The organism is Methyloversatilis sp. XJ19-13 (assembly GCF_024580155.1).
In the GTDB taxonomy this organism is placed as follows: domain Bacteria; phylum Pseudomonadota; class Gammaproteobacteria; order Burkholderiales; family Rhodocyclaceae; genus Methyloversatilis.
In genome coordinates, this window is sequence record NZ_JANINH010000009.1 from 1 (window position 1) to 108,346 (window position 108,346).

Annotated in this window: 120 protein-coding genes, 1 tRNA gene, 1 pseudogene and 2 riboswitches (1 of these 124 cut by a window edge); of the genes and pseudogenes, 41 read left to right on the plus strand and 81 right to left on the minus strand. The window is 64.8% G+C overall.

The features are described 5' to 3' along the window. A pseudogene (locus NMQ14_RS12555) lies at nt 1–643 on the minus strand (phosphomethylpyrimidine synthase ThiC); the annotation flags it as partial. Nucleotides 644–681: 38 nt separating this feature from the next. Further along, nucleotides 682–783, minus strand: a riboswitch (TPP riboswitch). A gap of 116 nt (nt 784–899) precedes the next feature. On the opposite strand from NMQ14_RS12555, the gene NMQ14_RS12560 reads away from it, so the two are divergent. Beyond that, nucleotides 900–2,447 (plus strand): carbonic anhydrase, encoded by a 1,548-nt coding sequence (locus tag NMQ14_RS12560; RefSeq protein WP_257096654.1) that lies wholly within the window; start codon nt 900–902, stop codon nt 2,445–2,447. A 184-nt stretch (nt 2,448–2,631) separates the two neighbouring features. Here the strand turns inward: NMQ14_RS12560 and ahcY are convergent, their stop codons facing one another. After that, complete coding sequence (gene ahcY / locus NMQ14_RS12565; protein ID WP_257096656.1) at nt 2,632–4,041, minus strand: adenosylhomocysteinase; 1,410 nt, start codon at nt 4,039–4,041, stop codon at nt 2,632–2,634. A 70-nt stretch (nt 4,042–4,111) separates the two neighbouring features. After that, nucleotides 4,112–4,208, minus strand: a riboswitch (S-adenosyl-L-homocysteine riboswitch). A gap of 141 nt (nt 4,209–4,349) precedes the next feature. Here ahcY and NMQ14_RS12570 point away from each other — a divergent pair. Further along, on the plus strand, nt 4,350–5,891 hold the full coding sequence (locus NMQ14_RS12570) for a C13 family peptidase (RefSeq protein WP_257096658.1): 1,542 nt from the start codon (nt 4,350–4,352) through the stop codon (nt 5,889–5,891). 59 nt (nt 5,892–5,950) lie between these two features. Here NMQ14_RS12570 and NMQ14_RS12575 read toward each other — a convergent pair whose 3' ends face one another. The 6 genes from NMQ14_RS12575 to NMQ14_RS12600 form a co-directional block, all read right to left on the minus strand. After that, on the minus strand, nt 5,951–6,325 hold the full coding sequence (locus tag NMQ14_RS12575; RefSeq protein WP_257080832.1) for a hypothetical protein: 375 nt from the start codon (nt 6,323–6,325) through the stop codon (nt 5,951–5,953). 136 nt (nt 6,326–6,461) lie between these two features. Continuing rightward, nucleotides 6,462–6,923, minus strand: a complete 462-nt coding sequence (locus tag NMQ14_RS12580) for a VOC family protein (RefSeq protein WP_257096660.1) — start codon at nt 6,921–6,923, stop codon at nt 6,462–6,464. Between the two features lie 11 nt (nt 6,924–6,934). Continuing rightward, nucleotides 6,935–7,738, minus strand: a complete 804-nt coding sequence (gene lgt, locus NMQ14_RS12585; protein WP_257096662.1) for a prolipoprotein diacylglyceryl transferase — start codon at nt 7,736–7,738, stop codon at nt 6,935–6,937. Between the two features lie 215 nt (nt 7,739–7,953). Beyond that, nucleotides 7,954–9,138: an EAL domain-containing protein gene (locus NMQ14_RS12590; protein ID WP_257096664.1), complete on the minus strand. Its 1,185-nt coding sequence runs from the start codon at nt 9,136–9,138 to the stop codon at nt 7,954–7,956. Nucleotides 9,139–9,166: 28 nt separating this feature from the next. Further along, entirely contained in the window at nt 9,167–13,333 is a 4,167-nt protein-coding gene (locus NMQ14_RS12595; RefSeq protein ID WP_257096666.1) for a PAS domain S-box protein, read from the minus strand. A gap of 141 nt (nt 13,334–13,474) precedes the next feature. Beyond that, a complete protein-coding gene (locus NMQ14_RS12600; RefSeq protein ID WP_257096668.1) occupies nt 13,475–14,164 on the minus strand; it encodes a YggS family pyridoxal phosphate-dependent enzyme in 690 nt (229 codons plus the stop codon). Nucleotides 14,165–14,250: 86 nt separating this feature from the next. Here NMQ14_RS12600 and NMQ14_RS12605 point away from each other — a divergent pair, with 86 nt between their 5' ends. Both NMQ14_RS12605 and NMQ14_RS12610 read left to right on the plus strand, forming a co-directional pair. After that, on the plus strand, nt 14,251–15,294 hold the full coding sequence (locus NMQ14_RS12605; RefSeq protein ID WP_069039183.1) for a type IV pilus twitching motility protein PilT: 1,044 nt from the start codon (nt 14,251–14,253) through the stop codon (nt 15,292–15,294). A gap of 80 nt (nt 15,295–15,374) precedes the next feature. Then, nucleotides 15,375–16,508 (plus strand): PilT/PilU family type 4a pilus ATPase, encoded by a 1,134-nt coding sequence (locus NMQ14_RS12610; RefSeq protein ID WP_257080839.1) that lies wholly within the window; start codon nt 15,375–15,377, stop codon nt 16,506–16,508. 46 nt (nt 16,509–16,554) lie between these two features. Here NMQ14_RS12610 and NMQ14_RS12615 read toward each other — a convergent pair whose 3' ends face one another. The 9 genes from NMQ14_RS12615 to NMQ14_RS12655 form a co-directional block, all read right to left on the minus strand. After that, nucleotides 16,555–16,932 carry a diacylglycerol kinase gene (locus NMQ14_RS12615; protein WP_257096671.1) on the minus strand — a complete coding sequence of 126 codons (378 nt, stop codon included), beginning with the start codon at nt 16,930–16,932 and terminating at the stop codon, nt 16,555–16,557. A 29-nt stretch (nt 16,933–16,961) separates the two neighbouring features. Further along, nucleotides 16,962–17,465, minus strand: a complete 504-nt coding sequence (gene tpx, locus NMQ14_RS12620) for a thiol peroxidase (RefSeq protein WP_257096673.1) — start codon at nt 17,463–17,465, stop codon at nt 16,962–16,964. Nucleotides 17,466–17,513: 48 nt separating this feature from the next. Continuing rightward, nucleotides 17,514–18,944: a DUF3426 domain-containing protein gene (locus NMQ14_RS12625; RefSeq protein ID WP_257096674.1), complete on the minus strand. Its 1,431-nt coding sequence runs from the start codon at nt 18,942–18,944 to the stop codon at nt 17,514–17,516. Further along, nucleotides 18,944–19,873: a 50S ribosomal protein L11 methyltransferase gene (prmA, locus tag NMQ14_RS12630; RefSeq protein ID WP_257096675.1), complete on the minus strand. Its 930-nt coding sequence runs from the start codon at nt 19,871–19,873 to the stop codon at nt 18,944–18,946. Before prmA ends, NMQ14_RS12625 begins: the two co-directional genes overlap by 1 nt. After that, on the minus strand, nt 19,870–21,231 hold the full coding sequence (gene accC, locus NMQ14_RS12635; RefSeq protein ID WP_257080844.1) for an acetyl-CoA carboxylase biotin carboxylase subunit: 1,362 nt from the start codon (nt 21,229–21,231) through the stop codon (nt 19,870–19,872). The genes prmA and accC overlap by 4 nt, the downstream gene beginning before the upstream one ends. 137 nt (nt 21,232–21,368) lie before the next feature. Further along, complete coding sequence (gene accB, locus NMQ14_RS12640) at nt 21,369–21,821, minus strand: acetyl-CoA carboxylase biotin carboxyl carrier protein (protein ID WP_257096676.1); 453 nt, start codon at nt 21,819–21,821, stop codon at nt 21,369–21,371. Nucleotides 21,822–21,876: 55 nt separating this feature from the next. Then, nucleotides 21,877–22,395 (minus strand): type II 3-dehydroquinate dehydratase, encoded by a 519-nt coding sequence (gene aroQ, locus NMQ14_RS12645; RefSeq protein WP_257096677.1) that lies wholly within the window; start codon nt 22,393–22,395, stop codon nt 21,877–21,879. A 53-nt stretch (nt 22,396–22,448) separates the two neighbouring features. After that, nucleotides 22,449–22,988, minus strand: a complete 540-nt coding sequence (locus tag NMQ14_RS12650) for a TlpA disulfide reductase family protein (RefSeq protein WP_257096678.1) — start codon at nt 22,986–22,988, stop codon at nt 22,449–22,451. Further along, complete coding sequence (locus NMQ14_RS12655; RefSeq protein ID WP_257096679.1) at nt 22,985–23,542, minus strand: nucleotidyltransferase; 558 nt, start codon at nt 23,540–23,542, stop codon at nt 22,985–22,987. The genes NMQ14_RS12650 and NMQ14_RS12655 overlap by 4 nt, the downstream gene beginning before the upstream one ends. 88 nt (nt 23,543–23,630) lie before the next feature. Here NMQ14_RS12655 and mpl point away from each other — a divergent pair, with 88 nt between their 5' ends. From mpl to NMQ14_RS12695, 8 genes are all read left to right on the plus strand, one after another. Beyond that, entirely contained in the window at nt 23,631–24,983 is a 1,353-nt protein-coding gene (gene mpl, locus NMQ14_RS12660) for a UDP-N-acetylmuramate:L-alanyl-gamma-D-glutamyl-meso-diaminopimelate ligase (RefSeq protein WP_257096680.1), read from the plus strand. A gap of 124 nt (nt 24,984–25,107) precedes the next feature. Next, on the plus strand, nt 25,108–25,578 hold the full coding sequence (locus tag NMQ14_RS12665) for a DUF2244 domain-containing protein (protein ID WP_257096682.1): 471 nt from the start codon (nt 25,108–25,110) through the stop codon (nt 25,576–25,578). 172 nt (nt 25,579–25,750) lie between these two features. Then, nucleotides 25,751–26,803, plus strand: a complete 1,053-nt coding sequence (coxB, locus tag NMQ14_RS12670; protein ID WP_257096684.1) for a cytochrome c oxidase subunit II — start codon at nt 25,751–25,753, stop codon at nt 26,801–26,803. A gap of 51 nt (nt 26,804–26,854) precedes the next feature. Beyond that, nucleotides 26,855–28,441, plus strand: a complete 1,587-nt coding sequence (gene ctaD / locus NMQ14_RS12675) for a cytochrome c oxidase subunit I (RefSeq protein WP_257080851.1) — start codon at nt 26,855–26,857, stop codon at nt 28,439–28,441. An 8-nt stretch (nt 28,442–28,449) separates the two neighbouring features. Further along, nucleotides 28,450–28,569 (plus strand): cytochrome oxidase small assembly protein, encoded by a 120-nt coding sequence (locus NMQ14_RS12680; RefSeq protein WP_257081072.1) that lies wholly within the window; start codon nt 28,450–28,452, stop codon nt 28,567–28,569. Further along, complete coding sequence (locus NMQ14_RS12685; protein WP_373457193.1) at nt 28,566–29,159, plus strand: cytochrome c oxidase assembly protein; 594 nt, start codon at nt 28,566–28,568, stop codon at nt 29,157–29,159. Before NMQ14_RS12680 ends, NMQ14_RS12685 begins: the two co-directional genes overlap by 4 nt. Before the next feature lie 2 nt (nt 29,160–29,161). Next, nucleotides 29,162–29,350: a DUF2970 domain-containing protein gene (locus NMQ14_RS12690; RefSeq protein WP_257096689.1), complete on the plus strand. Its 189-nt coding sequence runs from the start codon at nt 29,162–29,164 to the stop codon at nt 29,348–29,350. A gap of 27 nt (nt 29,351–29,377) precedes the next feature. Next, complete coding sequence (locus NMQ14_RS12695) at nt 29,378–30,244, plus strand: cytochrome c oxidase subunit 3 (RefSeq protein ID WP_257096691.1); 867 nt, start codon at nt 29,378–29,380, stop codon at nt 30,242–30,244. Nucleotides 30,245–30,415: 171 nt separating this feature from the next. On the opposite strand, the gene NMQ14_RS12700 is transcribed toward NMQ14_RS12695, so the two are convergent. Continuing rightward, nucleotides 30,416–30,610 carry a twin transmembrane helix small protein gene (locus NMQ14_RS12700; RefSeq protein ID WP_257080855.1) on the minus strand — a complete coding sequence of 65 codons (195 nt, stop codon included), beginning with the start codon at nt 30,608–30,610 and terminating at the stop codon, nt 30,416–30,418. Between the two features lie 51 nt (nt 30,611–30,661). Between NMQ14_RS12700 and NMQ14_RS12705 the strand changes: the two genes are divergently transcribed. Genes NMQ14_RS12705 through NMQ14_RS12725 form a run of 5 tightly spaced genes read left to right on the plus strand, consistent with a single transcriptional unit; the run spans nt 30,662 to nt 34,415 of the window. Further along, the gene (locus NMQ14_RS12705; protein ID WP_257096693.1) at nt 30,662–31,384 is read left to right on the plus strand and encodes an SURF1 family protein; all 723 of its coding nucleotides are present in this window, start codon (nt 30,662–30,664) and stop codon (nt 31,382–31,384) included. Continuing rightward, nucleotides 31,381–31,938, plus strand: a complete 558-nt coding sequence (locus tag NMQ14_RS12710; RefSeq protein ID WP_257096695.1) for a hypothetical protein — start codon at nt 31,381–31,383, stop codon at nt 31,936–31,938. Before NMQ14_RS12705 ends, NMQ14_RS12710 begins: the two co-directional genes overlap by 4 nt. After that, nucleotides 31,938–32,954 carry a heme A synthase gene (locus NMQ14_RS12715; RefSeq protein WP_257096697.1) on the plus strand — a complete coding sequence of 339 codons (1,017 nt, stop codon included), beginning with the start codon at nt 31,938–31,940 and terminating at the stop codon, nt 32,952–32,954. Before NMQ14_RS12710 ends, NMQ14_RS12715 begins: the two co-directional genes overlap by 1 nt. Continuing rightward, the gene (gene cyoE, locus NMQ14_RS12720) at nt 32,935–33,834 is read left to right on the plus strand and encodes a heme o synthase (protein ID WP_257096699.1); all 900 of its coding nucleotides are present in this window, start codon (nt 32,935–32,937) and stop codon (nt 33,832–33,834) included. The genes NMQ14_RS12715 and cyoE overlap by 20 nt, the downstream gene beginning before the upstream one ends. Then, nucleotides 33,831–34,415: an SCO family protein gene (locus tag NMQ14_RS12725; RefSeq protein ID WP_257096700.1), complete on the plus strand. Its 585-nt coding sequence runs from the start codon at nt 33,831–33,833 to the stop codon at nt 34,413–34,415. The genes cyoE and NMQ14_RS12725 overlap by 4 nt, the downstream gene beginning before the upstream one ends. A 67-nt stretch (nt 34,416–34,482) precedes the next feature. On the opposite strand, the gene rpoH is transcribed toward NMQ14_RS12725, so the two are convergent. Further along, nucleotides 34,483–35,370: an RNA polymerase sigma factor RpoH gene (gene rpoH / locus NMQ14_RS12730; protein ID WP_257096702.1), complete on the minus strand. Its 888-nt coding sequence runs from the start codon at nt 35,368–35,370 to the stop codon at nt 34,483–34,485. 183 nt (nt 35,371–35,553) lie between these two features. Here rpoH and NMQ14_RS12735 point away from each other — a divergent pair, with 183 nt between their 5' ends. The 12 genes from NMQ14_RS12735 (at nt 35,554) to gloA (ending at nt 46,710) form a co-directional block, all read left to right on the plus strand. Continuing rightward, nucleotides 35,554–35,865 carry a hypothetical protein gene (locus NMQ14_RS12735; protein WP_257096704.1) on the plus strand — a complete coding sequence of 104 codons (312 nt, stop codon included), beginning with the start codon at nt 35,554–35,556 and terminating at the stop codon, nt 35,863–35,865. Between the two features lie 32 nt (nt 35,866–35,897). After that, nucleotides 35,898–37,247, plus strand: coding sequence for a tRNA (N6-isopentenyl adenosine(37)-C2)-methylthiotransferase MiaB (gene miaB, locus NMQ14_RS12740; protein ID WP_257096705.1), 1,350 nt, complete (start codon nt 35,898–35,900; stop codon nt 37,245–37,247). After that, nucleotides 37,244–38,227 carry a PhoH family protein gene (locus NMQ14_RS12745; protein ID WP_257096708.1) on the plus strand — a complete coding sequence of 328 codons (984 nt, stop codon included), beginning with the start codon at nt 37,244–37,246 and terminating at the stop codon, nt 38,225–38,227. The genes miaB and NMQ14_RS12745 overlap by 4 nt, the downstream gene beginning before the upstream one ends. Further along, on the plus strand, nt 38,227–38,679 hold the full coding sequence (ybeY, locus tag NMQ14_RS12750; protein WP_257096710.1) for an rRNA maturation RNase YbeY: 453 nt from the start codon (nt 38,227–38,229) through the stop codon (nt 38,677–38,679). Before NMQ14_RS12745 ends, ybeY begins: the two co-directional genes overlap by 1 nt. Before the next feature lie 105 nt (nt 38,680–38,784). After that, entirely contained in the window at nt 38,785–39,648 is an 864-nt protein-coding gene (locus tag NMQ14_RS12755; protein ID WP_257096711.1) for an HlyC/CorC family transporter, read from the plus strand. Next, nucleotides 39,645–41,111, plus strand: coding sequence for an apolipoprotein N-acyltransferase (gene lnt / locus NMQ14_RS12760; protein ID WP_257096712.1), 1,467 nt, complete (start codon nt 39,645–39,647; stop codon nt 41,109–41,111). Before NMQ14_RS12755 ends, lnt begins: the two co-directional genes overlap by 4 nt. Nucleotides 41,112–41,141: 30 nt before the next feature. Beyond that, nucleotides 41,142–42,092, plus strand: coding sequence for a glycine--tRNA ligase subunit alpha (gene glyQ, locus NMQ14_RS12765; RefSeq protein WP_257080867.1), 951 nt, complete (start codon nt 41,142–41,144; stop codon nt 42,090–42,092). A gap of 51 nt (nt 42,093–42,143) precedes the next feature. Further along, nucleotides 42,144–44,249: a glycine--tRNA ligase subunit beta gene (glyS, locus tag NMQ14_RS12770; RefSeq protein WP_257096713.1), complete on the plus strand. Its 2,106-nt coding sequence runs from the start codon at nt 42,144–42,146 to the stop codon at nt 44,247–44,249. A 3-nt stretch (nt 44,250–44,252) separates the two neighbouring features. Next, the gene (gmhB, locus tag NMQ14_RS12775; RefSeq protein ID WP_257096714.1) at nt 44,253–44,795 is read left to right on the plus strand and encodes a D-glycero-beta-D-manno-heptose 1,7-bisphosphate 7-phosphatase; all 543 of its coding nucleotides are present in this window, start codon (nt 44,253–44,255) and stop codon (nt 44,793–44,795) included. After that, a complete protein-coding gene (locus tag NMQ14_RS12780; protein WP_257096715.1) occupies nt 44,795–45,538 on the plus strand; it encodes a 1-acyl-sn-glycerol-3-phosphate acyltransferase in 744 nt (247 codons plus the stop codon). The genes gmhB and NMQ14_RS12780 overlap by 1 nt, the downstream gene beginning before the upstream one ends. Continuing rightward, a complete protein-coding gene (locus NMQ14_RS12785; protein WP_257096716.1) occupies nt 45,477–46,286 on the plus strand; it encodes a SprT family zinc-dependent metalloprotease in 810 nt (269 codons plus the stop codon). Before NMQ14_RS12780 ends, NMQ14_RS12785 begins: the two co-directional genes overlap by 62 nt. 25 nt (nt 46,287–46,311) lie before the next feature. Next, a complete protein-coding gene (gene gloA / locus NMQ14_RS12790) occupies nt 46,312–46,710 on the plus strand; it encodes a lactoylglutathione lyase (RefSeq protein WP_257096717.1) in 399 nt (132 codons plus the stop codon). A 13-nt stretch (nt 46,711–46,723) separates the two neighbouring features. Here gloA and NMQ14_RS12795 read toward each other — a convergent pair whose 3' ends face one another. Together NMQ14_RS12795 and NMQ14_RS12800 are read right to left on the minus strand one after the other, a co-directional pair. Further along, entirely contained in the window at nt 46,724–49,834 is a 3,111-nt protein-coding gene (locus NMQ14_RS12795) for a response regulator (RefSeq protein ID WP_257096718.1), read from the minus strand. A gap of 3 nt (nt 49,835–49,837) precedes the next feature. Then, entirely contained in the window at nt 49,838–50,875 is a 1,038-nt protein-coding gene (locus NMQ14_RS12800; protein ID WP_257096720.1) for an HD domain-containing phosphohydrolase, read from the minus strand. A gap of 144 nt (nt 50,876–51,019) precedes the next feature. Between NMQ14_RS12800 and NMQ14_RS12805 the strand changes: the two genes are divergently transcribed. The 4 genes from NMQ14_RS12805 to NMQ14_RS12820 all read left to right on the plus strand — a co-directional run bounded on the left by NMQ14_RS12805 (nt 51,020) and on the right by NMQ14_RS12820 (nt 58,309). Then, a complete protein-coding gene (locus NMQ14_RS12805) occupies nt 51,020–52,429 on the plus strand; it encodes a TAXI family TRAP transporter solute-binding subunit (RefSeq protein ID WP_257096722.1) in 1,410 nt (469 codons plus the stop codon). A 92-nt stretch (nt 52,430–52,521) separates the two neighbouring features. Continuing rightward, nucleotides 52,522–53,748, plus strand: coding sequence for an efflux RND transporter periplasmic adaptor subunit (locus NMQ14_RS12810; RefSeq protein WP_257096724.1), 1,227 nt, complete (start codon nt 52,522–52,524; stop codon nt 53,746–53,748). A gap of 14 nt (nt 53,749–53,762) precedes the next feature. Then, nucleotides 53,763–56,873: an efflux RND transporter permease subunit gene (locus tag NMQ14_RS12815; protein WP_257096726.1), complete on the plus strand. Its 3,111-nt coding sequence runs from the start codon at nt 53,763–53,765 to the stop codon at nt 56,871–56,873. Further along, a complete protein-coding gene (locus tag NMQ14_RS12820; protein ID WP_257096728.1) occupies nt 56,870–58,309 on the plus strand; it encodes an efflux transporter outer membrane subunit in 1,440 nt (479 codons plus the stop codon). Before NMQ14_RS12815 ends, NMQ14_RS12820 begins: the two co-directional genes overlap by 4 nt. A gap of 25 nt (nt 58,310–58,334) precedes the next feature. On the opposite strand, the gene NMQ14_RS12825 is transcribed toward NMQ14_RS12820, so the two are convergent. Further along, nucleotides 58,335–58,940, minus strand: a complete 606-nt coding sequence (locus NMQ14_RS12825; RefSeq protein WP_257096730.1) for a polymer-forming cytoskeletal protein — start codon at nt 58,938–58,940, stop codon at nt 58,335–58,337. Nucleotides 58,941–59,231: 291 nt separating this feature from the next. Between NMQ14_RS12825 and NMQ14_RS12830 the strand changes: the two genes are divergently transcribed. The 4 genes from NMQ14_RS12830 to NMQ14_RS12845 all read left to right on the plus strand — a co-directional run bounded on the left by NMQ14_RS12830 (nt 59,232) and on the right by NMQ14_RS12845 (nt 62,984). After that, entirely contained in the window at nt 59,232–60,638 is a 1,407-nt protein-coding gene (locus NMQ14_RS12830) for a HAMP domain-containing sensor histidine kinase (RefSeq protein WP_257096732.1), read from the plus strand. 40 nt (nt 60,639–60,678) lie between these two features. Further along, nucleotides 60,679–61,095 (plus strand): hypothetical protein, encoded by a 417-nt coding sequence (locus NMQ14_RS12835; protein WP_257096734.1) that lies wholly within the window; start codon nt 60,679–60,681, stop codon nt 61,093–61,095. Further along, complete coding sequence (locus NMQ14_RS12840; protein ID WP_257096737.1) at nt 61,092–62,471, plus strand: sigma 54-interacting transcriptional regulator; 1,380 nt, start codon at nt 61,092–61,094, stop codon at nt 62,469–62,471. The genes NMQ14_RS12835 and NMQ14_RS12840 overlap by 4 nt, the downstream gene beginning before the upstream one ends. 150 nt (nt 62,472–62,621) lie before the next feature. After that, a complete protein-coding gene (locus NMQ14_RS12845; protein WP_257096739.1) occupies nt 62,622–62,984 on the plus strand; it encodes a BON domain-containing protein in 363 nt (120 codons plus the stop codon). Between the two features lie 92 nt (nt 62,985–63,076). Here the strand turns inward: NMQ14_RS12845 and NMQ14_RS12850 are convergent, their stop codons facing one another. From NMQ14_RS12850 to NMQ14_RS12925, 16 genes are all read right to left on the minus strand, one after another. Next, entirely contained in the window at nt 63,077–63,871 is a 795-nt protein-coding gene (locus NMQ14_RS12850; protein WP_257096741.1) for a DNA adenine methylase, read from the minus strand. Nucleotides 63,872–64,003: 132 nt separating this feature from the next. Further along, a complete protein-coding gene (locus NMQ14_RS12855; RefSeq protein ID WP_257096743.1) occupies nt 64,004–64,501 on the minus strand; it encodes a hypothetical protein in 498 nt (165 codons plus the stop codon). A 12-nt stretch (nt 64,502–64,513) separates the two neighbouring features. Further along, nucleotides 64,514–65,233: a phage tail protein gene (locus NMQ14_RS12860; RefSeq protein ID WP_257096746.1), complete on the minus strand. Its 720-nt coding sequence runs from the start codon at nt 65,231–65,233 to the stop codon at nt 64,514–64,516. A gap of 11 nt (nt 65,234–65,244) precedes the next feature. Next, nucleotides 65,245–65,802 (minus strand): YmfQ family protein, encoded by a 558-nt coding sequence (locus NMQ14_RS12865; RefSeq protein ID WP_257096748.1) that lies wholly within the window; start codon nt 65,800–65,802, stop codon nt 65,245–65,247. Beyond that, on the minus strand, nt 65,799–66,857 hold the full coding sequence (locus NMQ14_RS12870; RefSeq protein ID WP_257096751.1) for a baseplate J/gp47 family protein: 1,059 nt from the start codon (nt 66,855–66,857) through the stop codon (nt 65,799–65,801). The genes NMQ14_RS12865 and NMQ14_RS12870 overlap by 4 nt, the downstream gene beginning before the upstream one ends. Then, nucleotides 66,857–67,204 (minus strand): phage GP46 family protein, encoded by a 348-nt coding sequence (locus tag NMQ14_RS12875; protein ID WP_257096753.1) that lies wholly within the window; start codon nt 67,202–67,204, stop codon nt 66,857–66,859. The genes NMQ14_RS12870 and NMQ14_RS12875 overlap by 1 nt, the downstream gene beginning before the upstream one ends. 48 nt (nt 67,205–67,252) lie before the next feature. After that, nucleotides 67,253–67,795: a phage baseplate assembly protein gene (locus tag NMQ14_RS12880; protein ID WP_257096755.1), complete on the minus strand. Its 543-nt coding sequence runs from the start codon at nt 67,793–67,795 to the stop codon at nt 67,253–67,255. A gap of 14 nt (nt 67,796–67,809) precedes the next feature. Further along, the gene (locus tag NMQ14_RS12885; RefSeq protein WP_257096757.1) at nt 67,810–68,943 is read right to left on the minus strand and encodes a phage baseplate assembly protein; all 1,134 of its coding nucleotides are present in this window, start codon (nt 68,941–68,943) and stop codon (nt 67,810–67,812) included. Further along, nucleotides 68,936–69,160 (minus strand): hypothetical protein, encoded by a 225-nt coding sequence (locus tag NMQ14_RS12890; RefSeq protein WP_257096759.1) that lies wholly within the window; start codon nt 69,158–69,160, stop codon nt 68,936–68,938. The genes NMQ14_RS12885 and NMQ14_RS12890 overlap by 8 nt, the downstream gene beginning before the upstream one ends. Then, nucleotides 69,157–69,510 carry a hypothetical protein gene (locus NMQ14_RS12895; RefSeq protein ID WP_257096761.1) on the minus strand — a complete coding sequence of 118 codons (354 nt, stop codon included), beginning with the start codon at nt 69,508–69,510 and terminating at the stop codon, nt 69,157–69,159. The genes NMQ14_RS12890 and NMQ14_RS12895 overlap by 4 nt, the downstream gene beginning before the upstream one ends. Nucleotides 69,511–69,536: 26 nt before the next feature. Further along, nucleotides 69,537–70,802: a DNA circularization protein gene (locus NMQ14_RS12900; RefSeq protein WP_257096763.1), complete on the minus strand. Its 1,266-nt coding sequence runs from the start codon at nt 70,800–70,802 to the stop codon at nt 69,537–69,539. Next, on the minus strand, nt 70,799–72,649 hold the full coding sequence (locus NMQ14_RS12905) for a phage tail tape measure protein (protein ID WP_257096765.1): 1,851 nt from the start codon (nt 72,647–72,649) through the stop codon (nt 70,799–70,801). Before NMQ14_RS12905 ends, NMQ14_RS12900 begins: the two co-directional genes overlap by 4 nt. Before the next feature lie 181 nt (nt 72,650–72,830). Beyond that, a complete protein-coding gene (locus NMQ14_RS12910) occupies nt 72,831–73,190 on the minus strand; it encodes a hypothetical protein (RefSeq protein ID WP_257096767.1) in 360 nt (119 codons plus the stop codon). A 6-nt stretch (nt 73,191–73,196) separates the two neighbouring features. After that, a complete protein-coding gene (locus NMQ14_RS12915) occupies nt 73,197–73,571 on the minus strand; it encodes a phage tail protein (RefSeq protein ID WP_257096769.1) in 375 nt (124 codons plus the stop codon). Nucleotides 73,572–73,581: 10 nt separating this feature from the next. Next, nucleotides 73,582–75,006 carry a phage tail sheath C-terminal domain-containing protein gene (locus tag NMQ14_RS12920; RefSeq protein WP_257096771.1) on the minus strand — a complete coding sequence of 475 codons (1,425 nt, stop codon included), beginning with the start codon at nt 75,004–75,006 and terminating at the stop codon, nt 73,582–73,584. A 3-nt stretch (nt 75,007–75,009) separates the two neighbouring features. Then, on the minus strand, nt 75,010–75,216 hold the full coding sequence (locus NMQ14_RS12925; RefSeq protein ID WP_257096772.1) for a hypothetical protein: 207 nt from the start codon (nt 75,214–75,216) through the stop codon (nt 75,010–75,012). A 124-nt stretch (nt 75,217–75,340) separates the two neighbouring features. On the opposite strand from NMQ14_RS12925, the gene NMQ14_RS12930 reads away from it, so the two are divergent. Further along, nucleotides 75,341–75,583, plus strand: coding sequence for a hypothetical protein (locus NMQ14_RS12930; RefSeq protein ID WP_257096774.1), 243 nt, complete (start codon nt 75,341–75,343; stop codon nt 75,581–75,583). Between the two features lie 30 nt (nt 75,584–75,613). Here NMQ14_RS12930 and NMQ14_RS12935 read toward each other — a convergent pair whose 3' ends face one another. The 10 genes from NMQ14_RS12935 to NMQ14_RS12980 form a co-directional block, all read right to left on the minus strand. Continuing rightward, nucleotides 75,614–76,201 carry a DUF1834 family protein gene (locus tag NMQ14_RS12935; protein WP_257096777.1) on the minus strand — a complete coding sequence of 196 codons (588 nt, stop codon included), beginning with the start codon at nt 76,199–76,201 and terminating at the stop codon, nt 75,614–75,616. Nucleotides 76,202–76,210: 9 nt separating this feature from the next. Next, a complete protein-coding gene (locus tag NMQ14_RS12940) occupies nt 76,211–76,636 on the minus strand; it encodes a DUF1320 domain-containing protein (RefSeq protein WP_257096779.1) in 426 nt (141 codons plus the stop codon). A gap of 2 nt (nt 76,637–76,638) precedes the next feature. Further along, a complete protein-coding gene (locus NMQ14_RS12945; RefSeq protein ID WP_257096781.1) occupies nt 76,639–78,480 on the minus strand; it encodes a hypothetical protein in 1,842 nt (613 codons plus the stop codon). Nucleotides 78,481–78,515: 35 nt separating this feature from the next. Next, entirely contained in the window at nt 78,516–78,896 is a 381-nt protein-coding gene (locus NMQ14_RS12950) for a hypothetical protein (protein ID WP_257096783.1), read from the minus strand. Nucleotides 78,897–78,923: 27 nt separating this feature from the next. Further along, nucleotides 78,924–79,439, minus strand: coding sequence for a hypothetical protein (locus tag NMQ14_RS12955; RefSeq protein WP_257096785.1), 516 nt, complete (start codon nt 79,437–79,439; stop codon nt 78,924–78,926). Between the two features lie 88 nt (nt 79,440–79,527). After that, a complete protein-coding gene (locus NMQ14_RS12960; RefSeq protein WP_257096787.1) occupies nt 79,528–80,565 on the minus strand; it encodes a Mu-like prophage major head subunit gpT family protein in 1,038 nt (345 codons plus the stop codon). A gap of 49 nt (nt 80,566–80,614) precedes the next feature. Continuing rightward, entirely contained in the window at nt 80,615–81,022 is a 408-nt protein-coding gene (locus NMQ14_RS12965; protein WP_257096789.1) for a hypothetical protein, read from the minus strand. Between the two features lie 42 nt (nt 81,023–81,064). Beyond that, nucleotides 81,065–82,138, minus strand: a complete 1,074-nt coding sequence (locus tag NMQ14_RS12970; RefSeq protein WP_257096791.1) for a phage protease — start codon at nt 82,136–82,138, stop codon at nt 81,065–81,067. Between the two features lie 288 nt (nt 82,139–82,426). Beyond that, a complete protein-coding gene (locus NMQ14_RS12975; protein ID WP_257096793.1) occupies nt 82,427–83,017 on the minus strand; it encodes a phage virion morphogenesis protein in 591 nt (196 codons plus the stop codon). 123 nt (nt 83,018–83,140) lie between these two features. Further along, on the minus strand, nt 83,141–84,430 hold the full coding sequence (locus NMQ14_RS12980) for a phage minor head protein (RefSeq protein WP_257096795.1): 1,290 nt from the start codon (nt 84,428–84,430) through the stop codon (nt 83,141–83,143). A gap of 60 nt (nt 84,431–84,490) precedes the next feature. On the opposite strand from NMQ14_RS12980, the gene NMQ14_RS12985 reads away from it, so the two are divergent. Then, a complete protein-coding gene (locus NMQ14_RS12985) occupies nt 84,491–84,916 on the plus strand; it encodes a hypothetical protein (RefSeq protein ID WP_257096797.1) in 426 nt (141 codons plus the stop codon). Between the two features lie 13 nt (nt 84,917–84,929). On the opposite strand, the gene NMQ14_RS12990 is transcribed toward NMQ14_RS12985, so the two are convergent. The 29 genes from NMQ14_RS12990 to NMQ14_RS13130 form a co-directional block, all read right to left on the minus strand. Continuing rightward, on the minus strand, nt 84,930–85,142 hold the full coding sequence (locus NMQ14_RS12990) for a hypothetical protein (RefSeq protein WP_257096799.1): 213 nt from the start codon (nt 85,140–85,142) through the stop codon (nt 84,930–84,932). Nucleotides 85,143–85,153: 11 nt separating this feature from the next. After that, on the minus strand, nt 85,154–86,050 hold the full coding sequence (locus NMQ14_RS12995; RefSeq protein ID WP_257096801.1) for a recombination-associated protein RdgC: 897 nt from the start codon (nt 86,048–86,050) through the stop codon (nt 85,154–85,156). Beyond that, nucleotides 86,050–86,247 carry a hypothetical protein gene (locus NMQ14_RS13000; RefSeq protein WP_257096803.1) on the minus strand — a complete coding sequence of 66 codons (198 nt, stop codon included), beginning with the start codon at nt 86,245–86,247 and terminating at the stop codon, nt 86,050–86,052. The genes NMQ14_RS12995 and NMQ14_RS13000 overlap by 1 nt, the downstream gene beginning before the upstream one ends. Before the next feature lie 42 nt (nt 86,248–86,289). Continuing rightward, entirely contained in the window at nt 86,290–87,885 is a 1,596-nt protein-coding gene (locus tag NMQ14_RS13005; protein ID WP_257096806.1) for a DUF935 domain-containing protein, read from the minus strand. Then, the gene (gene terL / locus NMQ14_RS13010) at nt 87,885–89,534 is read right to left on the minus strand and encodes a phage terminase large subunit (protein WP_257096808.1); all 1,650 of its coding nucleotides are present in this window, start codon (nt 89,532–89,534) and stop codon (nt 87,885–87,887) included. The genes NMQ14_RS13005 and terL overlap by 1 nt, the downstream gene beginning before the upstream one ends. Further along, on the minus strand, nt 89,534–90,037 hold the full coding sequence (locus NMQ14_RS13015; protein ID WP_257096809.1) for a DUF1804 family protein: 504 nt from the start codon (nt 90,035–90,037) through the stop codon (nt 89,534–89,536). The genes terL and NMQ14_RS13015 overlap by 1 nt, the downstream gene beginning before the upstream one ends. Beyond that, nucleotides 90,021–90,167 (minus strand): hypothetical protein, encoded by a 147-nt coding sequence (locus NMQ14_RS13020; RefSeq protein ID WP_257096810.1) that lies wholly within the window; start codon nt 90,165–90,167, stop codon nt 90,021–90,023. Before NMQ14_RS13020 ends, NMQ14_RS13015 begins: the two co-directional genes overlap by 17 nt. Further along, the gene (locus tag NMQ14_RS13025) at nt 90,167–90,457 is read right to left on the minus strand and encodes a hypothetical protein (protein ID WP_257096811.1); all 291 of its coding nucleotides are present in this window, start codon (nt 90,455–90,457) and stop codon (nt 90,167–90,169) included. Before NMQ14_RS13025 ends, NMQ14_RS13020 begins: the two co-directional genes overlap by 1 nt. Further along, nucleotides 90,454–90,798 carry a hypothetical protein gene (locus NMQ14_RS13030; RefSeq protein WP_257096812.1) on the minus strand — a complete coding sequence of 115 codons (345 nt, stop codon included), beginning with the start codon at nt 90,796–90,798 and terminating at the stop codon, nt 90,454–90,456. The genes NMQ14_RS13025 and NMQ14_RS13030 overlap by 4 nt, the downstream gene beginning before the upstream one ends. Further along, nucleotides 90,791–91,084 (minus strand): hypothetical protein, encoded by a 294-nt coding sequence (locus tag NMQ14_RS13035; RefSeq protein WP_257096813.1) that lies wholly within the window; start codon nt 91,082–91,084, stop codon nt 90,791–90,793. Before NMQ14_RS13035 ends, NMQ14_RS13030 begins: the two co-directional genes overlap by 8 nt. A gap of 150 nt (nt 91,085–91,234) precedes the next feature. Next, the gene (locus NMQ14_RS13040) at nt 91,235–91,765 is read right to left on the minus strand and encodes a hypothetical protein (protein WP_257096814.1); all 531 of its coding nucleotides are present in this window, start codon (nt 91,763–91,765) and stop codon (nt 91,235–91,237) included. Further along, on the minus strand, nt 91,765–92,361 hold the full coding sequence (locus NMQ14_RS13045) for an N-acetylmuramoyl-L-alanine amidase (RefSeq protein ID WP_257096815.1): 597 nt from the start codon (nt 92,359–92,361) through the stop codon (nt 91,765–91,767). Before NMQ14_RS13045 ends, NMQ14_RS13040 begins: the two co-directional genes overlap by 1 nt. A gap of 105 nt (nt 92,362–92,466) precedes the next feature. Next, a complete protein-coding gene (locus NMQ14_RS13050) occupies nt 92,467–93,021 on the minus strand; it encodes a hypothetical protein (RefSeq protein WP_257096816.1) in 555 nt (184 codons plus the stop codon). A 35-nt stretch (nt 93,022–93,056) separates the two neighbouring features. Continuing rightward, nucleotides 93,057–93,473: a Mor transcription activator family protein gene (locus NMQ14_RS13055; protein WP_257096818.1), complete on the minus strand. Its 417-nt coding sequence runs from the start codon at nt 93,471–93,473 to the stop codon at nt 93,057–93,059. Nucleotide 93,474: 1 nt separating this feature from the next. Further along, the gene (locus tag NMQ14_RS13060; RefSeq protein WP_257096820.1) at nt 93,475–94,122 is read right to left on the minus strand and encodes a regulatory protein GemA; all 648 of its coding nucleotides are present in this window, start codon (nt 94,120–94,122) and stop codon (nt 93,475–93,477) included. Nucleotides 94,123–94,212: 90 nt separating this feature from the next. After that, on the minus strand, nt 94,213–94,485 hold the full coding sequence (locus NMQ14_RS13065) for an HU family DNA-binding protein (RefSeq protein ID WP_257096822.1): 273 nt from the start codon (nt 94,483–94,485) through the stop codon (nt 94,213–94,215). Between the two features lie 2 nt (nt 94,486–94,487). Continuing rightward, complete coding sequence (locus NMQ14_RS13070; protein ID WP_257096824.1) at nt 94,488–94,727, minus strand: hypothetical protein; 240 nt, start codon at nt 94,725–94,727, stop codon at nt 94,488–94,490. A 17-nt stretch (nt 94,728–94,744) separates the two neighbouring features. Continuing rightward, the gene (locus NMQ14_RS13075) at nt 94,745–95,341 is read right to left on the minus strand and encodes a host-nuclease inhibitor Gam family protein (RefSeq protein WP_257096826.1); all 597 of its coding nucleotides are present in this window, start codon (nt 95,339–95,341) and stop codon (nt 94,745–94,747) included. Next, a complete protein-coding gene (locus tag NMQ14_RS13080; RefSeq protein WP_257096829.1) occupies nt 95,338–96,075 on the minus strand; it encodes a hypothetical protein in 738 nt (245 codons plus the stop codon). The genes NMQ14_RS13075 and NMQ14_RS13080 overlap by 4 nt, the downstream gene beginning before the upstream one ends. Further along, nucleotides 96,072–96,344 (minus strand): hypothetical protein, encoded by a 273-nt coding sequence (locus tag NMQ14_RS13085; protein ID WP_257096831.1) that lies wholly within the window; start codon nt 96,342–96,344, stop codon nt 96,072–96,074. The genes NMQ14_RS13080 and NMQ14_RS13085 overlap by 4 nt, the downstream gene beginning before the upstream one ends. Next, entirely contained in the window at nt 96,341–96,661 is a 321-nt protein-coding gene (locus tag NMQ14_RS13090; RefSeq protein WP_257096833.1) for a hypothetical protein, read from the minus strand. The genes NMQ14_RS13085 and NMQ14_RS13090 overlap by 4 nt, the downstream gene beginning before the upstream one ends. Then, the gene (locus NMQ14_RS13095; protein ID WP_257096835.1) at nt 96,658–97,281 is read right to left on the minus strand and encodes a hypothetical protein; all 624 of its coding nucleotides are present in this window, start codon (nt 97,279–97,281) and stop codon (nt 96,658–96,660) included. The genes NMQ14_RS13090 and NMQ14_RS13095 overlap by 4 nt, the downstream gene beginning before the upstream one ends. After that, on the minus strand, nt 97,278–97,547 hold the full coding sequence (locus NMQ14_RS13100) for a hypothetical protein (RefSeq protein ID WP_257096837.1): 270 nt from the start codon (nt 97,545–97,547) through the stop codon (nt 97,278–97,280). The genes NMQ14_RS13095 and NMQ14_RS13100 overlap by 4 nt, the downstream gene beginning before the upstream one ends. After that, nucleotides 97,547–98,041, minus strand: a complete 495-nt coding sequence (locus NMQ14_RS13105) for a hypothetical protein (protein WP_257096839.1) — start codon at nt 98,039–98,041, stop codon at nt 97,547–97,549. The genes NMQ14_RS13100 and NMQ14_RS13105 overlap by 1 nt, the downstream gene beginning before the upstream one ends. Continuing rightward, nucleotides 98,008–98,442: a hypothetical protein gene (locus tag NMQ14_RS13110; RefSeq protein ID WP_257096842.1), complete on the minus strand. Its 435-nt coding sequence runs from the start codon at nt 98,440–98,442 to the stop codon at nt 98,008–98,010. Before NMQ14_RS13110 ends, NMQ14_RS13105 begins: the two co-directional genes overlap by 34 nt. Further along, entirely contained in the window at nt 98,442–99,179 is a 738-nt protein-coding gene (locus tag NMQ14_RS13115) for an AAA family ATPase (RefSeq protein ID WP_257096844.1), read from the minus strand. Before NMQ14_RS13115 ends, NMQ14_RS13110 begins: the two co-directional genes overlap by 1 nt. Before the next feature lie 58 nt (nt 99,180–99,237). Further along, nucleotides 99,238–101,493 (minus strand): Mu transposase C-terminal domain-containing protein, encoded by a 2,256-nt coding sequence (locus NMQ14_RS13120; RefSeq protein ID WP_257096845.1) that lies wholly within the window; start codon nt 101,491–101,493, stop codon nt 99,238–99,240. Continuing rightward, on the minus strand, nt 101,490–101,927 hold the full coding sequence (locus NMQ14_RS13125; protein WP_257096846.1) for a hypothetical protein: 438 nt from the start codon (nt 101,925–101,927) through the stop codon (nt 101,490–101,492). The genes NMQ14_RS13120 and NMQ14_RS13125 overlap by 4 nt, the downstream gene beginning before the upstream one ends. Nucleotides 101,928–101,929: 2 nt before the next feature. Beyond that, nucleotides 101,930–102,259 carry a helix-turn-helix domain-containing protein gene (locus tag NMQ14_RS13130; protein WP_257096847.1) on the minus strand — a complete coding sequence of 110 codons (330 nt, stop codon included), beginning with the start codon at nt 102,257–102,259 and terminating at the stop codon, nt 101,930–101,932. Nucleotides 102,260–102,423: 164 nt separating this feature from the next. Between NMQ14_RS13130 and NMQ14_RS13135 the strand changes: the two genes are divergently transcribed. After that, on the plus strand, nt 102,424–103,314 hold the full coding sequence (locus tag NMQ14_RS13135; RefSeq protein ID WP_257096848.1) for a helix-turn-helix transcriptional regulator: 891 nt from the start codon (nt 102,424–102,426) through the stop codon (nt 103,312–103,314). A gap of 373 nt (nt 103,315–103,687) precedes the next feature. Here NMQ14_RS13135 and NMQ14_RS13140 read toward each other — a convergent pair. Next, nucleotides 103,688–103,766: transfer RNA gene (locus tag NMQ14_RS13140), tRNA-Ile, on the minus strand. 87 nt (nt 103,767–103,853) lie between these two features. Between NMQ14_RS13140 and NMQ14_RS13145 the strand changes: the two genes are divergently transcribed. Beyond that, the gene (locus NMQ14_RS13145; protein WP_257096849.1) at nt 103,854–105,023 is read left to right on the plus strand and encodes an alkaline phosphatase family protein; all 1,170 of its coding nucleotides are present in this window, start codon (nt 103,854–103,856) and stop codon (nt 105,021–105,023) included. Here the strand turns inward: NMQ14_RS13145 and NMQ14_RS13150 are convergent. The 3 genes from NMQ14_RS13150 to dnaG form a co-directional block, all read right to left on the minus strand. Further along, nucleotides 105,008–105,439 carry a CBS domain-containing protein gene (locus NMQ14_RS13150; RefSeq protein ID WP_257096850.1) on the minus strand — a complete coding sequence of 144 codons (432 nt, stop codon included), beginning with the start codon at nt 105,437–105,439 and terminating at the stop codon, nt 105,008–105,010. The genes NMQ14_RS13145 and NMQ14_RS13150 overlap by 16 nt on opposite strands. A gap of 52 nt (nt 105,440–105,491) precedes the next feature. Continuing rightward, nucleotides 105,492–107,546, minus strand: a complete 2,055-nt coding sequence (gene rpoD / locus NMQ14_RS13155) for an RNA polymerase sigma factor RpoD (RefSeq protein ID WP_257096851.1) — start codon at nt 107,544–107,546, stop codon at nt 105,492–105,494. 288 nt (nt 107,547–107,834) lie between these two features. Then, nucleotides 107,835–108,346: the end of a DNA primase gene (gene dnaG / locus NMQ14_RS13160; protein WP_257096852.1), read on the minus strand. It continues 1,255 nt past the right edge of the window; 512 of the gene's 1,767 nt are visible here — the last part of the coding sequence; its start codon lies beyond the right edge, outside the window — the gene reads right to left on this strand; its stop codon occupies nt 107,835–107,837.

Consider the following 108,346-nt stretch of genomic DNA (forward strand, 5'->3'; position numbering starts at 1 on the left):
CGAACTCGGGGGTGATTTCGGCGGGGATGGACGCGCCGAAGCTCTGACCCGGGTGCTGGCGACCGAGCAGGGCGGCCATCTTGGCACCGGTCGGGCCGGAGGCCTTCAGTGACTCGATGTACTGGCGCCGCTGCAGGTTCTCGCGGATGGCTATGTACTCCATCTCGGGCGTGATGAGGCCCTGACGGGCGTAGTGCATCTGGGAGACGTTACGCCCGGGCAGCGCACGGCGCGGTGCGCGGTGCAGGCCGGGGAAGCGCAGGTGGGCGGTGGCCGCATCGCGGGCGCGTTCGGTGCCGAAGACGGACGAAAGACCGGACAGCTGTTCGGTGTCGCCGCGCTCGGCGATCCAGCCCGAGCGCACGCCGGGCAGGCCGGAGCGGATGTCGATGGCGGCGGCCGGGTCGGAGTAGGGGCCGGAGCAGTCATAGACATAGACCGGCGGATTCTTCTCGGCACCGAAGGAGGCGGGGGTGTCGGACTGGGAAATCTCGCGCATGGGCACGCGGATGTCCGGGCGCGACCCTTCGATGTAGACCTTGCGCGAATTGGGCAGCGGCGCGATGGCCGCCGAGTCGACGTGCGCCTGCGCGGCGAGGAAGGTGTCGCGGGAATCGCGGGAAAGCGGGTCTTTGGCGTTCATGAAAGCTCCTGTGGGGCGACGGGAACGCCAGCGCCCGGAGGTGGAGCTGCCCGTTTCCCTACGCCGGCATGATCCGGATCAGGTGTTGAGGGTGTGTCTCAGCCGCCAGCCTGCGCCGGGCGGCACCCCTAACGTGTGCAGGCTGAAAGTACCCTGCCGGCTGCGCCAGCGCAAGCGGCGCGGTTCAAGCGGCCGGTCTCGCGTGCCGTAAACCCCTCATCGTCCCGAACGGGACAGGGCTGATACGAGACCTGCCATGCAAAAGATCCCCGCTCTGACTTCCTTCCTGATCGCCGCCGCGCTGTGCAGCGCGCTGGGCGTTGCCCATGCGGCCGACTGGCACGTCGTGTCGACCGACCGCGGCAAAACCATCGAAATCGACCGTGACAGCGTGCTGCGTGCAGAAAGCGGCAAGAAGGTGGCCTGGGGACGGCTGGTGCTGAGCGACGCCGACGCCCAGAAAACCGGCTACGCGATGGTGCAGGCGCTGAACCGCTACGACTGCCAGAGCCTGCGCTTTGCCACGATCAAGCGCGTCTATCTGGATGCCAACCACAAGATACTGCGCGAGGAACGTGCCGGCTCGGACAGCGACATCGCGCTGCTGCCCGGCACTCTGGACGAAAAGCTGTTCCGCGAAGTGTGTCAGCCGCCGGGTGCCGAGGAATTGCGGCAGGTTGCCGAGCAGGCGGGTCGCGCCGCACAGACGGCGGCGAACGCGGCCGAGGGGCAGGGCGGTATCCAGCGTACCGAAATGGTCAGCATCAAGCCCGATCTGCGGGAAGCTGCGGCGCAGGCGCGCAGCGAAATGGCTGCGGCACCGAAAGCTGCTGCGCCGAAGCCGGACAGCGCAGAGAAGGTGACTACCCCGGCCGGTCTGAAGGAAAAACTTGCGGCGGCGGACAAGCCGGCGCAAGCCCGGTCGGTCGAACCGGTCGCTGAAAAGGTGGCTGCCCCGGTCGCGAAGCCCGCTCCGCCTGTCACGCGCAGTGAGATTCCCTTGCCGCCGCCGTACCGGCCAAAAACCAGGCCGATGCAGATGGCCGCCCTGGCGCCGGACATCCATGCGGGGCCCAAGCCGAAACCCAAGGCAGCAGCGGAAGAGACCCCGCATCCTGCTGCGCACGGCGACATTCACTGGGCTTACGAAGGCGAGTTCGGACCGCAGAACTGGGGCAAGCTCAAGCCGGAATGGGCGCAGTGCAGCGAAGGCCGCACGCAATCGCCGATCGACATCCGCGAAGGCATCAAGGTCGACCTGCCGCCGATCAGTTTCGACTACAGGACGAGCTACTTCAGCATCATCGACAACGGCCATACGGTGCAGGTCAATGTCGGCGAGGGCAGCAGCTTTACCCTGTCGGGCAAGCGCTACGACCTGGTGCAGTTCCATTTCCACAAGCCGGCCGAAGAACGCATCAACGGCAAGAGCTATGAAATGGTGGCTCACCTCGTGCATCGCGATGTGGACAACAAGCTGGCGGTGGTCGCGGTGCTGCTCGATCGTGGCGAAGAAAGCTCGATCTTCAACACGCTCTGGGCCTATCTGCCGCTGCAGAAAAACGTGGAATCGACGCCGGATGTGAGCATCGACCTCGCGAAACTGCTGCCGGAAAAGCGCGAATACTTCACCTACATGGGTTCGCTGACGACGCCGCCGTGTTCCGAGGGCGTGACCTGGATCGTGCTCAAGCAGCCGCACCTCGTGTCGGCCGAGCAGATCGGTGTGTTCGGTCACCTGTACAGGAACAACGCGCGGCCGGTGCAGGCCGCGAATTCGAGACTGATCAAGCAGTCGCGGTAGAGGCCCTCGGCGCGAGCGGGCGCCCGCCGTCCCCGGCCCTGCCTTGACTCCGGCCCGTGCTGCCTTCAAGGCGATCGGCTTCGTCGAAAACGAAAAAGCCTCCATGACGGGTCCGCTGGAACCGTCATGGAGGCCATCCTTCCGCAGGTCGATCCGGGCCGGGAGCCTCCCGGCCGCCTGTCGATCAGTAGCGGTAGTGATCCGGCTTGTACGGACCTTCGCGATGCACGCCGATGTAGCGCGCCTGCGCGTCGCTCAGTTCGGTCAGCTGCGCATTCAGCTTCCTCAGCTGCAGGCGCGCGACCTTTTCGTCGAGGTGCTTGGGCAGCACGTAGACGCCGACCGGATACTTCTCTGTTTCGGTGAACAGTTCGATCTGGGCGATGGTCTGGTTGGCGAAGGAACTGGACATCACGTACGACGGATGACCCGTGCCGCAACCCAGATTCACCAGACGACCCTTGGCCAGCAGGATGATGCGACGGCCCGACGGGAAGATGACGTGATCGACCTGCGGCTTGATTTCGTCCCACTCGTATTGCTCGAGCGCAGCGACGTCGATTTCGTTGTCGAAGTGGCCGATGTTGCACACGATGGCCTGATCCTTCATCTTCAGCATGTGTTCATGCGTGATGACGTGATAGTTGCCGGTGGCGGTCACGAAAATGTCGGCGTGTTCGACCGCGTAATCCATCGTGACGACGCGGTAGCCTTCCATCGCGGCCTGCAGTGCGCAGATCGGATCGATTTCGGTGACCCACACCTGGGCCGACAGCGCGCGCAGTGCCTGTGCCGAGCCCTTGCCCACATCGCCGTAACCGGCGACGACGGCGACCTTGCCGGCGATCATCACGTCGGTGGCGCGCTTGATGCCGTCGACCAGCGACTCGCGGCAACCATACAGATTGTCGAACTTCGACTTGGTGACCGAGTCATTGACGTTGATGGCCGGGAAAGCCAGACGGCCTTCCTTGTGCATCTGGTACAGACGATGCACGCCGGTGGTGGTTTCTTCGGTCACGCCCTTGATGTGCTTCAGGCGCTTCGAATACCAGTTCGGGTCACGCTTGAGCGTTTCGGTGATCGAATTGAACAGGCAGACTTCCTCTTCGCTCGCCGGGTGGTGCAGCGCGGTCGGATCGGATTCCGCCTTGGTGCCGAGATGCAGCAGCAGCGTGGCATCGCCGCCGTCGTCGAGGATCATGTTGCTGAAACCGCCGTCCGGCCATTCGAAGATGCGATGGGTGTAATCCCAGTAATCGACCAGCGACTCGCCCTTGACCGCAAACACCGGCGTGCCGGCAGCGGCGATCGCTGCAGCGGCGTGGTCCTGCGTCGAGTAGATGTTGCACGAGGCCCAGCGTACTTCGGCACCCAGCGCTTCGAGCGTCTGGATGAGCACGGCGGTCTGGATCGTCATGTGCAGGCTGCCGGTGATGCGCGCGCCGCGCAGCGGCTGCTGTGTCGCGTACTCTTCGCGGATCGCCATCAGGCCGGGCATTTCGGTCTCGGCGATGGCGATTTCCTTGCGTCCCCAGTCGGCCAGCGACGGGTCGGCAATCACGTAATCCTTCAGATCATTGGGGGCATTCATCTACGGGCTCCTTTGCAAGGGCAGGTGTGCTCACCTGCCATCCGCCACCGGACAATTCCGGCACTGCGGGTTCAGGTGAGCGCCGTTACAAATGTGCCCGCGACCGGCGACGGTCTGGCGGGGTCCGAGCCTGGGGGCCTTGCGGCACCTCGCAGCGCTCCTCGGAGGCTTTCGATTATAACGTCGCACTGTTCATCGGTCCGGGCATTTGCCCGCTCCAGTGATGCGACGCCGGCAACAGAGTGGCGAAAACCGCAATACGTTCCCGTCACGTCCGCATTTACGGTCTTTCCGAACGCAACTTGAGCATGAATCACGAAAATAGCGATATTTCCGGCGCCCCGACACCCATGGCGCCGTCGAGCCCTGCCGGTAACGTCCTCGGCGACCTCATCCGCAACCTCGCCGCCGGGCTGGGCAGTCTGCTGCTGTCCGTTCGCGCCCCGGCCGCCGTGCGCGCAGGCGTACTGGCGTGGGTCGCGCTCGAGATCGCCGGTCTGCTTGCCAGTGTCGGTTTCGAAGTCGCCCGCACCGGCAGCGACGGACGGATCGACCCCGGCGCGCTGCCCGGTCAGCTGTTTCACCTGCCCTGGCTGCTGCTGTGTGCCTGGCTGGTGACCCGTCGGCAGCACCGGACCGACGCGTTTTTGCAGGCCGTGGTGGTGCTGGCCGCGTTGAGGATATGGATCGACGTGTCGTGGAACCTGGTCGCCATGTTGCCGGCCGGGATATGGGACAGTCTGGGCGATGACAGCCAGTGGTTGTGGTGGGCGCCGCTGGGCTGGGGCATCCTGGCGTCGACCGTCGCGCTGTGCCGGCTGCACGGCGCGACCGGGATCCAGCGCGCTGGCGTGCTCGGCGCGGTGCTGCTGGTGCTGGTGGTGCCGCAGATTGCGGTCGGTCCGCAAGCCCCGCTCTGGCTGGCGAGCGAGCCCGCACAGGACCCGGCCGAAGCCGCACGCTGGCAGCAGGCGCGCAGCGAAACCGTGATCTACCGTCAACCCTTGCTGCTGACCGAGGCACTGGCGCGGCTGGAACCCGGCCAGCCGGGCAGGACCGACCTGTTCCTGCTGGCGGTCGCGGGTCATGGCGCGCAGGACGTGTTCCTGCGCGAGGTGGAAAAGGTCGAGCGCCTGTTTGCGGAACGCTTCGGCACCGGCGGGCGCAGTGTGGTGCTGGCCAACAACCCCGGCACCGTGCTGACCCGCCCGCTCGCCACGGTCAGCGCGCTTGAACGCAGCCTGCAGATCATCGCGCAGCGGATGGACGACGATGAAGACGTGCTGTTCGTCTTCCTGACCTCCCATGGCGCCGAAAACCACCTGTTCGATCTCAGCCTGTGGCCATGGGAGCTGGAACAGCTGACGCCGCAGCGGCTGGCCGGACTGCTCGACGCGGCGGGCATCCGCAACCGCGTCATCCTGGTGTCGGCCTGCTATTCGGGCGGCTTCGTGCCGCCGCTGGCCGGACCCGACACGCTGGTGATGTCGGCGTCGCGTGCTGACCGCAATTCGCACGGTTGCTCGCACGAGGCAGACTGGACCTTTTTCGGTCGCGCCTTCTTCGACGAGGCGCTGCGCGAAACGACTTCGTTCCCCGACGCTTTCGAGCGCGCGCGCGCCGCGGTGGCGCAACGCGAATCGGCAGAGGGGCTGGAGCCGTCGGAACCGCAGATTGCCGTGGGGGAGACGATCAGGTTGCGGCTCGCCGATCTGGACGCCGGGTGGCAGGCAAGGCCGGATTTGCCGTCCGCGCAGGCTGCGGGCGACGCGAACGTCGACCTTTCGCAGCCGCCCTGCGATGGCGAGTCAGCGCAGAGAAAGTGCGCCCACCCTGCGAACCGGCGCTGAGTCGGCACCGGTCGTTTTCGACTGCCGGTCGTGACAGGGGCATGGCCCCCGCCGGACGGTCACTTCTTGCGCGTGGCCTTGAACGGGAAGTCCAGGCCGGACACCCACATGGCGCCGGTGATTTCGTCGCCACTTTCGTGCTGCTTGGCGTCGACCTTCACCTTCATGCCCGAATAGATGAATTCGCCATCGATCTTGTTCGTTTCGCTGTCGAACGTGAATCGATCCATGGCCAGTTCGCTGCCATTGGCCTTCATCAGCACCGAAAAGGACTTGGCATCGGCGTTCGGGCCGGTGATCGTCAGCGTGCCGGTCACGTCGCCTTCCGGCGTTTCGAGGACCTGATAGTCCCACTGCCCGGCCGGCGTGGGTTTCATCGGCGAACAGGCGGCAAGCGCAAGGACGCTGAACAGCAGGCAGAGCAGTTTTTTCATGGTCAGTCAGTCTCCGTCGTTATGAAGGTCACCCTGTCACGCGGTGATCCGGGCGGCGCGTGTCGCACCGCTGCAGCCTCATGGTGCCGCAGGCTTGACGAAGCGGCAAGCCTGCGTCCTGCACATCGACGTCGTCTCAACCCAGTGCCGCCACGACTTCAGGGGGCGCCTGCACCAGCTCAATCAGCACGCCCTCGCCGCACAGCGGGAACTGTTCGTTGCCTTTCGGGTGGATGAACACGATGTCGAAGCCGGCGGCGCCACGGCGGATGCCGCCCGGCGTGAAACGCATCCCCTGCGCCGTCATCCACTCGACCGCCTTCGGCAGATCGTCCACCCACAGGCCGATGTGATTCAGCGCAGGCTCGTCGACGCGCGGCTTCTTCGACAGGTCGAGTGGCTGCATCAGATCGACCTCGACCCGGGTCGGTCCCGTGCCCAGCACGGCGATGTCCTCGACGACGTTCTCGCGCTCCGACGTGAAGTCGCCTTCCAGACCGAGGCCGAACACATCGACCCACAGATGCCGCAGTTTCATGCGGTCCGGACCGCCGATGGCGATCTGTTGCAGGCCGAGGATGCGGAAAGGTCGGTTCATGGATTCACTCCTCAAGTACGGCGATACGCCAGGATCATCATTACGATGCCTGCCGCGACCATCGGCAGGCTGAGCCACTGCCCCATCGACAGCCCGCCGGCCAGCAGGCCTAGAAAATCGTCCGGCTCGCGGCCGAACTCCGCCAGAAAGCGGAAGCCGCCATAGCCGATCAGGAACATGGCACTGACCGCTGCCATCGGTCGCGGCTTGCGTGCAAACCACCACAGCAGCGCGAACAACGCGAGCCCCTCGCCGGCAAACTGGTACAACTGCGACGGATGGCGCGGCAGCGCATCGACAGTCGGAAAGATCATGGCCCAGGGCACATCGGTCACGCGCCCGACCAGTTCCGCATTGATGAAATTGCCCATGCGCCCGGCAGCCAACCCGAGCGGCACCAGGGGCGCGATGAAGTCGGTCAGCTGGAAGAAACGCCAGTCCGTGCGGCGTGCAAACAGCGCCGCCGCGATCAGCACGCCGAGAAAGCCGCCGTGGAAACTCATGCCGCCGGACCAGATGGCCGGAATCTCATGCCAGTTCTCGAAATAATACGCCGGCTTGTAGAACAGCACGTAGCCCAGCCGCCCGCCCAACACCACGCCCAGCACGCCGAAAAACAGCAGGTCATCGATCTGCTTCGTGTCGAGCGCGGGCACGCCCTGCGCGGCCAGCCGCCGTGCATGGACCCGACCGAGCAGCATGAAGCCGACGAACGCCAGCAGATACATCAGCCCGTACCAGCGCACGGCAAGCGGGCCCAGTTCGAAGGCGATGGGGGAAATCGTGGGGTGGATCAGGAAGTCGGAGGCGGGCACGTCGGGAGCTTGGGGAAGTGCATCGAAGGCGGCAGTCTAGCCGGTCGGCGCGTCCGGCTGTGCAGACGGTGACCCGACGCGGGTGCCGCAAACCATGAGTCGGGCACGGTGGGCGGCGATCAACAACCGTCCAGCCGGCAGCGGGGAACGACCGACGATGTCCGCAAACGACGCACTGTTGCTGCACTGCTTCGGCAACCCTGCGATGTCGGAATTCAGGCCGCGCTGGTCGCGGGTTGCCAGTGCCGCGCGGCGTCGCCGCTCATCGGGCGGGCAATGAAATAGCCCTGTGCGAGGTCGCAGCCGATCGACGTCAGGTAGTCGAGCGCGCCCTGATCCTCGACGCCTTCGGCTGTGAGGCGCAGGCCGAGGCTGTGACCGAGGTCGACGATGGAGCGGATGACGGTGCGTGATTCCTGCGACGCCATGGCGTTCATGACGAAGGATTTGTCGACCTTCATTTCCGAGAACGGCAGGCGGACCAGCTGCACCATCGATGAGTAGCCGGTGCCGAAGTCATCGATCGACAGCTGGAATCCTCGCATGCGCAGCCGGGTCAGCAGGTCGAGCGACGTGACCGGGTCGTCCATCGCGCTGGTTTCGGTCAGTTCGAGAATGAGCTGTCCGGGGGAAACGCCATGCGTGGCGCACAGGCCGGAAATGAATTCCGCCAGCTGGAAGTCGATCAGGCTGCGGGCGGAAATGTTCACCGACAGCGACAACCCGGTGCCGCGACAGCTGCCGGAAAACCAGGCGAGTGCCTGTTCGAACACCTGCTCGGTCAGCGGGTCGATCAGACCGGTGCTTTCGGCCAGCGGAATGAAGCGGTCGGGCATGATGAGCCCGGCCCGCGGGTGCTGCCAGCGCACGAGTGCCTCGAAGCCCGCAAGCTGGTGGCTGCCGCAGACGACTTTCGGCTGGTAGGCGAGCACGAACTCGCGGGCGTCGAGCGCCCGGCGCAGTTCGACCCGATCGGGCACGAAGGCCGAGTCACCGGCGGCGGTGCCGTCCGGTGCCCTTGCGGTCGGCGGTTCGATGGCGAGCAGGCTGCGCAGGGCGGCCGGCGAAAAGGGCTTCGACACGATGCCGGTCACGTTCAGGCCGTGTTCGGTGGCCGACCGCTTGGCGGCATCGAGAATGCGGCCGCCGACGCCGCTGGTGATGATGATCTGGGCGCGGCAGCCCTTGATGGCCAGCACGCGCATGACTTCGACGCCATCCATGTCCGGCATCACGAGATCCATCGCAATATGGGTGGGCTGCCACTGATCGCATGCTTCGAAGAACTGCACCGGTTCGCAGGTGATCCGGGTTTCCAGCCCGGTTTCTTCGGCGATCCATGCAATCGTCTGTGCGACCGCGAGGTCGTCGTCAAGTACCAGCAGTCGGCCGTTCAACATGGTGCGGTGCTTTCGGACAGAGGCATGTTCATCTCGAGCCGGACAGTGCCAGCCTGACTTTGCGTGCCAGTTCGGCGCGCCGGTACGGCTTGTTCAGCAGGTGCACGCCCTTGTCGAGTCGCCCCTGATGCACGATCGCGTTCTCGGTGTAGCCAGAGGTATACAGCACCTTGAGCTGCGGTCGCACGCCGTGCGCCGCTTCGACGAGCTGCGGACCGTTCATGCCGCCCGGCATGATGACATCGGTAAACAACAGGTCGATGTGCGACTGGCCACGGATGATCTGCAATGCATCCGGTCCGTTGGTCGCTTCGATCACCGTGTAGCCGAGGCCGAGCAGCACGTTTCTCGCATGCTGACGGACCAGTTCGTCGTCTTCGACCAGCAGCACGGTTTCGTCGCCGTCCTGGGCATCGCGTTCGGCACCGGTGTCGGGCGACCAATCCTCCGACCATTCGTCCGACAGGTCGGCTCGCGGCAGATACATCTTGACCGTCGTGCCCTGGCCGATCTCGGAGTACACCTTCACGTGCCCCCGCGACTGCTTGACGAAGCCGAACACCATGCTGAGCCCCAGTCCGGTGCCCTTGCCCTTCTCCTTCGTGGTGAAGAAGGGCTCGAACACGCGTGCAAGGTGTTCCGGCGCTATGCCGGTGCCGGTGTCCGACACGGCGACCAGCACATACTGACCCGGCGACAGGTCAGGATAGGGGGTGCCGTGCGTGTCATCGAGCCAGGCGTTGGTCGTTTCCATCGTGAGCCGTCCGCCGCCCTTCATGGCATCACGCGCATTGATGCACAGGTTGAGTACGGCGCCTTCCAGCTGCGACGGGTCGACCAGCGCACGCCACAGGCCGGACCCGTGGCGGAATTCGATTTCGATGTTTTCGCCCAGCGTGCGGCGCAGCATGTCGTGCATGCCGAGCAGCACGCCATGGGTATCCACCGATCTGGGTTCCAGCGCCTGCCTGCGCGAAAAGGCGAGCAGTCGATGCGTGAGATCGGCGCCGCGCTGGGCGGCCGTGCGGGTCATTTCTGCCAGCATGCGCAGGCGATCGTTATCGGCCAGCTTTTCCATCAGCAGTTCGGAATTGCCGAGGATGACGGTCAGCAGATTGTTGAAGTCATGCGCCACGCCACCGGTCAGCTGGCCGACAGCTTCCAGCCTCTGTGCCTGTTCGAGCTGCGCTTCCACGGCGAGGCGGTGCGTGATGTCAGTGTTGATCGCCAGTATCGATTTGGGCTTGCCGTCGGCATCGGTCAGCAGTGTCCAGTGCCCTTCCACGGTCAGCGAACTGCCATCCTTGCGACGCTGTGTGATCTCGCCCGTCCATTCGCCGGTGGTGACGACCTGCTGCGTGGCGATCCGGAAAACCGTGTCGTCGAGATAGAACAGAGCGCTCACCCGCTGCCCGATCGCTTCGTGAGCCGGCCATCCGTACATGCGCTCGGCGCTCTTGTTCCAGTACAGCACTCGATGGTCGATGCTGCGCACGATGATGGCATCCTGCGCCTTGTCGAGCAGTGACGCCTGTTCGCGGATGCGCGCATCGGCGTGCTGCCGGTCCAGTTCTGCGGCGGCACGTGTCGAAAAGATGCGCAGCGTCGAGGTCACGAAATCGGGGTCCTCGAGGTGGTGATCAAACAGCACGAACAGACACCCGATCACCCTGCCTTCGCAATCGACCAGCTGACGACCGACACTGGCCTCCATGCCAGTGGCGATCAGCGATTGGGCCATGCCTGGAAGCGCCGCGACACCGCTGTGGATCACCGACTGTTCATCGTGAAGAAGGGCTTCGCAAGGCGTCTGTCGGATGTCGTATTCGGCCGCCGGCATGGCCTGTCCGTCACGCACGCCGGCGATGATGCGTACGCTCGGTGGATCACCGGGTTGCAGGACTGCCATGAAGCCCGCATCGGCGCCGAGCGCCTCCGTCATGTTGCGCACGAGCTGCTCGAAGAACTCGTTGCCGGAGCTGGCCGACACGGCGGCGGCTACCTTCAGCACCGCCGACTGCAGGCGACGGCGTTCATCCTGCACGCGGATGCTGCAGATGCCGAATGCAAGGTCATTGGCCAGCCTCTGCAGCAGCGCCACTTCTTCGTCGGAAATCAGCCTCACTTCGTCGGCGTAAAGCGAAAGTACGCCGAACGTCCGCCGCTCGTTCTTCAGCGGCAGCCATACGCCACCCTTGTAGCCGCGTGCCGCAGCCGCAGCCGCCCACGTGCGGAAGCTTTCGTCACGGCTCAGGTCATTGCTGAAGATGGCCTCGCCGCCGCGAATCACGCGACCGGCCGGCCCCTTGCCATCGATGCGGTTTTCATCCCACGACAGATGAATGCTGTTCAGGTAACCATCCGTCCAGCCCGCGTGGCATTGCACGCTGACCGGCTTTTCCGGGCTATCCACTGCATAGCCGACCCAGGCCATCCGATAGCCAGCGCCGTCGACCGCGATGTTGCAGATTTCGTATAACAGGTCTTGTTCGTTCTGGACGCGGATCAGCGCTTCGCTGCAGCGGCTGCGCAGATGCAATGCACGCGTGCGCTGCATCAACAATCGCTCGGAACGGTCGCGTTCGGTGATGTCGTGCATCGCCACCACGGCGCCGAGTTTTCGCCCGGACACCGTTGCGATGGCCTGTCCGTTGCACTGGACCAGCCGTGGCGTGCGGCCGACCGGTGCGATCACCATGACCGCGTCCTTGACGATTTCGCCACGCAGCGCGCGGAACAGCGGAATGTCTGCCGTGGCAAGCGGTGTCACGCCATCGGCCGCGAACAGGTTGTAGCGCGTCCCCCACTCTTCCGGCGGGAGCGCCTCGTGCGGCAGGCCGTGCAGATCGCGGGTCACCCGGTTGAACACTGACAGCGTGCCATGTTCGTCGCAGGCAACGATGCCTTCCGACAGGCTTTCGAGCAGCGCATCGAGAAATTCACGTTCGTGCTCGCGCTCCTGTTCGAGCTGCTTGCGTTGGGTGATGTCGCGGAAGTAGACCGTCAGGCCGTCGTCCGACGGATAGGCGTGGACTTCGAACCAGATGCCCATCGGCGCGAAAAAGCTGTCGAATTCCACCGTGACGTTGTGCGCGATGGCACGCCGGTAAGCGTCGCCGATCTCCGAAGTTTCGCTGCCGGGAAATTCGTCCCACAGCCGCTTGCCGACGACGGCGTTCGTGTCGCGCGCCAGCAGGCGACCTGCTTCGCGGTTCATGTAGGTGAAGCGCCAGTCTTCATCGAGCGCGAACACGCCGTCCGTCATGCTTTCCAGCGTGGCCGACAGTCGGCTGGCCAGCCGCCTCGTCTCTTCGGTAGCACGCTTGCGCGCGGATATGTCCTGGAATGCGCCGTGCACCTGAACCACGCGACCCTGCTGGTCAAAGCCGGCACGTCCGATGGAACGCACCCAGACCCGCTGCCCGCGGGCCGTGATGATCTGCAGTTCCTCGTCGAATGGCCGACCCTGTTCAAGGCAGGCATCGAAGGCATCCGTGATGAGCGAGCGCCACTCCGGCGCATAGAAATCCAGCGCCTGGCCGACCGTGAACCGGGTACCACGCGGCACTTCGTGGATGGCATACACCTCGTCCGAACAATTCAGCTGCTGCGTCGCAATGTCGAACGCCCAGGTGCCGATTCCGGCCATCCGCTGCGTGGCCTGAAGCTGGTCGGCGAGGCGCTGTCGCTGCGCCTCGATCTGTTTGCTCTGCTGCTGAAGCTCGACGTGCGCCATGATCTGGGCCGCCAGCGTCTCCAGCGCCTCGAGTGCCTCCGGCGAAAGAGTGCGCGGCCGGGTGTCCATCACGGCCAGCGTTCCGACCGCAAAGCCGGTGAGCGTGCGCAGCGGCACGCCGGCGTACATGCGGACATGTGGATCGGCGCGCACCAGCGGGTGGTCTGAAAAACCGGCCGACTGATCGATGTCGGAAACCATGAACGAACTGCCGGTGGCTATCGTGCGCTCGCAGAAGGCGGTTGCGCGCGGCAACTCGTGCAGTCCGGCAAGTCCGACGGTCGATTTGAACCACTGGCGCGATGCGTCGATGAAGCTCGTGAATGCGATCGGCGTGCCGCAAACCTGGGCAGCGAGCCGCGTCAGGCGGTCTATCTGTGAATCCGGAGGGGTGTCGAGCACTGCGCAGGCTTTCAGTGCATCAAGCCGGCGGCGTTCTGCATGATCGGTCTGGCTCATGACGCTTCCGTGAATGAATGTCGACAGATCCCGCGCCCCTGAATGAAGGGAACGCACCCTTCGCTCACCCCTAATCTACCTTGAATCGGCCCACTGGCTTCATGATTTGGCCATGCACTTCGGCCTGCCATCGCCAGCGGGTCATGCGCGCGCACCGAACAACGCGCTGCCGACGCGCACGATGGTCGCGCCTTCTGCGATGGCGGCCTCCAGATCCTGCGACATGCCCATCGACAAGGTGTCGAGACCATGTCCTGCTGCATTCAGTTCTTCGAACACCTGCCGTAAATGGGCAAAACGTTGACGCTGGAGAACGACATCGTCGCTCGGTTCGGGAATGGCCATCAGGCCGCGCAGCTTCAGCCGGGGCAGTCGCGCGACCGCGTCGGCGAGCGCGGCCACGTCGGCCGGGCTCACGCCGCTTTTCGACGCCTCGCCGCTGACGTTCACCTGTATACATATGCAGAGCGGCGGTTTGTCGGGTGGTCGCTGTTCGGACAGGCGCTGCGCGATCTTCTCGCGGTCGATGGCATGCACCCAGTCGAACCAGGTCGCCACCGGCCGCGTCTTGTTGCTCTGGATCGGCCCGATGAAGTGCCATTCGAGTGCATGGCCCGCGGCGGTCAGCCGTTCCGCCTTGTCGCAGCCTTCCTGTACGTAGTTTTCGCCGAACGCATGCTGACCTGCCGCCGCGGCGGCCAGGATGTCCGAATCGGGTTTGGTCTTGCTGACCGCCAGCAGCGAAATGCTCGCCGGATCGCGACCGCAGGCGTGAGCCGCTGCCGCAATGCGGTGCCGAACTGCTTGCAGGTTGTCTGAAATATTCATCATAATGCCCTGAATTTCATCGATTTATCTCTGGCCGGAAAGCACCAGTTCGTGCTGCCCGGCGCGTCGCAACAGCTCCGAGGTTACGCATGGACATCACCGAACTGCTCGCGTTTTCCGTCAAGAACAAGGCGTCCGACTTGCATCTGTCGGCCGGCCTGCCACCGATGATCCGCGTGCACGGCGACGTGCGGCGCATCAATCTGCCGCCGATGGAGCACAAGGATGTGCACGGCATGATCTACGACATCATGAACGACACCCAGCGCAAGGTGTATGAAGAGCACCTCGAGTGCGACTTCTCGTTCGCGGTGCCCAATCTGGCGCGTTTCCGGGTCAATGCCTTCGTTCAGAACCGCGGCGCCGGCGCGGTGTTCCGGACCATTCCGTCCAAGGTGCTGACGCTGGAAGAACTGAACGCACCCAAGATATTCAAGGAGATCGCCAACACGCCGCGCGGCATCGTGCTGGTGACCGGACCGACCGGTTCCGGCAAGTCCACGACGCTGGCGGCCATGGTCGATTACGTGAACGAAAACGACTACGGCCACATCCTGACGGTGGAAGATCCGATCGAATTCGTCCATGAATCCAAACGCTGCCTGATCAATCAGCGCGAGGTCGGGCCGCATACGCTCAGTTTCGCCAACGCGCTGCGCTCGGCGCTGCGGGAGGATCCGGACGTGATCCTGGTGGGCGAAATGCGCGATCTGGAAACCATCCGCCTGGCGCTGACCGCTGCCGAAACCGGCCACCTGGTGTTCGGCACCCTGCACACGTCGAGTGCCGCCAAGACGATCGACCGTATCGTTGACGTGTTTCCGGCCGAAGAGAAGGAAATGGTGCGGGCCATGCTGTCGGAGTCGCTGCGCGCCGTCATTTCGCAGACGCTGCTGAAGACCAAGGATGGCGCCAGCCGCGTTGCGGCGCACGAAATCATGGTCGGCACGCCGGCCATCCGCAACCTGATCCGCGAGAACAAGATCGCCCAGATGTATTCGGCGATCCAGACCGGCCACAACGTGGGCATGCAGACTCTGGACCAGAACCTGACCGACCTGGTGCGACGCAATGTGATATCGAACGCCGAAGCGCGCACCCGCGCACAGAACAAGGACGCCTTCGCCGGGTGACCGGCGTCGGCCGGACGTGCAGCCGGCTACACTGGACACGTCGGCAGCATCAATCGCGTCAATCGCAGCGGAGAGCGTAGATGGAAAGAGATCAGGCACTGAAATTCATGTACGACCTGCTGCGCCTGATGGCGACCAAACGCGGGTCGGACCTGTTTGTGACGGCCGGTTTCCCGCCGGCCATCAAGGTGGACGGGCGCATCATTCCGCAGTCCAACCAGTCGCTGACGCCGCAGCACACGGCCGAGCTGGCGCGCGCCATCATGAATGACCGGCAGGCGGCGGAATTCGAATCCACGAAGGAATGCAATTTCGCGATCTCGCCGGCCGGCATCGGCCGCTTCCGCGTCAATGCCTTCGTGCAGCAGGGCAAGATCGGCTGCGTGCTGCGCACCATCAACGCCAAGATTCCGACGCTCGACGAACTGGGACTGCCGACCGTGCTGAAGGACGTGGCGATGGCCAAGCGCGGCCTGACCATCTTCGTCGGCGGCACCGGTACCGGCAAGACCACGTCGCTGGCGGCGCTGGTCGACTGGCGCAACACCAACAGCTACGGTCACATCATCACGATCGAGGACCCGATCGAATATGTGCACGAACACAAGAACTGCGTAGTGACGCAACGCGAGGTCGGGCTGGACACCGCCGACTGGGAAATCGCGCTGAAGAATACGCTGCGCCAGGCGCCCGACGTCATCCTGATGGGTGAAATCCGCGATCGCGAAACGATGGAGCACGCGATCCAGTTCGCCGAAACGGGCCACCTGTGTCTGGCCACGCTGCACGCCAACAGCGCCAACCAGGCGATCGACCGCATCATCAACTTCTTCCCCGAGAACAAGCGCGAGCAGTTGCTGATGGATCTGTCGCTGAATCTGCGCGCGATGATTTCGCAGCGTCTGGTGCCGATGAAGGAAGGCAAGGGGCGCGCGGCCGCGATCGAGGTGATGCTGAACTCGCCGCTGATCGCCGATCACATCTTCAAGGGCAATGTGGGCGAGATCAAGGACGTGATGAAGCGCTCGCGCGAGATCGGCATGCAGACCTTCGACCAGGCGCTGTTCGACCTGTATGAAGCCGGCCGCATCAATTACGAGGACGCGCTGCGCAACGCCGACTCGGTCAACGACCTGCGGCTGCAGATCAAGCTCAACAGCAAGGAAGCGCAGGACCGCAACCTGAACGTGACGTCAGGGCTGGATCTGGTCTGAGCACACGCCCGTTACGGCGTTCGCGTCGCGCAGCGCCGGGTGATTTTCAGATCCGCTGCACCAATATCAGCCCCCACACCAGACCCAGGTTCAGCAGCGTCAGCATCACCGCCGCCGAGCCGATGTCCTTGGCGCGCTTGGCGAGGCGGTGGTTTTCGAGCGATATGCGGTCCACCGTGGCTTCGATCGCCGAATTCAGCAGTTCCACGATCAGCACCAGCAGCACCGCAAAAGCCATCAGCGAGCGCTCGATGCCGGTATTGCCCAGCCAGATCGCCAGCGGAATCAGCACTATGGCGGCGATCACCTCCTGCCGGAAGGCGTCTTCGTGGCGGAACGCTGCACCCAGCCCTTCGGCGGAATAACGCGAGGCATTGAGCAGCCGGCGCAGGCCGGTCTTGCCCTTGAACGGACTTTCTTCCATCTGCGGTGACCGGGTGGTTGGGTAGTCGCCTACCTCAGCGCAGCCAGTGCGGCGTCGTAGTCGGGTTCCTGCTTGATTTCCGGCACCAGCTCGGCATGCAGTACCCCGTTGTTCGGGTCGAGCACGATGACGGCGCGGGCGGTCAGCCCGGCCAGCGGTCCATCGAGTATCTCCACTCCGTAGTTCGCCATGAACTCGCGACCGCGCAGCGTCGACAACGACACCACGTTGGACAATCCCTCGGTTTCGCAGAAGCGCTTCATCGCGAACGGCAGATCGGCCGAAATGACCAGCACGACGGTATTGTTCATCTTGCCGGCCTGCTCGTTGAAGCGGCGAGTCGATGCCTGGCAGACCGGCGTATCGAGGCTGGGTACGATGTTGAGCACCTTGCGCCGGCTGCCGAAACTGGCCAGCGCAACGTCGGCCAGATCGGTTCCGACCAGCGTGAACGACGGTGCCCGCGACCCCCGCACGGGGAAATGTCCGGCGAGATGGATGGGCGTGCCGGCGAGCAATACGGTCTGGGTCATCGCAGTGTCCTCGGTGTCGGTGTGGGGGCCGGCGCTGACGCGCCGGGGTCAGGGATAGAAGGCGTACAGGCGGTAGCCGCTGGCGCCGGATTCCGCCGGGTCGACCAGCACGCCGACCGTCTGTTCCGAAGCCGGAGCGAAACCCTTCGCGCGGGCGTCCGGAGGCAGAAATTCCGACGGCGTCAGCACGCGCCGCACGACGGCGCGGTCGCCGGTATCGGTCAGCGTCAGTTCGAGATGCGGCCATTCCTGCTTGAATACGGCGGTGTTGCGCAACAACGCCGACAAGCGCAACAGCGGCTCGCGACCAGGTTCCGGCGTCAGTTCCGACGCCTCGATGCTGACCTTGTCCGGATCGCGCGGCGCCGGCACGCTGCAGCCGATGCGCGCGCACGCCTGCTCGAACAAGGGCTTGAGCGCGGGCTGGGCAAGCGCAAGTTCGGTGCGGAAGTGATAGGCCAGCTGGCCCGTTGCGACCAGCGCGAGCAGCAGGCAGCCGGCGGTCCAGAGCAAGGTCTGAAGTCCGCTGCGCGTTGCCGGCTCTTCGTCGCCGTACAGTTCGCGCCGGATGCGCTGCATGGCCGGGTCGCGCACCGGTTCAAGCGCCGGCGGCGGATCGAGCAGCGGGTCGCGTGCAGGCGCATGGGACGGGGCAGATACCTCGACGGTTGTGTCGCCGCTGGTACCGGGTTCGGGGGTGGTTCCGTTGATGGCGTCGTCTGGCGAGGGGGCCGCAGGGCCTGCAGGCCCCTCAAGGGTTGCCGCGACCAGCGCGTCCTCGGTCGGCAAACTGTGCGAAGACGGCGCATTCGCCGAATCCGCTGATGGGCCCGGTTCGTCCGCAGGGTCGGGTTGGGGCCCGGCCGCAGCGTCCAGTTCGAAAATGTCGAGCGGCTGCGTGACGTCCGGGTCGAGTTCGTGCGTGGCAGCCGGTTCGGGAAATGTGACGGCCGACGGTTCGGACGGCGAGGGCATGCCCCAGTAGTCGGTGGTGCGCGCGACCAGCGCGTCCATGCTGCCACCCGGTTCGGGCATTGGCTGGCCGGTGGGCTCCGTGAGGTCCGCCGGGTCGGTGAGCAGGTCGGTCGTGACGGCAGACGGTTCGGTGCTCACCCGGACTTCGGGCGCATCGACCACATTCAGCGTGGCATGGCTTTCTTCGCGCGGTGCAGGCGGGCGGTCAGTCTCGTCAGTCGATGCAGCTGCGAAGATGCGTGAAAAATCGCTGATAGGCGCGTCGTCGACTACAGGGGTCTTGTCCGCAACGAACGTGGCCGACGCCGGCGACAGCGGTGGGGTCTCCGGCGTGATCCCGGTGGCGACCGGCCCGCCCGCACGCAGGGTGGCGATGTCGACCATCGCGTCCAGTGCATCGAATACGGCATGGCAGCGGCCACAGCGCACGCGGCCTTCGCGTGCCCGGATCTGCACCGTATCGACGCGGAAGACGGTGGCGCAGGCCGGGCAGCGGGACAGCATCAGAGGCGTGTCCCGGTCAGCAGCACCCAGCCGTCCCGCTCGCCGGCAACCTCCAGTTCGAAGGCCGGGCGATAGGCGTCGCACACCATGTCGGTCTGGGCAGACAGGATGCCCGACAGCGCAATGCGCCCGCCGCTGCGGCGGGTCAGGCCGCACAACAGCGGCGCCAGCACGGTCAGCGGATTGGCGAGGATGTTGGCCACCACGATGTCGGCCTGATGGTCGATGGTTTCGCGCGAATGCATGAGCTCGAGTGTGGCGCCATTGCGCTCGGCGTTGTAGCGCGCGGCGTCGAGTGCGTGCGGGTCGATGTCGGTGCCGGTCACCCGCGCCGCGCCGAGCCGCGAGGCCGCCAGTGCCAGGATACCCGAGCCGCATCCATAGTCGATGACGGTTTCGCCGCCGGTGATTACGCGGTCCAGCCATTCCAGGCAGAGACGGGTGGTCGGGTGCGAACCGGTGCCGAAGGCCATGCCCGGATCGAGCGTGATGTTGATGGCCGCCGGGTCGGGCTGGGCGTGCCAGGAGGGCACGATCCACAGTCGGTCCGACACGCGGATCGGGTCGAACTGGGCCTGCGTGATGCGCACCCAGTTCTGCTCGTCGAGCTGCGACGTCGTATAGGGTGGAGGGGCGGTCAGACCTGCCGCCTCGGCGGCCTCGGCCATGGCGGAGGCGAGATCTGCATCGTGTTCGAACAGCGCATGCAGGCGCGAATGCGGCCACAACTCGACCGCCACCGGCAGCCCGGGCTCGCCGAACTGGGGTCTTTCATCGGGCGTTCCAGCGTCGGCGTCCTCGATGTCGACCGACAGCGCGCCGGCGTCGAGCAGCGCGTCCGACAGTGCTTCGGCGTGAAGCGAATCAGCCAGCAGCGTGACGGTGATCCAGCCGCCTGCTGCACTCACGGGCTGGTCGTCGGTGCTCATTTGGCTTTGGCCAGGACCTGATCCGCCAGCTTCTGTTCGAGGTAGTGGATGCTGGTGCCGCCATCGACGAAGCGCGCGTCCTGCATCAACTCCTGGTGCAGCGGGATGTTGGTCTTGATGCCGCTGACGATCATTTCCGACAGGGCAATGCTCATGCGGCGGATTGCCTGGTCGCGGGTGTCGCCATAGGTGATCACCTTGCCGATCATCGAGTCGTAATAGGGCGGCACGGTGTAGCCCTGATAGACGTGCGAATCGACGCGCACACCCGGGCCGCCCGGCGGGTGATACCCGGTGATCTTGCCCGGGCTGGGTGTGAACTTGTACGGGTCTTCGGCGTTGATGCGGCATTCCAGCGCATGGCCGGTCAGCTTGATGTCGCGTTGCTTGAAGCGCAGCTTTTCGCCTGCCGCCACGCGGATCTGCTCCTGCACCAGGTCGATGCCGGTGATCAGTTCCGTCACCGGATGTTCCACCTGGATGCGGGTGTTCATTTCGATGAAATAGAACTCGCCGTTCTCGAACAGGAACTCGAAGGTGCCGGCGCCGCGATAGTTGATGCGCCGGCAGGCTTCGGCGCAGCGTTCGCCGACGCGCGCGATGATGCGGGCCGGAATGCCGGGCGCCGGTGCTTCCTCGATGATCTTCTGGTGCCGCCGCTGCATGGAACAGTCGCGCTCGCCCAGATAGACCGCGTTGCGGTGTGCGTCTGCCAGCACCTGGATTTCGATGTGGCGCGGGTTTTCGAGAAACTTCTCCATGTACACCGAGGGGTTGTTGAACGCTGCCCCCGCTTCCGTCCGCGTCATCTGTACCGCATTGAGCAGGGCCGCTTCGGTATGTACGGTACGCATGCCGCGTCCGCCGCCGCCGCCAGCGGCCTTGATGATCACCGGATAACCGATGCCGCGCGCGATGCGGATGATTTCCTTCGGGTCATCGCCGAGCGCGCCTTCCGAGCCGGGCACGACCGGCACGCCCGCTTCCTTCATCGCATCCTTGGCCGATACCTTGTCACCCATCAGCGTGATGGTTTCCGGGCGCGGGCCGATGAATACGAAACCGCTGCGCTCGACCCGTTCGGCAAAGTCGGCGTTTTCGGACAGGAAGCCGTAGCCCGGATGAATGGCTTCCGAATCGGTCACCTCGGCCGCCGAAATGATGGCCGGGATGTTCAGGTAGGACTGGCTGGACGGAGCCGGGCCGATGCATACCGATTCGTCGGCAAGCTTGACGTATTTCGCTTCGGTGTCGGCTTCGGAATGCACCGCCACCGTGCGGATACCCAGCTCGCGGCACGCCCGCAGGATGCGCAGGGCGATTTCGCCGCGGTTTGCGATCAGTATCTTTTCAAACATAGGCAACCTCCGCGGCGAAACCGCCCTGACGGCCTCTGGCCGTCGTGCGATTTGACTTCGTCGCTGCGCTGCCCGAGGGCAGCTGGTCGCCGCGGTTTGCGATCAGTATCTTTTCAAACATCGTTTCGGGTCCGCGCTCAGCCGATGATGAACAGCGGCTGGCCGTATTCGACCGGCTGGCCGTTCTCGACCAGTATCGCCTTCACGACGCCGGCAGCGTCTGACTCAATCTCGTTCATGAGCTTCATCGCTTCGATGATGCACAGCGTTTCGCCGACCACGACGGTCTGACCGATATCGACGAATGACTTGCCGCCGGGCGAAGACGAACGGTAGAAGCTGCCGACCATCGGCGACTTGACCACATGACCCTCAGGCTGGGCCGCCTCGACCGGCACGACCGGCAGGGCGGCAACGGTAGCGACCGGTGCCGCCTGCTGCGGCGGCTGGCTCGATACATAGGTGGTCTGCATGGTGGGGGGCAGGTGCTTTGCAATGCGCACCTTTTCTTCGCCCTCGGTGACCTCGAGTTCCGAAATACCCGATTCCTGTACCAGATCGATCAGCTTCTTGAGTTTGCGCAAATCCATGATTTTCCCCGCAAGAACCGCCCACGTACGTGGCGCGGTGTATGTGCATGTTTAATTATTGTGTGGTGTCGAGCCGGCGGAGTGCGAACTCCAGAGCGGCTTCGTAACCGTAGGCACCGAGTCCGCAGATGACGCCGACGGCGATGTCCGACAGGTAGGAGTGGTGCCTGAATGCTTCTCGTGCATGGACGTTCGACAGATGAACCTCGACGAACGGGATGCTGACCGACGCGAGGGCGTCGCGAATGGCCACACTGGTGTGGGTGTAGGCGGCCGGGTTGATGAGGATGAAGTCGATGTGTTCGGACCGCGCGTGCTGGATGCGCGTGACCAGTTCGCCTTCGTGGTTGCTCTGGAAGCATTCGATGACCACGCCGCGCTCCAGCGCAGTCACTTTCAGCCGGGCATCGATGTCGGCCAGTGTCAGATGACCGTAGATGTCAGGTTCCCGCGAGCCCAGCAGATTCAGGTTGGGCCCGTGCAGGACAAGTAAGCGACGCGTCGTGGCAGGCTTTACGACACTGTCGGGCTGCGCGGCAGTTTTTGACGCCTTGCGGCGAGTTGTAGGCTGCATGGCTGCAAGTTTGCCGGACTTGGCTGCAATTTGTCCAGCCGGGGACAGTGCGCTCAGCGCAACCTTGCCAGCAGGATGGCTTCCAGTTCATCTTCCTTGTAAGTGCCCAGCTTGCGTTCGACCACGCTGCCGTCGGGTGCGAAGATTACGGTGAATGGCATGCCCTGCGCCGAATTGCCCAGTTCTGCAGAAATCTGTATGGCGTCTGAACCGCCGATCAGCAGAGGATAGTTGATCGCTTCTTCCTGCAGGTATTGGCGCACGTTGTCTGCGCTGTCGATGCTGATGCCGACGAATTGCACGTCGCGATCGCGCAGTCGTCCGGCAATGCGCGAAAAACCGGGCATCTCCTCGCGGCAGGGCGGGCACCAGGTGGCCCAGAAATTCACCACTAGAAGCTTGCCGCGCCATGCCGAGAACGGCATTTCGGTGCCGCTGGCGTCGGCCAGCCGGAGCACTTCAAGACGTTTGGCGCCGATGGAGGTCGACGCTGCGTCCAGCTTCGGTTGTCGCGACAGGGCGCTCCATACGCCAGCGGCGCCGGCGGCCAGCACGATGGCGGCGATCAGGGTGCGTCGCAGCCAGATATTCATTCCTCGATCTCCTCATTGTCCAGCAGCGCGCGCAGCGACTCGGCACGCAGCCGCTCGCGCCCCCGGGATCGCTCCAGACCGGCCGGGAAGACCGCCAGTTCCACCGGCAGGTCATCCCAATCGAACAGCAGCGTGGTTTCCGGGCTGTTCCGGTCGGGCCGGCGCGGGTCGCGTGAATCGAAATCGACGCCGTTGTTGAGCAGGAACAGTTCGACTTCCTTTGCGCTGTCGGCGAATACCTGCAGTTCGATTGCCGTGAAGCGCCCGGCAGTCCCGTCGACCACGCCGCCGGTGGCGTAGGGGTTGAAGCGAGCGAGCTCCGCCATCAGCGTCACGGCGGCGCTACGCAGCATGCGCAACTGTTCCGGCTGTTCGTCGGCCAGATACAGTGACTGATAGGTGCGTACCGCCTCCTCGATTTCGAGGTTGGTCGGCAGTTCCTCGTTAGGGCCGATGCCGAGCTGACGTGCTGCCTTGCGTTTGGCGAGCCCGTAGTCACGGATGCCTTCTTCGGCGATCAGTCGCGCGGCAGTGCTTGCGATCTGCCGTCTCATGTTGCTGGGGCGCATGGCGGATGCTGCAGAGGATGGGCACGGGCCCGGGTTGATAGAATCTGTGTCCATTCTGTCACATCACCCAGCCATGCACATTCACATCCTCGGCATCTGCGGCACCTTCATGGGCGGTGTCGCCGCGCTGGCGCGAGAGGCCGGACATCAGGTCAGCGGCTGCGATGCCGGTGTCTATCCGCCGATGAGCACGCAGCTCGAACAGCTGGGTATCAACCTGATCGAGGGCTACGATCCGGCGCAGATCGATCTAAAGCCCGACCTGTTTGTCATCGGCAATGCTGTGTCACGCGGCAATCCACTGCTGGAAGCGGTACTGGATCGCGGATTGCCTTATGTGTCCGGGCCCCAGTGGTTGGCCGAACACGTGCTGGCCGGGCGCTGGGTGCTCGCGGTCGCCGGCACGCACGGAAAGACGACGACGACTTCGATGCTGGCCTGGATGCTCGAGGATGCCGGACTGAAGCCCGGTTTCCTGATCGGCGGCGTGCCGCTGAATTTCGGTGTGTCGGCGCGACTGGGCGACGCGCCGTTCTTCGTGATCGAGGCCGATGAGTACGACACCGCGTTCTGCGACAAGCGCTCGAAGTTCGTTCACTACCGGCCGCGTACCGCCATTCTGAACAACCTCGAGTTCGATCACGCTGACATCTTTGCTGATCTGGCCGCTATCGAGACTCAGTTCCACCACCTTGTGCGCACCATGCCTGTAAGCGCCCGCATCATTGCCAATGGCGCCGAAGCATCCTTGCACCGCGTGCTGGCGCGCGGCGTCTGGAGCGAAGTCGAGTGGTTCAATACGCCGTCTGGCTGGCAGGTTACGGGGGCCGGACAGGCGCTGCACGTGCGCGGCCCGGCCGGTGAGGACGTTGCGGGCCGGCTTGAGATGCCCGGCATGCACAACGCCAACAACGCGCTGGCGGCCATGCTCGCGGCGCGCCATGCAGGCGTGCGACCCGAGCATGCGCTCGAATCGCTGGCGACATTCCGGGGCATCCGTCGGAGGCTGGAGCGGATTGGCGAAGTGGCCGGCGTGACCGTCTATGACGACTTTGCGCACCACCCGACCGCCATCGAGGAAACGATCCGCGCCCTGCGCACCGAGGTGGGTAAGGCGCGCATCCTTGCCGTCATCGAGCCGCGTTCGAACACGATGAAGCTCGGCGTGATGAAGGCACGGCTGCCCGCTGCACTCGAATCCGCCGACCTGACCTTCTGTCTCGGTGGCGATTCCCTGGGCTGGGATGCTGTCGCTGCACTGGCGCCGCTGGGGCAGCGGGCGCGGGTCGCACTTTCGATCGATGCGCTGCTCGACCAGTTGATGAGCGTGGTGCTTCCCGGCGACCACGTGCTCGTGATGAGCAATGGCGGCTTTGGCGGCGTCCACCGCAAGTTGCTGAATCGACTTGATCCGTCGGCGATGTGAGGAACGCGTCTTGCGTTTTGCGCCGCTGCGATATTGATAAGCGAGGGGGCGTGTGCTAGCTTATCGTTTGCCAAGCGGCCCGCAGTGGTCGTATCAGGGGAGCTCCACTTCCGAGGCAGTCCACTTGTCTGCAGTTCTCAGCCAATCCAGCGAGTTCAGCATTGAAGCCCGCCGCAATTGTTCGATGTCGCCGCGCGCGCTCCTGACTTTTTTTCTGGTCACCTGTGCGCTGTCGTTGGTGATAGCGGCTGCGTGGGCGGCAGTTGGCGTGTGGTGGGTGTTCCCGTTTGCCGGGCTGGAAATCAGCGCGCTCGGGCTTGCGTTCATTGCGTACGGGCGCAGGGTAGGTGACTTTGAGCGCATCCATCTCGACGACGAGCGTTTGCTCGTCGAGGTCTGCGAAAAAACGCGTGTGAGCCGATACGAGTTCGCACCGGCATGGGCAAGAGTTGAAACGCGGAAGGCAGGTTTCGGTTCGGAAGTCGTTGTGCGGTGTCGCGACAGACAAGTGACGGTCGGTCGCTACCTCGACGAAAAAGGTCGCGTGAAACTTGCGCGTGACCTCGCTGGAAGATTGCGGGAAAGACGTTTTTAGCTGTTTTGCTGTTTGTTGCTTGGCCGTTGTCTGGAATCACCGTTTCACAGAACCAATCACAACATAAATCTGGGGTTGCATTATGGCGCTATCAAGAGGTGGCTTGCCCATTGCCCGTCGGGCCTGGGCAGCGATGGGTTTGTTTCTGCTTTCGGGGATTGCCCAGGCGGAAATGAAACTGAATCTGCAGGAGCCAATCACGGCGCTCGGTCGTGACGTCTACGATCTGCACCTGCTGATGACCATCGTCTGTGGCGTCATTTTCGTCGCCGTTTTCGGTGTGATGTTCTGGTCGGTGTTTGTGCACCGCAAGTCCGCCGGTTACAAGGCGGCAACCTTCCACGAAAGCACGACAGTTGAAATACTCTGGACCATCGTTCCGGTTTTCATCCTGCTAGGCATGGCATGGCCCGCGACGAAGACCATTCTCGCCATGCGTGATACGACGAACGCCGACATCACCATCAAGGTGACGGGGTACCAGTGGAAATGGGGTTATGACTATCTGAAAGGCGAGGGCGAGGGCATCAATTTCGTCAGCACGCTTTCCACGCCGCAGCCGCAGGTGCGCAATGAAACGCCGAAGGGCGAGAACTACCTGCTCGAAGTCGATAACGAACTGGTTGTTCCGGTCGGCAAGAAGATCCGCATCCTGACAACGGCCAACGACGTCATCCACGCATGGTGGGTGCCGGCACTTGCCGTCAAGCAGGACGCCATTCCGGGTTTCATTCGCGATACGTGGTTCCGAGCGGAAAAGACGGGTACCTATCGCGGTCAGTGCGCGGAACTGTGCGGCAAGGAACATGGATACATGCCGATCGTCGTCAAGATCGTGACTGAGGACGAGTATGCGGCATGGGTTGACGCCAAGAAGAAGGCGATGGCTGCAGCCGCTGACGACCCGAACAAGATGTACCTCGTCGAAGAACTGACCCCGCGCGGAGAGAAGGTGTTTGCTGCCAACTGCGCCGCCTGTCATCAGGCGAATGGTCAGGGCTTGCCGCCGGCCTTCCCGGCGCTCGTCGGGTCCAAGGTCGTGCTCGGCCCGCAGGACGGTCAGATCGACATCCTGTTGAACGGCAAGTCGGGTACTGCAATGGCTGCTTTCAAGCACCTGAGCGATACCGAACTGGCAGCCGTGATCACGTACACCCGGAACAGCTGGGGCAATGCCACCGGTGAAGTCGTTCAGCCGTCGGACATCAAGGTGGCGCGCGAGTAAGCGACCGTCTCCGAACCTTCAGTCAACATTCTAGATTTTCAGGAGAGCAACATGGCTGCGATTCCGGGCGGTGCCGACCACGCACACGATCACGACCACCATCAACCCAGTGGCATCATGCGCTGGGTGACTACGACGAATCACAAGGACATCGGCTCGATGTATCTGTGGTTCAGTTTCGCGATGTTCCTTGTTGGCGGCGTCATGGCGCTCGTCATCCGCGCCGAGCTGTTCCAGCCCGGCCTGCAGGTCGTTGATCCCGACCGCTTCAACCAGATGACGACGCTGCACGGTCTGATCATGGTGTTCGGCGCGATCATGCCGGCCTTTGTCGGCTTCGCGAACTGGATGATTCCGCTGATGATCGGCGCGTCCGACATGGCGTTTGCGCGCATGAACAACTGGTCGTTCTGGCTGCTGCCGCCGGCGGCCATCCTGCTCACCTCGTCGCTGCTCGTGCCGGGCGGTGCCGCTGCTTCGGGCTGGACGCTCTACCCGCCGCTGACTGTGCAGATGGGCATCGGCATGGACATGGCGATCTTCGCGGTCCACATTCTCGGCATTTCGTCGATCATGGGTTCGATCAACATCGTGACGACGCTGCTGAACATGCGTGCGCCGGGCATGACGCTGATGAAGATGCCGCTGTTCTGCTGGACCTGGCTGATCACCGCCTATCTGGTCATCGCGGTGATGCCGGTTCTGGCCGGTGCGGTCACGATGATCCTGACCGACCGTCACTTCGGCACCAGCTTCTTCAACGCTGCCGGTGGCGGTGACCCGGTGCTGTATCAGCACATCTTCTGGTTCTTCGGCCATCCCGAGGTCTACATCATTGCGATCCCGGCTTTCGGTGTCGTGTCGCAGGTGATTCCCGCGTTCTCGCGCAAGCCGCTTTTCGGTTACGCCTCGATGGTCTATGCGACCTCGTCGATCGCCATCCTGTCCTTCATCGTGTGGGCGCACCACATGTACACGGTGGGCATGCCGGTTGCCGGTCAGCTGTACTTCATGTTCGCCACGATGCTGATCGCCATTCCGACCGGCGTGAAGGTGTTCAACTGGGTAGCCACCATGTGGCGCGGCTCGCTGAGCTTCGAAACTCCGATGCTGTTCTCGATCGGCTTCCTGTTCCTCTTCACGCTGGGCGGCTTCTCCGGATTGGTGCTGTCGATGACGGCGGTGGATATCCAGCTGCACGACAGCTACTACGTCGTGGCGCACTTCCACTACGTGATGGTCGCGGGCGCGCTGTTCTCCGCCTACGCCGGCGCCTACTACTGGCTGCCGAAGTGGACGGGCCACATGTACGACGAAAAGCTGGGCAAGCTGCATTTCTGGCTGTCCATCGTGTTCTTCAACATGACCTTCTTCGTTCAGCATTTCCTCGGTCTCGCAGGCATGCCGCGCCGTATCCCGGACTACTCGCTGCAGTTTGCTGAGTTCAACATGATCTCGTCGATCGGTGCCTTCGGCTTCGGTCTGTCGCAGCTGGTGTTCCTGGTCGTCGTGCTGAAGTGCATCAAGGGTGGCGAGAAGGCCTCTGCCAAGCCGTGGGATGGTGCCGAAGGCCTTGAGTGGACGGTGCCGTCGCCGGCGCCGCATCACACCTTCGAAACGCCTCCGGTCTTCAAGTGAGCGCCGCTGTGACCTCAAGTGATGACGAGCTCCGCCGCCGCAACGTACGTACTGCGGTGTGGCTGGCGGGGACTGCGATTGCCGTGTTCGTGGCGTTCGTGGTTCGTTACGGGTTGTCCGGCCAATGACGACGCCGGAGCAGGGCGGAACGGTGTCCGAAAGACGCAACCGCTCGACGCTGGTGCGCTTGATCGTGTCCGCATTTCTGATGTTCGGCTTCGGCTACGCGCTGGTGCCGTTCTACGAAAAGCTCTGTCAGGTGCTGGACGTCAACAACCTGAACAAGCAGGACAACAGCCTGCCTCTGAACACCCAGGTTGACCGTTCGCGCAGTGTGACGGTCGAGTTCGACGCCAACCTGCACAAGCTGCCGTGGAATTTCAAACCGGTGACGGGTTCCATGGTGGTGCACCCGGGTGAAGTCGTGACGATTGAGTACGAGGTGTCGAACACGCGTCAGAACGCGGTGACCGGGCAGGCCATTCCGAGCTACACGCCGTCGGCTGCGATGCAGTACTTCCAGAAGATGGAGTGTTTCTGCTTCAAGCAGCAGACGCTTTCGGCGGGTGAGGTGCGGCGGATGCCGGTGGCCTTCCTGGTGTCGCCTTCGCTGCCGAAGGATATAAATACCATCACCCTGTCGTACACCTTCTTCGAGGTTCCCGGTGCGACGGCTTCGGCGCCCGCACGCGACGCCAGTGCTGGCGCAGGAGGTTGAACATGGCCAGTGTGTTCCGCAATGTCGTGACCGTGTTGTCCGCGTTTGTCGGTGTGCGGGGAAAGCGCAATCATGACGAAGCAGCGGCGTCTCTGACGCCGGTGCAAGTTATCATCACGGGCGTCGTGGCCGCCGCGTTGTTCGTGATCACGTTGCTGGTGGTTGTGAGAGTTCTGATCAGTATTGCTTGAAAGAATAACGGGAAGGAAAATTACAAAATGAGTTCGAATACGCCTCAACAAGCACCGTATTACTTCGTGCCGTCGCCATCGACCTATCCGATCACCGGTTCGGTCGCGCTGCTGTTGTTTGCACTGGGTTCAGTGCTGACGATGAACGCGATCCAGGGTGGCCCTTACGTTCTGGGCGCCGGCATCCTCACGCTGCTGTACATGATGTTCATCTGGTTCCGGAAGGTTGCCCACGAGTCGGAAGGCGGGCTGTACAACAAGCGGGTCGGCATGTCTTTCCGCTGGAGCATGGGCTGGTTCATCTTTTCGGAGGTGATGTTCTTTGCGGCCTTCTTTGGCGCGCTGTTCTACGCACGTGTGCTGGCCATCCCTGATCTCGCGTCGCTCGAACATCAGGCCTTGCTGTGGCCCGAGGCGACGAACGTCTGGCCGAACCCCGGTCCGGCGTACGACGGCGGACCGTTCACCCCGATGGGCGCATGGGGCATACCGGCACTCAACACCTTCCTGCTACTGACTTCCGGTGCCACGCTGACGTGGGCGCATCACGGCCTGCTGCACGACAACCGCGGGCAGCTGAAGCTCGGTCTGTTTCTGACCATCCTGCTCGGCGTCGTATTTCTTGGTTTCCAGGTCTACGAATACACGCACGCCTACAGTGATCTGAACGTCAAGCTGACGACCGGCGTGTTCGGATCGCTGTTCTACCTGCTGACGGGCTTTCACGGTTTTCACGTCACCATTGGTGCAACGATGCTGATCGTGATACTGTGCCGCGTCTTTGCCGGACATTTCACGTCGCAAAACCATTTCGGCTTCGAAGCGGTTGCCTGGTACTGGCACTTTGTTGACGTCGTCTGGCTGCTGCTTTTCGTGGTGGTCTACTGGATCTGACGGTACGGAATTAGCGAGGAGGAGAGTGGGCCGGTATCAAACAAGAGCCCTTAAAAAATAAATACTCGGCGCCGCACTTCGTGCGGCGCTTTTTTTCGTGGATCCGATCCAGTGTTGAACCGTTTGATGAAACGAGCGCTGCTGGGCCCGGCAGCGACATGAAGCCCTCGCTCAGAGTTTTCCTTCGATGAGCCCGAAGCGGTAGCTCAACGTCAGTGCGACGAACAGCGCGATCGACAGTCCGACACGTAGCGCCAGCGCGCGCATCATCCGGCTTGAGTTCCCCGTATCGCGGAACAGGAAGAACAACGCCGACCCGAGGCTGGCAATGATGAACAGCAACACGACGATAACGAGATAGCGCATCAAACGATTCCCTTTTCAAGATGTCCAGTGTATCCCGGACGTCTGACCGCAATGACCCAGTTCACCTTCGCCCGCCGCACTTTCGTGATCCGTTTCTGGCCTGCGCTGATCTGCGCGCTGGTCATTGCGGTCACGATCGGCGCCGCACAATGGCAGACCGCCCGCGCGCACTACAAGCAGGGTCTTCTCGCCGCGTATGAACGTGCCCAGGCGGCCCCCGCACTCGATGTCACGCGCTGGGGGGCGGTCGCGCCGCCCGAGTATTCGAGCGCCACCGTCGAAGGCGTGTGGAAGGCCGATCAGTTGATTTACGCGGACAACCGGGTACGCAACGGCCAGGTCGGTTATGGGGTGTTCATGCCGCTATGCCAGACGCCGGCGCGTTGTGTCCTGGTCGATCGTGGCTGGGTGCGCAGTGGCCGCTTGCGTGAAGACCTGCCGGCGGTCCCGACCGCACCCGGCGTGCAGCGTATCCAGGGTGTCATTCTGCGTGCCGACTCCAGATTCGTCGAATTGTCGGCTGACTCGGTCGACGGCAAGGTGTGGCAGAACGTGACGGTCGATCGCGTCGCGCGCGCCAGCTCGCTGGAACTGGCACCTTTCATCCTCGCGCAGCAGGCTGGTCCCGATGATGGTCTGGCACGCGACCCGTTCAAGCCGGAGTTCGGCATCGACAAGCACATCGCCTACGCCGGTCAGTGGTACGCATTCGCGCTCGTCACTGCGTTGTCCGGACTGTTCGCCGCCATGAAGAAAACAGGAGAGAAGTCTTGAACGGCAAGAAGACGCTGGTTGTAATCGGTCTGGTGTGCACGCTGCCCCTGATCGCCTCGTATGCACTTTATTATCTGTGGCGACCCGACAGCACCGTGAACTATGGACAGCTGTTGTCCCCGCAGCCCTTGCCGAAAGAGGTGCTGACGTCGATCGCCGGCAAGCAGTTCGATTTTTCCAGTCTCAAGGGCCGCTGGACCCTGGTGCTTGCCGAAAGCGGCGCATGCGATGCGCGCTGCGAGCAATCGCTGTATTTCATCCGGCAGGTACGCAAGGCGCAGGGCGAGCATCAGGACCGCATCGAGCGGGTGTGGCTGCTCAATGACGCGACAGCACCGCAGCCCAGACTGGTCGAGGCGATCGACGGCATGCACATCGTGCGTGCGGAAGGCTCGGCGACGCTGGCCGCGTTGACCCGGGAGCCTGCGCATGCCAGGGCGATTTATCTGATCGATCCGCTCGGGCAATTGATGATGCGCTACCCGGACGAGCCGGACCCGAAGAAGATGATCAAGGATTTCCAACGACTGATGAAGTACTCGAGGCTCGGCTGATGAATACCTACCGCAAGCTGCTGCTCGCCACCCTGGCGATGACTTTCGCGCTGATCGTGCTTGGCGCCTACGTGCGACTGTCCGACGCCGGACTGGGTTGTCCGGATTGGCCGGGCTGTTACGGACACGCCACCGTGACCCAGGCATCCGACCACATCACCGCTGCGCAGGAGGCCGACCCGCACGGCCCGGTGACCTTTGCCAAGGCATGGAAGGAAATGATCCACCGCTACTTTGCAGGCATCGTTGGCTTGTGCATTGTCGGCATCGCCGCGCTTGCGTGGCGCAACCGACACGATCCTGCGGCGTCGCCCTGGCTGGCGACAGCCCTCATAGGCGTTGTAGGCCTGCAGGCAATGTTCGGCAAATGGACGGTCACCATGCTGCTCAAGCCGGCCATCGTCACCGGCCACCTTATCGGCGGCCTGACCGTGCTCGCACTGCTGGTCTGCCTGTATGCGCGCACGCTCGCGCCATCCCGCATCACCGTCAGTCCGGCGCTGCGCCTGTTCGCCCTGTCGGCCTTCGTGGTGCTCGCAGCGCAGATCACGCTGGGTGGCTGGGTCAGCACGAATTACGCGGCGCTGGCCTGTTCCGACCTGCCGACCTGCCGTGGCGCCTGGGTGCCGGAGATGGATGTCGTCAACGGCTTCCACGTCATCCGTGAGCTGGGCGTCGGTGCCGATGGCGAGACGCTGACCATCGAGGCCTTGACGGCGATTCACTGGATGCATCGAGTTGGCGCCGTCGTCGCGACGTTCGTGCTGGTGTCCCTGGCGTTTGGTCTGCGCAGAGCCGGCCATGCAGCGCTTTCGACAGTGCTGCTGGTGATTCTGGTGCTGCAGGTGTTGCTCGGTCTTGCCAATGTCTGGTTCAGCCTGCCGCTTCCGCTGGCTGCTGCACACAACGGCGGCGCTGCTGCGCTGGTGATCGTGATGGTGCTGATAAACTACCGTCTTCGCGCGACTGCGCAGCAACGCTATCCCGGAGTTCTCCATGAAAGCCATGCGGCTTGACCTTCCGCCCCTGTCGCTGAGGCTGGCCAATTACCTGCAGCTGACCAAGCCGCGCGTTGTCCAGCTCATCGTTTTCTGCGCGGTAATTGGCATGTTTCTCGCGGTGCCGCAAGGCCTGCCGCCGATGGGTGTGGTGCTGGCCGCCACCGTGGGGATCGGGCTGGTGGCGGGCGCTGCTGCTGCGATCAACTGCCTGGTGGAACAGAAAATCGACGCCGTGATGGCGCGCACGAGGGCGCGTCCGTTGCCGCGCGGTGAAGTGAACTCGCTCGAAACGCTGGTGTTCTCGGGTGTGGTCGGCGGAGTTGGCCTGACCCTGCTTTACCATTGGGTCAACCCGCTGACCATGTGGCTCACGCTGGCGACCTTCATCGGTTACGCCATCATCTACACCGTCATACTAAAGCCGGCGACACCGCAGAACATCGTGATCGGCGGTGCCTCGGGCGCGATGCCGCCGGTGCTGGGCTGGGCCGCGGTGACCGGTGAGGTGTCTTCCGACGCACTGCTGCTGTTCCTGATCATTTTTGCGTGGACCCCACCGCATTTCTGGGCTCTGGCGCTCTACCGCACTCAGGAGTATGCAAAGGCCGGCCTGCCGATGCTGCCGGTGACGCATGGCTCCGAATACACCCGGCTGCAGGTGTTTCTCTATACGCTGATCCTGTTCGCGGTGACCCTGTTGCCATTCGCCTCGCGCATGAGTGGCTGGATCTACCTCGCGGCGGCCGTCGTGCTGGGGGGTACTTTCATTGCCTACGCCTGGCGCCTGATGCGCAATTACTCCGATGATCTCGCCAAGCGCACGTTCCGCTTTTCACTCTGGCACTTGTCGCTGCTGTTTGCCGCGCTGCTGGTCGACCACTACATCCCGCTATGAACCGCCGCTTTTTCGCGACTGCGCTGCTTGCTGTTGTGCTGTCGGGCTGTGGTCCGTCGGGCCCCACTTATCGCAGCATCGACGTGACCGGTGCCGAATATGGCCGGGGTTTCACGCTGACCGACCACACCGGCCAGCAGCGAACGCTCGCCGATTACAAGGGCAAGCTGGTCACGTTGTTCTTCGGATTCACGCATTGCCCCGATGTGTGCCCGACAAGCCTGTCCACCATGAAGCAGGCGCTCGAGCAGCTCGGGCCGGACGCGGCAAAAGTGCAGGTGCTGTTCATCACGGTGGACCCGGAACGCGACACGGCGGAACTGCTCGCCGGCTATGTGCCGAAATTCGACCCGTCCTTCGTTGGTCTGCGCGGCGATGCCGCGGCAACTGCGGCCACGGCCAAGGAATACAAGATTTTCTACCAGAAGGTCGCCGGCAGCACCGAAGGCCAGTACACGATGGATCATTCCGCGGGTACTTACGTCCACGATGTGCAGGGCCGACTGCGGCTGTTCATCCGGCATGGCGAGACGGCTGCCAACATTGCGGAGGACCTGAAAACCTTGCTCGCAGCCGGGTGACAACAAAAAAGCGACCTTCGGGTCGCTTTTTTGTTGTCCGGCCGAAAGATCGCGCCCGTCCTTCGAGTCAGGCGGCCACGCCTAGCGCACGGTGCATGGTGGCTTTCATTTTCTGCATGGCCTTCGCTTCGATCTGGCGAATGCGCTCGGCCGATACGCCGTACTCGTCGGCCAGTTCATGCAGCGTGGCCGATTCACCTTCCTGAGCCAGCCAGCGGCGCTGCACGATGGTGCGGCTACGGTCGTCGAGCGCGGCCAGTGCCGACTGCAGGCCTTCTTCGCGCAGACGCACGTCCTGCGCCGCCTCCATCACTTCCAGCGGTTCGGCTGCGCTGTCGGTCAGCCAGCTGATCGGCGCCATGCGGGCACTGTCGCGGTCGTCGTCGTCGGTATTGCCCTCAAGTGCGATGTCCTGCCCGGTCAGACGGGTTTCCATCTCGACGACTTCCTCCGGCTTGACGCCCAGTGTCTTCGCCACTTCGCGGACCTCAGCGGGATTCAGCGTGTTGCTGCTGTGCTTGAGGCTGCGCAGGTTGAAGAACAGCTTGCGCTGCGCCTTGGTCGTCGCCACCTTGACCAGACGCCAGTTGCGCAGGATGTATTCGTGGATCTCCGCCTTGATCCAGTGGATGGCAAACGACACCAGACGCACGCCGCGATCCGGATCGAAGCGCTTCACGGCCTTCATCAGGCCGATATTGCCTTCCTGGATCAGGTCGGCATGTGGCAGGCCGTAGCCCAGGTAGCCGCGCGCAATGGCGATCACCAGGCGCAGATGGGACATCACGAGCGCGCGTGCGGCTTCGAGGTCTTCCTCGTCGCGGAAACGCCGCGCCAGCGCCTGCTCCTGCTCTTCGGTAAGCAGCGGTACGCGGTTTGCAGCCTGGATGTAGCTGTCGATATTGCCGAGGGCGCCAGCCACCGGCAGATTCGGAACAATCAAAGCATGGGTCATCGTGCATTCCTCCCTTGTGCGCAAGATTAGCACTCCTCGTCACTGAGTGCTAATCGTCGAAAGGGTTCATTGCGTCGCAATATGTAACGGGTCACTGCACGCCAACTGCGACGGCTCGCTTTGAGATTGGACCGGGGGGCACGCTACAATCCCCTCATCAGTCACCGCCCTGTCAAACCGCCGATGCGCATTCCGACTGCCCTGTTCCTGCTGATGTGCTGTCCGGTGATCGCGCTCGCCCAGTTGCGTGCGATTCCACCGGACGCGATCAAGGCGAAGATGCAGCCGCCGCAGGACGGTCTGGTCGAAATGGGCAAGCATGTCTTCCGGCTGGCGCCCGGTGCGCACATCCGTTCGACCGACAACCGCATCATGCTGCCGGTCATGATCACATCCGAACAGGTCGTGCGGTATCAGCTCGACGCCAATGGCGATCTGTACCGCGTGTGGATCCTGTCGCCGGACGAGATCGACCTGCCGGCCCCCAAACAGTAAGCAAGCATGATGATCCGGATGAATTCGCCCCGATGAGCCGCAAGATTTATATCAAGACCTTTGGCTGCCAGATGAACGAGTACGACTCGGACAAGATGGCCGACGTGCTCGGCGAGTCCGAAGGCCTGACGCCGACTGATCGACCGGAAGAGGCCGACGTGATCCTGTTCAACACCTGCTCTGTGCGCGAAAAGGCGCAGGAGAAAGTGTTTCATGACTTGGGCCGGGTCAAGCACCTGAAGAAGGACAACCCGCGCCTGCTGATCGGCGTCGGCGGTTGCGTCGCCAGTCAGGAAGGTGCGGCCATCGTCGAACGCGCGCCCTATGTCGACTTTGTATTCGGTCCGCAGACCCTGCATCGACTGCCCGACCTGATCGCGAAACGCCGCGAGAGCGGTCGGCCGCAGGTCGATATCAGCTTTCCCGAGATCGAGAAGTTCGACCACATGCCGCCGGCGCGCGTCGAAGGCGCCACCGCCTTCGTATCCATCATGGAAGGCTGCTCGAAGTACTGCACCTTCTGCGTCGTGCCCTACACGCGCGGCGAGGAAGTGTCGCGTCCGCTGGACGATATCCTGACCGAGGTGGCGACCCTGGTCGGCCAGGGCGTGAAGGAAGTGACCTTGCTCGGCCAGAACGTCAATGCCTGGCGTGCGCCGATCAGTCGTGGCTCGGACGACATCGGCGACTTCGCCTTCCTGCTCGAATGCGTGCATGACCTGCCCGGCATCGAGCGCATCCGCTATACGACCTCGCACCCGCGCGAAATGACGCAGCGGGTGATCGACGCCTATGCGCGACTGCCCAAGCTGGTGTCGCAGTTGCACCTTCCGGTGCAGAGCGGTTCGGACCGCATCCTCGCGGCGATGAAGCGCGGCTATACGGCGCTCGAATACAAGGCGGTGGTGCGCAGGCTGCGCGCAGCGCGTCCCGACCTGTCGCTCAGTTCCGACTTCATCATCGGCTTCCCGGGCGAAACCGACGACGACTTCGAGAAAACGATGAAGCTGATCGAAGACGTCGGTTTCGACAACAGCTTCAGTTTCGTCTACAGCGCACGGCCCGGCACGCCGGCCGCCGACATGGCGGACGACACACCGGCCGAAGTGAAGCAGGCGCGACTGGCTCGACTGCAGAAGCGCATCGAGGAGCACACGCAGGCGATCAGCCAGGCCATGGTCGGCAAGGTGCAGCGCATCCTGGTCGAGGGTGAATCGCGCAAAGACGCCCGCGAACTGGCGGGCCGCACCGACAACAACCGCGTCGTGAATTTCAGCGGCCCGGCCCGGCTCATCGGACATTTCATCGACGTGCGCATCGAATCCGCGCTGCCGCACAGCCTGCGTGGCGCGGTGCTGACCCGAGAGGCGGTCGGCGCTTGAAAACCAAACCGCTCGAGTTGCTGCTCGAACCGCTGGACAACACGCGGCTGGCCAATCTGTGCGGCGTGCTCGACGAAAACCTGCGCCAGCTGGAAACCGCCTACGACGTCGAAATCGCGCGTCGCGGCGAAAATTTCCGCGTCAGCGGTGATCCGGTGCAGTCGCAGCGGGCCGTCGTTGCGCTGCGCCACTTCTACAGCGTCGCCAAGGACCACCTGAGTGTCGATGCCATCCAGCTTGGCCTGATCGAACTGTCGAACCGCGGGCTGCCGGAACCCGGAGCGCCCACGCTGCTGACACGCAAGAGCAATCTGCACAGCCGCACGCCGCGGCAGGCGCAGTACCTGAAGCAGATCCAGGAACACGACATCACGTTCGGCATCGGTCCGGCCGGCACCGGCAAGACCTATCTGGCCGTGGCCAGCGCGGTTGACGCGCTGGAACGCGAAACGGTCGCGCGCATCGTGCTGACCCGCCCTGCGGTCGAAGCCGGTGAGCGGCTCGGTTTCCTGCCCGGCGATCTGGCGCAGAAGGTCGATCCGTATCTGCGGCCACTGTACGACGCGCTGTACGAACTGATGGGTTTCGAGCGCGTGGCGCGCGCCTTCGAGCGGCAGGTGATCGAGATCGCGCCGCTGGCCTACATGCGCGGCCGTACGCTGAACAACGCCTTCATCATTCTCGACGAGGCGCAGAACACCACGCCGGAACAGATGAAGATGTTCCTGACCCGCATGGGCATCGGCTCCAAGGCGGTCATCACCGGCGACCTGACGCAGGTCGATCTGCCGCGCGGCCACAAGAGCGGGCTGGGCGAAGCGCGCAAGGTGCTGCATGACGTGCGCGGCATCGCGACGACCGAATTCCTCGCCGAGGATGTCGTGCGCCATCCGCTGGTGGCGCGCATCGTGTCCGCCTACGAACGATTCGACGCGCAGCGCGAGGCCGAAGAAGCCATGCGCAGGGGACCGCGCGGCTGATGCGGCTGAATCTGTCGGTGCAGTACGCCTGCGCGCGGGAAGGCTGTCCGCCGCGCGCCGATGTCCTGCGCTGGGTGCGTGCCGCACTCGACGCGGAGGTCGTGGCGCGTGCCGACATCACGGTGCGCTTCGTCGACGCCGATGAAGGCCGTGCGCTGAATCTCGACTATCGCGGCCGTGACTACGCGACCAACGTGCTGTCGTTCCCGTACGAGCAGGGCGCGCATCTGGCGGGCGATCTCGTCGTCTGCCAGCCGGTTCTTGCGACCGAGGCGACTGCACAGCGCAAGCCGTTCGCGCAGCATGCTGCCCATCTGATCGTGCACGGCACGCTGCACCTGCAGGGCCGGGATCACGAAACGTCGGAGGCGGACGCCGAGGCAATGGAGGCTGAAGAACGGCGCATCCTGGCCGGGCTGGGTTTGCCCGATCCGTACGCCGACGACCGCTGAAACCGGGCATGCGACGGTGCGCTCGCGGCCTGCGACGCACGCCTGACTCGAAACCTGCACGCAGCTCGGGTTACACTTGCGGCGTGTTCGTTCCCCATTCCCCGCATGGACAGTAGTCCTTCTGCCCCGCATCGCCCGGGTTTTCTCGAACGGCTGAGCCATCTTCTGATGCGCGAACCGGAAGACCGGGACCAGTTGCTGGCGCTGCTGCACTCCGCCTTCGAACGCAATCTGCTTGACGCGGACGCCCTGTCCATCATCGAAGGCGCGCTCCAGGTGTCCGACATGCCGGTGCGCGACGTGATGATTCCGCGCGCCCAGATGGATTGCGTCGACATCGAGGACCCGCTGGAAAAGATCGTCGATACCGCGCTGCGCACCGCGCACTCGCGTTTCCCGGTCATCGGCGACAACCGCGATGACGTCATCGGCATCCTGCTCGCCAAGGATCTGCTGCGTCTGGTGGCCGGCCACGACGACAGTCTGCGCGACATGCTGCGACCGGCCGTGTTCATCCCGGAATCCAAGCGGCTCAACGTGCTGCTGCGCGAGTTCCGCGCCAGCCGCAACCACATGGCGATCGTCGTCGACGAATACGGCGGTGTGGCGGGGCTGGTGACGATTGAGGACGTGCTGGAACAGATCGTCGGCGACATCGAGGACGAGTACGACTTCGACGAGTCGGCCGACAACATCCGGATCGATCAGGCCGGGCGCTATCGCGTCAAGGCGGCGACCGAGATCGAGGATTTCAACGAAGTTTTCGCGACCGGGTTCGAAGACGACGCCTTCGACACGGTCGGCGGTCTGGTCATCCACCAGCTCGGCCGCCTCCCCAAGCGCGGCGAAGTCATCCAGCTGCAGGATCTGCGTTTCACCGTGTTGCGCGCCGACAGTCGTCGCGTGCATACGCTGATGGTGGATCGCATCAAGCCGGCCACGCCGATCGCCGCATCGCAGGCCGAATGAAGCCGGCGTTCAGGCTGGCCGCAGCCGGTGCGGCCGGTCTGCTGGCGGTTGCCGGATTCGCACCGCTTGGCCTGTTTGCGCTCCCGCTGCTGTCGCTGGCCACGCTGCTGTGGCTGACCGACCGCTGCGCCCCGCGTGCTGCAGCGCTGACCGGTTTCGTGTTCGGCCTGGGCTGGTTCCTCGGCGGTGTGTCCTGGGTACATGTCAGCCTGCACGACTTCGGCGGCATGCCGATGGTCATTTCACTGCTCGCGACCTTCCTGTTCTGCGTCTACCTGTCCTTCTTCCCGGCGGCGGCCTGCGCAGCACAGTGCTGGCTGCGCCCCGGTCGCGTGCTGTACGCGCCGCTGTTTGCCGGCCAGTGGGCGCTGACCGAATGGCTGCGCGGCACGCTACTGACCGGATTTCCCTGGCTGGCCAGCGGCTATGCGCACGCGCCACCCAGCCCGCTGGCGGGCTACGTACCCGTGTTCGGCGTGCACGGCGCAGGCTGGATCGCCGCACTGATCGCCGCCCTGCTCGCCGCGGCCGCGCTGCAGCGGATGACCTGGCGGCCGGCCCTCGTGTCGCTGGTCGCACTGCTGGCCGGTGGCGCGCTGCTCGGAGCCATTCGCTGGACCGAGCCCACAGGCCGCACGCTGACGGTGAGCCTGCTGCAGGGCAATGTGCCGCAAAGCCTGAAGTGGGTGCCGGAACGTCTGCCCGATTCGATGCAGACCTATCTCGACCTCGCGCGCACCTGGCCCGCCGATCTGGTCGTGTTGCCGGAAACCGCGATCCCGGTGCCTTATGACGAAATCGATCCGGACTGGCTGGCCGACGTGCGACGCACCGGCCGCGATGTGCTGATGGGGGCGATCACCATCGGTCGCGATGGCGATGGAACCGCCCGCTACTTCAACAGCGCGGTCGCACTGGGTCGTGACGATGCGCGCTACAGCAAGTCGCATCTGGTGGCGTTCGGCGAATTCACGCCGCCGCTGTTCGCGTGGACGCTGTCGCTGCTGTCCATCCCGATGTCCGACTTCGGTCGCGGTGCGGCGGTGCAGCCGCCGCTCGATCTGGCGGGCGAGAAGGTGGCGGTGAACATCTGCTACGAGGACGTGTTCGGCGAGGAACTGATCGCCGCCGCGCGCGATGCGACGCTGCTGGTCAATGTGTCGAACACCGCCTGGTTCGGCGATTCGCTGGCACAGCCGCAGCATCTGCAGATCGCGCAACTGCGCGCGCTCGAGATGGGCCGGCCCATGCTGCGCGCCACCAATACCGGCATGACGGCAGCCATCGGCGCCGACGGTCGCGTCATCGCTGCACTGCCGCCGTTCCAGCGCGCCGGACTGCGCGTCGAACTGTCCGGTCATCAGGGCCTGACGCCCTTCATGCGCTGGGGCAATGCGCCGGTGGTGATCGGCGCGCTGCTGCTGATCGGGGCGGCGATGGTGCGGCGCAAGGCGAGCCGGTAGAATCCGCGCTTTCCGATTCGTTCAGTGCCCATGTCCGCCGCACCCACATTCCAGGAAGTCCTGCTGCGTCTGTCCCGCTTCTGGGGTGACCAGAACTGCGCCCTGCTGCAGCCTTATGACATCGAGGTCGGTGCCGGCACCTTCCACACCGCGACCTTCCTGCGCGCCATCGGCCCCGAGCCCTGGCGCGCCGCCTACGTGCAGCCATCGCGCCGCCCGAAGGACGGGCGCTACGGTGAGAACCCGAACCGGCTGCAGCACTATTACCAGTTCCAGGTCGCGCTGAAGCCGTCGCCACCGAACATCCAGGAGCTGTACATCGACAGCCTGCGTGCGCTGGGGCTGGACCCGTCGCAGCACGACATCCGCTTCGTCGAGGACGACTGGGAGTCGCCGACGCTGGGCGCCTGGGGGCTGGGCTGGGAAGTGTGGCTCGACGGCATGGAGGTGACGCAGTTCACCTATTTCCAGGAGGTCGGTTCGATCCCCTGCAAGCCGGTGCTCGGTGAAATCACCTACGGCGCCGAGCGCCTGGCGATGTATCTGCAGGGCGTCGAGAACGTGTATGACCTGGTGTGGGCGCCGGGCATCCGCTACGGCGACGTCTATCACCAGAACGAGGTCGAACAATCGACCTACAACTTCGAGCACTCGAACGTCGAATGGCTGTTCAGGCAGTTCGGTGACTACGAGTCGGAAGCGAAGCGCCTGATCGAAATCGGCCTGCCGCTGCCCGGTTACGAAATGGTCATGAAGGCCTCGCACAGCTTCAACCTGCTCGATGCGCGCGGCGCGATTTCGGTCACCGAGCGCGCCGCCTACATCGGTCGCGTGCGTGCACTGGCGCGACTGGTGGCGCAGGCCTACTACGCGTCGCGCGAGCAGCGCGGCTTTCCGATGGCCGACCTGACGAGCCCGCGCCTGCGCGCGCTGCTGGGCGAAGAAGAGTGCAGCCGCATCGAAGCGCTGCGCGCCGCCTGATCACCGATTGCTTCGACGCCGCCGGTCATGGCGGCTGATTCTGGACTGATTATGCACGCCACATTACTGGTCGAACTGCTGACCGAAGAGTTGCCGCCGAAAGCGCTTTCGCGACTGGGCGAAGTGTTCGCCGACGGCGTGTTCAAGGCGCTGGTCGAGCGCAAGCTGGTCGCCGCCGATGCGCGCATGGACCGCTACGCCAGTCCGCGCCGCCTCGCACTTGCATTGCAGAACGTGACCGACCGAGCGCCGGATGCCGTGGTCGACGAAAAGCTGATGCCGGTCGCCGTCGCGCTCGACGCCGATGGCCGGCCGACACCGGCATTGCTGAAGAAGCTGCAGGCGAAGAACATCCCGGCCGAGGCGCTGCCGCAGTTCACGCGCCGGATGGATGGCAAGAGCGAAACGTTGTTCCACGCGATGACAGTTGCAGGCGCTGCGCTTGATGACGTGCTCGCCGGCATCGTGCTCGACGCCTTGAAGAAGCTGCCGATTCCGAAGCTGATGCGCTGGTCCGACTGCGACTTCCAGTTCGTCCGTCCGGTGCATGGGCTCGTCATGCTGCATGGCGACCGCATCGTGCCGGGCGAGGCCTTCGGTCACGCATCCGGCCGCAGCACGCGCGGCCACCGCTTCATGGGCGAGGGCGAGGTGACGCTGGCGGGTGCTGACGAGTATGCCCGCACGCTGTATGAGCGCGGTTCGGTCATGGCCTCATTCGAGGCGCGCCGCGCGCTCATCACGCAGAAGCTGGCCCAGGCCTGCGCGGCGCTGGGTGAGGGCGTGCGTCACGTCGATGACGCAGCGCTGATCGACGAAGTGACGGCGCTGGTCGAGTTTCCGGTCGTCTACATCGCCCAGTTCGAACCGGAATTCCTGGCGGTGCCGCAGGAATGCCTCATCCTGACGATGAAGGCGAACCAGAAGTACTTCCCGCTGCTCGACGCCTCGGGAAAGCTGCTCAACCGCTTTCTCGTCGTGTCCAACATGCAGGTGGCCGATGCGCACAACATCGTGTCCGGCAACGAACGCGTGGTGCGCGCCCGCCTGTCCGATGCGCGCTTCTTCTTCGAGCAGGACAAGAAGACACCGCTGGCCGGACGCATCACGAAGATGGAGTCGGTGGTCTATCACAACCGCCTCGGCAGCCAGTTCGACCGCGTCATGCGCATCCAGAGGCTGGCGTCGGAAATCTCGCATCTGCTCGACGCGGACGTGATGGCAACGGCACGCGCCGCACTGCTGGCCAAGGCCGACCTGATGACCGACATGGTGGGCGAGTTTCCCGAGCTGCAGGGCGTCATGGGACGCTATTACGCGCAGCATGACGGCGAAACCGACACGGTGTCGGCGGCGGTCGAACAGCACTATCGCCCGCGCTTTGCCGGCGATGCGTTGCCGCAGGGCGATGTCGCCAGCGCGGTATCGCTGGCCGACAAGATTGATGCGCTGGTCGGCTTCTTCGGCATCGGCCAGATTCCGACTGGCGACAAGGATCCGTTCGCGCTGCGCCGCGCCGCACTGGGCGTGCTGCGCATCCTGATGGACGCGTCGCTGCCGCTTGATCTGGGTCAGCTGGTGCAGATCGCAGCCGGCGGTTTCCGTGCCGGCCAGATCGGCGCCGGCGAAACCGCCGGGTTCGCCGCGCAGCTGCTCGATTTCATGCAGGAACGACTGCGCAACCTGCTCAAGGATGGCGGCCACGACGCGCGCGCAATCGATGCCGTACTGGCGCTCAAACCAACACGCATCGATCTGGTGCCAGCCAAGCTTGCCGCCGTGGTTGCATTCTCCGAACTGGCCGAGGCGCAGTCGCTCGCAGCGGCCAACAAGCGCATCGTGAACATCCTGAAGAAGGCGGGCGAGGTCGGTGACGTCATCGACCCCGCGCTGTTCGCGGTAGATGCCGAGGTCGAGCTGAACCATGCGCTGAGCACGGCAAACATGATGGCGCATCAGCATGTCGAACGTGGCAACTACGCTGGCGCACTGAGCGCGCTGGCGATGCTGCGTGCGCCGGTCGATCGCTTCTTCGACGACGTCATGGTGAACGATGACGATGCGGCCGTGCGTGCCAACCGGCTTGCGCTGCTCGGTCAGCTGGCCACGGCGATGAATGCCGTGGCGGACATTTCGCGGCTTGAACTGAAAGACTGACGGATGAAGCTGATCATCCTCGACCGCGACGGCGTCATCAATTACGACTCCGACCAGTTCATCAAGTCGCCGCAGGAGTGGCGACCCATAGAAGGTTCGCTCGAAGCGATCGCGCTGCTGAACCAGTTCGGCTGGCGCGTCGTGGTGGCGACCAACCAGTCCGGCGTCGGTCGCGGGCTGTTCGACATGGACACCCTGGCTGCGATCCACGACAAGATGCACCGCTCGCTTGCCCAGACCGGCGGGCGCATCGACGCCATCTTCTTCTGTCCGCACGCGGCCGATTCGAAGTGCGCGTGCCGCAAGCCCAAGCCGGGCATGCTGCTGGAAATCGCCAGTCGCTTCAACGTGGATCTGGCGGACGTACCGGTGGTCGGTGACAGCCTGCGCGACCTGCAGGCGGCCGATGCAGCGGGCGCACAACCTGTGCTGGTGCGTACCGGCAAGGGCATGAAGACCGAAGCCGATCCGGCGCTGCCGCCTGGCGCCCGGATCTATGACAATCTGGCCGCCATGGTGCGCGCACTCACGGTGACTGCCGACTGATGACCTTCGTTCGCTCCGTCCTGTTCTTCCTGTTCCTCGCCGTCATCACGCCGCCGTTCTCGCTGATTGCCATCCTGGTGAGGCCTCTGCCGCCGCGCGTGCGCTATCGCATCATCGGCGCCTGGACGCGCCTCACGATGTTCGCGCTGCGTTTCATCGTCGGCCTGCATTATCGCGTCATCGGCCGCGAGCACCTGCCTTCTCGCAGTGCGGTCGTGCTGTGCAAGCATCAGTCGGCGTGGGAGACATTGAGCCTGCAGGTGATCCTGCCGCGCGTCGCCTTCGTGTTCAAGAAGGAGCTGTTGCGCATTCCGTTCTTCGGCTGGGGACTGGGTTGCATGCCGATGATCGCGATCGACCGCTCGGCCGGCAAGGACGCGCTGGCGCAGGTCGAGGAGCAGGGCCGCATACTGCTCGAACAGGGATTCTGGGTGACCGTTTTTCCGGAGGGCACACGCATGCCACCCGGGCAGACTCGACGCTATAAGGTCGGCGGCGCGCGGCTTGCGCAGGTGACCGGTGCGCCCGTGGTACCGATCGCGCACAATGCGGGTGACTACTGGAAGCGCAACGCCTTCCTGAAGTATCCGGGCGAAATCGTCGTGAGCATCGGCCCTCCGATCGCGACACAGGGCTTGACGACCGAACAGATCAACGGGCACGCTCAGGTCTGGATCGAAAGTGAAATGCGTCGACTTTTTCCGCATCACTATGAAGCCGAACACCTGTCCGCAGCAGCTTGAGTTGGCCCTCGATACGCCGGAACACGCCGCGCCGCCGCCGCTGCGCGGGCGTCATATCGTGCTTGGGCAGCAGATCGTCGAGTACGCGCTGCGTCGTTCGCGTCGCCGCTCGATCGGTTTTTCGATCGGTGAATCCGGGCTGCGCGTGACCGCGCCGCACTGGGTGACGCTGCCGCAGATCGAGGAGGCGCTACGCGAGAAGCAACGCTGGATATTCACCAAACTGGGCGAAGTGCGTGCGCGCCGTGCGCCGGTGCGCACCGACTGGCGCGATGGTGCCCGACTGCCCTGGCTGGGCGGTCATGTGACGCTGCGGCTCGGCGACACCTGCGCCCGGCCGATGATCGACGATGACATGCTGCGTCTGCCGCTGCCGGCCGATGCCGACCACGACCGCGTGCGCGATGCGGTGTGCGCCTTCCTGCAGCGTGAAGCGCTCACGCGCTTCACGCAACGTGCGACCGAACTGGGCGCGCGCATCGGCGTGTCGCCGTCGCGCGTCATGCTCAGTTCGGCCAATACGCTTTGGGGCACATGCACCGCTCAAGGCGTGATCCGGCTCAACTGGCGACTGATCCATTTCTCGCCAGCGATGATCGACTACGTGATCGCCCACGAGCTGGCGCACCTGAAGGAACTGAATCACTCGCGCGCCTTCTGGGATACCGTGGCGCTGATCCTGCCCGGCTTCGAAGCCGCGCGACGCGAGTTGCGTACCCAGCACCCGGGTCGCATCGTCGCCCATTGAACCGCCCAAACTGCGAGGTCACATCATGAGAATCCTGCACACCATGTTGCGCGTCGGTCAGCTCGACCGTTCGATCGAGTTCTACACCAAGGTGCTCGGCATGCGCCTGCTGCGCCGGCAGGACTATCCGGACGGCAAGTTCACGCTCGCCTTCATCGGCTATCAGGACGAATCGGAAGGCGCCGTGCTCGAACTGACTCACAACTGGGATACCGACACCTACGAGATGGGCAACGCCTACGGCCACATTGCGCTGGAAGTCGATGACGCTTACGCAACCTGTGATCAGGTCAGGACACTGGGTGGTCGCGTGGTGCGCGAAGCCGGTCCGATGAAGCACGGCACGACCGTGATCGCCTTCGTCGAGGACCCGGACGGCTACAAGATCGAATTCATCCAGCGCGGCACGTCGGGCGCCAGCTGAACCCGGGCGTCGCTCACGCGACCTTGCGTGCCGCCTGCTGCTCGGCGCGCAGCTCGGTGGCCAGTGCCTCGGTCTCGTCGACCAACTGCTCCACCCATGCGGCGCACTGAGGGTCTTCCGACGGAATGCCGCTGCCCCCGCGTTCCAGTTGCGCGGCAATGCCGGCGCCCCGCGTGGCGCCGAAGTTGCGCACGATTCCCTTCAGCGTATGTGCCTGCGTCGCCAGTTCTTCCCGGGTGCCGCCGGCAAAGGCCTGCACCAGCGCGTCCAGTGTGTTGCGATAGTCGCGCAGGAAAAGCGTGATGATGTCGTGCATCAGGCCCTCGTCGCCACCGAGGTTGCCGAGCATGAACAGGCGGTCGAACCGCGTTGCGTCCGCCGGCGTGTCGGGCGGGCGGCTGACCGATGGTGCAGCGGACGGACCGAGTGCTTCGTCCAGCGCGCGCAGCAGCGCCGGGACCTGTACCGGCTTCGATACATAGCCGTCCATGCCGGCTTCGATGCATTTTTCGCGGTCGCCAGCCATTGCGTGTGCAGTCATCGCGACGATGGGTGTGTGCCGCTGGCCGTCCTGGGCACGGATGTGCCGCGTTGCTTCGAAGCCGCCCATCTGCGGCATCTGCACGTCCATCAGGATCACGTCGAAGCGCTGCCGGGCGGCCAGTTCCACGGCCTCGGCGCCATTGCTGGCCAGTTCGACGTGATGGCCGAGCCGTTCCAGCAGACGCAGCGCGAGCGTCTGGTTGATCGGATTGTCTTCGGCCAGCAGGATGTTCAGCGGTCGGTTGTCGCGCAACGGGGGCAGCGCATCGGACGGCCGTCCGGCTGGCTTGTCGGGACCCATGCCGAGCGCGGCCATCAGGGCATCGAGCATCTGTGCTGACTCAACCGGCCGTGCGATCAGGCCGCTAACGCCGGCCGGCACCGCCCTCGCGTCGGGTGCTGCTTTGCCGTCATGCAGCACGATGATGGGCAGGTCCGGGCTGTATTCGCTGCCCAGCGTATGCACCAGCGCCCAATCGTCGCGACGGGCAATCTCCAGGTCGACCAGCAGCGCCTGGTAGCAGCGCGCTTCGGTCTCTGCCGACACGATGGCGCCGATGCCGGCGTCGAGGTCGGCGCACAGTTTCGGTACGACATGCCAGTGCGCCAGCCGGGCCGCCAGATCCCCGCGTGCGGCTGCGTCCGGTTCGATCACCAGCACGGACACGTTGTCCAGGGAGCGGGTATCTGACTGGGCAAGCTCGCTGCCGAGGGCGCGCGGAAAACAGGCGGTGAAATGGAAGGTCGAGCCTTCGCCGGGCGTGCTGGTGACGCCTATCGTGCCGTCCATGCACTGCACCAGACGCGTGCAGATGGCCAGTCCGAGGCCGGTGCCGCCGAATCTGCGCGTGGTCGAGGTATCCGCCTGCGAGAAGGCGTCGAAAATCAGCGTCTGCTTGTCGAGTGGAATGCCGATGCCGGTGTCGCGAACGGCAAAGCGCAGGCCTTGTGCCTCGGGCGTGATCTCGTCCAGCGTGACCGATACGTCCACCCGTCCGTGTTCGGTGAATTTCAGCGCGTTCGATATCAGGTTGGTCAGTACCTGACGCAGCCGCATCGGATCACCCAGCACCGCGTCAGCCACCGCGGGATCGATGTGGCAGCGCAACTCTACCTGTTTGCCCGGTTTTGGTCGCAGGGTGCGCACGACACCACCGATGACGTCGCGCAGGCTGAACGGTATCCGCTCGAAATCCAGATGACCGGCCTCGATCTTCGAAAAGTCGAGGATGTCATCGATCAAGGTCAGCAACGCATCGGAAGACTGTTTTACCAGGCTGAGATACTCGCGCTGTTCGGCGGTCAGGTCGGTGTCGAGCGCCAGTTCCGTCATGCCCATGATCGCATTCATCGGCGTGCGGATTTCGTGGCTCATGTTTGCGAGGAAGTCGCTCTTTGCGCGGTTGGCCGCTTCGGCAGCGTCACGTGCATGCATGATCTGTTCTTGTATTGCCTTGCGTTCGCTGATGTCGGACACGAAAGCAGTGAACAGCGTGCGCCCCTTCATTTGTGACGCGGTGATCGCAAGTTCGGCCGGAAACAGGTTGCCGTCCTTGCGGCACAAATCAAGTTGAAGGTGATGGCCCACGACTGCGTCAAAGCGTCGGCTCAGCCATTGCACCAGATCCGTCTCGTCTCGTTGGCGCTCGCTGCGCGTGACCAGCAGTTCGATCACTGGCCGTTGCATCGCCTCGGTCAGGGTCCAGCCCAGCATGCGTTCGGCCGCCGGGTTGTACTCGAGGACGTTGCCGAAGGTGTCGAACGTGATGACCGCATCGATCGCGGCAGTCATGATGGCGCCGGTGTGTGCCTCGCTTTCGGCCAGCGCGCTGCGCTGGTCGTACAGGCTCAGTGATGCCCAGTTCAGTGCCTGCGCCAGCCGGTCGGTCTCGTGCGAACCAGTGCCTGCCGGCAGAGTTTCACCCGTCGAACGGTCGAGTCGCTCGGCAAAGTCGGTGCACTGCTGTAATGCGGCCAGCGGACGGCGCAGCAACGCGTACAGCGCAACGATGCCGACCAGCATGGCGATCAATCCGTGTAGCAGGCTGTCAGCCAGGATGTGTTGCCACACCTCGCGTGCTTCGGCACTGTCGGTTTCAGTGCGAAGCCAGCGCAGGCCCGCATCGCTGTTCAGCGGAACCCAGCTGACGACGCGCGTCTGGCTGCCTCCGCCGGTGCGGCTTTCGCTCGCCGACAGGGTGCGGACGTCCGGTTGCGGTATCGCCGGCGGCGCTTCGAACTGTGTTGGGGCGGTTCCCACCCAGTTGGGTCCGCCGTTGTGCCGGAATGCCGCCAGTGTGGTGCCATCGGTATTGATCAGTGCCGCACCCTGCAGGCGGGTGTCGCCCGGCAACCGCTGCTGGAGGTTGCTCTGGTCAAGCAGAGTGGCCTGCTGGAGCCGTTCGCCGATCACGCGAGTTTCGGCCAGCGCATTGCGATGCAACTGCTGCAGAGTGTGTTGCGACTGTTCGTGCGCGGTGTAGAGCGCATTGCCCACCACACTGACGCAGAACACCAGCGCGAACAGTCCTGCAATGCGTTGCAGCAGACCTCCGCCACCCGGCGTCAGTGCATCATCCATGGCTCAGGTATCGTCCTGAAAGCGGGCGCGAATGCCCAGCACCTGATCCCACTGGCCAAGCAGTGCATCCACGCAGACAGCATCGAAGTGGCTGTCGCGGCCCTCAATCAGGAAGGCTGTTGCCTTGTCGAGGTCCCAGGCCGGCTTGTACGGTCGCGGCGAGGTCAGTGCATCGAATACGTCAGCAACGGCCACGATACGGCCGACCAGCGGAATGTCCTCGCCGGCCAGTCCGTTGGGATAGCCGGTTCCGTCAAACTTTTCGTGATGAGTCAGGGCGATCGTCGCGGCGAGCTGCATGTAGGGAGATGCCGAATCCTTCAGGATTTCGTGGCCGATGGAAGCGTGCCTGCGCATGATCACCATTTCGTCCGGATCCAGTCGGCCCGGCTTGAGCAGTATGTGGTCCGGCGTGCCAAGCTTGCCGACGTCGTGCATCGGCGCTGCGATCAACAGCGATTCTTCCATGTCGGCATCCAGCCCCATGGTGCGCGCGATCAGTGCGGAATAGTGCGCCATGCGCAGGATGTGGGCGCCGGTTTCCGGGTCGCGGAATTCGGCTGCGCGCGCCAGCTTGTTCAGCGTTTCGCGCTCGCGTCCGTAGATTTCGGCAGTGGCCCGGCGCACCTCGTCGGCCAGCGTCCGGGCGTGGTTGGCCAGCGCGACCTGACTGCGGCGCAGGAACAGCATGTTCTTCACGCGCGAGGTGAATTCGATGCGGTCCAGCGGCTTGTTCAGGAAATCGTTGGCACCCGATTCAAGCGCTCGGTAGCGCACCTCGCGTTCGTGATCCGCGGTCACCATCAGCAGCGGTGTCTGCGAGCGGGCAGGGTGGCTGCGGAAGCGCCGGATGAACTCGATACCATCCATGTCAGGCATCATGTAATCGACAATCACCAGATCGGGATCTTCGAGCATGCAGTGTTCGAGCGCTCCGGCGGGCGACAGGAAACAGGTCGCCGTGCAGTCGGGCAGCTTGCCCAGCAGCGCAGCCATCAGCACCAGGTTCACCTGGGCATCGTCGATCACCACTACGTTCATCGGACGAACCTCTGGTTTCGGTCAGTGTATTTTGTGGAAGCTTGCGGCGCGCCCGTACATTCAATATGTTGCATCGTGCCCGTTTAACGGACGCAGCCGTCGCACACTTTAGCCCGCCGCAAATTTCGCCTTGATCCGATTCGCATGACTTCGCCACCCCCGCCCTACACCCTGCGCGCGTCCGCGCTGCGCAACTGGCTGCGTCAGCTGTCCTTCCGTGACATGTTCGTGCTCGTCCTGCCGGCGCTGCTCATCGTCGGCGCGGGCTTCTGGTTCGCCGCGCGCTACATCAAGCCGGCACCGCCCGATTTCACGACTTTCTCTTGCGGCGCCGAAGGCTCGGCGTACGAGACCTACTGTGCGCGCTACAAACCGCTGATCGAGCCGTTCGGCGTGCGCGTCGACGTGCGGCAGAGCGCCGGATCGATCGAAAACCTGCAGCGGCTGATGGACACGGAGCAGTCGGTCGATTTCGCCTTCGTCCAGGGTGGCAGTGCGGAAGACCATCCGCCCGGCCTGCTGTCGCTCGGTGCAGCGTATTACGAGCCGGTGTGGGTGTTCCATCGCGGCCGGCCGGGCCTGGATCGGCTGGATCAGCTGAAGGGTCTGCGCATCGGAGTCGGTGCCGAAGGCAGCGGCACGCGCCATCTGGCACTGCAACTGCTGGAGGCGCATGCACTTGTCGGCGACGCGAAGCTGCTCAAGCCGCTCGGCGGCACCGCTGGCGTGGCGGCACTGCTGTCGCGCCAGATCGATGCGCTGATCGTCGTCGGCGCGGTCAATTCGGCCAGCGTGTGGTCACTGCTGTACGCCGACGGTATCTCGCTGATGAGCATGGCGCAGTCGCCGGCTTATGCACGTCGCTTTCCCCACCTGAATGAAGTGACGCTGCCGCGCGGTGCGATCGACTTCGTGCGCGACATTCCGTCGCGCGACATTTCGATGGTGGCGACGCGCGCCTACGTCGTGGCGCGCGAGGACACGCATCCGGCGCTGATCGACCTGATGCTGGGCGCCATGAAGCCGGCGCACGCCGAAGCCACGGTTTTTCAGCATCCGGGCGAGTTTCCGCAGTCCGACGGCGGCGACTTCGAGCTGCACCCACGTGCGGCGCGCTTCTACGAAGTCGGCCCGCCTTTCCTGCAACGCTACCTGCCGTTTTCGATCGCCAACCTGCTCGACCGCATGATCGTGCTGCTGGTGCCGCTGCTCGCACTGGCCGTGCCGCTGTTCCGCATCCTGCCGCAGCTCTACGTCTGGCGCGTGCGCAGCAAGCTGTACCGCTGGTACGGCGAATTGAAGGATCTGGAACGCCAGGCGCTGCAGGAAGATACGACGCGCTCGCGCGCCGAATGGCTGCACGACCTCGACCGCATCGAAATCGCGGTCGCGCGCATCGGCGTGCCACTGTCGCACGCCGACTATCACTATCAGTTGCGCATGCACATCCACATGGTGCGCCGTCGCATCCAGGGGCTGGCGGAGAACGTCGTGCCGGCAGACCTGTCGACCTCCGGTGCCGCCGACGGCGCCCCTGTCACCCCGCAGGCCTGACCTCTGCGGGGGGGCAGCGGGCGGCAAGTCCCCTGTAATTTACAAACATTCGTGCGTGTATATAATTGCAGGCCGAGATCTGGAGAGCATTGATGCCCGCCCGCCCCGCAGTCCCGACCGCCACCATGTCGCCGGCGTCCCTGCATCGTTCTCCCGCCGCCCTGCGTGTTTCCCTGTCGATCGTCCCCCTGTTGATTGCGGCGATTTTCCTGAGTGCTTGTTCCGGTGACCAGCCGGCCGCGGCTGCAGCACCCAAACCGCTGCCGGTGTCTGTCGTGGTGGCAGAGCGCACGCGCGCGCCGCTGCTGATCGAATCGGTTGCGCAGGCAGAAGGGGCGCGCGAGGTTGAAGTCAGGGCGCGCGTGACCGGCATCATCGAAAAGCGTCTGTATGGCGAAGGCGAAGCCGTGAAAGCCGGCCAGCCGCTGTTCCGCATCGAGCGCGCACCCTTCGAGATCGCACTTGCCCAGGCCCGCGCGCAACTGGCCGAAGCGCAGGCGCTGGACGAACAGACGGCGCGCGAGCTGCAGCGTCTGCAGGGCCTGGTGGCCGAGCGGGCGATCAGCCAGAAGGAATTCGACGATACGAAATCGGCCAGTGCGGTGTCGAAGGCGGCGATGAAATCGGCCGAAGCGGCGGTGCGCCAGGCTGAACTGAACCTCTCCTATACGAATGTGACCGCGCCGGTGTCCGGCATGTCGGGCCGGGCGCAGCGTTCCGAAGGGTCGCTGGTCAATGCCGGCAGCGACAGCCTGTTGACCTCGATTTCGCAGATCAATCCGATCTGGATCCGTTTCAGCCTTTCCGATGGCGACCTGCAGAAGCTGCCGGGTGGCCGCGCCGCCGCGCGCAACCTGCGCGACGTCGAACTGCAACTGCCCGACGGCAGCATTTACCCGCAGCGCGGGCAGATCAACTTTTCGGCCAGCAGGATCGACGCATTGCTCGGCACGATGGAAATGCGCGCCGAGTTCGCCAACGCCGACGCACGCATCCTGCCCGGCCAGTTCGTGCGCGCCCGTGTGATCGTCGGCGAGCAGGACAATGTGTTCCTGGTGCCGCAGGCAGCCGTGACGCAGACGGAGAACGGCCCGGTGCTGATGCTGGTGGGTGCTGATGAAAAGGTCGAGCCGCGCCCGGTCAAGCTGGGCGACTGGCAGGGCAAGAACTGGGTGGTCACCGATGGGTTGAAGCCGGGTGAGCGCGTCATCGTCGACAACCTGATCAAGCTGCGCCCGGGCGCGCCCGTTGCCCCGCGTGCGCCGGGCGAGGCACCGGCCAATGCGCCGGCGGCGGCCGCCGCGCAGCCCAAGACCTGACGGAGCGCGCAGCCATGGCCCGCTTCTTCATCACGCGCCCGATCTTTTCGGGCGTCATTTCCATCGTGATCATGATTGCCGGTCTGGTGGCGTCGCTGTCGCTGCCGGTCGCGCAATACCCTGAAATCTCGCCACCGACGGTCATCGTCACCGCCACCTATCCGGGCGCCAACGCCGAAACGCTGTCGCGCACGGTTGCGGCACCGATCGAGGAACAGCTGTCCGGCGTCGAAGGCCTGCTGTACTTCAACTCGACGTCGACGTCCAACGGCACGGTCAGCATCACGCTCACCTTCGAAGTCGGCACCGACCCCGACACCGCGCTGATCGCGGTGAATAACCGCATTTCGGTGGCCGAATCGCGACTGCCGGAGGACGTGCGGCGTAACGGTCTGGTGGTGCGCAAGCGCTCGAACAACCTGCTGATGATCGCTGCGCTGAAGTCGACCGATGGGCAGCGCGACACACTTTTTCTGACCAATTACGTTGCGGTGAACGTGCTCGACGAACTGCGCCGGCTGCGTGGCGTCGGCGACGCGATCGCCTTCGACGCGCCGTACGCGATGCGCGTGTGGCTCAAGCCGGACGTGATGGCGCGGTTGGGCATCGCCACCTCCGATGTAGCGGCGGCGATCCGCGTGCAGAACGCGCAGAACGCGGCCGGTCGCATCGGACAGGAGCCGGTGCTCAACGGCCAGCAGCTGACTTACACGGTCAGTGCCAAGGGTCGTCTGCTGAGCATCGAGGAATTCGAGAACATCCTGCTGCGCGCCGATGGCCCGGGCGGCGTGGTACGGCTGAAGGACGTCGCGCGCATCGAGCTGGGCGCGGAAAACTATGACCGCACGACCAAGGTGAATGGCACGCCGGTGTCCGGCATGGGCATCTACCTGCAGTCGGGCGCCAATGCGCTGGAGGCGGCGAATCTGGTGCGCGCCAAGCTGGACGAACTGTCGCTGCGCCTGCCGGAGGGGCTCGAGTTCATCATTCCGAACGACACCACACGCTTCATCCGCGAATCGATCAAGGCGGTGGCAACCACGCTGCTCGAAGCCACCGTACTGGTCGTGCTGGTGGTGTTCGTGTTCCTGCAGAACTGGCGTGCCACGCTGATCCCTTTGATCGCGGTGCCGGTGTCGCTGGTCGGCACCTTCGCCGGACTGTGGATATTCGGTTTTTCGATCAATACCCTGACGCTTTTCGCCATGGTGCTGTCGATCGGCATTGTCGTGGATGACGCTATCGTGGTGCTGGAAAACGTCGAGCGGCAGATGCGCGAATTCGGCCGCACGCCGAAGGATGCGGCGCTGGAAGCGATGCGCGAGGTGTCCGGCGCGCTGGTCGCCATGGTGCTGGTGCTGGTTGCGGTGTTCGTGCCGGTCGCCTTCCTGGGTGGCATCGCCGGCAAGCTGTATCAGCAGTTCGCCGCCACGGTGGCGGTGTCGGTCACCATTTCCGGCATCGTCGCGCTGACATTGACGCCCGCGCTGTGCGCGCTGATGCTCAAGCCGCACGACGGCGAATCGAAGATGTTCCGGCCGTTCAACCGCGGCTTCGACTGGCTGACGAAGGTCTACACCGGCACGGTGGCGCTGACGCTGCGCCATGGAATGATCAGCGTGCTGGTGGTCGGCCTGCTGTTCGCTGGCGCCGGCTTCATGTTCCGCGTTGTGCCGGGCGCCTTCGTACCGTCGGAAGATCAGGGCTATCTGTTCGGTTTCGTGACCTTGCCGGATGGCGCTTCGGCCGGGCGCACCGAACAGTCGTTCGAAAAGCTGCGCAAGGTGATCAACGACGAGCCCGCGGTGGAAAACCTGTTCATGGTGCGCGGCATCGATTTCATTACCGGCAACAACCGCTCGAGCGTTGCCATGATGTTCGTCGTGCTGCGACCCTGGGACCAGCGCACGGAAACCGCAGACGACCTGCAGAAGAAGATTGCAGCGGCAGGCATGAAACTGAGCGATGGCATGGGACTGATCTTCAATCCGCCGCCGATTCAGGGTCTGGGTACGGCGGGTGGCTTCGAAGCGTACGTGCAGGCGCGCGAGGAGGCCGATCCGCGCAAGCTCGCCGCCATCACCACGCAGTTGCTTGATGCGCTGAAGGCGCGCTCCGAACTGACCGGCATGAACAGCTTCTTCCGCGTGTCCTCGCCGCAGCTCAGCGTCGAGGTGGACGAGGCGAAGGCGATCGCGCTCGGCATTCCGATCGACGCGCTGTATTCGACGTTGCAGGCGACGATGGGCACGCTGTACGTGAATGACTTCAATCGCTCGGGCAAGACCTACAAGGTGCAGCTTGGCGCCGATGCCGCCTACCGCATGAAGCCGGAAGATCTGGGCAAACCGTATGTGCGGGCGACCACCGGCGCGATGATTCCGCTGTCGGCGGTGATCACCGTGAAGTCCGTCGTCGGTCCGGAAATGGTCGAGCGTTTCAATGGCTTCATCGCCGCCAAGATCCTCGGCAATTCGGCGCCGGGCCGCAGTTCGGGCGAAGCCATACAGATCGTGGAGGAGGTGGCACGCGACATCCTGCCAGCCGGCTACGCGCTGGAATGGACCGGTCAGGCGTATCAGGAAAAACGCACCGGCCTGACTTCGGTCATCGCCATGGCTTTCGGCATCATCATGGTGTTCCTGATCCTCGCTGCGCAGTACGAACGCTGGTCGCTGCCGCTGGCGGTCATCCTTGCGATTCCGTTCGCCATCCTGGGTGCGCTGCTGGCAGTGTGGGTGCGCGGCATGCCGAATGACATCTACTTCCAGATCGGTCTGGTGGTGCTGGTCGGATTGGCCGCAAAGAACGCCATCCTGATCGTCGAATTCGCCGCGCAGAAGCAGGCCGAGGGCATGAGCGCCATCGAGGCGTCGCTCGAGGCGGCGCGGCTGCGCTTCCGCCCGATCTGCATGACCGCGCTTGCCTTCATTCTCGGGGTCGTGCCGCTGGTGATCGCCACCGGCGCCGGTGCGTCGGCCCGCCGTTCGATGGGTACCGGCGTGTTCGGCGGCATGCTGGCCGCAACGTTTGTCGCGACGATCTTCATTCCGCTGTTCTACAGCTGGCTGAGCGGCCGCAAGGCGGCAACGCGCAACACGGAAACCCCGGAGGCGGCGCAATGAAGCGTGCATTCCGCTCGCCGGTCCTGACTGCGCTCGCCGCGCTGCTGCTGTCCGGCTGCATGGTGGGCCCGGATTATGTGAGACCTGAACTGCCGCTGCCGGCGCGCTTTGCTGCGTCGGCTGACGGTCAGCCCCAGGTTGCCGTGGCGCGCGGTTGGTGGAAGCTGTTCAACGACGACACGCTGAATGCGCTGGTCGACCGCGCACTGACCGACAACAGCGACGTGCAACGTGCCGTTGCGCGTATCGAACAGGCGGACGCCGTGCTGCGCGAAGTCGGTGCGGCCCTGTTTCCGGACGTCGGCGTGGGGGCGGCCGCGAGCCGCTCACGCATCAGCGGCGTGGCGACGCCGATTCCGGCGGGGGCGCCGCTGTATCGCAACAATTTCCAGGCTGCGATCTCGACTTCGTTTGAGATCGACTTCTGGGGCAAGCTGCGCCGCGCCAGCGAGGCGGCACGCGCGCAGGCGCTCGGTACCCGTTACGCGAAGGATACGGTGGAGCTGACACTGGTGAGCCAGCTGGTCGGCAGCTACCTGAACCTGCGGGCCCTGGATGCCCAGCTCGCGCTGTCGCGCGACACGCTGACGACACGGCGCGACAACGCCACCATCCTGCGTACGCGCGCCGAACGTGGCCTGACCAATGATCTCGAACTGCAGCAGGCGCTGGGCGCGGTGTCGGCCATCGAGGCGCAGATCGCCGATCTGACGCGCAGTCGTGCGATTGCTGAAAACCAGCTCGGTCTGCTCAGTGGCCAGCTCGATCTGGCCATCGCGCCGGGCGACCTGCGCGCGCTGCCTCTGCCGCTGCAACCGCCGGCCGGCCTGCCATCGTCGCTGCTCGACGCGCGGCCGGATATCCGTCAGGCCGAAGCCGATCTGGCCGCAGCCAGCGCGCAGATCGGTGTGGCGAAGGCTGCGCTGTACCCGTCGATTTCGCTGACCGGCAACTACGGCTCGCAAAGTCGCGAACTGTCCGACCTGTTCAGCGGCCCGGCCAATATCTGGTCGCTGGGCGTCGGGCTGGATCTGCCGTTGTTCGACGCCGGCCGCCGCAGCGCGCGCGTCGATCAGGCCAGTGCGCAGCAGAAGCAGGCGCTGGCGAGCTATGTGTCGGCGGTGCGCAGTGCCTTCACCGATGTGCGCAATGCGCTGGTGGCGGGCGAACAGTACGCGCAGAGTGTGGTCGCGCTGCAAGCGCAGTTCGACGCCGCAGCACGCAGTCTTGAGCTTGCGCAGAAGCGCTACGACGCGGGCTATTCGCGCTATCTGGAAGTACTTGATGCGCAGCGAAGCGCGAATGACGCATCGCTCGCCCTGGTCCGGGCGCGCCAGTCGCAACTGGCGGAAGTGGTGAACCTGTATGTCGCGCTTGGCGGCGGGTGGCCCGACGCGACGGCGGAGCAGGGCGAGGCCGCAGCGGCCGCACCCTGATCTCCGGTCCATCCGGCTTGTCGTTTCAGCCCGCGAGCGCGCTCAGCACCCGGCGCTCGTCCGCCGGCACTTCCTTTGCCGGCCGCGAAGCGTCCTTGCCTGCGGCGCTCAGCGATTTCACGTCGCCCGATATTTCCCCGCCTTCCTCGATCAGGATCGAGCCGTAGCGGATCTTGCCGCTGACCCGGCCGGTCGCGTGGACGATGAGCCGCTGGCGCGCGGTCAGTTCGCCATCGAAGTGACCGTGGATTTCGGCGATGTCGATGCCCACCGTACCCGAGTACGCGCCGTGCTCGGCAATGCGGATGACCCGGCTGTCCATCGTCGCCTCGACGCGGCCTTCCACCACCAGCGTGTCGCAGTCGAGAATTTCCGCGCCCTTGAGCTTCACATCCGGTCCGACGATGAGGCGGCTGCCTTGCTCGGTCGAACCCGCACTGGCCGCTTCACGCGCGGCGGGCGTGGCGGTGAGTGCGGCCGGTGTGTCGCCAGGCAGCGACACCGCCGGTGCGCTGCCGGACTGCGTGGCCGACAGGCCACCTGACAAGGACGATTGTCCGCCCGGCCGCAAGGTACGGCCAGTCTGGTTTTCGGCGGGTTTCGGATACGGACCGGGTTTGCTGTTGAACATGCGTTCTCCTTGAATGATCGGGCCATCGAAGCGGTGCCCGACAGTACTCAGCAATGCTCGTGCCGGCATAAATAAGGCCATCATTTCAATGGGTTGGTGCTGCGTAGAGCAAGCGGACGCCCGAAATCGCGCATTGACTGTCGCCGCGGCACGACACGCCGCTTGCGAACGGGGCGGCAGCCAATGCATTCGCCATTTACTTTATTTTGCATTTGCTTACGACGGCTTACCGCACGGGCTTTGCGCCCTCCCTAGACTCGCTGCTCCATCTTGGCCCCACTCCGTCCGCGCATGCCGCATCTCTCCTTCCGCAGCACCCTTCTCATCACCGTGCTGCTGATCGCCGGCACGCTGGGCGCCGCGGCCGGCAGTGGCTGGGTGATGCTCCAGGATTTCGCGCTTGCCAGCCGGCAGGCGGGCGCCAGTGCGCTCAAGCTGTCGGCTGCCATGCAGCAGATCGACGAACGCAGCGCCGATATGGAGCGCAGTGCGCGCCAGTATGCGGTGCTGCACGAACCGGCGCTGCGCGAACGCTTCGATGGGGCCTACGAACAGGCGCAGACTGCTCTGGTCGATATCGAAGCCGAATTGCCAGATGCCGCCGCCGCGACGCAATGGCGCGAACGTGCCGCCCGGCTCGCGGCCGGATTCGATCTGTCGGCGCCCTCGTCGGACGCGGTCGATGCTGAATCGGATCTGGCCAGCTTCAACGACAGGCTGGCGGCCGCAGTCCGCGGCCATATCGACCAACGCAACACCACGCTGCTCGATACGCTGGAACGCAATCGTGACCGGCTCGCGCTGCAGGTGCTGGCGGCCGTGGTGCTCGCGGTGTTGCTGGCGCTGGCCATCGGCTGGTGGATATTGCGACCGCTCAAACACGTCGAACGCGCGATCACACGACTGGGTGAAGGGAGCTTTGCGGCGCCGGTGGCGGTCAGCGGTCCGGCCGACCTGCGTCGGCTCGGAGACCGACTGGAATGGCTGCGGCAGCGCATGGCCGAGCTCGAAAGGCACCGCAACCGGGTTCTGCGTCATGTTTCGCACGAACTGAAGACGCCACTCGCTTCGCTGCGCGAGGGGATCGCGCTGATGCAGGACGGCGTGCTCGGCGGCCTGAACGTGGAACAGCTGGAAGTGAGCCGCATCCTGGACACCAATGCGCGCGCCCTGCAGGAACGCATCGAGCAGCTGATCGGCTACAACGCCACGCAATTTGATGCACAGCACCTCGACCTGCGCCCGACCGCCTTGCGTGCGCTGGTGCGCGACGTTACCGCAGACCTCAAGCTGCAGGCCAATGTCAAGGACGTGCAGATCAACGTGTCGGGCTATGCGCCGCCGGTGCGCGGCGACGCCGCCAAGTTGCGCATCGCGCTGTGCAACTTGGTCAGCAACGGCATCGCGTTCAGCCCGCATGGCGGTACGGTCCGGCTTGAGTTGAGCGCCGATGAACAGACCGCCCGCATCGACTGCATCGATGAAGGGCCGGGTGTTGCGCCGGACGAGGTTGATCGAATCTTCGAACCGTTTTTCCGCGGCACCCGCCGCGCACCGCGTCCGGACAAGGGCAATGGCCTCGGTCTGGCCATCGTGCGCGAATTCATCGCCGCCCACGGCGGCACGGCGCGCGTGATGCCGGCCGAACGTGGCGCCCATTTCAGGATAGAACTGCCTCATGCACCTCAAGCCGTCTGACCCCGCCCGCGGTTCCGCGCTTCCATTCGCATACCTGCTCATGCTCGCCGCGCTGTTGGGCGGCTGTGCGGCGACACGATCATCACCCACCACCGAAGTACCTGACTCGGTGCCGCTCTCGCCTGTGGTGATCGTGCAGCCGGTCGCGCCATCGCCGCTGCAGCAAGCCATGCAGGCCGCACACCCGCGCACCGGCAATGCAGCCCGCGCGAAGGCAATGCTCGAAACCTTGCTGGCGGCAACGGACGATGCGTCACGCGCGCAGCATCCGTACGCGCGCACCCTGCTCGACCAGATCAATGAGCGACAGCGGCTCGTCCAGCTGGCAGAGCGCACGAACCAGCAGTTGAAGGACAGCCAGCTGCGCACCGACGAGCTGCAGCGCAAGATCGATGCGCTGGCCGATATTGAGCGCACGTCGCCGGCCCGCACACCCAAGCGGGCGCTGGCACGATGAGCGGAGCGCACCGGCTGCTAATTGTTGACGACGATACGGGCCTGTTGCGACTGCTGTCGATGCGGCTCAAGGCCAGCGGCTATGCGGTCAGCACAGCAGAGACAGCCGAGGCAGCTTTGTTGCGGCTGGCGGTAGAACGCTTCAGTCTCGTGGTGTGCGATGTGCGTCTGCCGGACCGCGATGGCCTGTCGCTGTTCGGCGACATCCGACATCAACATCCGACGCTGCCGGTCATCCTGCTGACCGCACACGGCACGATTCCGGACGCCGTCGAAGCGACTTCGCAAGGCGTCGCCGGCTATCTGACCAAACCTTTCGACAGCGCGGTGCTGCTGGCGCAGATTTCGCGCGCACTCGAGCATGCGACACCGCCCGGCGCAAGCGCCGCCATCGACGAAGCCTGGCGCGCTGACCTGATCAGCCACAGTGCGCGCATGCACACGCTGCTCGATGAAGCGCGACTGATCGCGGCGTCCGACGCCAGCGTGCTGCTCCGCGGCCAGAGCGGCACCGGGAAGGAGTTGCTGGCGCGTGCCATCCATCGCGCCAGCCCGCGCGCGGCAGAACCTTTCATTGCGATCAACTGCGGTGCGATTCCCGAAGCGCTGCTCGAATCCGAACTGTTCGGCCACGAGCGGGGCGCCTTCACCGGCGCGACCGTGCGCCATACCGGCCTGTTCCGAGCGGCGCACGGCGGTACGCTGTTTCTCGACGAGATCGGGGACATGCCGCTGGCGCTGCAGGTGAAGCTGCTGCGTGTGCTGCAGGAACGCGCAGTGCGCCCGGTGGGTGCGACGCAGGCTGAGCCGATCGACGTGCGCATCGTGTCGGCAACCCATTGCGACCTCGACGCCGCGCTCGATCAGGGTCAGTTCCGCGAAGACCTCTATTACCGCATCAATGTCGTGAGCCTGATGCTGCCGTCGCTTGACGAGCGGCGGGAAGACATCCCGCTGCTCGCCGATCACTTCCTGCGCACGCTGGCGAAGAAGTACGGCAAACCTCTGTCCGGCTTCGCACCCGATGCGCTCGAAGCGCTGGTAACGGCGAGCTGGGCCGGCAATGTGCGCCAGCTGCAGAACGTGGTCGAACAGGCGTGCGCACTGGCCACCACGGCACTTGTACCGCGCGCGCTGGTCGACCGTGCGTTGCGCGTGAAGCCCATGGAAGCGCTTGGCTATGCCGAAGCCAAACAGCGCTTCGAACGCAACTATCTGGTGCAGTTGCTCAAGCTCACGGCCGGCAACGTGAGCGATGCGGCGCGCATCGCCGGACGCAACCGCACCGAGTTCTACCGGCTGCTGCAACGCTGCGGACTTGATCCGGTCCTGTTCCGCAACGACGTGGCGGATGCGGCGCTCGGCCGCCACGGCTGACCGCCGCGGTGTCGCCTCAGGGCGACGCCGCAGTCGCAACGCGCAGCGGCAATAAACTGATTAAAAAAGGAAGAACGAGTTGGCGCGACATCTGCTTGAGGATCAGGCAGGCGTTCCAGCTACACGACCCGACTACATGGAGGAAACCTCATGATCACCCGACAGCGCATCGTCACCGTACTGACCACCACGGCCATCGCCTATTCGATCTGCTCGCCGACCCAGGCTGCCGGTCTGGTGGGTGCCGCGCGCCTGCAGGCGCGCGAGCCGGCCACCGAAGATGTTGATCACTCTTTGCAGAACGCCATCCAGGTGGCCTTTCGGGCAGACCGCGCGCTCGACGGCATTGACGTTGCGGTGTCGTCGAGCGCCGGCGATGTGACCCTCTCCGGTACCGTGCGCGATGCGGCGCAACTCGCCCGCGTACTGCAGACCGCCTTGTCAGTCGCCGGCGTGAGGCGGATCGACAATGCGCTGGCCGTGGCAGACGAACACCCTGGCGACTCGGCGTGAAAGTGACTTTTTCCGCTTCGCTGTAACCGCGCGACCGATTTGGCACTGATTTGCGCGGGATTTGGCACTGACCGTTCCGGCCTACCTGCCCGTTAGAAAAGCCCACCTTCGCCCGGCGTGTAGTTCGTTATAACGAGCTCGCGACTCTCGGCCTGCGCGCCGTGCTTGTTGGCGACGCTGTACGTGATGCCGAGGTCGAGCATCTGCAGACCTTCAAACGCTGCGCGGATGTCCGGGTGATCGTTGATGGACAGCATCACACGCCCCTTGCATGTGCGCATGGCTACTGCCAGATCGACGTATTCCTGCCATCCAAACGGGACGCCATAGCCCTCGGTCTGCCAGTACGGTGGATCCGCATAGAAGAAGGTGTGCGGTCGGTCGTAACGCTGCAGGCAGTCACGCCACGGCAGGTTCTCGACGGTTGTCCCGCCAGCCAGGCGGAGGTGCGCCGACGACAGGTTCTCCTCGATCCGCAGCAAATTGACAGTCGGTGCGGTGGTCGCAGTACCGAACGACTGACCATCGACCTTGCCGGCGAACGCATGGTGCTGGAGATAGAAAAAGCGAGCGGCTCGCTGGATATCCGTGAGTGGCTCGACTGGCTGCGCCTGCAGCCACTTGAACACCTGCCGGCTGCTGAGCGCGTACTTGAATTGCCGGACGAACTCTTCAAGGTGATGCTGCACCACCCGGTACAGATTGACCAATTCGCCGTTGATGTCATTGATGACTTCGACGCGCGCCGGCATCGGGCGGAGGAAGTAGAGCGCGGCGCCGCCGCAGAACAGTTCTACATAGCATTCGTGTTGTGGAAAGAGCGGGATAAGGCGTTCGGCGAGGCGGCGCTTGCCGCCCAGCCAAGGGATGATCGGGGCTGCTGTCATGGTGCACTCCGTGCGTGATAGCCTTGCTCCGCCGTGATCACGGTGGCGGCGCCTTGGCTCGACGCAGGCTCAGCCCTGCTTAGGGCGGCCGGTAGCGTGTTAGCGCACGCCACTTGCCGCGCCGTCTCTCTTCTAAACGACTGGCGGTACGAATACCGGCAGTTCGGCGATCAGATCCTCTGCGGTCGGCACTGCACGTTCTGCTGCGATCACCGCGGCAAGCACGCCATAACCGTAGTCCCAGACAAGGCTGCGCCAAGCGCGCAGCGCGGCACCTTCGAGCTGAAACCTCGGGACGATCGGCTCTTCGGCGTAGGTAACGGCCGTGTAGATCGAGTCGTAAGACATTGCCCGTGCCTGCGCATCAAGGTGCGTCTGAATCGCCGCGGCGAGACGAACCTGTATCTGCAGCGGTGTTTCCGCTTCGGGCTCCGGCTCGGGTTCGGGCTCCTCGACCAGGCGCCATTCGCCATCAAGCCACGCTGCGTAATAGCCTTCAGCCGGCGTCGGCGGCTCTTCGGTTGTCGCATAGGCAGGCAGGAGCCACGCATCAGCATCCAGCGGGTCCGGGTCGGCTTCACCGATGCCAACGAGGCGTCCGTTATCAGGGTTGTAGTGATAGATGATCATTGCGAGCCTCACTCAATACTTGATGCAGAAAAGTTCGAGGACATGGCGCGGGAAGCCTTCAGTCGAGCCACTTGAATCCGTCGTGCTCGAAAACCCTACTGAGCCGTTCGACGCAGCGGGTATGCCGGTGCCGCCCGCGGTGTTGTTCGATGTGTTATACGCATGCGTATGCGCCTTGTTCTGCGAGTCTCGGAACTGCCCCAGCGCAATACCCGTGTTGCTCTCGTAGCTTGCGGAGCCGTCGTGGTGACCACGGAGGAACAGGCCACGGAAGTCGGGAACGCGAAACGTCGTACTTCCGTCGCCCGTTGAAAAAGAACCGGGGCGGGCCGACCACGACGCATCGCTGACGATGTTCCCCGAGGCCTGCGCGAACGCCCAGAGGCCAGCATAGGTGGCCCGCGAGAGCAGAGCACCATTGGCCTTCAACCATCCAGCCGGCGCAGCGGTGGCGGGAAACGACACGATGGCGCCGGTGGGTACGGTACCGGCGGCAACAAGTGCCTGGATCGCCTGCCGCAGCTTCGTGTGATCCGTGGCAGATCCCGTCAGGCCGGCCTGCTCGATGACGTACATGAGCTCTTCCTGCACGCCGTTGAACCACTCGAAGCCCGGCACGGTGGCCGGCGTACCGGTGCCCGGATTGCCGCCGGTGAAGAAGCCGGGCGACCCCGCGCCGGCCGGTGGAGCGGGTAGTGCAACAGCCGCGGTGGATCGGGTAACGCGTTGCATGGTTCAGGCTCCTACTGGTAAGCGAATATCAACGTGCCATGTGCTGGCGCGTACCGGCTCAGTCCGCATTCGAGGCGTTCGTTTCCCCACACGCGCAGTGGAGTGTCGGCGTCGTCTTCGGCCGTGAAGTCGCGGATGGTGTCGAGCGCGCTGGTCACCTGCCACGCGAGCCGCCAGACCTCATCCAGCAGCGGCGCCTCGCAATAGTCTTCGCACGTGTGCACCTCGAACTCCGTCACGGTGATTGCGTAACCCATGCGTGCCGCGAGCTGCACGAAGTACGCCGGCGTTCCACCGCCCTGCGCGGTGATGCGCTGCACGACCTGGTCGCGGCGCTCGGCGAAGCTCTGACCGGCACCCAGGCAGGTATCGGGCAGTCCGGTGACGCGCTCCCAGTCGGGCAGTAGTGCTGCCGTCGTGCGTGGGTCCGACTCCGTAAGCAGGATGCCGGCCTGTGCCTGCGCGGCGTCGAGCACGCGCGCTTCCGCGTCCAGCTCGGCCGCGAGGCGATCGCCGTCGAGGTCGTACGGCGCGGGCATCAGTAGGCGCAGCAGCTCGGCGTGATTCATGTGATGGTCACCGTGCCCAAGGTCGGGATCTGCACCGAAACGCTGTTCGCGAGGGTCGTCACGTTCGCGGCCGGAGCGGCGAGCGTGAAGTCGGTGACGCCGGCGGTGTCCGCAATCAACGCAGCAATGCGGGTGCGCACCACCGTGCCGCCGGGCGGCAAGGCGGCGAAGTATTCGGCCAGTGCCTGGTTGATCTGCGCGGTGGCGGTGATCAGTGTCGTGCCGGAGAGCACCAGCGCCGCGGTAACCGCAACAGGCACGGCGGCCGGTGCAATCACGATGCAATCCGCTGTAACCGGTCGCCGCGCGTCGATGTAGGCCTGTGCATCGGCCACCAGCGACGGGCTGGGCAAGCCGCCGACTGCCATGATGGCCACGTCGACAGACCCGATCCCCCGACGCAGAGGCAGCACCCAGGCGCCGGCGACGCCGGGCACTTCGAGTGCCCATGCCTGGTAGTCGTGTGCCGCGCCACCGTGCGGCGGGTTCTGGATGCGGCGCAGCAGGCGCGCGAGCAGTGCAGCGTCGAGCTCGATGTCGGCACCGCCGGTGAGGTCAGCAACCAGCAGTGCGTTGACCTGCACGCCGGCGGGCGGCGCGCTGATCGTGAGGGTGGCTGCGCCTGAGAGATTGCCGGCCGCGCCAGCCGCCACTGCTTCAATCGGCACATCGATCGTGCCTCCACCACCAATCGTGCCGCCTGCGGTGAGCAGGTAACGTGTGCCTGCGGCAGTCTGTACCTCAAGCCCGGCTGCGATCACGCTGCCCGCCAGCCCGGTGATTCGCAGCGTGCCGGTCGCGTTCGACGCCGGCAGGCGCTGCAGGCCGAACAGCGACGCCCAGCGCTCCAGGTATTCGGTGTCGGCCGTGTCCGGCAGAATCTGGCGTGCGATCCACGCCTGGTGCTGGTAGAGCCCGGTGATTGCGCTGGCCACCGCCGCGGCGCGCACGTACCAGTCAGAGTCGACCGAGACGTCCGCGTCGACGAGCTGCGCGCGAACATCGCGCAGCAGCGCGTCGCGCACGTCCTCGAAGCTGGGCAGTGCGATCGCCATCAGTGGAGCACCTGCGTGAAGGGGTAAGACCATTGGCGACCGGTGCTGTCGATCACCTCGACGTTCAGATCGAGGCGCCCGCCGTTGATCTGTGCTCGCGCCGATACCGACTGCGCCCGGCCGTCGCGCACCAGGTCAGCCAGCGCAGACTCGGCGTACTGCTCGGCCAGCACCGCGATGCGTGGCAGGGCCTTCTGCCGCTGCAGTTCGTGCAGGCGAGACCCCACCTCAGGCCGCGCCCACCAGCTACCGAGCGGCGTCATGATGCGCAGCCACACCGCGTTGCCGAGGTGGTTGATGCGGGTGCCGTCGTACTGGCCGGTAGAGGGTGTGATGCGCGGTTGCATGGGGCGGACGTTACGCGCGCGCGCGTGGCTGGCGCAGGGTGAAGGGCTTCATACGGTGCTGTCTGGCCCGGTCGTAATCGAACCGGTTTCCGTGTGCTTGTGACCGTTGTAGGCCGCGAGGAATGCATTCACGCTGTATGGCGCGCCGGCGGAGCGCACCTCGATGTCGTCGCTCACGCGCAGGATCGGCGCGGTGATCGTCACTTCGGTGTCGGCTGAAATTTCGAACTTGTCGCACTTCAACTCGACGATGCGGCCTGCCTTCAAGTGCACGCTGCAGTTGGGCTCGGTGAGGTGGTAGAGCGCCACTTCCCCTGGCGCGACCTGCACGCGATACGTGCCGTGCTCACTCGCGATGATCACCGACTGCGCCGTCTTGCCGCCGATCGGCAGCACGATGACCGGTGTGCCAGCCGGCAGGCCGCTCACCAGCCCGGCCTGCTGCATGATCTCGACGTCGACAAGCTGCTCGTCGGCGAGGCCTTCGGCACGGGCCAGCATCGGCCCGGCAGCGCGGTGGCGGTAACTGCCTACCACGCCGCGAAACGCTTGGCGCATGCCCGACAGGGCGCGGGAAATTTCGCGGCGCATGACATCCACCGGCGTCACTGGGCGGCCTCCGGCTGATTCGATATGTCGAGCACTGCGCCGGGCACCGCGTTGCGGCCGCGCCGATGGCGACGCTTGTGCGGGTGCGCGTTGACGATCCACACGCCGTCTTCCTTCAGCGTCAGTACGGTCTGCGTCGGCAGGCCTCGCCCGCCGGTCATCGTGCGCGCCATCAGAAAGTAGATTCCCTGAAGGCCATACAACGCGCTGCGCACTGCCACTCGCATGCCCGGCCGCCAGGGCTGGCTGTGCGCAGGCTGACCGGGCGCGTTGATGCGGTGACCCGGCACCGTGGCGCGCAGCTCCCAGCGCACCAGGCGTGAATCCAACGTGAGCTTTCGGGCGCGCTCTTGCGCGTGCGCAGTGGTGTCCGACTCATGGTCGACAACCACGCGGGGCCGATAGTGGCGCACGCTCGGATCGTTGAAGCCGGCGCGGATACCCGCACGCGCCTGGCGCAACTCGCCGCCGCCGTGGGTCTGCGCCAGCACGGTGACCTCGCTGTGCGACAGCGCCAGGCTGTCTTCGAGATCGAGTGACAGCACGTTGTTCGCGCGCCCATCAGGCTCATAAATTAATGTGGCCACCGGCGCAGCCGAATAGTCCGGGCCGCCGACCACCAGCGTGCCATCGGGCTCGAACCACGGCCACAATCCGTTCGCCACCGCCGCGTGCGAAAGCGCATCCCAGGCGGTGTCACCGGGCTCCACGCTGACCTTTTCGCGGCGCAGGGCGTTATCCGCATCGATGCGGATCTTCGTGATGCCTAGCGGCTTCACGATCTTGGCCACCACCTCCGGTAGCGTCAGGTTCTGCGCGGTGAAAATCGGTGCAGAGCAGTCGAGCAACTGGCCCGAGTTGTCGCGGCCGTCGATGGTCAGTTCAACGCCACCGCGCCGGCTCCGCAGATGCACGGAATCCACCCGGCCGACCGTCACCGGGTCATCGCCCACGCGTAGCTCTGCAGGCTCGCCCGAGCGCACTGCCTTGGGAATCGAGCCGGAAGGGTCGAGCGCCAGCGTCACCGACCAGGCGTCCGCCGGCGTCAGCAGATCGCTGTCGAGCTCGTAGCGGAGCCAGTCGGCGTGAGCATGGCCAGCGAGCAGCAGTGAGACGCGATCGTCAGTCATTCGAAGAGTTATCCAACTCGTGGCCGATCTCGTCTCGCCACTCGTCGGAGCGTTCAAACCAACCGCCCCACCACGCTTCCATGTCTACGCATGCATCTTCCGCATCGGCGGCCAGTCGTCGCTCGGCATCACATTCATTTTCGCCGCCACGAACGGCCTCCCAGGCCATATGTGCGGCCCGGCCGTCCCCGACCGCCATGAGTCGCGCTTTTGTCATCGGCTCACCTCTGCGTTAGGCCCCGCATGCCGCAGGGAAGAATCCCAGGCCTCCCAGCGGCAATAGCAGCGCGCGCAAACGGTCTTGTAGCCGCCCTCGCTTTCGCCTTCGGCCACAGGGCCGCAGTACCACGGCACCGCGTGCGAGTGGTAGCCCAGGGCTCCGCACATGTTGCAGTCCTCGGGGTCGCGCCACAGGTGGATGCGAAGCACGCTGTTGCCGTCCGCGTCCACCGCATCTATGCGCATGCCCGCGCTGGTGCAGCTCACGCGCGAGGCGGAGCCTGACACTGCGCTCGAAGTGAGAGCCAACGGCCGGTTAGATTCGCGCGCTTCGGGTTGCTTGGTCATGGCCGTTGTCTGCAGTTCACCCGAAATCATTGTGCATACGCACTCAGCCGCTCACCCGCCCGCACAAACACCCGCCCGGCCACATCCGGGTTGAGCTGCGCAAGCTCGGCCCACCGTGTGTGGTCGCCGTACCACCAGTGCGCGAGCAGCTGCAGGTTGCCGGTGGCCGGGGCAATGCGCTCGATGAGCGGTGGGCGGGTGATGATCACGGCTTCGGCCGCGGCCTGCACGTCGGCAGCAAGGTTGCGCAGCGCCTCGCCAACGGCGTGCGCGTCTTCGAGCGGCAGCGTGAGGCGGGCGCTTGCGATGGCCGCCTGCAGTGCTTCACGGGTCTGTGCGGCGACGGTGGCCAGATCGCCGGGCGTGAGGGTGGCTGCGTCCGACTCGAGTTCGAGCAGCGCGCCCGCCGCCTCGGCCAGCGCGATGGCACGCTCCCGTTCCACCAGGTCGAGCGCCACGAGCTGCGCCTGTGTTGTGGCGGCGATGTCGGTGCGCTGCGTCACCGGTACAGAGCTGCGCGCCACCACGGGCACGGCCAGCGCGCCTGATCGTGCGTCGGCCGGGAAGATGGCGCGGCGGATGAGCGACCAGCCTGATAGCGTGCCGCGCAGCCGATCAAGCGTGGCCGTGGGCGCGTTGGTCACGCCGGTGATCAAGGTTGTGATGTCGGTGGCCCAACTGGTCGGGAACGTGAGCGCATCAAGCCCGGCGGTGAGCACACCCTGCACCTGCCCGCGGATCTGACTGGTGATGGCATCGAGCTGGCCGATCAGCGCGACGCGATCGCGCAGCGCGGTGAGGCGCTGCTTGATCGCTTCCATGTTCTTGCCGAAGGCAGCGACGCCGCTCTCGCGCGCGGCCTGGCTGCGCGTGGCCACGACCTGCGCGGCTTGCCGCGAGGTCGCTTTCGCGAAGAAGACAACCGGTTCGCCACTCTCGATGAATCGGATCGAAACCTCGCACGCGTCGGGCGACTCGGCGTCGTGCGTCACCTCGCGGTCGGCGACCTGCGCACGCGCGATGACGCCGAATACCGGATGCACCAGCTCGCCCGGCCCGGCAGCATCGAGCGCCGACAGCAGCTGGGCCAGGCGCTCCTCGTAGTCTTCGCCGTAGATGACGGCCGTCAGGGCGATCTGCCGTGGGCTCGCGCCGTGGTCATCGAGTTGAGCACCATCGCGGTACGGGAACTCGTACTGCACCACCGCACGCTGCACGGCATCACGCGTGGTGCGCACTTCGAAGGCGACGCCGCGAAAGCTCGCATCCTGGAGCGAATTGGCCCAGCTCATTGGCGACGCGCCTCGCGGCTGTTCTTCTCATTGACCGCGGCGACGATGTTCCCGTCGACCACCGTCACTTCGACCTTCACAGGCTCCTTGGCCTGATTCAGAAAGTCGTACAGCAGCGAGCCGAGGCTCGTGTCTTCGCCGGCCATCTTCGACGCGCCCCAATTGATGCCCTCATTGATGAGCGTGCCCGCGCCATAACCGAGCAGCCCTGCGCCGGCCACGCCGCCCGCGGCCGTTGCGAATGTCGCCGCGCTGCCGCCCCACGCTGCCAGCGGCATACCGCCGGCGAGCGCGGCCAACGTGCGCAACCTGCCGGCGGTACCGGCCGCTGCGGCACCTGCACCCGCGGCCCGACCGAGGCCGCCCGCTTTCGTCAGCAAGCCAACGCCCGCCGCGACACCCGCGGCAGCGGCCAAGGCCGTCAGCGCCGTCGTGGTCGCAAGCACTGCAGCACTGAGGTTGGGAAACTGCTGGATCAGTGCGGCCGTCTGTTCGGCCATCGTGCCCAGCGACGGGTTGATGGTGTCGAGCGCGGTCTGCATGGCGTTCGCCTTCTCGGCAGCGAGCAGCTCGGCCTTGTAGCTGGGCGACTCGGCCATGAGCGCGAAGGCGGCGTCACCCGTGCCGCCGGCACTGCCAAGCTGCCCGCGGATGCCCTGCATGCTCTGGCGGTTGCCCAAGATGCCGACCAGCGCCATCAGGGCTTGCCGGTCCTGCACGATCTTGCCAATGGCGCTGCCTTGCAGCAGGTCGGCCATCGAGTTCATGGCGTTGCGCTGATCGTCACCGGTTGCGCTGCGCGCCTGGTCGCGTGCCTGAACGTATCGACCGTCGCGGCTGGCAATCTTATCCGTAAGGTTCACAAAGGCATCGAGCGGGTTGGTGCCGCGCGCGCGCGCAGCAGCCAGCGAGCCCGACAGGTCGATACCGAGCTTCTTCGCGTCATTCGACGTGTCCTGGCTGTTGATTTTCGCGAGGAGGTTCACCAAGTTGTTGCCGGCTTCGTCTCGCGTACCTGCCGTGACCACGGCCGCCTGGTTGGCCGCGAGCAGCGCGGCAAAGTCGCCGCTACCCTTCATGCCCAGCGTGCTCGCCGCGGCCATCTGCTGCGGCAGCCACTTGGCCATGTCGCGCAGCTCGAAGCCGCCGAGCTGGCCGGCACGCATGGCCATGTCGAGCGTGTCGCTCGTGCTGCCGAGGCCAAAGGTCTGGCGGGCACGGATGGCGATGTCCGCCAGAGCGCCGGTGTCGGCGCCCGAGGCGGTACCGAAGCGGTTGAGCGCCGGCAGCTCGGCCAGCGCGCCTGGTGCATTGAACTGACCGCTGGCCACCAGTCGATCGACGGTGGCGAGCGTGCCTTCACGCGTGCCGCCGCCGGCGCGAATCGCGGCCATCACGCCAGTGTTGATCTGCGCCATGCCGGAACGGCGAGCATCCAGGCTCTGGCCTGCGTACGCGGTATTGCTGACGTTGCGCAACTGTCGGTCGTAGTCGAAGCCCTGGCGGATCGGGTCTGCCAGCACTGCACGGCCAGCGGCGAGGCCGGCTGCACCTTGCCCCCAGGCGCCGACGAAACGGCCCACGCCGCGCGTGAGCTGCTCGATCTTTCCGGCGGCAGCGGCGGCTTCAACTGCGATGGAGCGAAACCAGCGCGGCACGCGCTCGTTGGGGCGCAGGTTGCCCAGGTTCCGAAACTGCTCCACCACGCGCGCCGCCTGCTGCGCGGCGCCCTTGCCTTCGCGGCTGGTGCCGGCGAGCGCGCGCTCAACCGTCTCCAGCGCGCGCTTGGCGTTGGCGCTGCCACCGTCGCGGTAGCGCAGCGTGAGATTGATGACCTGGTCTGTCATGGCTTGGGCGGTGCCTTCTGGTGCAGGCGCTTCTTCCAGTTACGTGAGCGCGTGGGCGCGGGCTCTGCAGCGGGCGTTGCGAAAGGCCCGGCCTTGCGGGTCAACAAGCCGATCCAGCTTTCGATGGTGGCCTGGTCGGCCGCGCGGATCTCGTCGAGCCGAAAGCCGCGCCCGACCAGCGCTACTTCGACGGCTCGGGTGTCGGCGAGGGCTCGCTCTCGCCGCGCTGCTTTTTTTTGATGACCTCGGACGCTGCCCGCAGCGACGACATGTCGTCCGGGTGGATGAGCTGCGCCAGGCGGCGCACCTCGGGCGGCTCGTTGCCGTCGACACGATCGACCTGCGCGAGGATCTGCGCGTCGTCGATCGCCATCTGGTACGCAATGCGGCCCGCGCCCGCCATGTCCTCGGGCATCTCGACCGCAGCCACGGCGACGTACACGTCCTGCAGCGTGGCCTGGCGCAGCACGACCGTCTTCGCCGTGGCGCTCCACGGCGCCAGGCCGTACTGCAGCGGCACTTCTTCGGTGATCAGATCCATGCTGGCCTACTCCCGCTTGTAGTCGAGGGCGAACATCGACAGCGAGCGCACCGCCTCGCCGTCGACCCGGTACGACGCACCCACCGATGTGCAGGCGCAGCCGTAGTAGCTCTCGCGCTGATCGTCGTGCCCCTCCGGATACAGCGTGATCTTCGCGTCTTCGATCGCCGCCCAGTCGGGCTCGCTGCCATCGATCGGGATCGCCACTTCGAGCGACAGCTCGTAGGTGGTGAGGCCGCGTGCGTGGCCGCTCACACGCTTCTTGCGGTTCATCGTCATCACCGGCTTGCGGCCGGTGTTCTGCGAGGCGTTGAGCGACACCACCTCGATCTCGCGGCCATCAACGGTCAGCACGATATGACCGGCAAACTTTTCTGCCATGTCGTTCCCCTTACAGGATCAGGTCGATCACAGCCGCGATGACATGCAGGCCATTGACGACATCGGTGGGCACCCGGACATTCACCCGGCCGACCTCGACGCTGTCGAGCTCGACGATCACGCCCGGAATGTTGGCCGCCACGTTCTCCACGATCTCGATGTCTTCCAGGCGCAGCAGCACGTCGATGACTTCGCTGCGGATATCGCGCAGCACGCGCGCCGTCGCCTTCTCGCGCGGGAATCGCGCAGTGATGCGCTGGCGCAGGCTGAAGCGCACGTAGTCGAGCGTTCGGATCGTGGTGATGTCGAGCCAGGCCGGGTCGGCGACCGCTTGGCCATTGACCGTGTAGGTCGACACGGCACGCACCACCGTCACCCGTTCGCCCGGGCTCACTTTGAGCGGCGTGACGCCGTTGTGCAGGCAGTTCTCGATTTCGGTGCGACCGGGGCGGCTGGCGATAGGCGGCACGTCCAGGCCGATCAGTTCCAGGCCGTTCAGCGGGCGCGCAGGATCTTCTTCGAAGGCCGCGATCGCAGCCAGCGCGGCGGCAGTCTCCCAGGGTAGCGAGGCGCTGCCGGGGAGCCATGCGAGGAGCACGCGCTCGTCGTTGATGCCAGCGGCCAGCGCCACTGCGGCGCCGTAGGTGGCATGCGTACCCACGATGCCGATCGCGCCGCGCTGCTCAAGTGCGTTGCCCACCAGTTCGAGGTGGTCGCGCAGCTTCGTGAGGTTGCCCGTGTCCGTCCAGGGCATCACCAGAATCTCGTCACCCGCCGACTGGATGGCGGTGAGCGTGGCCGCGATGTCCGGGTTCGTCGCGCCGCTGGCCATCGCCACCACGGTTGCCGTGACGCCGGTGACTCCGGTCAGCGTGGCCGATACCTTGATGTCGTTTCCGGTCGTGCCCTTGTTTTTCGCGGTGAGCGTGACGACGCCCGATACTGCCGCGGCCGTGACAGGCAGATCCGGCCGCGCGGTGATCGCTGCGACCAGGTCAGCAGCAACCGCGGCGAGCAAGTCACCCGACTCGACCAGCACATCGACCGACTGCGCACCGATCTTGACCGAGAGCGTGCCGGTGCTGGTCGCGGTGCCTGCGATGGTCACCGTGCCGGTCGCCGCCACGCCGGCGCCGTTGTCGTCGACGGCGATCGCGGTGAGATCAACGTAGGGGTTCGCCTTGAGCAGCGCCCGCACCATGAGGTGCAGATGCGAGCCGGCGCCGAAGTAAGTGGCGGCCTCGGCGTCGGTGAACACCTGCGTCGGCACGCCGGCCAGCCCTGTGCCTGAGCTGGTGCGCCCGCCGATCAGCCGCACGGTCTGCCGGTTATTCGGCAGGTTGCGCAGCGCCAGGCGCGCGTTGAATTCGATGTAGGTGCCGGGCGTGCGGATGCTGCCGGGAACTTGCGAGAAAGAGACGTTCGGGCTGGGCATCGGTTACCCCTTCGCTTTCGGGGGGGCCGACTTAACCGGCTTGACGTCGGCGTCGATCAGGTCGCCGGTGACGAGCAGGCGCTCGATGTGCGGCGTACGCGCGATCTCGACCGGCTCATCGCCGGCCGGGGGGTAGTGCTTGCGTGGGTTCGTTTCGCGCGGCACCAGGCGCTCGGGTGCGCAGGTGACGCGGACGGTGGTCTGGGACATGGGCGCCTCCGGGGCGATGTGACTCTGCAGAGCAGGAGCCCACATCGTCCGCGCGCGCGCGAAGGCAGAAGGGGGTGAATACCTTCAGTGGTAATCTCATGTTGGAAACTTCAAAGGAGCGCAAATGAGTAACTACACAATCGTTCAGATCATTCCGGCGGAAGGCTGGGATGCTGTATTCGAAGACGAGGGGAAGACGTTCTTCCGGCCCCTAGTGTGCTTTGCACTGACTACGACGGGTGACGACGAGAAGCCTGCAGACGAACAGGTCAAGCCGATGTATTACGCGGATACCGGCATCGACTTTTGCGAGAATACCGGGAACTTCATTGGCATCGGTCGGCGTGGCACAGGGATGGTCGAGTAGTAGCCTTCGGGCCATTGACCCGCATGACACCTACGCGGTCGGGTTGATCACTACATCCTGTGCGTCGTCCGCGCCATCGCCCGGCTGCAGCCTGTAGTTCAGTGCGATCTCTGTGATGTTCGGCGCGTCACCCGCCGCCACATCGGGTACCTCGAAGTCGTATCGAGTCGAAATCTCCAGCGCCAGCACTGAGAGGCCGTCGCGGCCAACGCGGGTGTTGTACAGCGTGGTGACCCGGCCCGGCTCGATGGCCTCGCACTCGGCGACCAGGCCGAAGCCGGTCACGAGCTGGCGCACGTCGTCGAGGATCTGGTAGCTGCCGGGTTCTCCGGTCACACCGATGCGGGCGAACCGCTCGCCGCGCGCACTTCGGGTGCCGACCATCACCGCGCCGCGCACCGTGGCACGTCGGGCCCGGCGACCCAGGCGCTCTACTGTCTCGCCACCGATGGTCACCCATACGGCAGGAAAGCTGCGGAAGTTCGTCCAGAAGGTGTCGTCGTCGAATTCTCCGCCGTAGCTATCGATGTGCGCCAGACGGTAACCGAGCGCGCCCGCCGTCTGCGCCGCTTTCACGCGCGCGATGATCGCGTCCTCGATGTCAGCGTAGATCAGCATCGCGGCGGCTCAGCGCCGGTTGGCGCGGCTGAACGGGTTGGCATTCACGGGCGAGACGATCTGCACGTCGCCATAGTGCGGCGAACCGCCGCCCGATTCGCCACCGCTGTTGCCCACGACGCCATCCGCCATGTCACGCAGCAGCCGTGTGTAGTACTCGTGCTTCGCGGTGATCGGGTCATTCTCGATCGCGCCGGCGCCGCTGAGGTGCCAGCGGGCGATGTGGATGCACGCTGCCTCCAAGAATGCGGGCTGAGCCGATGCGATCGCCGCAGCCCGATCACCAAGGATGGCGTCGATATCGGCGCTGGCCAGCGTAAGGGCGTAGTCGATTCTGCCCAGTACCGGCGTGCCGGTGGCTTCTGGGTCGGCGAGCGCTGCCGTCTCTTTTTCGCCGAGGGCGAGCGCGAACTGGGTGGGGGTGGCGTAGGGCATACTCAGACTGGACCTGAAGTTACACCCGAACCGAGCGTAACTGCCACGCGGTTGCGCGAAAGATCGACAACCTCTCCGCTGGGGCCAGCGCGCAGATGCAATTCCGCCTGCGGCAGCACGGAGCCGGAGAGGTGTGCCCAGATATCCTCTGGACTCACGGCCGGAGCGATGCAGACGTCCTGCATCGAGACGGGAGCGCCGTTGCTATTGCCACCGCATACATACAACGTCGTGCCAGCCGGGATACCAGCGTACGCGTTCGCGGCCGCGCGGATTGACCAGAACAGGCCGTCAATCCAGATCTCGATCGCATCCTGACCGTTGACTGCGCGGCGGCGCAGCGCGATATGCACCCACTCACCGGTCGGCACAAGCGGCCCGACGCCTGAGGTGTTGGCGCCACCGGACGTTCCTCTGAAGTCCACGTACTCCGGCGTCGTCACGGGGTCCGATCCAGCCAAGACCAGAAAGCCAGCAGTCGTCGAGTTGCGGAAATCGAGCAGTGGCTCGAACGCGTTAAGTGCAGCGTCTTTCCGCACCCAGAAGAGCACGGCTTGGGTCGCAGACTGCATCGCAGCGACCGAAGTCACGCGAGCAGTCGCACCAGCCGACCGAGCGCCGCTCATACCATACCGAGGCCGATGGCGACTCTTGAGTGCGCCAGTACCGGCTCCGACATCCGGGCCCTGACTGCGCATTCCCTGGTTCGCGGCTGCGAGCAACGCCTGGTACGTGTTGCCGAGCGACTGACCCGGCCGCACCTGCCAGATCGCCTGGTTCGATAGAGGCGAAGCGACATCCGCAGCGTTCCATAGAAGCGTCACATCAGCGTACTGCGCGCAAACATCGATAAGGCGACGGCGGCGTAGGCTGGCGGTCGCTGCATCAATCTCTGTCTGCACGCCAGTTTCCGTGATCCATAGACGCTTCCCGTACGCAGCCGCAATTGATCGCGCAGCGCTTAGCAAGGCCGCGACGCCCTCGAAACCGTTGTTCGTTGAGGCGCCTGCACCGAACGTCGCCGACGACAAGCCCGCGTGGCCAACAAACGACTGCCCGTACACCGATGTTGACCAGCTATAGAAGTGCAAGCCAAGCACATCGGCGCCGGCCGCCATAGTTGCGATAGCCTCGAACTCAGATCGATACGTAGGGCGTGCGGTTGTGTCGTTGTTCGTGACGACAGAAAAGTCGGTCGAGGCTACAGCGAGCGGGAATGCATCGCGCATCTCACTGATGAGAGCAGTCGTGACGGCACCAATTGACTCGGGTGTAGGGTTCGATGCGCCGGTTTTGTCATACACAACTTCATTAAAGAAGCTGTATGCGCCGAGGAACGGTCTGCCCGCGTAGCGTTTTGCAAACCACTGGGCGAGGCGCCGAACGAAACTGAATGACTGTGAGCCTACCGACATGCCCTGAATCGCGGTCTCGCCAAATAGGGCGCAGACCGCGGGGAAGTTCCACGCCATGCACACGTACAGCCGCACACCAGCGGCCTCCGCTGCTGCGAAGACCTCTTCGGTCCGCTGCAGAAAGGTCGGCCGGAAGTCGCTGTCGGAAATCTCTCCAGGCGGTATCGAAGTGAACACGAGTGAGGTCCACTCTGCGGTCGAGAAAGCCGGGTAAAGAACGCGCGCCTGGTTTGCGCCGCAGTCCTTGATGTACTGCAGCACGCCCGCGTAGTTATAGGGGTAGTTCGTCAGGTGCCTATACAGCAGCTCGTACGCATTCCAGCCGAGCGGCGCGAACTGCTGCGCCGCGAGCTTCGACCCGAGCATGTAGCGGTCGTCGAAAATCGGCGCACCAGCTCGCACAAGCTGACGAGCCTGGCGGACGGACATTGCGGGCGGGAGACGCCCGAACCGATCTAGCCCACTCACGATTGCACCTTGAATCCGCCGCCGGCGATAGAGAGCACTGCGCCTGCGCCGGCCGCGTGGATCTCGATCTCGTACATCGCGGTGACGTTGAGGCCGAATTTCGCAGATGCGCCTGCAGTAAGCGAAGCGGGCGATGCAGCGGCCGGCGAAAACAGCAGGGCTGACTCGCTGGTCCAGCTCGCTGGCGTGATGTCGCGCATCGGCGCGCTCGGTGCAGACCGGCCGTACAGCCTCAGATCCGTCAGCGCGGACGCGCCGGTGTTCTCCACATCGAACTGGACAACATCCAGGTCGGAGACGTTGAAGCGTCGCACCAGGTCGAGCGCTACGCCGATGCCCTTTTTGCTGGCGCCATCAAAGTCATTGATGTACTTCACTGATCACCTCGTTTCTGACACGGACAGTTATTCGCCGACCCCGACGACCGACAGCAGCGGCTCGCCCTGCAACGCCGTGAGCTGCTCGTCGGTCAGTTCGTCACCCGGCACGGCGGTCGGTACCGGCGGCCAAAAGCGGCCGGCGCGCCAGATGCCACGTGCGCGCTTGCATTCGACGACCCAGCGCGAGACGCGCGTTTCGGGCGTGCCCTGGATCTCGCTGGCGGGATCTGCAGTGACGACGCCACCGGCGCCTTCGATCACATCCAGGCTCGTGACGGGGTGACCGGACAGCACGCCGTCGAGCTGCACAGCGGCGGCCGCAGTTGCGGCCGCCGCTTCGGCGTCTGCGTCGCTGGACGCCGGCGGCGCGCTTTCGGTACCGGCCTCGGTCGAGGTGGATGCAGGCGGATCAGTCGAAACGCCTGCAGCCTGGTCGCCAGTGGGAGCGCCTTGCTTTTCGGTGGCGGCTGCATCCGCGCCAGGCGCTTTCTTGGCAGCGGGCTTGGGTACGGTTTTCTTTGCTGCGGGGGTCTTGGCCATGCTCTGATCTCCTGTCTGCCGCCCTCCCGCCGGGTACCTCTTGCCCGGCGGGTGTGCGTACTGGCTCTCGCGGGTTGTATGGGGTGGATCAGGCCAGCCAGGGCACGACCAGTACGTCGACCGCGTCGCGGTTGATGTTGGTGGCGCCGTTCGCGTTGCGCTCTGCCTTGACCACGGTCAGGGCGGGCTCGCGGTTGCTCGGGCCGCACACCAGCAGGCGCGGCATCACGCCGAGCGGCTCCCCGGCTTCGTCCTTGAAGGCGCCCATGGCTGCGTAAGCTGCGTTGAAGTTCGCGGCGTCGAGCGTTGCCTTCGAGCCAAAAGCCATCTGCCAGAAGCCGAAGCCGACGTTGCAGCGACCATCGGTGCCGTACCGGTACTCGGCGCGGGTGAACACACCTTCGTCTTCGGGCTTGGTCATCGGCACGAAGCTGAACGGGCGGCGCTCTTGATAGATCAGGGGCTTGAGGCTGTGCGCGGTGTCGAGCAGAAACCACGGGTTGCCTGCGCCAGCCTGGACGTTGCTGACCACGCCCTGACCCACCGGATGGTCGGTGTCGAAGAAGTACTGGCCGTCGTAGCACAGGGTGGCGAAGCCGTCTTTCAGCAATCCGAAAACGAGCTTGTCCGGGAACTGGCGTACTCGCTGCCCCATGTCCTGCATCATCGGCGTGTAGATGCCGTACTGATCGTCGTCGATCTTGTCGCGCTTGACACCGACGGTCAGCTCGAAGGTCTTGTTCTTGATCGTGTAGCCGGATTCGGAAAGACCACGTACGACGCGGTCGCCGATCCACTCGCGGATGGCCGGCATATCGCCCAACCAGGCGTAGTCCTCCTGGCTGGTCGAGCTCGGCACGCGCGTGGCGATTTGATCCCACTGCGGCGTGACGCCGTCGAAGCCCTTCTGGAACGCAGCCTTGAAGCCGGTATAGAGGTTGCGCAGCACGCCGGGGTCGATCGTGATGCCAAGCAGACCCAGACCTGCGAGCGGGCCGAGGCCACCAAAGGCGAGCGCTTCCGCGGAGGCCTCCGGCACCGGCATGTGAATGAGCGCGGCGACGATGGTCAGCACGATGACGGCCACCCACAGGGCGGGCTGATGGATGAGGCGCGAGAGTTTCATGGGGTGTTGCTCCTGGTGATCGATGGGGGGGCCGTGCAGTGGGCGGCGGTCAGATTTCGACCCAGACGCCGTCGGCGTTCACGTCGCGGATCTTTCCGGCGACGCTGCGGGTGCTGCCGCCGTTGGTCAGCGCGACTGTCTGGTCATCGACGATGAAGCAGTCGCCGCCGACGTCCTTCAGCGCGATGAGGTCACCCGACGCGCTGTTGGCAAACGGGAAGCAGCCGCGGCGAACCTTGACCGTCATTGCACTGGCGGCGCCGGCACTGTTGTCGGCCGTTTCTTCGGCGACGCCCACGCACTTGAGCGTGGTCGCGACCGCGCCCTTGACTGCGAGGCTGGAGGCGTTGATGCAGACCAGCGCGCCGCGGAAGATCTTCGTGGCGGCAGCCATGGGGAACTCGAAACGGTCCGCGTCGCGGGCCGGGGTGAGGCGGTCTTCAGTGAGGGCGGCCATGTGGTAACTCCGTTCAGTTGATCGGGATGACGCGGCGCGGGCTTACGCCTTGGCCTTCGCGAACTCTTCGGGGCTGAGGCCCATCGCGGTGCAGACCGCGAGCTCCTGTGCGTCGAGCGCGGCGGGCGCGCCGCCCTTCGGCTTCTCGCCGCCGGTCTGCGTCTGGCCGGGCACCACGACAGGGGCGGCTGCGCCGACGTAGGCGCGCAGTGCGGCGATGTCTTTCTTGCCGAGATCGCGTGCCCAGGGCTCAAGGGCGGGCGGGATCTTGCCGGCGGCCATCGCGTCCTTCACCAGGGTGTCGACTTCGCCGCCGGTGATCTGGGCGGTCAGCGCAGCGAGCTGCGTCTGCAGTTCGGTCACGGCGGTGACCGGCACGTACTTGGCGGGGTCGGCACCGGCGGCGGTGAGCGCGGCTACCTTGCTTTCGAGGCCGGTCTTGTCGGCGGCGAGCGCGGTCAGGCTGGCCGCCTGCTCGTCGTGTTTGGCCTTGAGCGCGGTGACCGCAGTCAGCGCCGTAGCCTCGGTGGTTTCGGCCGGCAGACCGAGAGCGGTCAGCAGCGATTTCAGCAGATCCATATCAGGTGACTCCGTGGTGGCGATGAGCGCAGTGAGGGCGGCAGACAACTCCGGCAGCGCGCCCAGGCCGGGGTTGTTGGTGAGAGCGATCGGGAACAGCCGGTTCGGCGTGCCGTCCGGGTCGTAGGTGAAAACGGGGGAGAGGTAGCGGTACTCGCCAGCGGCGATCATCTGGGCCGCACGCGCCGTCCAACGCACGTCGGTGGCCCACAGACCCGAGCCTTCGCGCCATTCGAGCTTCGAGTACCAGCCTGCCGCTGGCGCGGGCACGCCAGCGGTCTGCGCGACCAGCGTCTGATGTTCGTAGTCGATGACGAGATCGACACCGCGGGCGCCGACCTGGGCAATCAGGCGCGCCGCGGCAGCAGCGTCCATGCGCCAGCCGGCCGGAACGTCATCAGGGCGGCCACTGCCGTCGGTCGCGCGGAAGCGCCCGGCCGGGAAGATCATGACCTCGGTGACAAGGCGGCCGTCGGCAGCAAGCGTGACGCTCAGGGCGGCGAACCGGACAGGTGCAGAGGGGGCTTTGCGAGACATGCCGCCATCGTCGCGGGGCGACACAGGCGGTCAGGGGGTGAAGGTGTTCAGATGGTAAAACAGGTGGCAGCAGGGCCGGCGCGCGAAACCCTAACCGGGCGAGGGTCGTTTCGGCAACAACCCTTCGCTGAAAAACCGGCGTTAAGTCCCCGTTACCTCGGCGCGGGTGCCCCGATCTCTACCGCAGACGCCCGATGTTAGCCCAGCACCCACACAAACGCCTTGGAGGGCTTAAAAACGGCCTCACTTTCGATTTCCGCATGGCGTCGCGGGTTTGCGGCCGGTTCGTCACGGTTCGGTGATCGAGCGTAGCCAGGCCTGCACGTCGCTCTCGATGGCCCTCGCGGCCGCAGGCTGCAGGCGACCATCCTTGTCCGCCGGCAGGAACGGGCGCGCAGGGATCGTGATGCCGTAGGCGCCAACGGTATAGCGCCGACTCACCGCACGCCTGTGCGAGTCTTTGGCGAACACGGCCAGCTTGCTGTTGGTGGACTGGCGCAGCAGCTTGCCTTTCGCATCGGTACGCAGGCGAACGCTCGACGAATACGGCGCCCGGTTGATAGTGCCGCCGAACTGGTGAATCGCCGCGTACGCAACATTGCTGCCGATGCTCGCGAAGTCGCGGCCGTAGCGGCTGGCGACGCTGCCCGCGAGACGGCCGGTGTCCTGCAGAATCTTCGCACCGGCGCCGCGCTTCTTCAGTGTGCGGGGCGACAGGCCCAGCCAGGCCGGGCGACCCTGCGCTGCGAAGCTCTTCTCGGTCTCGCTCTCCAGCGTGCCCGCAATGGCACGCATGAGCGGGCGCGGGCTGCGCGTGTTCTCTGCCACGTTGCGCAGGCCGGCCAGGGCATCGGCCGCTTGTATCTCGACTTCAAACACGTTTATCCTCCGGGCATCCGTGGCGACCGCTGGGAATCAGACGGCGAGCCAGCGACTTAGACCCCGCCCTGGCAGCGGGACGGTGATGGTGGACAGCCGGCCACCCGCTACGGACTCCCCCGCTCACTCTTCATCTCCCATCGGCACGAAGCGGCTGCGATCGCGCAGGCGCGCGGCCGGCACCCGCAGTGCATTGACCACTGCATCGATGCGCCCGACCTTCTTTTCGCGATAGCCCGCAGTGACAGGCAGCATCACCGCCCGATCGCCTGACAGCCAGCGCACCAGCACCACGTTGCGATGCAGCGTGTCCCAATACACCGCGTCCGGCGCGGCGACGATGCCGGGCAGCATGGCGTAGTCGTCCGCCTCCAGCCGGCTGCCGCCCGCTTCGTGCCGCGCGCTGTCGGCGTGCAGCAGCTGCTTCTCGGTCATCACCGCCACGCGGGTGGGCTGTGCGCCGCCCATGCGGCGGGCGAAGCCGGCGACCTGGTCATCGACGAACCCGAGCACTTGGCCGACGTGGCCAGCGCGGCGCACAGGCTCGCCGCGCGTGCTGACAACCTGTTGCACGAAGTCGCGCCAGGCGCCCGCGCGCGCTGGGCTCGCGTTGAGCGCCTGCCAGGTCTGCATGCGGATCTCGGGCGACTGGATGGCCTGCACAGTGCGCGCGAGTGCGACGTCGCGGCCCCAGCTGCCGGCGGGTGCGTGGTCGAAGCCAGGGTCGGGTGCGAAGAGGGTTTTCGTGAGCGGGTCGCGGTAGCCGGTGACGGCCAGCTTGCCGCGGCGCGGGCCGAGATCCAGCTCCACCGTTTCCATCTGCCCTTCGCCGCGCGACAGCGCCAGACCTTCCTCGGTCAGTTCGTCATCGGTCAGGGCGCGCACCCTGCACCGGCAGTTGTAACCGTTCGACGGGTACAGCGCCGACCAGGCCGGATCGTCCCAGCGAAACACGCGGCCATTCAGGCTGCGGTGGCGCGGCCGGGTGCGGTTGTCCAGCACCGCCACATACATCCAGTTCGGCCGGCGATCGCTGTTCTCGACCATCGCCTTGTACCGGCCAGCCATGTACGCCGCCTGGGTGTTGGTACGGAACACCGTCTCAAGGTGCCGCGGCCGCAGGCCACGGCCGGGAAGTATCTCGCCGGTGGCCGGGTCGGTGACGTTGCGGCCCAGCCAGCCCTTGGTTGCGAGCTGCGGCCGCAGCGTCTTGAGCCAGTCCTGGTAGGTGATGCCCTCGGCCACCGCTCGGTCGATCGACGCGCGGATGTCCTGCAGCACGTCGGCCCGGGTGACGGCCGCGACGCTGAAAGCGCCAGCACGCGCCGCCTGCGCCGTTTCTTGCCAGTTTGCACCAATTCGCAAACCGCGCGAGCGGAAGTACTCGACGGCCCGCTCCGGGGCGAAGTTCATGCCAAGTGATAAATTAACGGAGGGCATCGTCGACTCGTTATTTGTATTTTGGAGGTTGCAATGGCAGTTGAATCAGGATTCAAGCTTGGCATCGCTAACATCCCCGGTTTTCCGGAGCTTCCATTTGTTGTGATGGAGATTAATGTGACTTCCGATCTGATCACCTCACAATGGTCTATGGGGCTGCCTGGGAAACCATCAAGGCTGGAGCGAGATACCTTCACGAGCGATGCGGGCACACCGAATACGGACAACTCCGAACTGATGTACGAATGGCTCTTCTTCCAGATGAAGAGCTTCCTGAATTCGGCTCTGGGGCTGCCGTTTGCAGAACAACAGTTTCGTTCCTCACAGATCACCTACCTTGCTCAAGTTCATCAATGCGGCCAGTTCGATGAAGCCTTACGCGACTTGGCGACCCATTGCATCAGCGAAGAGCTGCGGGATCGACTGTTTGCAGCTGGCATCCTTCCACAAACGGCTTAGGGTTTTCTAAACGCTATGGTCGCCCTTCGAGTTGTGTGCCCACGTACCACGAGCGGCCCGATAAGATGCAGTCGGTGTCGTCAATTCGCTGCGCCTTTGCTTGCAGCGACTTCCGCAGCGTGAAGGGCATCTGGTTCAGCGCCTGCCAGTGCGACTGCTGCTTGCAGCCGTCGCACTTCGGCTCACCATTGCCGAGGCAGTAGTGGGTAATTCCGTTCTCGCTCATTGCGGCCCTTTCTAGTTGCCGGCAGCTCCGCCCAACGCTTCTTCCAGCCACGGCAGCAACCGCCCCAGCCCCCCCGTCATCAGCGCGAAGTCGCTGTCGAAGCGCTCGGCCTCATCGTTCGCACCGTCTTCCCGCTCGGTCAGCACATCGAGCGGCGCTACGCGCTTGATGGCGAGGGTTTCAGTCAGCACGAACGAGATGCGGTCCATCCAGGTGAGCGCCAGCCGTGTGCATTGCTTGCCCGCCTCGATGTGGCGGCGCACGTCGTCAGCTTCGAGCGCATGGCGCACATAGCGCACGGTGGCCTTCGACTGGGTGCTGGCGCGCAGTTCGGTGTCCTGGTCGATGGTGAAGCTGTTCGGCGCTTCGTCGGCCGCCAGCCAGGCGGTCATTGCTGACACAGGCGACAGCACGGTCTGCCACGGCCGCGCGCCCAGCTGCTCGACGCACTCATTCAGCAGCCGCACGGCTTCGTCGCCCTTGGTGCTGGTGCTGGCGTCGACCACGATGCGGCCGGCGTCTGGGTCGATCCAGATCCGCGTATCGCGCTGTACCGGGAAAGCGCGGGGCAGCAGCTCGTTGGTGACCGCATCTTTCAACTCGCGCATTTCGCGCCGGCCGGGCCGGTAGCCGCGCTCTTCCTCGATCTGTTCGGCCCGTGCGCGGGCGGCCTGATTGATCACCGACGCAGGCAGCAGCTTCTTTTCAGCGCGCAGCGCCAGCAGGAACTGCGCGCCAACTTCATGCACCAGGTTGCCGTTGTCGCGCGGCGAGATCCAGCCGAGGCGCTGCAGCTCGATGCTGCTGCCCGGCTGGAATGCCTTGGCTGCCAGCTTCTCGATGAGCTGGGCGGCGCTCAGGGCGAGCGGCGCAGCCAGGGTGTAGATCTGCAGGTTCCGGAACCACATCAGCTTTCTTCCTTGACCACGATGTAACGAGTGCTGGTCAGATACACATCGTCACCCGTCATCGCGCACGGTGAATCAAGCCGTATTTCCTTCGCCAGCGTGTCCGGCTCCCCCTCTGGATACCCCTTGTCCCAGATCTGAACGATCACCTTGTAGTTGGAGGTGTCGGCATTCTCGATTCGCACTTTCTTCGTCATCACTGTCTCCGCGACATCAAGGGCTGCCGCAAGGCCCGAAATTCAAGCGTTCGCCTCGCCCCATATCTGTGCCGCGAACATCACCCGTGTCAGCCGCTCTTCCAGCGCCCGGTCGCTCATCTGCGGGTACAGCTCACCCAGCCGGGTGAGCGCCTCCTCGAAGCCGCCTGCGCCTTCCAGCGCTTCGAACACCGGGGCGAGCAGCTGCTGCATGTCCGCATCGAGCACGCCGGCCGGTATCGCATCCAGGGCGGCATCGAGCGCTGTCTGGTCGGGGAAGGGGTCGCCCTCGGGCAGCTCGCCGCGCAGGGCGGCGGGCTTGCCAGGCTTCGCTTCGGGTTTCGATGGTTTCGATTCAGGCGGCTGCGCCGGTGCGGCCGTGGCCAGCACCGGCTCGTCACCCTCAGGCTGCGGCACCTTGAGGCGCGCATGCGCCCAGCTCGCGGGGATATTCATGCCGATGGCCACGAGCTTGGGCAGTGCTTCTGACAGCAGCTCAATGTCTTCCGGCTGCTCGACGTCGAATACCAGGCGCGGGCAACGGCGCAGGCCGTCGATGCCGCCGAGGTTGAGCGCGATGAGCGGGTAGATCAGGTCGCGGGTGAGCGTAGCGGCGATCTGATCGGTGTCGCTCACCAGGATGTCGTCGCGCACGTCTTCGTGGATCTTGCCGAGCGCATTCGTGCTGGTCTTGCCGTCGGCCTGACTGGTGAGCGTGCCGCCGAGGATGGCCTTGCTCTGCGCCTTGTCGGCCCAGCTCACCATCTGCAGGTGCAGCGGCTGGCCGCTGCCGCCGCCCGTCAGTTCCTTGATCTCCAGCTCCATGTCGCTCGGCATGATGGCGCGCGCGTCGTGGCCCAGCGCGGTCACCGCGCGCAGCAGGCTGCTCTTGTCTTCGCTGGACGAGCCCGGGTAGTACTTGCCGACGATGAAGGGCAGGCCGTAGATCTCCAGCATCTCCGCGAAGTCGCCGATGCCATAGGCCTTGTACAGGTAGGGCCACGCGAGCACGCGGTGCAGGCCCAGGCGGCCGATGTAACCCGTCTTGGCGCGCTTGCGGGTGTGCAGTATCCAGCCGAAGGGCTGCAGCACGGCACCGTCTGCGCTGTTGTCGCGCAGGCGAAGTTCACGGCGTGCCTGGTCGAGCTGGAACCACGTCTGCGGCCGGGCATACCACTGCGGCAGCCATTCGCGGCCTTCGACGCGCCATTCGAGCTCGATCGGCGCGAAGCCGTGGCCCACGGCCTCCATCATGGCGAGCAGCAGATCCTGCATGCCGTCGAGGTCGCGAAGTACTTCTTCCACCCACTCGGCCGCTGCCTTCTCGGCGGCGGTGGCGTTGCGCGGTGGCACGATGTCCCACTCGACCTTCTGGATGGCCATGCAGCGCTTGCCCATCTCGGCCGCGAGGTGGGCGTCACGTTCCATCATGTCTTCGAACAACTCATGCTGGCGCAGCAGGTTGCCCTGGTCGGCCTCGCGCAGGATGCTCGCCAGCCGCGCCGGCGACAGGCCGGCCGATACGCCGTGCTCGATCCATTCGTGGCTGAGCGTGCCGATGCTCGATGTCTGCGGCTCTCGCAGAACCTTGGTTTCAATGGGTTGGCCCCACTGGTCGAGGATCTTGGATTGGGCCATTACATCCTCCGGGATTGTTGTTGGTCGGCGTAGTCGTCATCGCGACTGCTGCCGGTCTTGTGGCGCGGCACGGACTTGAAGCCTTGGCCGCCACCGCGCAGGGTGAGTGCGGCTTTCCACAGCATTTCGAGGGCGTCGGGGCCGTCGTCGTGGTCGGCTTTCGGGAAGTGGCGCAGTTGATCGATAAGGGTCGATTGCGACGGGTGCAGCCGGATGAGGCCGTTGGCCATGTGAGGCTGCAGCGCTTCGATGCGCAGGATCTTGTCGTCGCCGGGCACGGTGGGGCGCGCCGGTACCGGGATGCCGCGCTGCGCCGAACGTTTCACCAGCTCGGTACGTAGAAACTCCTGGAACTGAACCGCCTCAACGACCCATAGCAGGCAGCGGTACTCCGACTGCAGGCTGATCACGTCTTCGATGATGCGGTCGGGCAGGCGCTTGCGGATGGCGGCTTCGATTACATCGAGGATGCCGGTCTCGCGGTTCATACCGCCCACCAGCAGGGCGCTGGGGTCGCGGCTCTTGCCGTGTTTGCCCAGCGACGGGTCGCAGGCGCCGTAGAACACCCACTGCGACAGGCGATTGACCCAGAAAGTGATGACCTTGGCGAAGGGGGCGTCGTCGTCGCTGAGCGGATCGTTCTGCAGTTCGGAATCGAACGAGGCGTGGCCGTCGCGGGCGCGGATCTTCATGAGCTCAAGAAGCGGCCGGCCGGCTGGCCAGCTCACCACGGCACCCGCTTCCATCGCGGCCTTGTGCTCGTCGTAGAAGGCGTCGGAAGTCTCGATGCTGGCGTTCAGCCGCAGCTCCTCCCACTTGTCCCAGAGGTCCATGCGGTCAGGCCAGCTGATCAGCGCCTTGAACTTGCGGGCGCGCCACAGCTTGTTCGCCAGCAGTCGGGCGAGCACCGAGTCGTAGTGCAGGATGGTGCCGATGATGATGGCGTCGAACTTCTCGCCGGCGCCACCCAGCTTGAGCACGGCCTTGGTGATCCACGTCTGGCCCTTGTCGCGCTGCTCTGGCGTCTTGACGTTTTCGTCGTTCTCAAGATCGTCGCCGACGAAAAGGTCGGGCCGGTGCGGCCCGTGACGACGACCGCGAATGCGCTTGCCGCTGCCCACCGCTTCGATCTTGCGCTCGTTCTTGGTGAGGATGACGCCCGCCTGCCAGACGCGGCCCTGCCCGGTTGCTTCCGGGAAGTCCATGCCCAGGCGCGGGTTGCTTTCCAGTTCGGCCTTGATCGCTTCGAGCATGATCGCCGCCTGATCGAAGGCGTCCATGCCGATGATGGGGTACCACTTGCGCTCGGTGATCACGCACCAGATCGTGAAAAGCTGCGTCGTGATGGTCGATTTGGCCTCGCCGCGCGGCGCGGCGATCGCGTCGGTCTCTGAGCGTGGCGAATCGGCGATCTCGGGCAGCCGCCGGTACAGGTAGTCATGCAGGGCGCTGTTGGCCTTGGTGACGTAGTGCGGAAAGTAGGTGCGGCAGAAGAACTCGAAGTCGTTCCACGCGCGCTCACGCCGAACGATGCGCTGGGATGGATCCGGGTCGAAGCCGGAGACCGCCGCCTCGATCTGCTGGCGGAAGCCGGCCGACAGTTCGGCCAGCTCATCCAGGAAGGCACGGCGCGACTTGAGCTTGGCCATCAGCCGTAGGCCTTGGCCAGCTCGTCGCCGAAGGGCTCCAGTACGGCCAGCAGTGCGTTGGCGTGCTGCGGGTGGCGGGCGCGCGTGAATTCAGCCAGGCGCTTGATGACGTCCATGCCCACGGCCAGCTTGTCGGTCTCGGGCAGCATCCGCTTCGATGCTGCGATGAGCTTGTTGTACGCGTCAGCCAGGCTGGCCAGCATCTGCACCTTCTCGGCCGGGGCGATGTCGGTGTTGATCTGGATGCTCTCGACCGTGGCCTGCACCTGCTGCACCACGACGGCCAGCGTCTGGCGCACCACTTCTTCGATGCCGCCGCCTGCCAGCAGCTGCGCGCTGCGCGCGCGGTCCCAGTCGTCGCCGGCTGTCTTGGCTTCACGCTTCCAGCGGCGGGCGGTGGCTTCGGGTACGCCTTCTTTCACGGCGGCGATTTCGAGGCCGAGCTGGTCGAAGACGTAGCTGGCGCGAACCTTGCGGCGGGTGTCGTCACCGTGGGCCATCATCGCCCTCGCGGAACTCGTGACGCACGATCACCGTGCGATTCCCGCTGCGCGAGCGGATCGCATCAGCGATGCTGCGCAGTCCGTAGTAGATCGCGCAGGCGATGAGGCCGACGCCGATTGGGTCGCTCATCAGAGCTGACCCGGCTCTGGCCGCTTCACGCCGGGTTGCGCGACGCGGCCCATCACCACATCGTTGCCGCGGTCGGTCAGCGTCACCACTTCGTCGGCCTGCTCGACCAGCCCCTGCTCAACCAGCCAGGCGATGTCGGTGCGCGCCAAGTCGAGGCTCACGGCGTAGCCCAGTGCTTCGACGCCCTGGCGCACAGCGCGCACGGGCAGACGGAAGGCGGGTGCGACCAGCAGCACGGCCAGCATGGCGCGGCGGCGGTCTTGTTCGACGATACGTGCAGCGGCACTCATTGCAATCGGGCTCCGGTGATCTTGTCGAGAATGACGCGCAGCAGCTCGCTTTGCGATTTGAGCTCCCCTTCCATGCGCGACGAACTCTGCGCGACGCGATTTATCTTTTCGTGGATATCGGCTAGATCGGTATGCGTGGGCGCGGCGCGCACCTGGCCTTCAAGCGTGGCGAGCCGCGAATCGTGTGTATCGAGGCGCACGTCGATGCCTTTCTCGAGTTCGCTGATGCGCTCGTTGGTGACGCGATGACGGTTGCTCGACCACACGTAGATGCCGACCAGCACCGTCACTGCGAAATTCATCACCGCAAGCCAGAACTTGGCCGCGTCGTAATCAACCATGCTCACCTCTGCGGGTCTTGACGGGAATCTGCAAGCCGGTGTGCCACTCCTGCTCAACGCCGTGACGCTCGACCAGTGCCGTATGCACACCCTTTTCGGCCAACTGGCGCAGCAGCTCGCGAAAGCTCGCGCGATCGACTTCGCCGTGCGCCGCGTAGATGCGCGCACGGCCATCGCCGAGCATGAAAACGGAGAACACGACGTCGTAAGGACGGCGCGCCTCGTAACCGCCCGGTTCGGCGTAGCCGCGCCCGACGAAGGTGACCGGTTCGAGATGGATGTGCATCGGCAGTGTTCTCGTGTCATTGGGGTTACCCGACCCCGCCGCGCGTTGCACCGGGAAAGGTTCCGGGAGGACCGCGCTCGTCTCACCACGTATCGGGCTGCCGGCGTTACAAGGCCACTGGGCCGGCGATGGCACACGCACGACGAAGCGTCAGGAAGGCGGCTTTGCGGCGCCGCCGAGAATCACGTCTTTCTCGCGACTGCCGCGAGAGCTGCCGAATTCGAACTGGTGAGCGTCGCGCAGGCACACGCCGAACAGGCTGGCGATGGTGCTGAGCAGGGTGACCACCTCGGCCGGTATCTCTTTGCGGAACAGCGCCAGCACCGCCAGGCAGGCCACGAGGCCGACGGCGTCGATCGCCACCATCCAGTCGGCGCGCCGGTTGCGAAAACCGGCCTGCGCGAGGGCCACGTCGCGGGCGCGGGCGTCGCGGCGGTCATCGAGATAGGTACGTTCGATCTCGGTATCAGCCGCGAGCGCAGCCATGCGCCACTGGTGGGCGCGTTCGGGGTTGCCCTGGATCGCGGCCAGCGCGGCTTCGCCGGTAGGCTCGCCGGTCACCTGTTTGGCGACCTCGATCACCTTCTCGGCCACGACGGTCGATTGCTCGCCGGCGCCGAAGTAACGCATGAGGCGGGGCGCGAGCTCGGCCAGTGACAATGCGATTGCGAGCGGTGCCATCAGGGCGCCTCGCTTGCGATGTGATTGTTCAAGGGCTCCATGCCACCGTGCAGCCATTCTGCGACCCGAAAACCGGGGCACGCCTTGGCAACCAGCGGCAGATCACGGTGACCACACACGCCTTCGAGCCTGTCATGCGTGGCGAACCGGCGCACGACACGGTGCGCCTCGCACCAGCGTGGCAGGCAGTCAGCCAGCGTGGCCCACTGCGCTGGCGTGAATTGATCTGTGCCGATGAGGCACACGCCGATGCTGTGGCTGTTGTGGCCCTTGGCGTGCGCCCCTACTTCGTCTGGGTGACGGCCGGTGAAGAGACCGCCGTTACGGGCGATCACATAGTGGTAGCCGATCGCACGCAGGCTCGGGTTGAAGCGCGCCATGGCAAGCGGGCTGCGCTTGAAACCGCGGTCGCTGTGCCAGGCGTCAATCTCGTCGACTGGCGTGCGCAGGTCTTTCGTACCCACACCGTAGAACAGCGTTCGGGCGTTGGGCGTGGCGCTGCAGTGAATGACGATGAGCCGCACTGGCCGCTTCAGGCCGGTATAGACGGGCTCAGCGTTGCGGGCGGGAGTGTGGTCGGAGGGGCGCGTGTCCATGCGCGCAGAATGCGCGGGGAATGAACACGGGAGAGGGGTGAAGGGCTTCAGGTACCGCCCGGCGTTGCACCGGGCGGCTGGACTTTACGTCATCCGACAGGGCCGTCAAGACGCCGGCGCTACTGCCGTCTTCACAGGCGGCAGCTTTGTTCGAACGATCCCCTTTATTTCATCGACCCACACTGAATATCGCGGGCCCTTCTCATCGCCCGTGCCGTACTGGCGAAGGAAGCCGTTTACCGCGTCATCCATGATCAGGCGCCCGATGCTGCCCGGGGCAGCGGCAATGTGTTCGACCTTCACCTGTGGTGGTATGCCGTCAATGTCCACGTAGGACATCACCTTAAGGTACTCGCACGGCCTTTCACATTCGAGGGCCGTCACACTGATCCCGTCAATGATGTGCGCCTGAAGTCGGCCGTCTCTCTCGCCAGCGTACATCGCCATGATGAGCTGCTCGGCGACTTGACCGGCACGTCGAGCATCTTCACTGATTGCAGCTGGATAGCCGTACTTCATGCCGTCCTTCATCACATAGTTGGGCGTCGGCGGCTTGACCGACACCGCTGCAGTCGGCGCTGGGGCCGCCGACGTCTGCGGCCGGTCTGCACCACATGCGGTAAGGGTTAAGGCCAGTACCGCTGCGAAGGCTACACGCATGGAAACACTCCTTTTCGATCATCGGGACGCCCGGATTATCCGTTCGTCGTGTTGAACATGTCCAACTGGCTGTCGTCACGCTTGCGCCCGGCCTGCTGATCGCCGATCGCGCGCTTCAGCACAACCCAGACCCAGCGCTCGCTGATCATGTATTTCTGCGCGATGTCGGGCACCCGAGACCCTGCGTCGTAGTCGGCCTGTATCGCCCGATCGCGTTCGTCTCGGATGGCCTGTACGCAACGAGGGATGTAGAGCGCCTCGCCGCCGTAGTGGGCCATGAAGCGGGCGGCCAGACCGCCGCCAAGTGTCTGGATGATGCGCGCGGTGAGCGGGCCTTCGACGCGGCCGTTGGGCACCTCGATCTCAAGCCCGCCGAACGCGTCGACCAGCCGCATCGCGGCTTCGTACCCGAGCAGCTCGATCAGATCTACAACGGACTGCGGCAGACTCATGTCAGGCGGCCTCGTGGTCTCGTTGCGCGGCCTGATGTGCGGCCCACGCTGCCGAAAGCTGCTGCGCCATGAGTTCGAGGTAGCGCAGATCGCGGCGCCACTTGGGCGGCAGCGGCCGCGGCACGGGGGCGAGGTCGCGCGCGAGGCGATCAAGGTCGGCATCGGTCTTGCCCAAGGCGCGCGCGAGTGCAGTAACGGCTTCGACCAGGTGGCGCTTCTGCTGCTCGATGGCGAGTGCGGCGACCAGGTCGTGCAGTTGCTTCGGCGTAGCCCACTCAAGGCGCGCGGTGGTGTGCATGTGCCGCAGGATGGCGGTGGCGTACGCCCAAGGCAGCTTCATGTCAGCCAGTTGCGCCTCGACCTTTTCCATCAGCGCGCCGCAGCCGCGCCGGCAGCTTGCGGGGTAGCCGGGGTGGCGGCCGACGTACTTTTCGGGCGCGGGGCGGGCGGCACCGGCTTTGCGGGCGGCATCGAGCACGCGCTGGCAGGCGCGCAAGTCGAGATCGTTGGTCGATCGAACGCTGGCGTGTGCCTGCAGGAAGTCGCGGCGGGCGTCGTCGTCCATGCCGAGCTGGCGGCACGCGGCATGCACGGCACGACGGCGTGCGGCGAGCTGGGGCGAGATCATGGGCGTGGCGGCGGCTTTCATGGGCGTCCTTTCGTTGCCAGTCAAGGTCGGAGGGTCAAGGATCAAGCGCCACGGCGCACGCCGTGGCGCTTGGGTCTTGGCCCGCGCGCTTCAGAGGTTGATGGCGGCTTTCAGCGCCTTGGCAGCACTGAACTTGACGGTGGTGCTGGGCGGGATCGCGACGGGCTCGCCAGTCTTCGGGTTGCGGCCGGTACGGCCGGCGCGAGGGCTGGCCTTGAGCTTGCCGATGCCGGGCAGCACGATTTCGTCGGCATCAAGGTGGGCCTGGGCGACGAAGCCGAGTGCTTTCAGGACGCGTTCGGCCTCGGCATGGCTGACCTCGGCGGATTCGGCAACGGCACGGATGGTTTCAGCTTGGTTCATGGTTACTCCTTGGGTGGGGTGCTACGGGTGAAAAGGGTTACGACGATGCGACACGCCGCGGCGATGGCGATGAGCACGACGATGGCTGCGACGACCGGCGCGATCAGCGCGGCCGGCAACCAGATCGGTGCAAAGACCATCGCCCAACTCAGCTCGGGCGTATGGCCCAGCGTTTTGAGGCCCGCCATGCTCAGAGACATGACAATAAGATAGTCCGATAAATGATCCAATGCTTTAAGCATTTTCCTACCTCCTCGACTCAGGCCGACGCGTTGGCCTTGACCTTGGTTTTCCCGGCCTTCTTGGCAGGTTCGTCGTCACCGATGCGGCGGGCCGCGTCAGCCAGGACGATTTTCACGAGCTTGTCGACATCGCACTCGCCGACGCTGACAAACGCTCGATCGGCGCCGAGCACCTTGCGCACACCGATACGCTTCAGGTGCGCTTCGGTGAGTTGCCCCAGCGCGTCTTTCACCAGGGTGGTTTCGGTGCGGATGAGCAGATCGGCGAGCTCGGGCAACAAGTTTTCGATGCGGGCCATGACGGCCTTTTCGTCCGACCAGTCCAACGAGTCTTCTTCTTTGCGATAGCCCGTCTTGACGCCATCGACGGTGATCGAGCGCGGCTTCGTGAACAGCGACGGCGCGGCCTCGACCAGGCGCAGCAATTCGGCTTCAGCCTCGGCGCGCTCGGCGGCTGCGTCGTCGAGCGCGCTGCGAAACTGCTTTGTAATGGGCTCGACGGCCTTGACGAGCGCGGCCTGCTGCGCGGCGCCGAGGGCGGTGAGCAGCCTGTTTTTCGCGGCGAGCTGCTGGGCTGCGTCGCGGATGGCGGTCAGTTCGGGGGTGGGTTTCATTGGGTGGTACTCCTGTGGTCGGCCGAGGTGGCGCGGGTAAGCAACAACTTCTGCAAAGTGGCGTTCAGCGCCTCAATGACGCTGATCGACTCATGTGTGCTCAGGTGCTCGGTGATGCCGAATGCGGTAATCGAGACGAGGCCGGGCGGCGCGACCTCGATCTCGGCCACGGGTCGAGCACTCTTGAAAACGGCGGGCGCTGGTGTGGTTTCAGCTGGCTGAGCACTGTGGAGTTCGTCAGGCAGCGGCGGCACCTGGGTGGCGATGTAGTGAAAATGCGTGCCTTTGGTGGCCGGCTGTTTCTGGATCGCGCGAAGACGGTTCTTCAGGTAGTTGATGGACGCCGACACCTGGGCGACCGGCGCGTCGAGGGCGCGCGCGATCTGCGCGGCAGTGGGCGGCGTGGCCGCTGTGCGAATGTGGTTAAGCACGGCATCGCGCAGATGAGCAGGCGTGGGGTACCCGGGTGTTTCGGCACGGCGGGCGACCGCCACGGCCGCGAGGCTGTAGCGCCAGCATTTTTCCGCTTCATCGAGGGTGGCGACTGCGCGCTGCTCTTTGACGAGCGAGTCGGCAGCAGTGCGAATTTCTTCGAACGAGACGCCGGCGCGAGGGCAGACGTTCCTCAGCTCGGTGATGGTGAGAGCCGCTTGTGCGAGCTGCTCGGCGACCCACTCTTGCAGCGGCACGCACGCCGAGGCCAGGGCGCTCAACTGGGCTGCGAAGGCGCTCATGGTCGCACCTCATTCGGGCCGATGAGCCGCGCCTGGCAGTCGATGGTCAGCGGCAGTTCGCAGACGATGGTGTAGCCGGCGATGGCGAGGTCGCCGCCACGCTCAACCCAGCGCTCGATCTCGCGGGCGGTGAAGTAGTCCATCGCCAGCACGCCCGTGGCCAGCGCGATCACGGCGACGAAGCACAGATCAGCCAGGGTTGCGATGTTGCGATCGGGCGGCGCGAGCGCGTCGATCAGATACTGCTGACGGTCAGGTTCGGTGTTCATGCAGCCTCCTTTGGTTTGTGCGGGCAGGCCTGGCAGGCGACCCACAGGCGCAGCTTTTCCGGGCTGCTGGTGGGCACGCTGCGCAGGGCGTGGCCGGCGCAGTCGGTGCGGGGAATGTCGATACCCAGATGCGGGCAGCGGATGACGCCGAAGGCCGTAAGCACCTTCTCGCCGAAGCGGTCGGTGCGCGCCTCGTACTTGCCAGCGGCGATGAGGCTGACGATGGTGTGGTTCTTGTAGCCACACCGCCGCGCGACCTCCACGGGGCCGTGCTCCGCTAGCGCGCGGTCGAACAACTCGCGGGCCTTCGGGGTCATGGCTGGTCCTCGCGTAGTTCCCAGCCGCTGCCGTCAAACGGGTAGTCGCGATCTCGATTGGCGTCGTAGAGCGCGCGGCGCTTGGGTACCGGGCGCGGCGCGACCGGGCCGGTGTTGCGGCCGGGCAGCAGCCACCAGCGGATGCAGCCGTTACTGGTGAGCGCCATCGGAGCCTCTTTCACGGGCAGACGCTTCACGTAGCCGGCACGCTCCAACATCCGCATGTACTTCATGAGGTTGTTTTTCAGGTCGGCTTCGGTGCCCTGCGCGACCAGCATGGCGAGATCGTCGAGCGTGGCCTTGCCCTCCATCCGCAGGGCTGACCACATGCGATCGCGGGCCGTCTCGGCGCGCACGATGCGCCGCCCGGCAACATGCGGATGCTGCGGGCCGCTGGCGATTCGGCTACCGGCATCGAGCGCGGCGCGGCCCTCGGCAGTGAGGTTGTGGCACCCGGCGACGCGGCGCGTGAGCAGGCCGCGGCGCACCAGCACCCGGCAGGCGTTTTCGGTCTGCTTTTCGGTCAGGCCAGTGCGCAGCGCGAGATCGGTCTCACGCAGGCAGTCGCCGGGCTGGGCGTTGCCGGTGGCGGCGAGTACTCGTTGGGCGACCCAGCTCATCGCGCCGCCTTTCCCATCGCGCGAGCGATGGCGCTGGCCGCTTCGGCGGCGACAGCCGGATCGTGTTCGTCGATGCCGGCGGCGCGGGCGAGCTCGACAAGCTGCGGCCAGTCGATGGTCCAGACCCGGCCGGTCTGCTGGTTGTGAATGACGGGCTCGCCAAGAGCCGACCGAAGCAACCCGTATTGGCCCTGCTGCTCGGTAGCCAGGCCGACCGCAACGGGATTCAGCGGCATCACGCCGAGGGGGAGGATTCGGCCGGTCATCACGCGACCCCTTCCACGCTCAGCCGCTCGATCAACCAGCGGCGATAGTCCATCAGCGCCTTCACGCGCGCCTTGCCGTCGCTGGCCTCGGGCACACCGGGCACCAGCCATGTCGTAACGTCATGCGCCAGCCGCGCGGTGGCCTCGATGGTGTCGCGCACTTCAAAGGGGGTGCCGTCGAGCACGTGCAGCGCGCCCTCGGGCACGGCTTCGCCGAACTCGATCACGCCGTTTTGCCAGCAGAAGGCAAAGAGGTGCTCACGGTCATCGAGCAGCACCTGCCACTCGCAGCCCGTGATCCAGTCGATATCGGCGTAGATCGGCACGTCGAAGCGGGCGGCGAGCTTTTCGGCCAAGCGCTCGATGGCCATGCGCGGGCCGGCGCTGCAGCTCGCGCGCAGACCACCGCCGGAGGCGATGTAGGTGCCGGTTTTGTAGCGGACGCGGGCGTGAATCTCGATCATGCGCGTGCCCCCCTCGGCCATGTCGCCCACGCGATCACCTCGTCATCGAAGTTGTCGATCAAGCTCTTGCGGAAGACTTCGCCGTCGAACCAGCCTTCAACCACTTCGCCGTCGTCGAGAGTGATCAGTACGGTCTCGTCGGCATCTGGACGACTGCCGTCATCAATCCACTGGATGATTTCCGTGCGCGGCATCGCTCCACACGCCAGAGCTGTCGCTTTCGCAGCATCGACCATGCGTTCCATCAGCGACTGATGTGGCTCGTCCGACACACCAAGCGCCTGCTGAATGAGGTTCAAGTCAAACCGTGTGCTGTCCAGCATGTCGCGAAGGGCAGCGGCCTCATCGACCTGACACACCATTTCAGCGACTCGGACTTGCAAGTCGGCCAGCTCCTGGACTACATCGACCACCATGGTTCCTTCGCTCATCACGCAGCCTCCTTCGAGGCGGGCCGCTTGACACGCCAGTCCTGGACCAGCGCCACGCCCTGCAGGTCGGCGGCGGTGACGGAAGCGAGCTTGTTGCGACGGGCGACGGCCTCGATCGCCACCAGTGCATTCATGGTTTGGCGCATGCGGCCTTGTGCCTGCTGATGAATCAGCGCGACGGCGTCGGCGCCGACCGTGACGTCGCACAGCTGGGCGCACATGAGGCCGATGTCTTCGACCGAGGCGGGGCGGAAGTCGACCACACGGGCGATGCGCGACGAGATCTGCGCGTGCTTGCCGATACGGCTCTGTACCTGCTCCACTCCGGTGACCAGCACCGCCATCGTTTCCGTGGTGTCGGTGATGTCGCGCAGCTCTTCGAGCACCGCGGCGCAATTGCGCAGGCAGTGCTGCACTTCGTCGATGACGATCGTGGCCTGTGTATGGCCTATGCGTGCAATGACTCGGCCGAACACGCTCTTGAGCGAGCCTTCGTCGTCTTCGCCCAGCTCCGCCGCGAGATCGCGGATGAAGAAGCCGGGCGTCCACAACTCTTTGGCGCGCAGATACACGGCGCGATTGCGCGTGGCCCACTGCTTGACGGTGGTGCTCTTGCCAAGCGCCGGGTCACCGGACACGAGCAGCCAGCTCGCCTCCGGTGCGCCGCGTTGCTCGACCGCGGCGAGCGCCGAGCGGAAGCGCTCGACGTTGGTGGTTTCGACAAAGGCTTTTTTCAAAGTGCTACCCTCCTGACTGCAAACGTTGTGTTGCTCCGGACGTCGGTTGAGTGACAGCTCAACCGGCGGCCACCTCAAAACTCTCGTCAATCGGCGCGTCTCGCGCGCCACGCATCACTTCCCTAGCCCGTGCTTCCAGATCCGCTGTCCAGGCGACGCCCTGGTAGGCAAGGCGCGCCAGCAGGTTTTCGTACAGGCCACCACTCACGAATTCGAGCAGCCACTCGGCGTCCAGCGCGTCCCAGGCATGCGGGTTGCGCACCAGCCAGCGGTACTGGTCGGGGTCATCGTCGGGGCCGAAGCGCGGGCGCGACTGGGTGCCGGGCAACTGGACGACTTCGGGGACTGCCGGGCGCGGTTCGTCCGCACCTGCCGCAAAGCTTTGTGCGACGGCTGTCTCGTCGCGCGGCGAGATGGACGACAGCACCGGCTGAAGCGCTTCAGGCATGACCACAGCGGGGATGTCGAGCAGCGGGTCGTACAGGCCGGGGCCGGCGCTGTGCTCAAGCACGCGCCCGGCATCGCGCTCGGCGCGCACTTCTTCGAGCTTGTCCTGCAGGCGCCGCTCGCGGCCCGCGGCGCGCTTGTCGCGTGCCTGCTCGATGACGGACTGCGGGAAGTACCCGCGCTTGTTACCGTCGAGCTCGGCGGTGCAGATGTAACGGCCGTCCAGATCGCGGATGACCACAGACGACGGGTCGTGGATGTCGTAGCCGACGCGCACTTTCTCGCCATGCAGGTCGAGATCGGCCAAGGCCTGGGCGAAGTAGATGTTGGTATGCAGCACGACTTCGCCGCGGCGCACGATCGCCAGCTTGTACGGGCGGAACATTTCCTGCACGTCCTGCGGCCGCGGCAGCTCGGGTTGCCAGCCCTGCGCAACGGCGGCCTGCCAGGCTTCGTTCGGCGACTGGTGACGGCGGCGACCGGTTTCCGGATCGACGATGCGCGGCAGGCTGCTGTGCGGGCGGGCGTTGTAGGCCTCGGCTTCCGCTTCGATGAAGGCGAGAAAGTCGCGCCAGGCCATGAGCAACTCGCTGCGGCGGCCATCCTTGAGCGCGGCGCGGGTGATCTTGAACACCTTCTGCCGCGCTTCGCGGTCCATGTCGCGGCCCATGTAGGTGGGCAGCTTCTTCGCTGCGCGGATCCAGACCGACGGATGGTTTCGCTCCATGGCGCCGCGGGCCTGCGAGTTGTAGGGCAGCGAGTGCTCGATGCGGATGCCCATGCGCTCGATGACGCCAAGCACTTCGTCCGCCTGCAGGGCGTTGGCGAAGCCGGCGCCGCGGTCGACGTACCAGATCGCGCACAGGCCGTTGCGGGTGAAGGCGTGGCGCTGTGCATCGAGCACGGTCCATGTGCTTTCAGCGAGGCCCGCCGACCAGCCGACCAGGCGACGCGTGGCGATATCGACCACGCCGGTGATTTCAGGGCGGAATGGCCGGCCGTGGTCGGGGTGCTCGATCTCGGCGTCGAAGGTGTGGCCGTCGGCGGTGTAGATGTCGCCGGGCAGCAGGCCATCGGTGCCGCGCCGTACGAAGGGCTTCAGCGCCTTCAGTTCGCGCGGCAGCATGCGGCCGCGGTTGCGCTCGACCTCGCCCAGCTTGTCGAGGAATCGGCGCACCTGGTGGATCGACACACCGGGCCACTGCATGGCGAACGCCTCATAGGCCTCGGTGACGCCTGGCTTCTGGGGCTTGCGGTACTCGCGGAGGAAGTCGGCCGCCCACGCTGGCACGCGCATGTCGGCCACAGGCCGCCTCGGCGCGAGATCGGGTGCCGAGAGCCAGCGCTTCAGGGTGCGAACGGAGGGGTATTCATCGACCTTGCGGCCACGGTTGTCTCGGGCAGCGCGCAGCAGGCTGTCGAGCGGCCCTTCGAGCCGGCCGGCGCGCGCATGGGTGAGCAGCGTCACCATGGCGGCTTCCTGGGCGCATCCGGCATCAGCTTGCAGGCGACGCACGGCGGAAAGTACTGCGGCACGGGCGTCGCGCGCGGCTCGCTGGGTGTCGGTGAGATCAGTCGCCGCAATGGCGCACGACCGGGAAGAAAAAGCGGCCGGTACCGAAGTGCCGGCCGAACCGTTCGCAGCGGATGGCGTCGCTGCGGCGGGGTTGCTGGGTACTTGCATGCGGGCGGTGATGAGCGCGATGCGAAGTGATTCAGGCAGCGCCTCGACCAGGTATGCCTTCTGCTGTCCGCCGCGTACGGTTTGCTCGACGAAGCGCCATGCCTCGCGTGCGGCACGCTGCAGTACGGCCTGTTTCGAGACGGCGAGCACGTCCGCGAGCTCTTTCACGGTCGCCGGGTTCATTCGTCGCCCACCGTGCGTTTGAGCTGCTTGATGCGTCGCGCGGCTTCGTCGCGCATCCGCTCAAGGCGGCCGAGCTCGGCGTTGATCGCGTCACGGCCCACCAGCAACTTGCCGCCCCGTACGTCGGCCAGCCAGGCGGTGATGGAGTGCGTTTCAGTCGCCACTTCGAACGCCGGCGCGAACTCAAGCGGGAAGCGCCAGCCCTCGCGGCTTTCCGCCGTCCAGGCGTTGATCATGTGGAGCGTGATCTCTTGCCCGGTGAGCACTGACATGCGCGCTGCGATCTCTTCCCGAGACAGCGGCGACGCCTTGATCGCCTCGGAAAGCAGCCCGCGCAACACCGCGCTGAACGCAAGCGCGCCAGGCAGCGGCGCATGAGGCGTCGGCACCGCGTAAGGCGTGAACATGTCGAGGGTGAGCGGGTCGCGACTCATGTCTAGGCCGCTGCCCGATCCTTGCCATTGCGCGCGACAGTCTCGCGAGTACACTGGCGTATGGCTTGGAAGCCTTGCAACTTGCGGCTTCCATCAGTGTTGTAGCGAGACGGCCAGATCAGTTTTGGATCAAGCTTCAGCGCCTCGGCAATGCGCTTCTCGTTGGCAGCGGAGCTCTGCCGCATCGCACGGGAAATCGTTGTTGGAGTAACCGAGTGACGATGGGCGAGTCCGCGTACTGACCAGCCCGCCTTGCGAAGAGCCGCGACGATATCTGCCGGGTGCCAGTCGTTTGCCTGACTGGCTTTTTTTGGTGCCGAGGTACGTTCCATGTCACGTATTCGTGTGCCGTTGATATGTGCATTTCGCACTAAATAACGTGCCATGTCAACGATAGGAACGGGAGTTGACACTTCTTTCGGCGCTTGTTGGCACTTATTTATGCACTTTCCTTTGAATACAAGCACTTATAAAAGTGTCAACTGCGAGGTGCCGCATGGACGACGTTGACACTTCGGCACCGCAAAGTGACAAGGCCGCGGTCGGCGCTCGCCTGCGTGAGTTCCGAGAGCATTTGAAATTGAGTCAGGTGGCGTTCGCCAAAGAAATCGGTGGATCCAAACGCGGCCTGCAAGGCAACGAGAGCGGCATCAGCATGCCGGGCGGTGAGGTGCTCAGCGCTTTGATCCACAAGGGTTTAAACCTGACCTGGCTACTGCATGGCACCGGAGAGATGCTGGTCGGTTCCCCCGCTACGGTCGATCTGCAACGGGAAGAAGCGCAGTGGCAGATCGCCAAGATCGCGATGCTCGAACTCCCAATTGACACATTCGCAGATCAGGCCACTTCTCGCGACGAAGCGGCTGGCTTCGTGAAGCGCTACAACGAAGGCGCGGCCGGCGTCTCGTCGATGCTTAGAGAACTGATTCCATCTATCAGTGTTGCCGAGTTGCGCGCGTGGTTGCAGCAGGCACGGCGCTGGCAGCAGCGCTTCGCGTTGGCCCAACGCTCAGTCGAGGAGCACGCTCCCGGCATGCACTATTCGCCGTCCCCTCGTAGGTCAGTACTGATCGATCAAGCGCTTCCGGTCCATCTGGACGAATCTGAGCTCGCACGCATCATCACTGCCGTTCGAAATGTCGTCGCGAGCACCGGGATGGAAAGGGTCGTCGCTGCGTCGGTCGCGGCGGAGCTCTACGCGCAGACGGACCCACATGTGAATCGGAACCTGCTGCTAGGCGTAATGAGCGGAATTTGGCGTGCACACGCGGAATACGACGCTCCGGTGTTGCCGCCGCATGAGGAAGCACGGGTCGTTTCCGAGCTGTGCAACCAACTGCAACATTCCGAGGGTCAGCCAAAAGGATTAACGGGCACGAATCGCTGATGAGGCGCAGTCAGACTGCGTTTCCCTCCGGAACTCAGCGGGTGAGCGATGAAGTCCCTCGAAACAGCCGCGATGGTCGCGTACGTGGCGCGATGGCGCGAGGTCACTGCAGTGGGAACGATGAGCACGTGGTCTCTGCATGCTCAGAACGGCGCGGACGTTGTTTACGACAGTGCCAAAACGGGCGCGAATTTGCGCACTCTAGTCACAGATTGCGCAAACGCCATTGCGACCTCGAATATCGATCAAACCGAGGCCCGGCGCGGGTTTGGTGCTCAATTGCCGGGGTCGAAGATTGTGCCAATACGATCACCTCCCCACATTCGCCCGAAATGGAAAAGCCCCAGCCGCGCAAGGCTGGGGCTCTTGTGTCTGGTGGGCCCCCCGAGAGTCGAACTCGGCACCAACGGATTATGAGTCCGCTGCTCTAACCAAGCATGAGCTAGAGGCCCGGCAAGGGCGCGTACTATATCAAAGCGCCTCGGGGTTCGGACAACCGGACATCCAGACGGCGTCCCTTGTGGAGGATGCAGCGCGGCATGTGGCCGGATTTCGAAGGCGGATCGATCGTCGACCTGATGGATAGCGTGGTGCGCGCGCGGGGTGGCAGGGCTGCCGGGCAGGGTTTGCGCGAGGTCGTGACGTCGGGCTGGCGCGACGCACGCACTGTCGTACTGCTGGTGCTCGACGGCGTCGGCATGAAGCAGCTTGACCTGCTGCCGGACGACAGCTTTCTGCGGCGCCACTATACGCACGCACTGACATCGGTTTTCCCTTCCACCACGGCGGCGGCGATCACGACCTTCATGACCGCGCGCGCGCCTGCGGTGCACGGATTGACGGGCTGGCACGTACGCTTCGACGAACCGGGTCTCGATGGGCGGGTGCTGGCCATCCTGCCGGTCACGCCACGCGGTTCACACGACGTTTCTGCGCTGATGCTGACGCCTGACGAGATATTGGCGCGGGTGTGCCGCACGCCGTCGATGTTCGCTTCGCTGCCCGGCGACAGCTGTGTCGTTTCGCCGGCCGACATCGTCGATTCGCCGTTCAACCTGCGCCACAGCGCCGCGGCGCGGCGCATCGGCCACTATGGCTTGCCGGACATGCTGGACCAGATCGACTGCGCACTGCGAGCGCCGTCTCCACCGTCCTACGTCTATGCCTACTGGCCGGATTTCGATCATTGCGCCCATCAGCGCGGCGCGGCGTCTGACGAGGCGGGTGCCCTGCTGCGCGCAGCCGACGCGGCGCTGAGCCGCTGGGTGCAGGCGCAGCCACGGCGCGACTCGTTGCTGCTGGTGACTGCCGATCACGGTTTCATCGATGGCCCACCGCAGCGCTTGATCGACATGGAGGACTTGCCGCTGCTCGCCGATTGTCTCGCCGGTCCGCTGTCCGGCGAACGACGGACGGTGTTCTGTCACGTGAAGCCGGGGCGCGAGCGCGATTTCGAGCACGCGGTGCATGCGCTCGACCACGCCTGTACCGTGTGGCGCTCGGCCGATCTGCAGGTGGCCGGGCGTTTCGGGCCCGGTGCGCCCCATCCGAAGCTGCTGTCGCGCGTCGGTGACTTCACGCTGGAAATGGCGGATGACTGGACGCTGCGCGACACGATGCCAGGCGAGCGCAGGCATCGTCTTGTTGGCGTCCACGGCGGTACGCACGCCGACGAAATGAGGGTGCCGCTGGTTCAGCTGGTGATATAGCTTTCGAGTTGCCGGATCAGGAATTGCTGGTAAGCGATGGTTTCCTTGACCATGTCGCCGATGGACACGACGCCGACCAGCGCACCGGCTTCGTCAAGCACCGGCAGGTGACGGATGCGCTTGTCGGTCATGAGCTGCATCGCGTCGTCCACCGTATTGACCGGCGTCACGTGGATGAGCTTGCTCGTCATCACCTCGCGCAGTGTTGTCGTCGAAGAGCTCTTTCCTTCGAGTACCACGCGCCGGGCATAGTCGCGTTCCGAAAAAATGCCGGCAAGTCTGCCGGCATCGGTGACCAGCACGGCGCCGATGCCGTGCTCCGCAAGGAGGCGCAGTGCGTCCAGCACTGTGCGGTCCGCCTCCATCGTCGCGATCGGGGCGGCTTTTCCTTCAAGTACCTGGGCTATCGTTTTCACAGTGCATCCTCCCTGTTGTCGATCAGGACTCCGGGTGAGGATGCACCCGAAATCAGGTCTCCGTGTCGAGGAAGCTGCGCAGCTTCTCCGAACGCGACGGATGACGCAGCTTGCGCAGCGCCTTGGCTTCGATCTGGCGAATGCGCTCGCGCGTGACATCGAACTGTTTGCCGACCTCTTCCAGAGTATGGTCGGTATTCATTTCGATGCCGAAGCGCATGCGCAGCACCTTGGCTTCACGCGGCGTCAGGCTGTCCAGCACTTCCTTCGTGATGTCGCGCAGGCTGGCGAACAGCGCGGCGTCGGTCGGCGCCAGCGTTGCGGTGTCCTCGATGAAGTCGCCGAGATGGGAATCGTCATCGTCGCCGATCGGTGTTTCCATCGAGATCGGTTCCTTGCTGATCTTCAGGATTTTCCGGATCTTCTCTTCCGGCATTTCCATGCGGATGGCCAGCGTGGCCGGATCAGGTTCAGCACCGGTTTCCTGCAGGATCTGGCGGGAGATACGGTTCATCTTGTTGATCGTCTCGATCATGTGCACCGGAATGCGGATGGTGCGCGCCTGATCGGCGATCGAACGCGTGATAGCCTGGCGGATCCACCAGGTCGCATAGGTCGAGAATTTGTAGCCGCGGCGGTATTCGAACTTGTCCACCGCCTTCATCAGTCCGATGTTGCCTTCCTGGATCAGGTCGAGGAACTGCAGGCCGCGGTTGGTGTATTTCTTCGCGATCGAAATGACCAGGCGCAGGTTGGCTTCGGTCATCTCGCGCTTGGCGCGGCGCATCTTGGCCTCACCTGTGGACATCTGCTTGTTGATGTCCTTCAGTTCCTTCAACGGCAGCCCGATGCGGTCCTGGATGTCGATCAGCTTGCCCTGTTCCTCGATGATGGCAGGCGCGGCGCGCAGCAATTGCGCGCCATTCGACTTGGCGGCGGTGATTTCACCCTTCAACCAGTCGATGTTCACCTCGTTGCCGGGGAACACCTTGATGAAGTGCGAGCGCGGCATGTTGCCCTTGTCCACACACAGTTCCAGGATCTTGCGTTCGTGCTTGCGTGCCGACTCGACCATGCCGCGCACCGAATCGCACAGCTTTTCGATCATGCGGGCGGTGAAGCGGATGTTCATCAGTTCGTCGGACAACTGCTTCTGCAGCTTCAGGTAGATCTTGTCCTGCGAGCCCTTCTTGTCCAGCGTGGCCTGCATCTTCGTGTAGAAGGCGCGGATGTTCTCGAAGCGCTCGAGTGCGTCGGCCTTGAGCTGGATCAGCGATGCGCTCATCGCGCCGGCTTCGTCTTCTTCTTCCTCGTCGTCCTCTTCGCTGTCCTCGTCGACGGTCGGCTCCGGTGCCGCGGCAGCTTCTTCCTCAACTGCGTTCGGATCAATCAGGCCGTCGATCAGTTCGTCGATACGCATTTCCTCGCGCGCCACCTTGTCCGCCATGTCGAGGATTTCGGCAATCGTCGTCGGGCAGGCGGAGATGGCCTGGATCATGTGGCGCAGGCCGTCCTCGATGCGCTTGGCGATCTCGATCTCGCCCTCGCGGGTCAGCAGTTCGACCGTACCCATCTCGCGCATGTACATGCGCACCGGATCGGTCGTGCGGCCGAATTCCGATTCCACCGTGGACAGCGCCTGCTCGGCTTCTTCCTCGACTTCCGACGCATCGACCACAGCCGGGGCGTTTTCGCCCATCAGCAGGTCTTCCGATGCGGGAGCTTCGTCAAAGACACGGATGCCCATGTCGTTGAAGGTCGAAATGATGGACTCTATCTGCTCGGCATCGACGATGTCGTCCGGCAGGTGGTCGTTGATTTCGGCATAGGTAAGGTAGCCACGTTCCTTGCCGAGCGCGATCAGCGTCTTCAGGCGCAGGCGGCGCTGGTCGGCGTCCATCGGCAGTGCATTTGCGACGGCGCCTGCTGCCTTGGCAGCTTTCAGTTCCTTAGCCTTGCTGGCGGCGGTGGCGGCCTTTGCGGGCTTTGCGGCGCGTGCCGCGGCGAGCTTCGGTACGGCTGCTTCAGTCGGGTTGGCGGCGGCAACAGGTGTTTCTTCGACCGCTACCTGCTTGCGTGTATCCTTCGACTTGTCCTTGGCGACCATGTAATTCCTCAGATCTGCGTGTTACCAACGATCTTCCGACCATCGGAATATCGTCCGCCGGCATCGATGTGACACCCCGCGATGTGGCGGCCCGGAATGCTGCAAGGGCATCCGGCTGACGTTTTTGCGATTCGCTCTACATTCGCTCTACGGTTCGGCTCGCGCTACGGTTCGAGTACGTTGCGCCCGACGAGTTCGGCAACGCCCGGAAGGGCGCCAGCGCCGCCGGCGAACGTTCAATAGGGGAACCCGTCATTATACGTGTTTTAGGGGGAGCGTCGGCCTGTTTCAAGTGCCGGCCTTTTCCTTCAACAGACGATGCAGCTCTTCCTGCTGTGCCAGGGTCAGCCCGGACTGCCGGCTCAGTTCCGTCAAGCGCTTGATCGAATTCGATATTCCGGCACGTCGCAGATGCAGGATGGTGTCGTCGAACATGTGCGGCAGTGCACCTTCATCGGCTACATCCTCCAGCGAGCTGGCTGCAGCTTCGGTCATCAGCGCTCCGTGCGGGCTGCTCCGGAAGAATTCCATCAGCGCGGCGGCGTTCGGCGATTCGATGTCGCCATGTTCCAGGCAGTCCGCCACGGCCTGCACCGCCTGCAGCCAGCTGTCGTCCTCCACGAATTCCAGATGACCCAGCCGCAAGCTCAGTTCAGGGCGCTGCATCACGATGCACAGCAACTTGCGGGCAGGTGAGGACGGCGCTGTGCGTGGCGCCGCTGCCGGCGCGCGCGCCGGATAGCTGCCGCGCCGAGGCATGCGCAGCCCGCACGCCTCTGCCAGTTCGGCCGCTGACAGGC

What these genes read in the sequence shown, in the direction of transcription:
- NMQ14_RS12700 (WP_257080855.1), bottom strand. Translation starts at nt 30,610, where the DNA reads ATGCGCTATCTCGTTATCGTCGTGTTGCTGTTCATCATTGCCAGCCTC.
- NMQ14_RS12590 (WP_257096664.1), bottom strand. Translation starts at nt 9,138, where the DNA reads ATGTTGAACGGCCGACTGCTGGTACTTGACGACGACCTCGCGGTCGCA.
- NMQ14_RS12965 (WP_257096789.1), bottom strand. Translation starts at nt 81,022, where the DNA reads ATGGCCGCCCTCACTGAAGACCGCCTCACCCCGGCCCGCGACGCGGAC.
- NMQ14_RS12795 (WP_257096718.1), bottom strand. Translation starts at nt 49,834, where the DNA reads ATGGATGATGCACTGACGCCGGGTGGCGGAGGTCTGCTGCAACGCATT.
- NMQ14_RS13080 (WP_257096829.1), bottom strand. Translation starts at nt 96,075, where the DNA reads ATGAGCGCCTTCGCAGCCCAGTTGAGCGCCCTGGCCTCGGCGTGCGTG.
- NMQ14_RS12560 (WP_257096654.1), top strand. Translation starts at nt 900, where the DNA reads ATGCAAAAGATCCCCGCTCTGACTTCCTTCCTGATCGCCGCCGCGCTG.
- NMQ14_RS13030 (WP_257096812.1), bottom strand. Translation starts at nt 90,798, where the DNA reads ATGGTTGATTACGACGCGGCCAAGTTCTGGCTTGCGGTGATGAATTTC.
- NMQ14_RS12885 (WP_257096757.1), bottom strand. Translation starts at nt 68,943, where the DNA reads ATGACTGACGATCGCGTCTCACTGCTGCTCGCTGGCCATGCTCACGCC.
- NMQ14_RS12825 (WP_257096730.1), bottom strand. Translation starts at nt 58,940, where the DNA reads ATGTTCAACAGCAAACCCGGTCCGTATCCGAAACCCGCCGAAAACCAG.
- NMQ14_RS12600 (WP_257096668.1), bottom strand. Translation starts at nt 14,164, where the DNA reads ATGATGAATATTTCAGACAACCTGCAAGCAGTTCGGCACCGCATTGCG.
- NMQ14_RS12655 (WP_257096679.1), bottom strand. Translation starts at nt 23,542, where the DNA reads ATGAGACGGCAGATCGCAAGCACTGCCGCGCGACTGATCGCCGAAGAA.
- aroQ (WP_257096677.1), bottom strand. Translation starts at nt 22,395, where the DNA reads ATGCAGCCTACAACTCGCCGCAAGGCGTCAAAAACTGCCGCGCAGCCC.
- NMQ14_RS12850 (WP_257096741.1), bottom strand. Translation starts at nt 63,871, where the DNA reads ATGACAGCAGCCCCGATCATCCCTTGGCTGGGCGGCAAGCGCCGCCTC.
- NMQ14_RS12625 (WP_257096674.1), bottom strand. Translation starts at nt 18,944, where the DNA reads ATGCTGTCCCGCTGCCCGGCCTGCGCCACCGTCTTCCGCGTCGATACG.
- NMQ14_RS13145 (WP_257096849.1), top strand. Translation starts at nt 103,854, where the DNA reads ATGTGGCCGGATTTCGAAGGCGGATCGATCGTCGACCTGATGGATAGC.
- gmhB (WP_257096714.1), top strand. Translation starts at nt 44,253, where the DNA reads ATGAAGCTGATCATCCTCGACCGCGACGGCGTCATCAATTACGACTCC.
- NMQ14_RS12905 (WP_257096765.1), bottom strand. Translation starts at nt 72,649, where the DNA reads ATGACAGACCAGGTCATCAATCTCACGCTGCGCTACCGCGACGGTGGC.
- NMQ14_RS13050 (WP_257096816.1), bottom strand. Translation starts at nt 93,021, where the DNA reads ATGCGTGTAGCCTTCGCAGCGGTACTGGCCTTAACCCTTACCGCATGT.
- NMQ14_RS13015 (WP_257096809.1), bottom strand. Translation starts at nt 90,037, where the DNA reads ATGATGGCCCACGGTGACGACACCCGCCGCAAGGTTCGCGCCAGCTAC.
- NMQ14_RS13035 (WP_257096813.1), bottom strand. Translation starts at nt 91,084, where the DNA reads ATGCACATCCATCTCGAACCGGTCACCTTCGTCGGGCGCGGCTACGCC.
- NMQ14_RS12945 (WP_257096781.1), bottom strand. Translation starts at nt 78,480, where the DNA reads ATGTCCGTCCGCCAGGCTCGTCAGCTTGTGCGAGCTGGTGCGCCGATT.
- NMQ14_RS13125 (WP_257096846.1), bottom strand. Translation starts at nt 101,927, where the DNA reads ATGAGTCGCGACCCGCTCACCCTCGACATGTTCACGCCTTACGCGGTG.
- NMQ14_RS12800 (WP_257096720.1), bottom strand. Translation starts at nt 50,875, where the DNA reads ATGAACGTAGTGGTGATCGACGATGCCCAGGTGAACCTGGTGCTGATG.
- coxB (WP_257096684.1), top strand. Translation starts at nt 25,751, where the DNA reads ATGAAACTGAATCTGCAGGAGCCAATCACGGCGCTCGGTCGTGACGTC.
- NMQ14_RS13120 (WP_257096845.1), bottom strand. Translation starts at nt 101,493, where the DNA reads ATGAACCCGGCGACCGTGAAAGAGCTCGCGGACGTGCTCGCCGTCTCG.
- prmA (WP_257096675.1), bottom strand. Translation starts at nt 19,873, where the DNA reads ATGAGCACCGACGACCAGCCCGTGAGTGCAGCAGGCGGCTGGATCACC.
- NMQ14_RS12595 (WP_257096666.1), bottom strand. Translation starts at nt 13,333, where the DNA reads ATGAGCCAGACCGATCATGCAGAACGCCGCCGGCTTGATGCACTGAAA.
- NMQ14_RS12835 (WP_257096734.1), top strand. Translation starts at nt 60,679, where the DNA reads ATGCTCGCCGCGCTGTTGGGCGGCTGTGCGGCGACACGATCATCACCC.
- NMQ14_RS12575 (WP_257080832.1), bottom strand. Translation starts at nt 6,325, where the DNA reads ATGAAAAAACTGCTCTGCCTGCTGTTCAGCGTCCTTGCGCTTGCCGCC.
- NMQ14_RS12980 (WP_257096795.1), bottom strand. Translation starts at nt 84,430, where the DNA reads ATGAACTTCGCCCCGGAGCGGGCCGTCGAGTACTTCCGCTCGCGCGGT.
- NMQ14_RS13000 (WP_257096803.1), bottom strand. Translation starts at nt 86,247, where the DNA reads ATGACGAAGAAAGTGCGAATCGAGAATGCCGACACCTCCAACTACAAG.
- NMQ14_RS12985 (WP_257096797.1), top strand. Translation starts at nt 84,491, where the DNA reads ATGGCAGTTGAATCAGGATTCAAGCTTGGCATCGCTAACATCCCCGGT.
- NMQ14_RS12895 (WP_257096761.1), bottom strand. Translation starts at nt 69,510, where the DNA reads ATGACCAAGCAACCCGAAGCGCGCGAATCTAACCGGCCGTTGGCTCTC.
- mpl (WP_257096680.1), top strand. Translation starts at nt 23,631, where the DNA reads ATGCACATTCACATCCTCGGCATCTGCGGCACCTTCATGGGCGGTGTC.
- NMQ14_RS13075 (WP_257096826.1), bottom strand. Translation starts at nt 95,341, where the DNA reads ATGAAACCCACCCCCGAACTGACCGCCATCCGCGACGCAGCCCAGCAG.
- rpoH (WP_257096702.1), bottom strand. Translation starts at nt 35,370, where the DNA reads ATGACCCATGCTTTGATTGTTCCGAATCTGCCGGTGGCTGGCGCCCTC.
- NMQ14_RS12725 (WP_257096700.1), top strand. Translation starts at nt 33,831, where the DNA reads ATGAACCGCCGCTTTTTCGCGACTGCGCTGCTTGCTGTTGTGCTGTCG.
- tpx (WP_257096673.1), bottom strand. Translation starts at nt 17,465, where the DNA reads ATGACCCAGACCGTATTGCTCGCCGGCACGCCCATCCATCTCGCCGGA.
- NMQ14_RS12690 (WP_257096689.1), top strand. Translation starts at nt 29,162, where the DNA reads ATGGCCAGTGTGTTCCGCAATGTCGTGACCGTGTTGTCCGCGTTTGTC.
- NMQ14_RS13040 (WP_257096814.1), bottom strand. Translation starts at nt 91,765, where the DNA reads ATGGCACCGCTCGCAATCGCATTGTCACTGGCCGAGCTCGCGCCCCGC.
- NMQ14_RS13055 (WP_257096818.1), bottom strand. Translation starts at nt 93,473, where the DNA reads ATGAGTCTGCCGCAGTCCGTTGTAGATCTGATCGAGCTGCTCGGGTAC.
- ahcY (WP_257096656.1), bottom strand. Translation starts at nt 4,041, where the DNA reads ATGAATGCCCCCAATGATCTGAAGGATTACGTGATTGCCGACCCGTCG.
- miaB (WP_257096705.1), top strand. Translation starts at nt 35,898, where the DNA reads ATGAGCCGCAAGATTTATATCAAGACCTTTGGCTGCCAGATGAACGAG.
- NMQ14_RS13005 (WP_257096806.1), bottom strand. Translation starts at nt 87,885, where the DNA reads ATGGCCCAATCCAAGATCCTCGACCAGTGGGGCCAACCCATTGAAACC.
- NMQ14_RS13070 (WP_257096824.1), bottom strand. Translation starts at nt 94,727, where the DNA reads ATGCTTAAAGCATTGGATCATTTATCGGACTATCTTATTGTCATGTCT.
- NMQ14_RS12860 (WP_257096746.1), bottom strand. Translation starts at nt 65,233, where the DNA reads ATGCAACGCGTTACCCGATCCACCGCGGCTGTTGCACTACCCGCTCCA.
- NMQ14_RS12580 (WP_257096660.1), bottom strand. Translation starts at nt 6,923, where the DNA reads ATGAACCGACCTTTCCGCATCCTCGGCCTGCAACAGATCGCCATCGGC.
- NMQ14_RS12695 (WP_257096691.1), top strand. Translation starts at nt 29,378, where the DNA reads ATGAGTTCGAATACGCCTCAACAAGCACCGTATTACTTCGTGCCGTCG.
- NMQ14_RS12650 (WP_257096678.1), bottom strand. Translation starts at nt 22,988, where the DNA reads ATGAATATCTGGCTGCGACGCACCCTGATCGCCGCCATCGTGCTGGCC.
- NMQ14_RS13130 (WP_257096847.1), bottom strand. Translation starts at nt 102,259, where the DNA reads ATGGAACGTACCTCGGCACCAAAAAAAGCCAGTCAGGCAAACGACTGG.
- NMQ14_RS13100 (WP_257096837.1), bottom strand. Translation starts at nt 97,547, where the DNA reads ATGACCGGCCGAATCCTCCCCCTCGGCGTGATGCCGCTGAATCCCGTT.
- ctaD (WP_257080851.1), top strand. Translation starts at nt 26,855, where the DNA reads ATGGCTGCGATTCCGGGCGGTGCCGACCACGCACACGATCACGACCAC.
- ybeY (WP_257096710.1), top strand. Translation starts at nt 38,227, where the DNA reads ATGCGGCTGAATCTGTCGGTGCAGTACGCCTGCGCGCGGGAAGGCTGT.
- NMQ14_RS13020 (WP_257096810.1), bottom strand. Translation starts at nt 90,167, where the DNA reads ATGAGCGACCCAATCGGCGTCGGCCTCATCGCCTGCGCGATCTACTAC.
- NMQ14_RS12955 (WP_257096785.1), bottom strand. Translation starts at nt 79,439, where the DNA reads ATGGCCAAGACCCCCGCAGCAAAGAAAACCGTACCCAAGCCCGCTGCC.
- NMQ14_RS12840 (WP_257096737.1), top strand. Translation starts at nt 61,092, where the DNA reads ATGAGCGGAGCGCACCGGCTGCTAATTGTTGACGACGATACGGGCCTG.
- accB (WP_257096676.1), bottom strand. Translation starts at nt 21,821, where the DNA reads ATGGATTTGCGCAAACTCAAGAAGCTGATCGATCTGGTACAGGAATCG.
- NMQ14_RS12735 (WP_257096704.1), top strand. Translation starts at nt 35,554, where the DNA reads ATGCGCATTCCGACTGCCCTGTTCCTGCTGATGTGCTGTCCGGTGATC.
- NMQ14_RS12870 (WP_257096751.1), bottom strand. Translation starts at nt 66,857, where the DNA reads ATGGCGATCGCACTGCCCAGCTTCGAGGACGTGCGCGACGCGCTGCTG.
- glyS (WP_257096713.1), top strand. Translation starts at nt 42,144, where the DNA reads ATGCACGCCACATTACTGGTCGAACTGCTGACCGAAGAGTTGCCGCCG.
- NMQ14_RS12970 (WP_257096791.1), bottom strand. Translation starts at nt 82,138, where the DNA reads ATGTCTCGCAAAGCCCCCTCTGCACCTGTCCGGTTCGCCGCCCTGAGC.
- NMQ14_RS12920 (WP_257096771.1), bottom strand. Translation starts at nt 75,006, where the DNA reads ATGCCCAGCCCGAACGTCTCTTTCTCGCAAGTTCCCGGCAGCATCCGC.
- NMQ14_RS12915 (WP_257096769.1), bottom strand. Translation starts at nt 73,571, where the DNA reads ATGGCAGAAAAGTTTGCCGGTCATATCGTGCTGACCGTTGATGGCCGC.
- NMQ14_RS12685 (WP_373457193.1), top strand. Translation starts at nt 28,566, where the DNA reads ATGACGACGCCGGAGCAGGGCGGAACGGTGTCCGAAAGACGCAACCGC.
- NMQ14_RS13085 (WP_257096831.1), bottom strand. Translation starts at nt 96,344, where the DNA reads ATGAACACCGAACCTGACCGTCAGCAGTATCTGATCGACGCGCTCGCG.
- NMQ14_RS12755 (WP_257096711.1), top strand. Translation starts at nt 38,785, where the DNA reads ATGGACAGTAGTCCTTCTGCCCCGCATCGCCCGGGTTTTCTCGAACGG.
- gloA (WP_257096717.1), top strand. Translation starts at nt 46,312, where the DNA reads ATGAGAATCCTGCACACCATGTTGCGCGTCGGTCAGCTCGACCGTTCG.
- NMQ14_RS13090 (WP_257096833.1), bottom strand. Translation starts at nt 96,661, where the DNA reads ATGACCCCGAAGGCCCGCGAGTTGTTCGACCGCGCGCTAGCGGAGCAC.
- NMQ14_RS12820 (WP_257096728.1), top strand. Translation starts at nt 56,870, where the DNA reads ATGAAGCGTGCATTCCGCTCGCCGGTCCTGACTGCGCTCGCCGCGCTG.
- NMQ14_RS13095 (WP_257096835.1), bottom strand. Translation starts at nt 97,281, where the DNA reads ATGAGCTGGGTCGCCCAACGAGTACTCGCCGCCACCGGCAACGCCCAG.
- rpoD (WP_257096851.1), bottom strand. Translation starts at nt 107,546, where the DNA reads ATGGTCGCCAAGGACAAGTCGAAGGATACACGCAAGCAGGTAGCGGTC.
- NMQ14_RS12910 (WP_257096767.1), bottom strand. Translation starts at nt 73,190, where the DNA reads ATGGATCTGATCACCGAAGAAGTGCCGCTGCAGTACGGCCTGGCGCCG.
- NMQ14_RS12935 (WP_257096777.1), bottom strand. Translation starts at nt 76,201, where the DNA reads ATGCTGATCTACGCTGACATCGAGGACGCGATCATCGCGCGCGTGAAA.
- NMQ14_RS12605 (WP_069039183.1), top strand. Translation starts at nt 14,251, where the DNA reads ATGGACATCACCGAACTGCTCGCGTTTTCCGTCAAGAACAAGGCGTCC.
- NMQ14_RS12570 (WP_257096658.1), top strand. Translation starts at nt 4,350, where the DNA reads ATGAATCACGAAAATAGCGATATTTCCGGCGCCCCGACACCCATGGCG.
- NMQ14_RS12855 (WP_257096743.1), bottom strand. Translation starts at nt 64,501, where the DNA reads ATGATCATCTATCACTACAACCCTGATAACGGACGCCTCGTTGGCATC.
- NMQ14_RS12705 (WP_257096693.1), top strand. Translation starts at nt 30,662, where the DNA reads ATGACCCAGTTCACCTTCGCCCGCCGCACTTTCGTGATCCGTTTCTGG.
- NMQ14_RS13060 (WP_257096820.1), bottom strand. Translation starts at nt 94,122, where the DNA reads ATGAAAGCCGCCGCCACGCCCATGATCTCGCCCCAGCTCGCCGCACGC.
- NMQ14_RS12780 (WP_257096715.1), top strand. Translation starts at nt 44,795, where the DNA reads ATGACCTTCGTTCGCTCCGTCCTGTTCTTCCTGTTCCTCGCCGTCATC.
- NMQ14_RS12715 (WP_257096697.1), top strand. Translation starts at nt 31,938, where the DNA reads ATGAATACCTACCGCAAGCTGCTGCTCGCCACCCTGGCGATGACTTTC.
- NMQ14_RS12815 (WP_257096726.1), top strand. Translation starts at nt 53,763, where the DNA reads ATGGCCCGCTTCTTCATCACGCGCCCGATCTTTTCGGGCGTCATTTCC.
- NMQ14_RS13135 (WP_257096848.1), top strand. Translation starts at nt 102,424, where the DNA reads ATGGACGACGTTGACACTTCGGCACCGCAAAGTGACAAGGCCGCGGTC.
- NMQ14_RS12890 (WP_257096759.1), bottom strand. Translation starts at nt 69,160, where the DNA reads ATGACAAAAGCGCGACTCATGGCGGTCGGGGACGGCCGGGCCGCACAT.
- NMQ14_RS13110 (WP_257096842.1), bottom strand. Translation starts at nt 98,442, where the DNA reads ATGAGCGAAGGAACCATGGTGGTCGATGTAGTCCAGGAGCTGGCCGAC.
- terL (WP_257096808.1), bottom strand. Translation starts at nt 89,534, where the DNA reads ATGGCCAAGCTCAAGTCGCGCCGTGCCTTCCTGGATGAGCTGGCCGAA.
- NMQ14_RS12925 (WP_257096772.1), bottom strand. Translation starts at nt 75,216, where the DNA reads ATGTCCCAGACCACCGTCCGCGTCACCTGCGCACCCGAGCGCCTGGTG.
- NMQ14_RS12845 (WP_257096739.1), top strand. Translation starts at nt 62,622, where the DNA reads ATGATCACCCGACAGCGCATCGTCACCGTACTGACCACCACGGCCATC.
- NMQ14_RS12930 (WP_257096774.1), top strand. Translation starts at nt 75,341, where the DNA reads ATGAGTAACTACACAATCGTTCAGATCATTCCGGCGGAAGGCTGGGAT.
- NMQ14_RS12615 (WP_257096671.1), bottom strand. Translation starts at nt 16,932, where the DNA reads ATGGAAGAAAGTCCGTTCAAGGGCAAGACCGGCCTGCGCCGGCTGCTC.
- cyoE (WP_257096699.1), top strand. Translation starts at nt 32,935, where the DNA reads ATGAAAGCCATGCGGCTTGACCTTCCGCCCCTGTCGCTGAGGCTGGCC.
- NMQ14_RS12990 (WP_257096799.1), bottom strand. Translation starts at nt 85,142, where the DNA reads ATGAGCGAGAACGGAATTACCCACTACTGCCTCGGCAATGGTGAGCCG.
- NMQ14_RS13025 (WP_257096811.1), bottom strand. Translation starts at nt 90,457, where the DNA reads ATGAGTGCCGCTGCACGTATCGTCGAACAAGACCGCCGCCGCGCCATG.
- NMQ14_RS12830 (WP_257096732.1), top strand. Translation starts at nt 59,232, where the DNA reads ATGCCGCATCTCTCCTTCCGCAGCACCCTTCTCATCACCGTGCTGCTG.
- NMQ14_RS13045 (WP_257096815.1), bottom strand. Translation starts at nt 92,361, where the DNA reads ATGGACACGCGCCCCTCCGACCACACTCCCGCCCGCAACGCTGAGCCC.
- NMQ14_RS12865 (WP_257096748.1), bottom strand. Translation starts at nt 65,802, where the DNA reads ATGAATCACGCCGAGCTGCTGCGCCTACTGATGCCCGCGCCGTACGAC.
- NMQ14_RS12875 (WP_257096753.1), bottom strand. Translation starts at nt 67,204, where the DNA reads ATGCAACCGCGCATCACACCCTCTACCGGCCAGTACGACGGCACCCGC.
- NMQ14_RS12995 (WP_257096801.1), bottom strand. Translation starts at nt 86,050, where the DNA reads ATGTGGTTCCGGAACCTGCAGATCTACACCCTGGCTGCGCCGCTCGCC.
- glyQ (WP_257080867.1), top strand. Translation starts at nt 41,142, where the DNA reads ATGTCCGCCGCACCCACATTCCAGGAAGTCCTGCTGCGTCTGTCCCGC.
- NMQ14_RS12960 (WP_257096787.1), bottom strand. Translation starts at nt 80,565, where the DNA reads ATGAAACTCTCGCGCCTCATCCATCAGCCCGCCCTGTGGGTGGCCGTC.
- accC (WP_257080844.1), bottom strand. Translation starts at nt 21,231, where the DNA reads ATGTTTGAAAAGATACTGATCGCAAACCGCGGCGAAATCGCCCTGCGC.
- NMQ14_RS13065 (WP_257096822.1), bottom strand. Translation starts at nt 94,485, where the DNA reads ATGAACCAAGCTGAAACCATCCGTGCCGTTGCCGAATCCGCCGAGGTC.
- NMQ14_RS12900 (WP_257096763.1), bottom strand. Translation starts at nt 70,802, where the DNA reads ATGAGCTGGGCCAATTCGCTCCAGGATGCGAGCTTTCGCGGCGTCGCC.
- NMQ14_RS12810 (WP_257096724.1), top strand. Translation starts at nt 52,522, where the DNA reads ATGCCCGCCCGCCCCGCAGTCCCGACCGCCACCATGTCGCCGGCGTCC.
- lnt (WP_257096712.1), top strand. Translation starts at nt 39,645, where the DNA reads ATGAAGCCGGCGTTCAGGCTGGCCGCAGCCGGTGCGGCCGGTCTGCTG.
- NMQ14_RS12610 (WP_257080839.1), top strand. Translation starts at nt 15,375, where the DNA reads ATGGAAAGAGATCAGGCACTGAAATTCATGTACGACCTGCTGCGCCTG.
- NMQ14_RS12805 (WP_257096722.1), top strand. Translation starts at nt 51,020, where the DNA reads ATGACTTCGCCACCCCCGCCCTACACCCTGCGCGCGTCCGCGCTGCGC.
- NMQ14_RS12880 (WP_257096755.1), bottom strand. Translation starts at nt 67,795, where the DNA reads ATGCGCCGCGAAATTTCCCGCGCCCTGTCGGGCATGCGCCAAGCGTTT.
- NMQ14_RS12940 (WP_257096779.1), bottom strand. Translation starts at nt 76,636, where the DNA reads ATGCCCTACGCCACCCCCACCCAGTTCGCGCTCGCCCTCGGCGAAAAA.